Here is a 111,813-nt window from a genome sequence, read left to right as displayed (position 1 = left end):
AGCACCGATCACCACCACGGGAACGGCCCAATTCCACCCGGCGGCGCCCACTGCATCGGCCAGTGGCCGCGCCGAATTCGCCAGCCGATCAGGCCCCAACGTCACCAACAGCACCACCGCTACCAGAGCATAGAGGACAACCGCGGCGGTGAGCGCGATCAAAATCGCTCGCGGAATCGTGCGGCGCGGATCACGCACTTCCTCCCCCAGCGTCGCGATCCTGGCGTAACCGGCGAAGGCGAAGAAAAGCAGCCCCGCCGATTGCAGAATTCCGTACCACGACCCGAACACGAGGTCCGGGAGCTCACGCACTGCACCAGGTCCCACGACGGCAACCACCAGCGCTACACACAATGCCGTCGTCGACACGGCGACGATGGCCCTGGCCATCTGCGCCGTACGCGTCACTCCGCGGTAGTTGACCGCCACCAGAGCCACGACCACCAGGACGGCGGCGGGAACACGCCAGGCCGCAGGAGCAACGTACGTCGCGAAGGTCAGAGCCATTGCCGCGCAACTCGCGATCTTCCCGATCACGAACGACCAGCCGGCGGCAAACCCCCACCAGGGTCCGAGCTGCTCACGTCCGTAGACGTAGGTCCCACCTGAAGTGGGGTATCTGGCCGCAAGCTGCGCCGACGACGTCGCATTGCAGTAGGCGACGAACGCTGCGATCGCCAGGCCGAGCAGCAACCCGGTACCCGCTACGGCGGCAGCGGGCGCGAACACCACGAAGACTCCGGCGCCGATCATCGCGCCGAGGCCGATCACCACGGCGTCGGCCGTGCTCAGTCTTCGCTCCATCGGGACAGCTTCGTTCACAGGTAGTTTGAACCACACCGACATGAACGGAAGGTGCCATGTTCGATCTCGACACGATCCGCCGCGACACTCCCGGATGCCTCGACAAGGTGTTCCTCGACAGCGCGGGATCCTCGCTCCCGCCCGAGCCGGTGCTGACCACCATGATCGAGCACCTGCGACGTGAAGCCGACGTCGGCGGGTACGTCGCCGCTGCTCGCCAGAGCGGCGCACTGGCTGCTGTTCCGCATTCACTCGCCCGGGTCATCCGCGCCCAGGCAACCGATATCGCGTTGACGGACAGCGCAACCCGCGCATGGAACGACTTCTACGCTGCCGTTCCACTCGGACCTGGTGATCGAATCCTGATCAGCGGAGTCGAATACGCGAGCAACGCAATCGCCGCTCTGGGGCGGGCGCGTTCCACCGGCGCCGGCGTCGAGGTCATTCCGAGTGATCAGTACGGATGCATCGACCTCGAGGCACTCGAGAACATGCTCGACGATCGGGTTCGACTCGTCTCCGTCGTACACGTCCCCACCAACGGCGGCTTGATCAACCCGGTCCGTGAGGTAGTCGAATTGGCCAGAGCCCACGGCTCTCTCGTCCTGCTCGACGCGTGCCAGTCCGTCGGCCAGTTGCCCATCGACGTCACCGAACTCGGCGTCGACGCGCTCAGCGCCACCGGCCGCAAGTGGCTCCGCGGGCCACGCGGAACCGGATTCCTGTACGTCCGCCCCGGACTCGTCGACGCGCTCGAACCCGCTGCAATGGACCTGCACGGAGCGGAATGGACCAGCGAGAACAGCTTCGTCCCTGCGCCGGACGCAACACGATTCGAACTCTGGGAAACGAGTGTCGCTGCGCGCCTGGGTCTCGGCGTCGCCGCCGACTATCTGCTCTCGATCGGCACCGACACGGTGTGGGAGCAGATCGAATCCCGAGCCTGCGCATTGAGGGAAGGTCTGGCAGCGATTTCCGGGGTCGAAGTCCGCGATCGAGGAACCCAACTGAGCGGCATCGTTTCCTTCACCGTCGACGGTATCTCCGAGCACCTGGTTCGGGATCAGCTTGCAGCACAGAACATCACCGTCACCGTCAGCGGTCGCGGGTCCACACTCCTCGACATGGATGCCCGCGGACTCGACGCCGTGGTTCGCGCATCGCCGCACTACTTCGTCGACGAAGCCGACCTGGACACATTTCTGGGCGCGGTCAGGAGTTTGCAAACCTCCCGTTGACCGGGACCATGCCTGATCTGCGGAAGTCGAAACTGCAACTGTGTGGTGACCAGTAGTTTCGCCTTCCGAGAGGACGCTTCGCATGGCCGACCCCACCGTCAAACCGATCTCCGCTGCCGACATCACCACCTGGGACTACGAGGCCGACGTCGTCGTCGCGGGATACGGCATCGCCGGCGTCACCGCTGCGATCGAAGCGGCGCGGTCCGGCGCCGAGGTTCTCGTCCTGGAGCGAACGGGCGGCTGGGGTGGAGCAGCTTCGCTGGCGGGTGGATTCATCTATCTGGGCGGTGGAACGCCACTGCAGAAGGCGTGTGGGTTCGAGGATTCGGTCGAGAACATGAAGACGTTCATGAAGGCAGCGCTCGGCCCCGGAACCGACGACGCAAAGATCGACGCGTATTGCGAGGGCAGTGTCGATCACTACAACTGGCTCGTCGATGCCGGCGTTCCGTTCAAGGAGTCCTTCTGGGGCCAGCCCGGCTGGGAACCGCCGTACGACGACGGCCTGATGTACTCGGGAGGCGAGAACGCCGCGCCGTTCAACACCCTCGTCGATCCCGCGCCCCGCGGACACGTTCCGCAGATGTCCGAGAAGAACACCGGCGAGAAGGGCGGTGGCTACATGCTGATGAAGCCACTCGTCGAGACGGCCGAAAAGCTCGGTGTCCGAGCAGAATACGATCTGCGCGTCCAAACTCTGGTGGTAGACGGCGATCGGGTTGTCGGCGTCGTCGCCAAGCGTTACGGCAAAGACGTCGCGATTCGCGCACGCAAGGGCGTCGTGCTGGCGATGGGCAGCTTCGCGTACAACAACGAGATGGTGCGCTCGAATGCACCGCGTATCTTCGGCCACCCGGCGGCCTCCATCGAGGCGCACGACGGCCGCGCAATCCAGATCGGTCAGGCACTCGGCGCCGACACCGCGCACATGGACGCCACCGAGGTCGCGTTCTTCTGCGACCCGCAGTTGATGGTGCGCGGCATTCTTGTCAACGGCCGCGGTCAGCGATACATCCCCGAGGACACCTACCCCGGCCGCATCGGCCAGGCAACGCTGTTCCAGCAGGACAACCAGGCATTCCTCGTCATCGACGAAGCTGCATACGAGGAAGGCATGAATGCCGAGTCGTCCAGTGCGCAGTTGCGGGCGCAGCCGAGCTGGGTGGCGGAAACCGTCGAGGAACTCGAAGCCGAGATGGGGTTGCCCGCCGGATCGTTGCAATCGACCGTCGACCTCTACAACCGGCACGCGGCTGAAGGGTCGGACCCGGTGCTGGAGAAGAAGGGCGAGTGGGTGAAGCCGATTGTCGGCCCGTTCGCGGCAATCGATCTGCGCGGACGCACCGGCGGATTCACGCTCGGCGGGTTGAAGACCACCGTCGACTCCGAGGTCCTGCACGTCTCCGGTGTGCCGATTCCAGGATTGTTCGCGGCGGGCCGGTGCACTTCCGGTGTGTGCGCCGGCGGTTACGCCAGCGGAACCAGCCTCGGCGACGGCAGCTTCTTCGGACGGCGCGCCGGAATCACCGCGGCGCGCTAGATCACTACGACCCGCACGCCGTCGGCAAAGCGGTACGGCTGAGTCTGCAGGACCGCGCCGAGGTGTTTCCGCAGTCTGGACACCTCGGCGCGCACTGCCACCACATGCTCGCGATCACCGAAGAGCACTTCGCTCAGGCCTGCGGCATCCACGCCCGCTGAACCGACCGCTGCCAGGGCCCTCAAGATCTGGGCGTGCCGCGGGGAGAGCGCTCGCGTCCAGTTGGCGTCACCACGCACCGTCACCTGCGGCGATACGCCGAGGGACAGCTCCAGCTCGATCACCGGCCCGCCGACGCCGGTGCGCAACAGCCAGCCGTCCCCGAGGGGCTCGGGTAGACACATCCCCAGCCCTGGCACGATGACGGGCTTTCCCGCGCTCGGCGCCGCAACTCGGTCGGGCGCGGCTATCCCGCTGGCGCCGGCCACCCAACCGAACTCGTCGACCACCAATGCCGGACCGGTCCCGGCCGCGAACAACGGTGCTGCCCGCGAACGAAGGCGCTCGAGCTGAGCTGCGTGCTCGCGCCACAGCGTCGCCTCCGCGAGGCGAACCGCGGTGCGGACCAGCGCGACGGTCGTGGGATGCACCGAGGCTGCGGACCCACTGATATCCACCACTCCCAGGATCTCGCCCGTCCGCGGATCGTGCACGGGTGAACCGGTACACGACCAATTGTGGTGAGTCGGCGCATAGTGCTCGGCCGAGAAGAGTTGCACCGCAGAATCTTCGATCAGCGCGGTACCTATCGCATTGGTACCCACCGACTGCTCCGACCATCGCGCACCTTCGGCGAATCCGAGTGCGTCGGCCGCCCGCTTGACCGCCTTCGACCCCTCGCGCCAGAGCAGGACACCGTCGGCGTCGGCAACGACCACGATGAAGCCCGCGTCCTCGGCCACCTCGGTCAGAGTGGTTCGCAACTCGGGCAGAACCGAGCGCAGTGCGGTACGCGAACGCCTCGACTCCAACTCGGAGAAATCAGCGACAGCAGACGCGCCGCAGTGATCCGGCGTGAGCCCGCCCGCAGCCACTCTCGACCACGACCGTGCCACGACGGTCCGCGGCTGCGCCGGTGGTTCCTGCCCGGAGAGAACTGCGTCGTGCACCCGACTGAGTAGGCGAGCATGCTGCGACAGATCGGTACCCGGCACGACGGCACCGAGCCGACTGCCTTCGGGAGCGTTCCCCAGGGTGGTCACTCCGTCAGGCTACCGCTTCCGATGTGACGCGAACCACGCCCACACGGCCAGGTCGCCGCCACCTGCGATTAGCGGCGAGGAGCAAACTCCGGTAACGTATCCAAAGTTGTCTCGGCGAGGGTGAATCGCAGCAGTTCCACACGTTGCAGGTTTACCGTGATCGACGCGGCTACGGCTCAGCTCGAGCGTTTCGCTCCTGGCCGTGTGCGCGCCTGTCCCCCTTTTCGCAGGCAAAACCACACGTCAGTAAACCGAGCACGAACCCCGTGAGTTGTAGGAGCCGTTTCATCATGTCTGAAGAAAACAACCTCGTCGCCGTCGTCCGCACCGAATTCGGCAAGGGCGCAGCTCGCCGCGCGCGTCGCGACGGCCAGGTCCCCACGGTTCTGTACGGCCACGGCGAAGATCCCCGCCACCTCAACGTGCCGGCTCGCGACTTCGCTCGCATCCTCCGCGCGCAGGGCACCAACGCCATCCTCACCCTCGACATCGAGGGCACGGAGCAGGTTGCACTGACCAAGTCGGTCGTCGTGCACCCCATCCGCAGCTACATCGAGCACGCTGACCTCCTCGTCATCAAGAAGGGCGAGAAGGTCACCATCGACGTTCACGTCGTAGTCGTCGGTGACGCTGCTGCAGGCACCATGGTCGCGCAGGATGCATCCACCATCTCCATCGAGGCAGACGCCCTCCACATCCCCGAGCAGATCGAGGTTTCGGTCGAGGGCCTCGAAATCGGCACCCAGATCCTCGCAAGCCAGCTCGAACTGCCCACCGGCTCCGTCCTGCAGGCTGACGCTGACACCCTGATCGTCAACGTCGTTGCTGCACCGACCGAGGCTGACCTCGAAGAGGGCGCAGAAGCTCCCGCCGCCGACGAGGCTGCAGAAGAGGCCTGATCCTCTCGGTTCCTACAGAACTCACTGCGCGCGGCGCGTCATTCCGATTCGGAGTGACGCGCCGTTCGCGCGTAGCAGGAAAAAGAACAAGCCAGAAAGTAGCGTCCGTTGAGCACAGATACCGCCCTCGTCATCGGCCTGGGTAACCCCGGCCCGCAGTACGAGAAGACCCGGCACAACGTCGGTTTCATGGTCGCGGGCACCCTTGCCGGACGCATGGGCGGAAAGTTCAACGTACACAAGAAGAGTGGCGCCGAGATCGTCGAAGGTCGCCTCGCCGGCCGACGCGTGATCCTCGGAAAGCCGCGCTCGTACATGAATCTCTCGGGCGGCGCGGTCGCCGGTCTCGCACGATTCTTCTCGGTCGATGCCGCGAACATCATCGTCGTTCACGACGAACTGGATCTCGATTTCGGGACCGTCAGGCTCAAACTCGGTGGTGGCGAAGGCGGCCACAACGGGCTGCGGTCCATTTCGAGTTCGTTGACCACCAAGGACTACCTGCGCACGCGCGTCGGGATCGGTCGCCCGCCGGGCCGCATGGACCCGGCGGACTACGTTCTCAAGCCGTTCTCGTCCACGGAGCGAAAAGAACTCGATCTCGTGTGCGAAGAAGCTGCGGATGCAGTGGAGCTACTGCTCGAACTCGGGCTCGAGGCAGCCCAGAACCGTCTGCACTGACAATCAGTTACCCAGCAGGGCAGCTGAATTGGCGCGGCGAAGCTTTCCCGACGACGTCTTCGGGATACTGCCGGGACCAAGGACCGCAACGGCACGAGGGCGCACGCCGACGTCGGCGACCACGGCGTGGACCACTTCGCGCTCGATGCGCTTGACCTCTTCCGGATCCTCGAAAGCGTTGGTCTCGACCGCGACGGCAAAGCTCTCACGCTTCTGGCCGGCATCCAGGCGAATGGCGACTGCATTTCCCGGGCGCACACCCGCAACGCTTCCGGCCGCCCGCTCGATGTCGGTCGGATACACGTTCCGGCCGCCCATGATGATGACGTCCTTGACTCGCCCGCACACCACAACCAGGCCTTCTTCGGTGAAATAACCGACGTCACCGGTGTCGAGCCAACCGTCGGCGTCCTGGGCCGGCTTGTGTCCGTCGACTGTGACATATCCGGGGGTGACTGCCTTGCCGCGAACCTCGATGATTCCGACGCCTCGGGCCGGGAGCACCTGGCCGTCACGGTCGACGATGCGTCCCTCGAGGTCAGGCACCATCTTTCCGAGCGTCGCAAGGGCGCGCGCATTGGGACGATTAGACGGCACCGCGCGAGACATCGACTCGAGGAAATCGGGATCGACGTAGTCGAGAACCTGGCCCTGATCGGGATCCGGAATCGACACCGCCAGGGTGGTTTCCGCCATTCCGTACACGGGAGCCAGCGCAGTCGGGTTCAAACCGAATCGCGCGCCGGCCTCGGCGAGGGCATCCATCGTGTCGGGATCCACCGGCTCGGCACCGTTCCACATGTACCGGACGCTGGACAGGTCGACCGCCCCGTCCTCTGCCTGTGCGAGTCGACGCGCCAAGAGGGAGTATGCGAAGTTCGGTGCGGCCGTGACAGTTCCGCCGTATTTGCCCATCAGTTCCGCCCACAGCACCGGGGTGCGGAGGAAATCCATCGGCGTGATGCTGATGACCTCGGCGCCCACCTGCATCGGAACCGTCAAGAACCCGACCATGCCCATGTCGTGGAACAGCGGAAGCCAGCTCACCATCACGTCGTCTTCGATGGAGAACTTGATGCGGTTGATCATCGCGTAGGCATTTGTGTAGAAGTTCTCGTGCGTGATCTGCACGGCCTTGGGTGAACCGGTGGAACCGGACGTCAACTGCTGGAGTGCGATATCCGATTCGACCGTCTCCACGGGATCGATCGACGTTCCGCCACGAAGCTCGTCCACCGTCACGACGGTGATGCCGCGCTCTTCGAGGAGCGGCTTGGCCGCATCGAAGGGCGCGCCCAGAATCACGGCTTTTGCCGAGATCATGTCGATCACCGTCTCGGTGTCCTGAGCCCAGACACCCAGATCCGTTCGGGGGGTCGGCTGATGCAGCATCGTCACCGACGCACCGCGCATCCACGTCGCCTGGCAGGCAGGCGCGATGTCGACGGGCTGTCCAGCAAGAATGCCGATCGCAACACCACGGTCGATACCGACCTCGGCCAGGCCGCCGGCCATGCGCCGCGCCTCCTGGTGGATGTCGCCCCAGGTCTGACGGAAAGCGTTGTCCGGCTCTCCCGTCACCAGGCCGCGGTCGGTGACTGCGGCGGTCGCATACATCTCTTCGGTGAACTTGCTCAACGCAACTCCTCGGTCAGTGTCACTCTTCGATCAGTGCAACTCTTCGCAGGACACAAATGGCTGTGTGTTCGAACACACACATACTTGGATAATCAGCGATCGTTCGCCGAGTGTTACGCCGCAGTGGTTATTGCATCGTGGTCTGCGAGTATCCTTTCTCTGTTGTGCTGCCGCACTCTCCACCTGTCCGCGCACCGGCACGTCGCCGGCACTGACGCCCACTTCGAGAGGTTCTTCGTTGACTACCCCGTCCGACTCGACCGTCCCTTCCGACTCGACTGTCCAGTCCGACACCGAAGGCCCCGATTCCACCGAGAGCGGGTCGGTTGCGGTCACGACGACCACCAAGGGTTTGTCAGCCGAGGCGGAGCGTCGCCGCACCTTCGCCGTCATCTCGCATCCCGACGCCGGAAAGTCGACGCTCACCGAAGCGCTGGCACTGCACGCGAAGAAGATCTCCGAGGCAGGAGCCGTCCACGGCAAGGCAGGCCGCAAGTCGACAGTCTCGGACTGGATGGAGATGGAGAAGGCCCGCGGCATCTCCGTCAGTTCCACCGCACTGCAGTTCAACTACCACTCGTCCGAGACGCCCGACGATCAGATCAACGTCATCAATCTCGTCGACACCCCCGGCCACTCCGACTTCTCCGAGGACACGTACCGCGTCCTGACTGCCGTCGACGCGGCCGTCATGCTCATCGACGCCGCCAAGGGCCTCGAACCGCAGACACTCAAGCTCTTCCAGGTGTGTCGTCACCGCGGCATCCCGGTTATCACGGTCATCAACAAGTGGGACCGTCCCGGCCAGACCCCGCTCGAATTGTTGGACGAGATCAGTGAGCGCATCGGCCTCACACCTACTCCCCTGTACTGGCCCGTCGGCATCGCCGGCGACTTCCGCGGACTGCTGCGACGCGGCGAAGACGGCGCGGCTCGCGAGTACGTCCGCTTCACCCGTACCGCCGGCGGCGCGAAGATCGCCCCCGAAGAGGTCATGGACGCCGACGCCGCACTCGCCAAGGAAGGCTCCGAGTGGGAGACCGCGGCCGAGGAGAGTGAACTGCTCTCCGCTACCGGCCAGGACCACGATCAGGAGATGTTCCTCGCCGGTCAGACGTCCCCGGTGATCTTCGCGTCCGCGATGCTCAACTTCGGCGTCCGCCAGATCCTCGACACCCTCGTCGAATTGGCGCCGCCGCCGCGAGGCCGCGAAGACGTCAGCGGCAAGCCGCGCGAGGTCACCGATCCGTTCAGTGCGGTCGTCTTCAAGGTGCAGGCCGGTATGGACACCGCGCACCGTGACCGTCTGGCATTCATGCGCATCGTCTCCGGCGTGTTCGAGCGCGGCATGGTCGTCACGCACGCACAAACCGGCAAGCCCTTCACGACCAAGTACGCGCAAACGGTGTTCGGCCGCGAACGTTCCACTGTCGAGTCCGCGTTCCCCGGCGACGTCGTCGGCCTCGTCAACGCCACCGCCCTCGCGCCCGGCCACACGCTGTACACCGAGAAGAAGGTGGAGTTCCCGCCGATTCCGTCGTTCGCGCCGGAACACTTCTCGATCCTGCGCGCCGAAAGCGCAGGCAAGTACAAGCAGTTCCGCCGCGCCGTCGACCAACTCGACTCCGAGGGCGTCGTCCAGATTCTTCGCAACGACATCCGCGGCGACGCCTCCCCCGTCATGGCGGCCGTCGGCCCGATGCAGTTCGAAGTTGTCGCGGCACGCATGAAGGCCGAGTTCAACGTCGAGGCCAAGATGGAACCCCTCGGCTATGCATTGGCCCGTCGTACCGACGCCGCGTCCGAGGCCGAGCTGAACCGTCAGCGCGGTGTGGAGGTCTTCACCCGATCCGACGGTGTTCTGCTCGCTCTTGTCAGCGACAAGTGGCGCCTGCAGTACATCCAGAAGGAACTTCCGGATCTGACGCTCGAACCCCTCGTCGCTGCTGCGGACTGATGAGCCTGATCGAGGCGCTGTTCGACGCCGAACTGCACATCGGCAGCGCCACGATTCTCTGGCGAGAGATCATCGGAAACGCGTTCGGAATAGGCTCCGCGATCGCCGGCGCACGACGCTCGGTATGGGCGTGGCCTGTCGGTATAGCCGGAAATGCCTTGTTGTTCACGGTGTTCATGGGCGCGCTTTTCCACACGCCGCAAGAGCTCAATCTCTACGGCCAAGCCGGCCGTCAGTTGTTGTTCATCACTGTCAGCGTCTACGGATGGACTCAGTGGCGACGTGGGGCACGCGACTCCGGTCGCGCAGTCCTGCCGCACTGGGCGACAACTCGCGAGCGCTTCGCCATGATCGCCGTCATGGCAAGCGGCACAATCGCTTTCGCCTGGATCTTCGACCTTCTCGGCTCGTACGGGGCGTGGGCGGAGGCCTGGATTTTCACCGGCTCCATCCTCGCGACGTACGGCATGGCACGCGGCTGGACCGAGTTCTGGCTCATCTGGATCGGCGTCGACGCCGTCGGTGTTCCCCTTCTTTTCCGGGCCGGGTACTACCCGTCGGCAATCCTCTATCTGGTCTACGCATTCTTCGTACTGTGGGGTTTCGCGATGTGGCTGCGCATTCAACGTCGAACTCCACAAGGGGTGCGACCGTAAACGAACTCCTGGTATGTTTGCGTCGATTAAGCAAACCAGCGGTCTGTTTACGGGCATCAGGAGCGAAACAATGGAAGACAAGAATTCTCACGGAATAACGGGTCCCAACGGTTCCGGAAACGGATCGAGAGCCAGTAGTTCCGCGAGTAATGGTTCCGCGGGTAATGGTTCTGCGAGCAGCGTTTCCACTGGCAACGGTTCCGGCAGCGCCACCGCCACAGCTGATTTTCTGTCGACCGCACCCAAGCAGTCGGATGCATTCACGTTTCCGCTCCCCTCCCGGACCACGGCCGCACACAGCAGCGGAGAGGACCTTTCAGTGCCAGCTTCAACACGTGAATCATCGAGGACGCTCGAAACTCGGAGTCGTACCGTCGTACGGCGCGACGCGATGGGCGTAGCCGCAGTTCGAGTGGCCGGGCGTCTCACCCACACCGAACTGATCGCGAATCAGGCCTCACCCTCGAGCACGCATTCCTCCGATCCCACGATGGATCTGGACGAGTTGCTCACGATGCTCGGCAGCTACCTGTTGTCCTCGGGGTTCGAACATCCCGAAATCCACGCCAAGCTCGGTGGACAGTCGATCGTCGTCAACCTCGTGTCGCCGGAAATCAGCGCCAGCTGAGCTCGACCCAGCTGTTCAGGGCCCCGCTATTCAGGGCCACAGCACTGCGCGTGTCCATGCTCGGTTCGAGCCACGCCGGTACAACCACCGCTGATGCCGACGCCCGGAGTCTGCCTGCCAGAACTCGACAGACTCCGGCTCGAGGCACCACGCACGCCAGTCCTTCGACACGAACCCTGGGTCGTCGCCGATTCTTGCTTCCGCAGCGGCCACCGACATGTCGTACGCGTCGAAGTCTTCGAGCACTTCACTCTGCTTACTTGCCGTCGCCACCGCTCTCGCCGTGACGGAGCGTTCGACGAAGTCTCGGCGCCGAAGTGCGTCGTCACCCTCGCGTACCAATCCGCGAATCCGGACCTGCTGGCCCGTCTCACGCCAGTAGAACGCCAACGATGCCCGCGGATTTTCTTTCAGCTCAACACCTTTCGGCGATGCAGCCGAACTGGAGAACCAGAACCCACGCTCAGTCACGTCCTTGAGGATGAGGAAGCGGGAATCGGGCATGCCGTCGCCGTCCACGGTCGAGAGCGCACACACGTGCGGCTCGACGACACCGAAGGCCACGGCCGCACGGAGCCAGTCGAGGAACAACTCTCCTGGGTTCTCCGGAAAACGTTCAGGCGCGGGCGGCGGAGTTCCGGTCAGTGCGGGAATACCGCGAATCCATGCCCGGACGTCCGGCAGCGAGAAATCTGCGTCAACCATGAGCCGACTCTAATCGCGGGCGGCCTCAGGAGACGTTGCGAACGATCGAGTCACCGAACGAGGGTTGCTGCAGCAGTGCCCACTTGTTGGACGTCAATCGAAAACTCGGCATGTCGGCGAGCGCCACCACCGATTCCCAGGTGCGCTCGTAGCTCGTGTGGGAGATTCGCCATTCACCGTCGCTGCAGCGGGTGTATCTGTCGTGATAGAAAGCCGATCCACGAAGCAGCATGCCGTCCTCGGGGATGACCACCGTGTCCGCAAGGCACCAGATCCCGGTTGCGGTGTCTCCGTCGACGTCGATCTCGGGTTGCCCACATTGATGTTCGGTGATGATGTGCGAGCCGAGGGTGTTCTCGAGGAAGGAGACGAATGAATCTCGGGAATCGAAACTGAGTTGTTCTCCGTAGATCGCGGTGGCGTCGACGGTCAGAGTGTCGGCGAATTCGACCCACGATTTCGTGTCCAAGGCGCGTGCGTATCGGTACTTGAGTCTTTGGATGAGAACAATCGCTTCGAGATCCATGATCCCCGCCTCCCGGTGCAGCAACCACCCGTCCTATGTGTGCACATTAGCCTGTATCACGCATAAACGGGCATTACTCTCAAAGCTAGTAGAAATGTCAGCCGATAACACGCTTTTCCAGGCCGTCGAGCATGATCGTGATCTTCTCGTCCAACCAACCGCGTCCGTGCCACGTCGATTCGTCGCCGATCCCCTCGATCAACGACTCCGACGCATTCCAACTCTCCTGATACGCCTGGCGTGCAGAACGCGAATCCGCGGAACTGACGGTCTTGTCCAGTGCCGCCATCATCGCGAACTGAGTCATCGTCACCTCGGAGATGAAGTCCACCGCCAGTACCGCGTCGTGTGGTGTGAAGCCTTGCGCAGTCAACGAACCGACCAGTTTCTCCACGATCTCGATTATCGCCGGCGGCGTGCCCGGAACAGCGAGACCTACCTGGGCGAGACCGGGATAGCGTTCGAACGAGGACCACAGAACGTCGCAGAGGTCCTTCAGAAATTCACGCCACGGACGATCCGTGTCCGGCCACACAGTCTGACGCACAACGTGATCCGAGCAGGCCCGCAGCAGCGCTTCACGGTCGGCGAAGTATCGATAAAGCGCAGAATGACTGACGCCCAGACGCTTTGCCACACTCGGCATGGTCAATTCACTCAGATCACCAGCCAGGGCGGCCTCGACGATGTCCACTCTCGACAACGTCGGCGGCCGCCCTGTCTTCTTTCCGGTCTGCATTCTGCTCAGCCTGCCACCTGCTCAGCCTGCTACCAACCGCCATCCCGACGCACGGTGGCGCTGATTCCAGAACGCGGCGTAGTTCCCACCGGCGGCAAGCAGAACTTCGTGAGTTCCCACTTCGACGATTGATCCGTCGTCACCGAGCACGATGATCTGGTCTGCGGCCACGACGGTCGACAGTTTGTGAGCGATCACGAGCAGTGTGCTTTCGCTGGCGAGTTCCTGCATCGCACGCTGAACGTGTGCCTCGTTCTCGGGATCGAGCGCGGCCGTCGCCTCGTCGAGCAGCACGATGGGTGCACGTTTGAGGAGTGCACGCGCAATGGAGACTCGCTGCCGCTCTCCACCGGACAGCGCCGTCCCACCCTCACCGACGCGGGTGTCCCAACCCCGCGGAAGTCGCTCGACGATTTCCGCGACGCCGGCGATCCGAGCGACGTCGAAGACTTCCTCGTCCGTGGCTTCGGGGCGGCCGAGGCGGATGTTCGCGATCAACGTGTCGTCGAAGAGATACACGTCCTGGAAGACCAAGGACAACTGCGACATCAGATCGGCACTCGTGAGGTCACGCACGTCGACGCCGCCGACACGCACCACCCCGGAGTCGACGTCGTAGAAGCGCGAGATCAGCCGGGTGACGGTGGTTTTGCCCGACCCTGACGGACCGACCAACGCCGTCAGCGACTTCCGCGGCACGTCGAAGGAGATGTTCCGCAGAACCTGCCCGCCGTCGGTGTAACCGAAGTCGACGGCGTCGAACTGCACGGCCGTCTCCCCCGTCGCCGACCCGCTGGTTTCGGGTTCGACCAGTGGTTCAACTTCGAGGATCTCGGACATTCGGCGGATTTCGTTGCGTGCCATTCTGATTGCGCCGCCGAACTCGCCGATCTCACCCAGCGGTTGGATGAACCGTGCGGTGAGCCCCAGTAGCGCGATCAAGGTGACCGGATCGATGTCGCCGCCGAGCGCGAGGAACGCGCCCAGGATGATCACGGCCGAGAACACGAATTGCAGGGCGATCCCGTTGACCACGGAACCGATCACCACGAACCACAGTTGTGAACGACCTGCGGCGTGCTGAGCTTCGATCGCGTCGTCGAGCGGTTCGTACACCCCGTGGGTGCGTCCGAAAGCACGTAGGACCGGTTGGCAACGCGCGTATTCGAGCACTCGATTGTTCGATTCGACCGCCGCGGCATGGGCCTGATCGTCGGCTTTGGCGGTCATCGCCGAGGCAAAGCGTGCTGCTGCGAACAGAATCGGGACGCCGACCACCAGTGCGAGCCCGAGCCGCCAGTCGAAGAACAGCATGCACACGACAATGGTTGCCGGGCTGGCGATTCCGGAGATGATCGGTGTCATCAGATGCGCGGCCGCCCCCATCACCGAGATGGTGCCCTTGCTGGCGACCTGCGATACCTGGCCGAGTCGGCCGGCACCGAACCAACCGAGCGGGAGCGTGACGAGGTGATCACCGAGGCGCAGATGCATCGTCCGCAGCAGGGTGAGCGCCGACTCGAATCCCTTGATGGCCTGCAGGTAATGCGCAATCGAACTGATCACCGCGCACACAGCCATCGCGGCGAGCCACCGAACGAAGCTTCCCCAGTCCTGCTCGAACAGTGCCCGCACGGTCGGCACCAGCAATGCCACTGCCAAACCCTGCATCACGCCGTACAACACAGCCCACACCAGGAACTCTCGATAGCGACCCTGATTCTGCGGGCCGAGGATCCGGAAGAGGTCGCGAATCATGAGTTGGCCTTTCCTGCTGCGTCAGACGTACCTGCGATGCTGTCGGCCCGACTGTGTTCAATCGAGTCGGCCCGACTGTGTTCAATCGAGTCGGCCCGACTGTGACTCGCCCACATCCGGGCATACGTCGAACCATTCGCCACCAGCTGATCGTGCGTGCCCTTCTCCACGATCCGCCCGGCGTCGAGGACCACGATCTGATCGGCACTCACGATCGAAGCCAACCGGTGCGCGATCACCAGCACCGTGCGCCCCACCGTCAAACGCGACAATGCTTCCTGGATATCGGCTTCGGACTCCGGGTCCGCAAACGCGGTCGCCTCGTCGAGCACGAGAACGGGAGTGTCCGCGAGAATCGCCCGCGCGATCGAGACTCGTTGCGCCTCACCGCCCGAGAACCTGGCATCGACCCCGACCACAGAGTCGTACCCTCTCGGGAGGGCTTCGATTCGGGTGTCGATCTGCGCGGCTGCGGCAGCAGCCTTCACCTCGGCCTGCGACGCCTGAGGGCGGGCAAGCCGAATGTTGTCGAGAACAGTTGCTTCGACCAGCTGCACGTCCTGCAGAACGAATCCGACGTGGCGGTACAGCTCGTCGGTGGCGACGTCCCGGACGTCGACACCGCCGATGGCCACGGATCCGGTACGCACGTCATGGAATCGGGGAACGAGCGTCGCCAGTGTCGACTTACCCGAACCCGAAGGTCCGACCAACGCCGTCACCGTACCCTCCGGCAGCGTCAGATCGATGTCGGACAGAACGTCGGCCCCGTCGTCGTAGGCGAAAGAAACTCCGGAAAATCGAACTTCGTTCCCCGCGGGCTTTTTCGGATGATCGGTTTCCGGCAGTGCGTCGGTTGCGAACAGCGCGATCAGCCGCGCCGCAGCGGCGGCAGCCTCACGGCGGGCCTGCATGCCGAAACCGATGGTCGTCACCGATACCGGAATCACCATCGCGACAAGAGAACTGGTCAGGACGTCGATGGGTGACACCCACCCGGAGTGGACGAACCACGAACCAAGACCAAGGTTCACCACCAGCACTACCGGCGCGCTCAAGGCAATCGAGGCCAGCGCCTCGGTCCGAAGCATCGGGCGAACCCAACCCTCGTACGAAACGGCAAAAGCCTTGGCGGCATCACGGTATCGAGAATGTGACTGCTTGTCCTGACCGAAAGTCTTGACCACTGCGATGCCGGTGACGAACTCGACGATCGTATTGCTGATGGCCGCGATACCCTCATTCATCCGGCTCATCTTGACCGCCATGTCCTTGGTCATCGTCGCATAGGCGATCATGTAGATCGGGAGCGTGGCAATCGCGACCAATCCAAGACGCCAGTCGATCGAAATCACGTAGCCGAGTCCGACGAGCGGCACCGCGATGGCTCCGGTGGTCTCGACGGCGCTGTGCGCAACCAGGTAGTGGAGATCGGAGATGTCGTTCTGCGCAGCTTTGCGCACGGTTCCGGACGAGTGGGAGGTGAACCAGCCCAGAGGAAGCCGCCCGAGTGTCGCTGCGATTCGGCGTCGAAGCACAGCTTGGAGATTCACATCGGCGAAGTGCGTCACGATCAACGCACCGCCACCGAAGAACGCACGCACACCCAGGCCGAAGACGACCACCCACACGATCGTCCAGACGCGGGACGAGTCGATGTCGCCGCCCACGATCAGCGTCTTGCCCAGTTCGGCGATGGCCACGTACGGGACGATGGCAGCAACCGCGGCAATCACCTGCATCACCATCGCGATGGTGGTCCGTGTGCGAACTGGCGCAAGGAGTTCGCGTAGCGCGCTCTTGTGCGCCGCCGCTTCGGCCGTGGCCAGTGAGGCTTCGGCCGCAGATCCATGCGGTGCGTTTGCCTCCTCGGGTGGAACGTCTGCTGACTTTTCCTGTGTTGTCGTCATTTCGAGAACGCCTTCCATCGGGTGACTGCGTCGGCGTCGGATGCGATACGGCCCTGGAGTTCCGCGCCGGTGAGAGTGCGATCGGCAAGTGCCTCGAGATCTTCGAGGATCCAGTAGACCGCGAAGGGATAACTGCCGAACCAGAGTTCACCGCTCACGTCAGCGGTGCGTCCGGCCTGCACGGCGGCAACCTCGTTGAACAGCGGATTTGCGTGAACAAGGGCGCCGTCGTAGATGTTTCCCGACGTCACGATCATCGCGTCCGCTGCGTGTTGCCCGACCGCCTCGCCCGAAACGGAGGACGTGGCAACCCCCGTGTTGGGGCCGACCTTCGCTTCGAGTTCGGCTTGCGGGCGCCCGAACCCTGCTTCTCCGATGATCGAGGACATCGGCGACTGTGGGATGACGGTGTAGATGCCGCCCGAATATCCGACCAACACGGACAAGGTTTGTGGCTGCTCCTCGACCCTTCTGGACACCTCAGCGAATTTCTCCTCGAGCCTCGAGACGATCTGCCGAGCTTCGGACTCACGGCCCAGTGCAATGGCAGCAGTATCGAGAACCTCGCGCCACGGCGCCGCATAGGCGAGCACCGTCGTCGGCGCAATCTCATTGGCCTGCGCGGTGATCGAGGTCAACGAGCCGACGTCACTGAGAAGGATCCTGTCCGGATCGACGGCCGCAATCTGTTCCACGTCGGGTGACTGGAAGAACGTCGGTTTGTCGATCACCTCGATACCCTCGCTCTGCAAGATCTCCTTCGCCGCCTGTGATTGCAGGGTTGCGAAGACCGTATCGGGCTTGACCCCGAGCGTGAGCGCGTTGAGCGCTGCAAATTCGTCCAGTGCGAGCAATTTCTGTGGTGCAGGCACGGCCGACGACTCGCCTACTTCCGATGCATCCGCGTCATCACTGCCCGACGAGCAACCGACAAGGACCGTTGCCGTCGCTGCGAGTGCCGCTGCTTGTAGGCCCCACTGCCGCATCATCTCTCCCTGCCTTAGTTACATGCTGTCTCCATTAGGGGAGCCTACAATAACTCAAGCCGTTTGTGCAGCCCTCGTCACGGGAAGTGCAATCGCCGGCAGACATGCAACAACACTGATGACGGCGCCCATCATGAACGCCACCGCGAACGAGTCGCCGGAAACTCCGATCGCCAGGACCGCTGTGGTCACCGGAGCACCCACCGCCGAACCGACGGTTCTGATCACACTGTTGACACCGCTGGCCGCTGCCATTTCCGATGGCGGGACGATCGAAGCAACCAGCAGAGCACAGACCGCGAACCCCACGCCGTTCCCCAATCCGACGAGGGAGAAGAACAGCACGATCGCAACCACCGAGCTCGGCCAGATCGCGAGTCCGACCGCGCCCGTCGCCATGAGTGCCAGCGCTAGGACTGCCGGCACTCGCGGCCCGTATCGCCGCGCGAGAGCCGGCGTCAGACGGCCACCGAGGAAGACGAGGACAGCGGCGGGCAAGAGGGCCAACCCGGTCTGCACAACGGTGAATCCACTTCCATACGTAGAGGTTTCCGGCGCCTGGAGGATCCGCGGCAGGCAGAGGTAGAAGATGTAGGGCACGAACCCGAACACCAGGGTCAGTGCGCTGGTGATCATCATCGGCCTGTCCCGAAAAACTCGCATGTCGACGATCGGAGCGTCGTGGCGGGAATCGACGGCAATCAGAGTTGCGAACGAGACGAACGCGACAACCACCAGACCCCAGAATCCGAGCGACAGAACTCCCCACTCGGAGGCTTTGGTGATCGCCAGGAGCAGGCTCACCAACCCGAACGCCAGAGCGCCGGCACCGGCCCAGTCCGTCGGCATACCCGGCCGGCGATGCGAACCCGGAACCACAGCCACCACTGCGACCAATGCAAGCACGATCAGGATCCCGGTGATCACGAACAACCACTGCCAGCTGAGGTACTCGAGAATGACACCACCGATCACCAGTGCACTTCCGGCACCGATTCCCAAGGTCCCAGCGAGCCAACCTATCCCCGAAGACAACTCGGGACCGGCCACCGTTCTTCGCAGCACTGCCATTGCGAGCGGGAAGCTCGCCATACTCACTCCCTGGACAGCTCGAACGACAAGCAGCACCCCGATATTCGGGGCGGCCGCCGCGGCAAATGTCGCGAGAGCGAAGATGATCAGGACGATCACCAGGACTCGCTTGTCGCCGAATCGATCCCCCATCGCCCCGACGATCGGAGCCATCACCGCGGCCGCCAACAGGTACGCCGTCAGGATCCAGCCGGTCACCGCCACGGACGTATCAAAATGCTCACCCAACACCGGCAACGCCGGCACCAACATGGTCTGCATGAGCGAGTAGACGAGCACCGCCCCCGCAAGTGCGGCGATCACCCGACTCCCGGATCGCGTGGGCGCCTCCGCCAAGGTTGTCATCGACACCTTCCTCCAATCATGGTTTCAATCGGAACGGAGCACTCCGTTCCGATTGAGTAAACCACGCATTGCTAGCCTGTGGGAATGGCGAAAGAGAATGCGAGCCTCCCCGGACGCGCCCGAGAAGCCGCAGACAACGACGTCACCGTACTGCGAGCAGCGCGCGAGATCTTCGCCGAACAGGGTTGGAATGCACCGGTATCGGCGATTGCCACCCGGGCCGGGGTAGGCGTCGGCAGCATCTATCGCCGCTACCGCGGCAAAGAGGAACTGGCGCAATCCTTACGCGTCTGGGCGATCGACCACCTCGCCACCCTGGCACGAGAGTGCGTGAGCAACGCAGACACCGATGAAGCCGTACTGAAGACGTTCTTCTCGCGATACCTTGCCGAATCGGTGGGACCGCTCATTCCCGTCCTCGGCGGCAGGTTGCCCGAACACACCGAAGTCACCCGCGCCGCAGAAGAATTGGAGGCCGCGCTGCAATCGATGGTCGACATCTGCATCGATACTGGCGAAGTCCCGCCCGACTTCACTTCTGCAGACGTCATGCTCATGACGGTGCATCTACGACCGACCCTGCCGATCGAGGGGGTTCGCGCCACCGAAATACACACGCGCTATCTCGAGTTCATGCTCGACGGACTTCGTCACGGAAGACCTCAACCGTCGACCACTCCCCCGTCCTGGAGCGAATGGCTTCAGATGTGGCAGGGCAGCAACTGACCCTGAGGACACCCGAACAACATGTCAGGTTAGGCTTACCTAGCTTATTTCGCCATGTTCGGAAGGTTCTCATGAAAATCACTCGCAGGCTCGCAGGCTTCGCCGCACTACCCGTCGTTGCCGCACTCCTACTCACCGGCTGCGGCAGCAGCGACGCATCAACTTCTACCGAGGCCAGTTCGACGGACCAGTCCTGGAGCTACACAACGGGATACGGAAACACGATCACCCTCGATCACGCCCCGGAGCGGATCGTCGTCGACGCGTACTCCGCTGCTGCGCTGTGGGACTACGGCATTCGGCCGGTCGGCATCTTCGGTTACGGCGTCGGCAATCCCGACGTCACCGATCACGCTGACGAGTCGACGATGACCGTCGTCGGTCGTGAAGGTGAACTCAGCGCGGAAGCTCTTGCGGCGCTGGACCCAGACCTGGTCATCGGGTACGGAAACAGCGACGACCCGACCCGATGGACTTGGTGGGACGAGCCGATGGGCAAGACCGTCAACGATGTTGCACCGTTTGTCGGTGTGAAGTTCTCCGGCTCTTCGACGCCGGACGTGTTGAGCGAATACGCCTCACTCGCCGAAGCTCTCGGCGGAGACACCGACACAGCAACGGCGCGCGAAGGCAAGGAAGCATTCGAATCCGGGGCAGCGCGCATCCGAGCCGCCGCGGGCAAGGTTGACGACATCGAAGTACTCGCTCTGAACGGCGACGGCTCCGAGTTGTACGCGGGCACAACCGCACTCGCTCAGTTCGGCTACCTGAAGGAACTCGGCGTGAAGTTCACCGGCCCGGGAGGTGACAAAGGCTGGGCCGACCTCAGCTGGGAGCAGGTCCCAGATTATCCGGCGGACATCGTCTTCCAGTTCGCGAAGTCGGCGGAAGCGTTCGCAGCATCACCCGTTTTCGTCAAGCTGCCCGCGGTGACCGCGAACCAGGTGATCGACTTCGACGACAAGCGTCCCAACACCTACGCCAATTACGGTGCCTGGTTCGAGGGGGTTGCACAACTACTCGACCAGGCCCGCAACGTCGCCTGAATTACTGTCCAGCGGTGATTCGCCCGGCCGCTTCCTCGAGAACGTCGAGGAAGATGGCCGCGGTCAGCGCAAATCCTTGGTTATATCGCGCGTCGCTGGTCAACACGTTGCCCGCTTGGACTGCAGGCAACCGCTGCCACGTCGGCTGCGTCTTGATCGCGTCGAGTGCTTCCTGATCGCGTGCTTGCGCGATGATCACATCCGCCGGAGCCAAGGTGTCGAGTTGCTCGAAAGACAACTCGAACGAGTTCTCTGCATTGTCGTCGTCACGGAAAAGCACGTCGAGGCCGGCATCGATTGCGACGCTGATCCGCAGATTCCGCTGGTGCACCAGGAATCCGGTCGGCGTCTGAACGCCGAACACGATCTTCTTTCCGCCGAGCTTCTCCTGCAACATCGGACGCAGTCTCGCGAGCTTGTCGTCGTACTCCGCGATGGAAGCCTCGGCGATCGCAACCCGGTCGAGTTGGCTCGCCTGCGCCATCAGCGCACCTCGCCAGTCGACCGGGTGTCCGGCGATCGGTTCGACGTCGTCGCCGACGACCAACAGCGGCGCGATGGAGGACAAGCGCTCGGTGCCGTACCAGTCGCTGGTGTATCCGATCGCAGTGATGACGATCAGATCGGGCTCGAGAGCGAGCAACGCCTCGAAGTTGGTGGAGAAGTCGCCGGCGACGTTGACGAAGCTCGCGTCCTCGATGGTGCGGCCGGGAAACTGGAATCCCGCCTTGGCGTCGGGGAACCAGAAGTTGCCCGAACCGACGATCGGGTAGTCCATCATCATCGCGAATTCGAGGTCGACCCGGCCGTCGAGCACCACCACACGCTTGGGGTCGCGTGGAACGTCGCCACTGAACTCGGCCCACGTGTACGGGAGAGTGTCACTGGCCGAGTCGGATTCGCCATCGGAGCTTCCGCAGGCGCTCAGCGCCAGTGCTGCAGCCACACCGGCAGCGCCACCGAAGAATCGGCGTCGTGAAATGCGGTCGACGATCTGAGCCCACTCCGTGTCGGTAACCTGCGTATCCAGGACGAGTGTCATACGTTTGCTCCTTCGTTGTTTCGCTGACGCTCGCGTCCCAGCGGAATGACCAGCGGTGTGTGGGAAACCGGATCGTCGATGATGCGGCATGCCATGCCGAACACCTCCTGCACCAGTTCTTCGGTGATGATCTCCGCGGGCGGGCCTTCGGCGACCACCGCGCCGTCCTTCATCGCAATGATGTGAGTTCCGTAGCGGCACGCGTGGTTGAGATCGTGAAGCACGGCCACCAACGTGTGTCCGTCGTTCTCGTTCAGATCGCGGCACAGCTCCAACAGCTCGATCTGATGAGCGATGTCGAGGAAGGTCGTCGGTTCGTCCAGCAGCACCAACGGGGTCTGCTGCGCGAGAACCATAGCGACCCAGACGCGTTGGCGCTGACCGCCGGACAGTTCGTCGACCGGTCTGGCCGACAGATCCGTGACCTTGGTTGCCTCCATCGCATTGATGACGGCGGCCTCGTCCTCTCGGGACCACTGGCGGATCAGCTTCTGGTGCGGATAACGTCCGCGCGCAACCAGATCGGCGACTTTGATGCCGTCCGGAGCGATCGACGTCTGCGGCAGAAGCCCGAGTCGCCTCGCAACTTCCTTGGCCGGGTACGACGTTATCGCCTTGCCGTCGAGGAGGACCTTGCCGGTCGTCGGCTTGAGCAACCGCGACAATGCACGCAGAAGCGTCGACTTGCCGCAGGCGTTGGGACCGACGATGACGGTGAAGCCGCCGTCGGGGATCTCGACGTCGAGGTGCTCCGAGATGACGCGCTTGTCGTAACCGATCGTGACGTCCTCGGCGCGAAGCCGATTCGTCCTTTCAGGCACGACGGCGGCCGCACTTGTCTCGTTCACACTGTTCCTCGTTCCTTCACCGATCACTGCTTACGTGCCTCTCGCGCGAGAAGCCAAACGAAATAGATGCCACCGATGGAGACGGTGACGACGCCGACCGGCAACTGCGTCGGTGCAAAAGCTCGCTGCGCCACCCAGTCGCTGATCATCAGCAGTGCTCCACCCATCGCCGCCGACGGCAGCAGGGTCACTCCGGCACTACCGGTCAATCGTCTGACCAACTGCGGAGCCGCCAGCGAAACGAACCCGATGGGCCCGGCCGCAGCCGTCACCATGGCTGTCAATGCAACACCGAGAACAACCAGGGAAAGCCGGGTCGGTTCGGCCCGGACGCCGAGCGCCTTGGCGGCGTCGTCGCCCATCTCGAGCATCTGCATCCGCCTGCCCAACACCAGGATCAGCGGAATGAGGATGGCCAGCACGACAACCACCGGCCACACCTGAGTCCAGCCGAGACCGTTCAACGAACCGGCACCCCACACTGCGGCAGCCATGGCGTCGTCGAGCTTCGCCTTGAGGATCATCCAGGTATTGACCGAGCCCAACATCGCGCTGATGGCGATACCGACGATGATCAGCCGGAATCCCTGCACGCCACGTTTGTACGCAAGAAGGTAAACGACTGCTGCGGTGGCGATTCCGCCCACCAGAGCGCCGACTGCGATCTCGTAATAAGTGCCACCGATGAGGAGGATGACCACCAGAGCGCCCGTGTACGCACCGGAGTTGAAGCCGATGATGTCCGGGCTACCTAGCGGATTCCTGGTGAGCGACTGGAAGATCGCACCACTCATGCCCAGTGCCGCACCGAGCATCAGCGCCAACAGAACTCGGGGCAGACGCCATTCCACGACGACCATGTGGATACGCGCGGGAGCTTCGCCGAACAGGGCGCCGAGGACGTCCCCGATCGGCACCTGGTAATCACCACTGCCGAGGGCGATGACACCGATCGCCAGTGCAAGCGCAACGAGGATGAGGCAGACAGTGACCGTACGGACGTCGATCCGCGCGGACCAGCCTTCTTTGGGTGAGCGCACCACCGTGGTGGGGCGCCCGAAATCGATGCTCACAGACCGCTCACCTTGCTTCGACGCACCAGCATGATCAGCACCGGAGCACCGACGAAGGCCGTGACGATGCCGACCTGAAGTTCACCCGGGCGCAGCACGATTCGGCCGACGACGTCGGAGAAGAGAAGAAGAATCGGCGAGCACACCAACGTGTACGGGAGAATCCATCGCTGATCTGGCCCGACGAACCATCGCGCGACGTGGGGAACCATCAGACCGACAAATCCGATCGGGCCGGCCGCAGCGGTCGCCGCGCCGCACAGCAAGGTCACCGCAATGACACCGAGGATACGAGTGCGGGTGATGTTGGCACCGAGCGAACGTGCCAGATCGTCACCCAAGGCCACGGCGTTGAGTTGGCGCGCCAACGCGAGCGCCAGGAAGAGTCCGATGAGAATGAAGGGGGCAACGGCCAGAACGATTTCCAACGAACGTCCGCTGAGTGAGCCGGCATTCCACTGACGCATCTGGTCGAAGGCGGTCGGGTTGAGCAGGGTGATGCCGGACGAGATGCCGCCGAGCACCGAGCCGATGGCAACACCGGCCAGGGTCAGCCGAATGGGCGTCGCACCACCTCGGCCGATCGACCCCAACGTGTAGACGATCGCCGTGGCTATCACCGCGCCGAGGAAAGCGAACCAGATGTAAGACCAGATGCTGGTCAATCCGAAGACCGCGACGGCAACAACCATCGCGAACCCCGCGCCGGCATTGACACCGAGAATTCCGGGATCAGCCAAGGGATTTCGCGTCATCGCCTGGATGAGGCCGCCCGCCACACCGAGCGCCATACCGACTATCAGACCGAGCAGAGTTCGCGGTAGCCGCAGGTCGCGGATGATCACGTGATCATTGGAGTCGTCGTAGTTCACCAAAGCGTCGATCACGGTGCCGAACGGAATGGTCTTCGAACCCACCGCGATGCTCAGAAGGAGCACGGCGGCGAGCACTACCAGGCACACCAGAAGACCTGCCATACGACGAGAGTTGGTCGATACCAGCCCGTCGGGTTGCTTCTGCTTCTCTTGCAGCGACTCGTCGATCAGCTCTTCGGTGTGTTTGTCGACGGCGCTCTTGTCGACTGCACTTTTGTCTACAGCACTTTTGTCGCCAGCACTCTTGTCGACAGCGCTCTTGTCGAATCCAACGGTCACAAGCCGGCGCTCTCTAGAGTCTTCTCGACCTCGTCGCGGATCTCTTCCTCGTCGCGGTCCGATTCCCAGGCCGCATCGAGTGCCGCACGGACACTTTCGTCGAGGGCCTCGTACTTCGCGTTCCACACCTCGGCCTTGTAGGTCCAGTAACCGATGACCTTGTACTGCTCACCCGGCAACTTCAGTTCGTGGCGAAGGTACTTGCGGATGTCACGGAGCATCGTGCTTTCGCCGGCCACCCACACGTATCCGAGATCGGTGGGGAGGTTCATCGCACGGACCGCGTCCGGGAGTTTCGACGGTGCAATACCGTTGCCGCTGCCGACAAGCCAGATGAACTCGACGTCGGCCGCGGAGGTGATCTGCTGCTTGTGAGACTCGTCCACCACCTCGACGATTGCCTTTGCCGAGATGCCGGCGGGCAATTGTTCGATCAGGCGCCCGAGTGCGGGGAGTCCAGTCGCGTCGGCGACGAATACCTGCCAGCGTGCGTCGGCCGGCGGCTCGTAGAGCCCGCGAGATTCGCCGATCGCCAACTTGTCGCCGATCTCGGCCTTCTGTGCCCAGTCGCTGGCGATGCCGCCCTCGTGAACGACGAAGTCGATCGTCATGCGGCTGGCTTCGGTATCGAACCGTCGCACGGTGTACGGCTGGCACGGGGACGGTTCCTCGCCCTCCGGGTACCGCCAACCGCGCGGAGCGTCCGGATCTTCGGCCGGCAGAACGAACTTGCCCGTGGCCGGGACCGGGAAGTGCAGACGCAGGTATTCGTCGCCGGTGCCGGTGGTTTCGAACGCGGTCAGCTCCTCCCCACCGAACACGATACGAACCATTCCCGGGGTCACGTACTCCTTGTGAAGTACCTCGCCGAACACAAGACTCACAACAATCTCCAACATCGATGGAACATGAACCGGACCCGAACACGAGGATCAATCCGACTTCCGGACATAGTTAACCCGCGCTAAGTAAGGTAGACCTTAATTTATTGCAGTGTTGTCGATGAGTCGATGCCTTCCCCGCCGCAACGGGGCCAACTACTATCGCGATTCGGCCACCGCCAGACGTATGGCCTGTTCACGACAAGTATTGGCACCTGTGTGACTTCTGACTACCGCCCACGGTCCCTAGCGTGGACCCAGTGCCTTCGACACCACTTCTTTCGGCCGATACAAACGGTCCCCCAACCAGCCCGGCGATCACGCCGCGCCAGGTAATCACACGCGCGATCGCCTCCGACGGACGCGGAGCCAAGCTGGCGGCAGCGTCCATCGGCTTCACGGGCCACCAGGTCGCGGAAGCGTTGGTGCCGGTGGTGATCGGTGCGGTCATCGACCGAGCTGTGGCGACCAGCGATGCGGCAGCACTGGGAAAGTGGATCCTCGTTCTCGGAATTCTCTTCACCGGTTTGTTGCTCAGTTGGCGCTTTGCGGCGCGCATCTCCGATTCCGTCACCGAGCACGGAGCACACCGCTTGCGGATGGACATCGCGCGCCGAGGCCTCGATCCGCACGGCATGTCACCGCGGCGCATGCCCGGCGAGGTCTACTCGATCGCAACATCCGACGCGGGTTCGGTGGCCGGATTCACGCACACACTGAGCACAAAACTCGCCGCGGCCTGCGGAGTACTGACCGCAGCGATCTCGCTACTCGTGATCTCGGTACCGCTCGGCCTCCTCGTCATCCTCGGCACTCCCCCGGTGCTCGCCCTCATGCAGGTGGTCAGCCGACCGCTCGAACGCCGAGCCGAAACCGATCAATGGCAGGGAGCCAAAGCCGGTGCACTGGCCGCAGACCTCCTGTCGGGGCTCCGGATCCTGTCCGGAATCGGCGCCGGAGACGCTGCAGCGCAGCGTTATCGGGGAGCCAGCCGGACTTCGCTGGAAGCAACCCTTCGCGCACAGCGATACCAAGCGATGTACTCCGCCGCGAACGTGGCGATCGCCGGCGCTTTCCTGGCCGTCATCGCGTACGTCGGTGGACGGATGGCAGCATCCGGGAGCATCTCGGTCGGTGAATTCGTGGCCGTGGTGGGTCTGGCACAGTTCCTTCGAGGTCCGTTGATCGACATCATCTACTTCGGCGCCGGCCTGGCACGGGCCCGCGCTTCCGCCAACCGCGTCGCAGCGCTTCTCGGGACCGGCGAGGCTGTCACTCCCGCGAGTGATCCTGCACCTCTGAACCACTCGGAGTTCCTGACGCTGAGTGACGTCGTGTTGGCCGGAGCGTCACCAGTCGACCTGGATGTCAAACGCGGCGAGATCATCGGCATCGTCACCGAGAATGCGGCCTGGGCGGATGCGTTGGTCGACGCGTTGGCTCGTCGAATCGAGCCTTCGAGCGGAACGATTCATCTCGGCGACAACGCCATTCACGAACTGCACATCGACGAGCTCCGGACCCATGTTCTGGCTGCGCCGCACGACGCGGCACTGTTCATCGGCACAGTCGGTGACAACATCGAGGCACTCGCACCGATCGGCAGCCGCAGTGACGACGCAATCGCCGCCGCTGCCGCAGATCAGGTGATCTCGGTCCTTCCACTCGGCCTCGCCACCCGAGTCACCGAGCAGGGAAATTCGCTCTCCGGCGGTCAGCGTCAGCGCATCGCCCTGGCAAGGGCACTGGCGAGCGAAGCTCCAGTTCTAGTGCTGCACGATCCCACCACTGCCGTCGACTCCGTCACCGAAGCGCGAATTGCACGCGGGATCGCCGAGGTACGCGGTGCTCACGCGACTCTTCTTCTGACCAGCAGCCCCGTGCTGCTCGATATCTGCGATCGGGTGATCGAGCTGTGAACGAACTACTCCCCACCGCGACACCGAAACAGGCACGTCGCGCAGCACTTCGGTTGATGGGTCCGCACCGGATATCCGCCGTCGCCGCCGTCGTCACTCTGACTGCTGCGACCGCGATCGGCCTGCTCACGCCGCTGGTCCTCGGCGCGATGGTCGACGCTGTGACGGACGGAGACGGCGACGCTGTCTCGCGCATCGGCACGCTGACTCTCGCGTTGGTCGCCATCGCGGTTGCCTCCTCCCTTCTCGTCGGAGTCAGCAACTACCTGCTCGCCGGCGTCGGCGAAAGGGTTGTCGCCGACCTGCGCGAAGAAGTTGTCGTCCGGGTTCTCGATCTTCCGCAGAGCGACGTCGAACGAGCCGGGCGCGGAGATCTCGTCTCCCGCATCACCGGGGACGTCCGCTTGGTGACCCGCGCTGTATCCGAAGCACTTCCGGTTTTTGCCACCGCGGCACTGACCATCGTGTTGACCCTGATCGGATTGGGCAGCCTCGATTGGCGATTCGCCATTGCCGCGGTGATCGCGGCGCCCATCCAGATCCAGGCGCTGCGCTGGTATCTCTCGAAGTCGGCACCGGTCTACCGCGAGGAGCGGGAGGCAGAAGGTGCACGTGCGCAACAACTCCTGGACTCACTGAGCAACTCCGATACCGTCGGATCACTTCGTCTGGCTCAGCCCCACCTGGAACAGATCGAATCTCGATCGATGGCAGCGGTCCGGCTCAGCTTGTTGACCACGCGTCTACGCACCAGGTTCTTCGGCCGACTCAACATCGCCGAATTCATCGGCCTGTCCGCCGTGCTGATCACTGGCTTCTGGCTGGTAAGAGACGGCCAGATCAGCATCGGTGCCGCCACCGCCGCAGCACTGTTCTTCCACCGGCTCTTCGATCCGGTCGGCGCGGTTCTCAGCGTGTTCGACGAATTGCAGGAAGGCACAATCGCATTGGCTCGACTGGTCGGAGTCACCCTTGCACCCGTGCCACCCGCGCCGTCCGATCCACATGAACCTGTCGACAGTTCAGCGTCTTTGGAGGAGGTGACGTTCTCGTACCGCAGCGGCGACGCTCCTGTTCTGCGAGACATCGACATCACCATTCCGGCCGGGACCGTCACGGCACTCGTGGGCGCAACCGGAGCCGGAAAATCGACGGTCGCAAAACTGATCGCGGGTACCTACGAGCCGACCGAAGGCACCGTGAAGATCGGGACGGTGCCCCGGAACGAATTGCCACGGTCGACTTCTCGGAGCGCGGTGGCCCTCGTGACTCAGGAGGTCCACGTCTTTGCCGGCACGTTGGCCGAGGATCTACGGCTGGCTGACCCGTCGGCAACCGACGACGACATCACCGCGGCGCTCGATACCGTCGGTGCGTCGGATTGGCTGCGGGCCCTGCCGGACGGGCTCGAAACCGTAATCGGGGACGGTGGACACCGGCTGACCGCGACTCAGGCACAGCAACTCGCGTTGGCAAGAATCGAATTGCTGGATCCGCCGCTGCTGATTCTCGACGAGGCGACCGCCGAAGCGGGTAGCGCCGGAGCCAGGGTCCTCGACGATGCCGCGCTGGCCCTGACCCGGGGTCGCACTGCTGTAACAGTGGCACACCGACTCTCACAGGCCGTCGACGCCGACCAAATCCTGGTCATGAACGACGGCCGCGTCGTCGAGCAAGGCTCTCACGACGAGTTGGTCAACCTCGGGGGTCGGTACGCGGAACTGTGGGAAGCGTGGTCCGCGCCGCGACGTTGACCGCGACGGTTGCACCGGGCACTACCGCCCGGTGCGACCTACCTCAAGCGTGCAGAAGGTACGGCACCGATTCGGGCGCCACACTCCCCTTGTTCATCATGCTGCCGGGCGTACGACCGGTGACCCGACGGAACACTGCGACAAACGCACTCGGAGTTTCGTACCCGACTCGCCTACTGACAACCGAAACCGGCACTCCAGCAGCCAGATACGTCAGGGCTGCGCGGACTCGAACCTGAATTCGCCACTGTGCAAAGGTCATTCCCGTGCCCTGAGCGAACACTCGCGTCAACGTACGGACGCTGCCGCCAGCCGTCAGTGCCCATTCCGACAGCGACCGCTGGTCTGCCGGATTGGCGACCAATGCTTCGGCAACGAACAGCGCCCGCGGATCGGTCGGCATCGGAACCTCCACCGCAGCAACTTCGAGCGGCTGCAGCATGTCGAATGCCACCCGCTCGGCGCGACTACGCGCCTCGTCGGGCATGTTCCGCCGATGCATGTGCAGGAGTACCTCACGTAGGAGAGCACTGACACCGAACAAGCCCGGAACGCCCGAGGGGGCAGCATGAGCCTCAGGCCGGAAGTAGGTGCAGAAGAACTCGGTACCCGGACCTGCCTTCACGGCATGCAACGCGCCGGCGGGTAGCCACAGTCCGGCCGAAGGCGGAACCTCCCAAGTGATGCCGTCAGCGACAACCGTGAGCATTCCACCGGAGTTTCCCCAGATCAGCTCATGTTCAGGGTGACGGTGCGGTGCCCACTGCCGCTGGTGAGAGAGCTTCAGAGTAACCGTTGTCATCGAGTAGGGGTGATCGATGGAACGCGGCCCCACGGGCACCGAAATTCTCTCTGCCACAGCTGTCATGATGACGAGTATAGGACTTTCGTTAGGCATACCTAAATAGGAACCTGAAAAATGTTGACTGTGACCCGCGAGTTACACATACCGCGGGCCCCGATATCGTGACTGCAACTCCCGGCTACGGGTCGGCAACGAGAGGCACACGATGGTTGACGCATCACGAATCCCGGTCATCGTCGGCGTCGGCGATCTGCGCTGGAACCCAGCCGACGGGCACCGCGAACCTCTCGATCTGATTCACGATGCCACCGTCTCCGCATTGAACGACAGTGGACACGCTGAACTGGGAACACAGATCGATTCCGTGTTCGCGATCAAGACAGTCAGCTGGTCGTACGACGATCTCCCCGGGCTGCTTGCCTCACGATTAGGCGCGACCCCCAAGGTCACCTCTACCTCGCCGATCGGTGGCCACTGGCCCGCGGCGCTCCTCGATCGGATCGGCGCGGCCATCGCTCGCGGTGAATCCTCGGCTGCTCTGCTCGTGGGCGGCGAATCGCACGCCAGCAGCACCGCGCTGCGAAAGTCCGGAGTCGCTCCCGACTCGATCGGGTGGACGGCAGCGCCCGGAGGGCCTCCCGGATTCGATCCGACCGACCTGGGAAGCCCTGAAATGCAGCGCGCCGGTTTCATCGTGCCGACGCGCGTCTACCCGCTCTTCGAGAACTGCTTCAGTGCGGCCGAGGGCCACGGCGCCCGCGAATCGCTCGCCTGGTCCGCCAGGATGTACGCCGCGTTCTCGGAGCTGGCATCGAAGAATCCAGCCTCCTGGACGTCGGAGATCCGATCGGCAGACGAGATCGGCACCGTCGGACCTGGCAATCGGATGGTCTCCGAGCCGTACCCGCTGATGCTCAACGCCATGCCCTTCGTCAATCAGGCTGCGGCCGTTGTCGTCTGCTCGTTGTCGACGGCCCGCGAGTTCGGGATCGATGAAAGCAAACTGGTGTACCTCTGGGGCGGCGCTGGTGCGAATGATCCGTTGGACATCCTCAGCCGCAACAGCTTCGACAGCTCAGCCGCGATTCATGACGCCGTGCATCGCACACTCGATGGTGCCGGAGTCGGTGCCGACGCACTCGACATCGTCGATGCCTACAGCTGCTTCCCGATCGTACCCAAGCTGTTGATCCGCGAACTCGGACTCCCGGATACCGCGATCCCGAGTGTCACCGGAGGTCACTCGTTCTTCGGTGGGCCACTCAACAGCTACACCCTGCATTCCGTCGCCGAGGTCACCAGGCAAATTCGTGACGGCGCCAACCTTGCCCTCGTCCACGGCAACGGTGGATTCCTCACCTACCAGCACTGCGTACTGTTGTCCGCCGCTGCTCATGCTGACGGGTACGTCGGCGATCCCGACGCACGCGCGCTAACTGCGGAGGTTCCGGAACTGATCACTGGTTACACGGGCGCGGCGGAAATAGTCACGGCCTCTGTCGAATACGGCCGCACCGGCGAGCCTGAGATCGGGTTCGTGATCGCGACGACGCAGGACGGCCGCCGAGTCGCCGGTCACACTGGTCCCGAGAATGCCGCCGAACTGACGCAGCTTCGCGGTGACAACCCGCCGGCGATCGGGCGAACTGTTCACATCAGCGACGAGAACGGGCGACTCACGCTCACGTTCTGACAGTAGCGTTCTGACAGTAGACAGCGGTGAGCACCGGGGCATGGTGATGCCCCGGTGCTCGAGCCTTCAGTTGTGGAGGTTCACGCCGCTGTCGGTGGACTGTTCCCACCGATCGGATGCTGGAACGGATCGATCGACATCGGCGGATAGAACACAGTCTTCCGATCCGGGCCGATCTCCACTCTCCATTCGGTGTGGTGCAGTGTCCGATGATGATGGCCACACAACAGAATCAGGTTGTCGAGATCCGTTGGGCCACCATCGTTCCAGTGAACAATATGATGAGCATCGCACCACCCCGGCGGTGTCCCGCACCCCGGAAACGCGCAACCGCCATCACGCACCGCAAGAGCCCGCCTTTGCGGTACTGTCGCGGTCCTTGCTTCCTTGCCGCACGCGAGCGGAACACCATTCTCATCCAACAAAATCCGCGTTACGGTGCAGTCGCAGGCCAACATTCGGGCAGTGTCGATACTGATCGGGCCCACCCAATCCGTCCACGCGAACCCGAGTTCCTGAGTGGACGGCAGTAGATCCTTCAAGGCTTTGAGGTCGGTCATGTCTTTTGCGCTGGCCGTGACCGTGATGTGCGGTTTCACCCCGCCCTCGATCGGACCCAACCCCGCCCGCTCGTACCGCCGCAACAACTCGCAAAACCCATCCGCCCGCCGCAACGCCGGAGTGCGAGTGTCCTTCACGCCGTCCTTCTCCGGCGTCGGCGCCGACAGGCTCGACAACAACGTGATCAGACGGGCCCCGTTGACGGCATCCAGATCACCCTTCACCGACACACGCCCGTACAAACCTTTCGAGGCGTAGAACTCGTTACGCTCCGAATCCTCCCCGACCGGGACGCCGTCCTCACGTTTGCCGTACTGCTTCTCGATCCGCCGAATCGCCGCCCGCACCGCATCACAATCCGCAATGTTCTTCGACGCCAGGTCAAGCAGAATCCCGCGGGCCTTGTCCACATCCGCCGGGGTCATGTTCTTGGGTGGATGCTGACAAAACGACGCCACCTGACGCGCCTTCAACGCATCCACATCCCCGCGATGGAATGCATCCGCCACAACAGGTTCGAGCAACAGCAACCGCGCCAGACTGACCAGCAGACTGCACTCACCGATCTCCACATTCGTCGAACCATGCAACCACTGCGCGATCGCCCGAAAACCCTTCCCGACCACAGTCTCCCGGGAAAACATCTCCACGATCAGCAACACCATCCGCGACTGCAACTCGTGCCGGACACGCACCAGATCCAGAACCTCACTCTTGAGGCCCTCACCGTCCAGCTGCCACGCTTCCCGACTGTCCATGCTCAAAGTTTAATCGAACATACTTTCGATAACCAGGGACATAACGGACAACTTCAGAAAAGCGCACGACTCGAGACTTGTTGAAGTACATCAACATTCAGCTATCCGTCAAACACGACGCGATAGAGGACGTATCCCGCGAAACTCACAATCGCAACAACGCACAGCACAAGCAGGATGTCGAAAAAGATGACCACGCTTCACCCCAATCAGTTCGACCCACCGGCAACTTCTCCGTGCGGAGAAATTCTCCAAGTGGAGAAGAGGCTAGCACGGTATCTTCTCTGCGTGGAGAAATCGACGCGAGAAGCGCTTCTGGACGCTGGGCTCGAACTACTGGGCCGGGTTGGGTTTCGCGCTTGGTCGATGAGAGGCGTCGAGGACGAAGCCGGCGTGCCACACGGCAGCGCACGGCACTACTTCGCAAACCAACGTGGACTGATAGTCGAAGTGGTGCGACATCTTCTGAACGGTGATCTTCCTCGCCCGGGCGAGACACCGAAGCAACAGGTGGCCCGATGGCTGGGACCCGAGTCCGGTCGCACTCGTGCTCGCTACGAACTGATCATCGCGTCATTCCACGATCCCGACCTCGCAGTGGAACTGGTGCGTGGTCGGGATCGATTTGTTGCCATCTTGATCGAACGCGGCATGACCTCGTCCGATGCAGCGGAATTGGTCGCAGCACTGGACGGGCTCGTTCTGGACGCACTGCTGCGCAGGCAGGCGCCGGAAACCCTGGATCCAGAGCGAACCTTCAAGAAGTTCGGGGCGAAGTTCCCCTAGCCGTCCAGCTCCGCGAAGAGCTCCATCCACTGCTCTTCGGCGGCTTCCTTGTCGGCGATGACCTGCTTGAGTTCTGCGCCGAGCTTCTGCAGCTTGTCCGGGTCGGTGGCCGCGTCGGCGAGTGATGCGTGCAGCTTCTTCTCACGGTCGTCGAACTTCGCGATGGACCGCTCGAGCTTCGAAAGTTCCTTGCGTGCAGCGCGATCCGCGGCACCGTCGCGAACCTGCTTGCTCTTCGACGCACCACTCGCGGTCGAGGCAACTGACGGGTTGTCGCCATCCCCCATCGCGGCGCGTCGACGCAGGTAGTCCTCGATACCGCCGGGCAGGTTGGTGAGCTTGCGATCACCGAAGAGCGCCCAGGTGGTGTCACAGATTCGCTCGATCAGGTACCGGTCGTGCGAGATCACAACCATGGTGCCTGCCCAGCCGTCGAGCAGATCCTCGAGTTGCTGAAGCGTGTCGATGTCGAGATCGTTGGTGGGCTCGTCGAGAAGCAAGACGTTGGGCTCGGCCATGAGAACACGCGTCAACTGCAGACGTCGGCGCTCACCACCGGACAGGTCACCGACGGGGGTGCGTTGACGCGCCGGTGTGAAGCCCAGCCGCTCAGCGAGCTGACCAGCCGATACTTCCTTGTCACCCAGGGTGATTCGCTCGGCTACGTCCTTGACCGCGTCGAGTACGCGCATGTCGGTCGGAAGATCGTCTAGTTCCTGCTTGAGCCAACCGATGTGGACGGTTTGTCCCTGAATGCGCTTTCCGGCTGCAGGCTCGAGTTCGCCGGCCAGCGTCCGCAGCAGCGTCGTCTTGCCCGAGCCGTTGACGCCGACCAGGCCGACACGCTCGCCCGGCGCCAGACGCCAGGTCAGATCCTCGACGAGTACGCGGCCGTCCGGGGTTTCCAGACGCGCGTCTTCGAGTTCGATGACTACCTTGCCGAGCCGACGCTGCGCGAACGACGCGAGCGCCACCGCGTCACGAGGTGCCGGAACGTCGGCGATCAAGGCTTCTGCTGCTTCGATGCGGTACTTCGGCTTGGACGTACGGGCAGGAGCACCGCGGCGCAGCCACGCCAGTTCCTTGCGCGCAAGGTTGCGGCGACGCTCTTCGGAAGCGTCGGCCTGACGGGAACGCTCGGCACGGGCGAACACCCAGTCGTTGTAGCCACCCTCGTAGCTTTCGACGCCGCCCCCGACAACCTCCCAGGTGCGGGTGGCGACGGTGTCGAGGAACCAGCGATCGTGGGTCACGACAACAAGCGCACTGCGACGTGAGACGAGGTGCTCGGCCAACCACTGAACACCTTCGACGTCGAGGTGGTTGGTGGGCTCGTCGAGCACCAGCAGATCGAGGTCCTGAACAAGAGCTGCAGCCAGCGCGACGCGACGGCGCTCGCCGCCGGACAGGCCGTCGACCTTGGCGTCCAATGCAGACCGCTCGCCGCCGGCGCCCAGATTGTCGATGCCGATACCCGAGAGCACTGAACGGATGCGCGCATCGCCGGCCCACTCGTGCTGAGCTACTCCGAGCGGCCCCAGGACCACTTCACCGACCGTGGAGCCGGGAGGCAGTACACCGCGCTGCGTCACGACGGCCATCCGCAATCCGCCGACGCGGCTCACTCGTCCCGAATCCGGCTGCTCCACACCCGCGAGGACCTCGAGCATCGTTGTCTTGCCGCCACCGTTGAGACCGACGACGCCGATGCGCTCGCCTTCCTCGACGCCCAGGGAGACCCCGTCGAGCAACGGCTTGACGCCGAAAGACTTCGACACGTTTTCCAGATTGATCAGATTCGCCATCAGTGCTGTCCCTTTGCCGCATTGTCGAGTATTCGTGCTCCGGGAACAGGTCCGCTCGCCACGCGAACGGTGCGGCACACCCCCGCTCCCGCAAGTTCTGCGCTCACTTCCACCGCGGACTGTGCGTCGGCGCAGAGAAACGCGCATGTCGGTCCGGAGCCGGAGACGATGCCGGCCAAAGCTCCGGCTTCGACGCCCGCTCGCAGCGTCCGTCGTAGGTCCGGGTTGAGTGAGAGTGCTGCCGCCTGCAGATCGTTGCCGAGGAGCGGCGCAAGTAGATGAGCGTCACCGGTGGTGAGCGCCTGAATCAACGCATCGGCGCTGCCCAGCCGTTTCGGGGAACCTTCGGCCCGCAGCTTGTCCAGTTCGCGGAACACGACCGGTGTGCTCAAGCCACCCTTGGCCAGCGCCAGCACCCAGTGGAAGGTGTGGCGGGTCAAGACAGGCACAAGTTGTTCGCCGCGGCCGGTTCCGAGGGCAGTGCCACCGTGCAGCGAGAACGGAACGTCACTCCCGAGGCGTGCCGCAAAAGCGTCGAGATCAGGCCGCGAGAAGTCGAGCTTCCACAAAGCGTTGAGCGCAACCAAAGCGGCGGCTGCGTCGGCACTCCCGCCGGCCATTCCGCCTGCGACGGGGATGCCTTTCTCGATGACTATCTCGACGTTCGGGGCCACGCCACCCTCGACCGCCAGCATCTCGGCGGCACGCCACACGAGATTGGTGCGATCGGTAGGCACGGCCGCGGCGTCGTCGCCGATAACCCGCACGGTCAGGGTGTCCGCAGGCGCCACCGTGACGGCGTCTGCCAGGGACAATGCCTGAAACACCGTCGTCAGTTCGTGATAGCCGTCCTCGCGCAGGTCCCCGACGGCAAGGTGGAGATTCACCTTGGACGGGGCCCGGACGACTACGGGGCGAGGAACGACGGAGAGCACAAGGAACAACAATAGGCGCTGCGAACACCTGGGCGAAAACCTGCGACCGCCACACCCCGTCCGACAGCCAGTACACCCACGCTATTTCACCGCGCGCACACCCACGCCCAGACCGACAACCGCAACGCCCACAGCGGCCACGATTCCTGCCAGAACGCTGCCCGACGCGAAGTCACCGGCGAACAGTGCCCGTTCGGCATCGACGACATAGCCCAGCGGATTGACGTTCACGAGGACCTTCATCCAACCTGGCGCATCATCGAGTGGAAGCATGGTTCCGGACAGGATCAGGAGCGGGAACATCAGCGTCTGCTGAACGACCCAGAACATCCAATCCTGCTCCCGCACAGCCAGAGCGAGAGCGTACGAGAGCGCACCGAGTCCGACGCCGAACACTCCGAGCAGGACGATCCCGAGCGCGGCGCCCGCTGCGTTGACGTCCAACCCGAGCGGAAGCGCAACCAGAATGATCAAAATCGCCTGCGCGGCAAGCGGAACCATCTCCTTGCACGCTCGCCCGATCAACAAGGACGAGCGTCTGAGCGGAGTCACCAACATTCGCTCGTGCGATCCCTGCTGCATCTCCATCAGGAGGTTGGACCCAGTCATCGTCGTTCCGAAGATCGCGATCATCACCAACACACCGGGAATGAACCAATTCCATACGCCGTCACCGGTACCCGGGACCCCTTTGAGCAGGGGCCCGAACAACGCCAACAGGATCAGCGGCTGAATCAGGCTGAAGATAACGCTGACCGGGTCGCGCAACATCGGTCGCAGTTCACGACCCATCACGATTGCGCTGTCTCGAACGATGTTGCCGTGCACGGTACGTGGGGTATCGAGCGTGATTGTCATGGCAGATTCCTGTTCTTCGAAGTACAGTCGTGGTTTCAGGAAGCGACCGCGGCGGCGCTCTCGCGCAGGCTGCGACCGGTGAGGGTGAGGAAGACATCGTCAAGAGTCGGCCTGGTGATGTCGGCGGTGAGAGCGCGGGCACCTCGGGCATCCGCTTCACGCAGCAACACCGGTAGCGTCGAATCGCCCTCGCCGGCACGGATACTCACCGTGCTTGCGTCGACAGTGACTTCACGGACAGTGACTAGTTGCTCGGCCACCGACGCTGCGACGCCGGCCGCCTCGACGCTGTCGAAGGTGAGCAGAAGATGATCTCCCGCAAGGTCCGCCTTGAGCGCGGCAGCGGTGTTGTCCGCTATGACAGTGCCCTCGTCGATGACGATGACCCGCTCTGCCATCGAATCCGCTTCTTCGAGGTAATGCGTGGTCAGCACGATCGTCGTGCCCATCTCGCGCCGCAAGCGGAGGATGTGGTCCCAGAGGTTGGCCCGACTCTGCGGGTCCATTCCCGTGGTCGGCTCGTCGAGGAACAGGAGGGGTGGGCGGTGGACCAGGCCCAGAGCGATATCGAGCCGCCTACGCTGCCCGCCCGACAGAGTGCTGACCTTCCGAGTGCCCAGATCGGTGAGTTCGAGATCACCCAGCAACTCGTCGGCCCGGACCTGCGAATCGGCCTTGGACATTCCGTAGCACAACCCCTGCGTCACCAACTCGTCGCGAACCCGCTGGTTGTGGCCGGCGCCGTTCCCCTGTCCTACGTATCCAAGGCTCGAGCGCACCTCGTTTCGTGCCGCGGAGATGTCGAATCCTGCGATTCGCGCGCTGCCGGAGGTGGGCTCGAGCAAGGTGGTCAGCATTCGCAACGTCGTCGATTTTCCGGCACCGTTCGGCCCCAGCAAGGCGACCAATTCGCCCTCCGCTACGTCGAGCGTGACTCCCTTGACTGCTTCCACGAGTTTCTTGCCCTGAGCGAAGTGCTTGGTGAGCGCCTTCGTCTCGATCATCGGTCTGCCGTCATTGCTGCGACTCATGATGTGGCCCCAATTTCTTCTCGACTGGTCGGATATGGACCAACCTAAATTCAATTGAGGACTCATACGGTCCTAAATGTTTGGCAGACTTCTTGCCATGAAGGAGACATCGGCTCGCCTACTGCGGTTGCTGTCACTGCTCCAGACGCGTCGAGACTGGTCCGGTGCCGAACTCGCAGACAAACTCGCGATTACCCCGCGCACGGTTCGACGTGACGTGGACCGCCTCCGCGATCTCGGTTACCCCGTCGACGCAACGGTCGGCGTCGGCGGCGGATATCGCCTGGGTGCCGGCGCGGAGATGCCCCCGCTACAGCTCGATGACGAGGAAGTGCTCGCGGTTGCGCTCTCCTTGCAGTCCGGAGCGACCGGCTCCGTGGTCGGCATCGGCGAGGCCTCGATGCGCGCGCTGGCGAAACTGCGTCAGATCATGCCGTCGAGGCTGCGGCACCGTCTGGAGTCACTGTCGATCGACGTCGTGCCGCGCGAACCGGCAGCTAGCGCGGTCGATGCGTCGGTCCTGTCCGCCATCGCGTCCGTGTGCCACAACCACGAACGCTTGAGATTCGACTACAGCACACACGACGGCACGCAGAGCCGGCGCGAAGTGGAACCGTATCGGCTCGTGAGGTCGGGTGTTCGGTGGTATCTGGTGGCCTGGGATCTCGCTCGCGAAGACTGGCGGTCATTTCGCGTCGACAGGATGGAACCCAAGATCCCCACCGGTCCGCGGTTCACGCCTCGGGAACTACCTGCGGGCGGTGCAGCAGACTTCGTTTCCCGCGGTGTCGCTCGGGCCTATTCCTCCACGCGCGCAACAGTTCTACTGCACGCACCCATCGAGCAGGTAGCACCCATGGTCAGCGAACAGTGGGGGTCAGTGGAGTCCACCGACGAAGGGCGTTGCGTCATAGTGCTTTCGGGCACTTCCCTACGGTCGATCGCACAGTGGCTCAGGGCTTTCGACGTCGATTTCACCGTTGTGAATCCACCTGAACTCCGCGAAGAATGCCGGACCATCGCGGCGGAAACGACAGTCGCCGCTCAGCGGTATCTCGATGCGTGACAGCGTTTTTCACCCAGACGCAACAAGACCCCAACTCCGAAGAGTTGGGGTCTTGTCAGTACGTCATGCGTCGGTTGCCCGACTTACATGGACGTCTTAGACGATGGTAACGCCGGTGGCCTGCGGGCCCTTGTTGCCCTGACCGATCTCGAACGCCACGCGCTGGTTCTCCTCGAGAGTGCGGAAGCCGCCACTCTGGATCTCGGAGTAGTGAACGAAGACGTCAGCACTGCCGTCTTCGGGAGCGATGAAGCCGAACCCCTTCTCGGAGTTGAACCACTTCACGATGCCCTCTGCCATGTAAATCTCCTCTAACACAGTGTCAACAGGCAGTCGCTTCGACCGCCCGGGTCACTTACTACGACCGTTCTGAGACAAATCCGTGGAGGATGTCCAAACGCTCGCAACCTAACCATTTGCGAGCGTGGAAACACAAACACAAACACTTACGACCAACACAAGTAGACCACACATCCGCCGTGTTGTCTTCCCTGAGGTCTTCATCACTGACCAACCCGTTGACAGGCATACCCCCTGGGGGTACCTTCGATGGCAGAGCGATACCTACACCGGGTATCCGTAAAATGAGTTTTCCACAACCGAAGGGATCTGCGATGACCACCGCCGAATACACCGTTTCCGGAATGACCTGCGGACACTGCGTCGGATCCGTCAAGGAAGAGATCGGCAACATCGCGGGCGTAACCGCGGTGGATGTCGAATTGGCGAGCGGACGCGTCGTTGTCACCAGCGATGCTCCCGTCTCCGCAGCCGACGTCGTCGCAGCAGTCGACGAAGCCGGCTACGCAGTCGCACCAAGCTGAGTCAGCCGTGCGCACCTCGACAACACTTGCCGCCTACGCCGTAGGGTTGGTCGCCGTCTTCGGCGCCGCCCTCGGTGTGGGGGCCGCAATCGGAAGCCCGATAGACATGTCCACTACCCAGCACAGCACCCACGAATCAACCATCGAATCGATGCCAGGCATGGATTCGGCAACACCCTCAGGGCTCGAAGTCTCCTCCGGCGGATACACACTCACCGAAGTGACCGCACCCGATCGAGCTGGGGAGCCGGGAACCTTGACCTTCCGGATTCTCGACAGCAACAACGAGCCCGTCGTCGATTTCGACCTTCTGCACGAGAAGGAGCTCCACCTCATCGTCGTCAGAAACGACACCAGCGAGTTCCGCCACGTGCATCCTTCGCTCGCCGCAGACGGCACCTGGTCGATCGACTGGACCTGGCCTGTCGCCGGTACCTACCGAGTCTTCGCGGACTTCGACCCCACCGACGGCACCCAACTGACACTCGGCCGAAACTTCGACGTGGCAGGCGAATTCGCTCCTGCTCCGCTGCCTGCGAAGAGTGCGACCGCAACTGTCGACGGATACACCGTGACTCTCGACGGTGATCTGACCACTGCCGGCGGCCCGATCACGCTGAGCGTTGCTCGCGACGGAGCCCCGGTCACCGATCTCGATCCGTACCTCGGTGCCTTCGGTCACCTCGTTGCCCTGCGCACCGGCGACCTCGCCTACCTGCACGTGCACCCCGAAGGCGAGCCGGGCGACGGCGTCACAGCTCCTGGTCCGGACATTTCCTTCCACGCACAGGCACCGAGCGAAGGCACATACCGGCTGTTCCTCGACTTCCAGCACGAAGGCGTGGTTCGGACCGCCGAATTCACTGTTGATGCAGGCACTTCCACGGCTTCAGTTCCAGACAATCACGAGGGAGGGCACTGATGACGTCACCGACTGTGGTCGACAATGCTGCCAACTCGAGTAGCGTCGAACTCGCGATCACCGGAATGACCTGCGCTTCCTGCGCGTCACGAATCGAGAAGAAGCTCAACAAGATCGACGGCGTCACAGCCACCGTCAACTACGCGACGGAAAAGGCCAAGGTCACTTTCCCGGACGGGGTACCCGTCGAAGATTTGGTCACTGCCGTCGAGAATGCCGGCTACGCTGCCGCGCTCCCCAAGCCGCCGAGCGCGCCCGACACCGTCGACCCGGACGCGGAAACCCCGCAGGATCGCGATCTGCGCGAGCTTCGCACCCGCCTGATCATCTCGACTCTGCTCTCAGTACCGGTCATCGCGATGGCGATGGTTCCTGCGCTGCAGTTCGACAACTGGCAGTGGCTCTCCCTCACGCTGGCCGCACCGGTCATCGTGTGGGCGGCCCTTCCCTTCCACCGTGCCGCATGGGTGAACCTGCGTCACGGCGCCGCCACGATGGACACGCTCATCTCCCTGGGCACCATCTCGGCATTCGTCTGGTCGCTCTACGCACTGTTCTTCGGCACCGCGGGCGAAGCCGGTATGAAGCACGCCTTCCGGCTGACGGTCGACCGGATGGACGGCAGCGCCAACATCTACCTCGAAGTTGCCGCGGGCGTCATCACGTTCGTACTGGCCGGACGCTACTTCGAGCACAAGTCCAAGCGCACGTCCGGCGCCGCACTACGCGCACTCATGGAGCTCGGTGCGAAAGACGTCGCGGTATTGCGCAACGGCGTCGAAGTACGAATCCCCGCCGAAGAACTGGCAGCGGGCGACTCCTTCATCGTTCGGCCCGGCGAGAAGATCGCCACCGACGGCATCATCACCGAGGGCCGCTCAGCCGTCGACATGAGCATGTTGACGGGTGAATCCGTGCCGGAGGAAGTCGGTGTCGGGGACACCGTAGTCGGCGCCACCGTCAACGTCGGTGGAACCTTGACCGTCCAGGCCACCCGCGTCGGGAGCGACACCCAACTCGCCCAGATGGCGGCACTGGTCGAAGACGCCCAGAACGGCAAGGCCGAAGTTCAGCGCCTCGCCGATCGGATCGCCGGTATCTTCGTGCCGGTCGTCATCGCGATTGCCGTTGCGACACTGGGCTACTGGCTCGGTACCGGTAACCCTATCGAGATGGCCTTCACCGCTGCGGTCGCCGTGCTGATCATCGCGTGCCCCTGTGCCCTCGGATTGGCAACGCCCACAGCCCTGTTGGTGGGCACGGGTCGCGGAGCTCAGATGGGAATCCTCATCAAGGGACCCGAGGTGCTCGAATCGACGCGCGCAGTCGACACCGTCGTGCTCGACAAGACGGGAACCGTCACTACCGGTCAGATGACATTGCTGGACACCGTGGTGGGCGAAGGAACAACCGTCGACGAGGTCCTTCGGCTGGCGGGCGCACTCGAACATCGCTCCGAGCACCCCATCGCCGCAGCGATCGCGAAGGGTGCGACCGAAGCCGTGGGCGAATTGCCTACGGTCAAGGATTTCGTGAACGTCGCCGGGCGCGGCGTACAGGGAATGGTCGACGGTCACGCCGTCGTCGCCGGCCGAGACGCGCTGCTCGCCGACTGGTCGATGCCGTTGCCGGAAAATCTCCGCGAGGCGAAGGCTGCAGCAGAGAAGGCCGGGCGCACCGCAATCGCGGTGGGCTGGGACGGCAAGGCGCACGGCATCCTCGTGATCGCCGACGCGGTCAAGGACACGAGCGCCGAAGCAATCGCGCAGTTGAAAGCACTCGGCCTCGAACCGGTTCTGCTGACCGGTGACAACGCCACTGTCGCCCGCACTGTCGCGGATCAGGTCGGAATCAGCACCGTGTTCGCCGAGGTCATGCCGGCCGACAAGGTCGACGCCGTCAAGAAACTGCAGGCGGAAGGACGCGTCGTGGCCATGGTCGGCGACGGCGTGAACGACGCGGCAGCCCTGGCTCAGGCCGATCTCGGTCTGGCAATGGGCACGGGTACCGACGTTGCAATCGAGGCCAGCGACATCACCCTGGTGCGCGGTGACCTGCGGTCGGCAGCCGACGCAATTCGACTGTCCCGCAAGACGCTCAAGACCATCAAGGGCAACCTGTTCTGGGCATTCGCCTACAACACGGCAGCGATCCCGCTGGCTGCGGCCGGTCTGCTCAACCCGATGCTCGCCGGTGCCGCAATGGCATTCAGCAGTGTGTTCGTGGTGAGCAACAGCCTGAGGTTGCGGCGGTTCAAATAGCAGGGGGCAAGCCCCCTGTGCGCGGTTAGGGAGTCCCTGCACTGCTTAACCGCGCACGGGGCTATTCGCCTCCAGCCAGCCGAACGAACGCTGCTGCGTCGAGCATCTCGCCACGCGTCTGTGGCTCGATGCCCGCAGCGAGGAGCCGTCGTTCGGCCTCGGCAGGCGAACCTGCCCAACCACTGAGCGCGGCACGCAAAGTCTTGCGGCGCTGCGCGAATGCGGCGTCGATAGCCGCAAAGACCTGCTTGCGGTGCTTCTCGTCCATCGGCCACGGCGGCTCCGCATACCGGTCGATACGAACCAGACCTGATTCCACCTTGGGTACCGGCCAGAAGACGTTGCGTCCGACGGCACCGGCGCGGCGAACCTCGCCGAAAAAGTTGGCCTTGACGCTGGGAACGCCGTAGATCTTGCTTCCCGGATCAGCCGCCAGGCGGTCGGCAACCTCGGCTTGCACCATCACGAGTGCGGTCCGCAGACTCGGCAACGATGCAAAGAGGTGCAGCAGTACCGGCACCGCGACGTTGTACGGAAGGTTCGCGACCAGCGCGGTCGGCTCGCCGGGTATCTGCGAAGGCAACACACGCATTGCGTCGGCTTCGACGACGGTCAGGCGATCGGCCAGTTCCGGCGCTCGCTCGGCCACCGTCTTGGGGAGGCGGGCCGCGAGGTTGGGATCGATCTCGACCGCGATGACACGATCGACCACGTCCATCAGCGCCATCGTCAGCGAACCGAGACCGGGCCCTACTTCGAGGACGACGTCGTCACGCGTGACGCCTGCGGTGGTGACGATGCGTCGCACGGTATTGGCGTCGTGAACGAAGTTCTGCCCCAACTGTTTCGTGGGTCGGACACCGAATTCTTCGGCAAGAGCGCGCACCTCGACCGGACCGAGCAGGGCTGCCTGCCCGCGCGGAGTAGCGATGGGTTCGTTCGATTGTTCGGCGTCTGACACCAGTAGAACTTATCCCAGTCCGAGGCGACCCGAGCACGACGGCCATGCGCCCCAGCCCTGAGTGCGCTGCGTCTGGGTCGCAATCGCGATCTGCTCTTCACGGGTGGCGAGGTCGGCGCGGGGCGCATATTTCAACCCGCCCTGTCGTTCCCAGGTGTTCTGATCGAACTGCACGCCGCCGTAGAAACCGTTGCCGGTGTTGATAGCCCAGTTACCGGTGGCCTCGCACTGTGCGAGCGCATCCCACGTCGAACCGTTCTCCACGGGCGGCACCTCGGTGCCCGGCTTCGTTCCGACACGCACGACCTTCGGCTGAGCCGGTGTGGTGATCGTCTCCGCCACCTGTGTGCGTCCGGCCTCGACACCGTTGACGAGATTGACGGCGAACGTCACGTCGCGCACGCCGGGAACGCCCGGGTTCTCGACGGTCGTACGGCTCTGGTTCATCGTCGGATCCTCGATGCGCTGATCCGGCGGATCGAGCGGCAAGGTCTCGATCTTGTTCTCGGTGCGGTTACGCGTCACCGTGACCTCGAGGCCTTCGGTCAGCGGAGCATCTGCGGCGGGAACAACCGTGTCCGACTGCTCGAGCGGCGTTCCGTTTGCGGTGAGGAACTCCCCTACCGTCGGAGCCGCGATACGCACGTCTGCTGCCGCGTTCGCGCCGTCGACCAGTTTTGCGACAACCGGTGTCAGCACGTCCAGCGCGGCGCCGTCGAGCGGAAGACGCTGCGAGCGCGAAGCCGACACGTGCACATCCGCCGCGACGTCCAACTGCTTCAACGCGTCGTCGACGGTCAAAGCGGTGGTCCAGAGCTTCTGCGGCTGACCGTCGACCGTCAGCGTGATCTCTCGCGCGCGACGGAGCACCACGGTGTCGCCGTCGGACAGTGAAGCGTCGGCCGCGGGAGCAACTGCGTCCTTGTCACCGATCGGGTAACCCGCATCCTCGAGAGCTCCGTCGACGTTGGTCGACATGGTGCTCAGGCGAATCTGCTCACCGTCGACGTCGAGGGTGATGGTCTTGTGCCGGACTACAGCGAGAACACCACCCACGAGGACGGTAAGAAGGAGCGCGGCGATCGCCGAGTACAACAACGGCGACCTGGTCGAGTTGATCTTGGCGAACGGTGACATCGGTTCCTGTGTTCTGTGTGGAGTGAGGGCGGGTCAGCGCAGGCCCAATTTGCTGGTGCAGGACGGCCACGCACCCCAGCCCTGACCGGCGCGGACCTTCTCGCCGATCGCGATCTGCTGTTCACGTGATGCGAGGTCGGCGCGAGCCGCGTACTGACCGCCGCCGAATGCCTCCCAGGTGCTCTGGGTGAACTGAAGTCCGCCGTAGAAGCCGTTTCCGGTGTTGATGGCCCAGTTTCCGGTCGCTTCGCACTGAGCAATGGAGTCCCACGTCGACGCGTTGGACACGGCGGGTGCGGAAGTCTGCTTGGTGCCGACCTTCACTACTGCTGCGACCGGTTCCTTGATCACGGTCGCGGAAAGTTCGGTTCGTCCGGCCTCGACGCCGTTGACGGTCTTGACCTCGACTGTGGCCGTGCGCTCGCCCGCAACACCCGGGTTCTCGACAACGGTCTTGTCCTTCTCGAGTTCGGGATCTTCGACCTTGTTCTCGGGCGGCGCGATCGGCTGCGTCTCGACGCGAGTGTCCGTGCGGTCGCGGGTGACCTGGATGGTCAAGCCGTTGGTGACAGGTGTGTCAGCGGTGGGAACAACCGAGTCGGCCTGCTCGAGTGGCGCATTCTTCGCCGCGAGAAGATCACCGACGGTCACGGCGGCGAGCTTGATCTCCGACGCGGGAGCGCCGCCGTCGCTGACGCTGACGGTCTTCGGGCTGACGACGTCGAGTTCGGTCCGTTCGAGGGGCAGACGATGCGAGCGTGAAGCCGAGACTGCGAAGTCGTCGGAAACATCTACTTGCTTCAATGCCTCGTCGACCGTCAATGCGGTGGTCCAGATGGTGGTCGGCTGACCGTCGACGGTCAGAGCCAACTCACGGGCACGGCGCAGTACGACGGTATCGCCGTCGGACAGGGAGGAATCGGCGCTGGGTGCGAGCGCGTCCTTGGGATCGACCGGGTATCCGGCGTCCTCGAGAGCTGTACCGACGCTGCTCGACATCGTGGACAGCGAAATCATGTCGCCATCGACATCGAGGGTGATCGTCTTGTGCCGAACCACGGCGAGCGCACCCCCGACGATGAGCGTCAGAAGCAACGCACCCACCACTGAGTAGAGAAGTGGTGACTTCGTGGAGTTGATCTTGGCAAAAGGCGACACAGGAAATCCCAAGGCAGACGACGTTCGATCACAATACGGTAACGACCGAGCGTTGTATCGGCAACCAAATCACAACGAAATGCGACTTTTGTCACGGAACGGCAACGGCGTGTCGTGTGTTCTGCACTTTCCGGCTCCGATACCCGTGTATCGATTCAGCTCTGGGCGCAGTATGTTCTCGTCTGGTTCAAAGCAGTCCGGCGATCCCGGGCGCGACAGAAGAAAGCTGGGCGATAGTGCGAAGAAGATTCGACAGACCACGTAATGCCAGGTGGCCGATCCTGGCCATCCTGCTGGCGCTGATCGCAGCGCTGTTCGCCCCCGGAATCGCGAGCGCGCAGCCCGGTCGCACCTACACGATCGCCACCGATCTGACATTCGCCCCGTTCGAATTCGAGAACGAAGACGGCAAACTCGTCGGCATCGACATCGACCTGCTCAATGCGATCGCCGAGGACCAAGGTTTCAAGGTCGACATCAAGCAGCTCGGCTTCGACGCGGCCCTTCAGGCCGTGCAGGCGGGGCAGGCCGACGGCGTCATCGCCGGCATGTCCATCACCGACGCCCGCAAGCAGGTCTTCGACTTCTCCGACCCGTACTTCGAGTCGGGCGTGCAGATGGCCGTCCTCGAGACCGACAACGACGTGAAGTCGTACGAAGACCTGAAGGGCAAGCGCGTCGCCGTCAAGAACGGCACCGAGGGCGCCAGCTTCGCCGAGTCCATCAAGGACCAATACGGTTTCACCACCGTCTATTTCGCTGACTCCGCCAGCATGTACGACGAGGTCCGCACCGGGAACTCCGTCGCAGTCTTCGACGACTACCCCGTCCTCGCCTACGGCATCACACAGGGCAACGGCCTCAAGACGGTCACCGAAAAAGAGGTGGGCGCGAGCTACGGCTTCGCCGTCAACAAGGGCCAGAACGCCGAACTGCTGCAGATGTTCAATGCCGGACTGCAGAACCTGCGCGACGACGGCCAGTACGACGAAATCGTCTCGACCTACCTCGGTCAGGGAGCATCGACGTCGGACAACTCGATCATCGGCTTGATCAAGAGCACCTACCCCCAGCTCCTCAAGGGTCTCTGGCTGACCATCGTCCTCTCGGTCGTCTCGATCGCGATCGCTCTGGTACTCGGTGCGATCTTCGGTCTCTGCCGGGTGTCGACCAATATGTTCGTCCGAGGAATAGGCACGACCTACGTCGACATCTTCCGCGGCACACCACTGTTGGTGCAGGCATTCTTCATCTACTTCGGCATCCCGGCGGCTCTGCATTTCCAGATGTCCGCCTTCACGGCAGGCATCATCACGCTCTCGCTCAACGCCGGCGCGTACATGGCTGAAATCGTCCGCGGCGGCATCCTGTCCGTCGACAAGGGACAGATGGAAGCGTCACGAAGCCTGGGCATCAGCTACATGAAGTCGATGCGAAAAGTCATCATGCCGCAGGCAATTCGCACGATGATCCCGTCGTACATCAACCAGTTCGTCATCACCCTCAAGGACACGTCGATCCTGTCGGTCATCGGACTTGCCGAGCTCACTCAGACAGGGCGCATCATCATCGCGCGCAACTTCCAGTCGTTCAACATGTGGCTGATCATCGGCGTCATGTACTTCATCATCATCATGGCGCTCACCAAGCTGTCGAACCGCCTCGAGAAGAGGATCAACAAGTGACCGAAACAGCCGTCAACATGGGCAAGTCCGACACCGAGGTCAAGATTTCGGTCCAGGGACTGAAGAAGTCGTTCGGCGACAACGAGGTTCTCAAGGGCCTCGACGTCGACATCAAGAGCGGTGAAGTGGTCTGCGTCATCGGACCTTCAGGTTCGGGCAAGTCCACCTTCCTGCGCTGCCTCAACCGCCTCGAAGACATCACCGCAGGTTCCGTGCGCGTCGACCAGTTCGATCTCACGAACAAGGACGTCGACATCGACAAGGTGCGCCAGCACATCGGGATGGTGTTCCAGCACTTCAACCTGTTCCCACACATGAGCGTCGTCGAAAACGTGATGCTCGCCCCGGTGCAGACCGGGCGATCGACCAAGGAACAGGCTCGCGAGATCGCCGTCAAACTGCTCGGCCAGGTCGGCCTCGCAGAGAAGGCAGATGCCAAGCCCGCCAGCCTGTCCGGTGGGCAGAAGCAACGTGTCGCCATCGCCCGCGCGTTGGCGATGAGCCCCGACATCATGCTGTTCGACGAGGCCACCAGCGCCCTCGACCCCGAAATGGTGGGCGAGGTTCTGCAGGTTCTTCGCGACCTCGCCAAGCAGGGCATGACCATGGTCGTCGTAACCCACGAGATGGGCTTCGCCCGTGAGGTTTCCGACCGGGTCATCTTCATGGCCGACGGGTACATCGTCGAAGAAGGCAAGCCGGAGAACTTGTTCGGCAACCCCCAGCAGCAGCGGACCCAGGACTTCCTGGCGAAGGTTCTCTAGGGGGCAAGCCCCCTGTGCGCCTTTTTGGTAGTGGGGACTACCGGAAAGGCGCACAGGTGGTGGCCAATTCGACGACCAGCCCGGTCTCGATCCGATTCTGCGGCCCGAATTCGAAGTCACCGAACCTTCGGAACCACCGAGGACTGGCGTCGACCCGGCGATATGTCTCGCTGCCGTCGACGGGTAACCACATCTTCGGGTTTCCGACTTCGACGTAGCTGGTGGTCTCCACCAGAATCCCGAGGACTACGCCTGAGGTCTTGACTCCTCATGCCGGCATGCCGCCGTGAACCCAACCGTCGAACTCGCCGTACTGCGATCGCGGTGGCTCCTGCGATCGCGGTGTCAACGTCCACGAGCATGGTTCACCGACAACCGGAAACGGCCCACAGCACTCGACTTCGACCATGTCGAGATGAACGGTCACGATCTGGACCGAAGAGTCGACCGGGGTCGGCTCAGTGAAGCTGTGCGCCTTCATTCCCTCCCGGGATTCGAAAAATTCGCCGCGCTCGAGCCGGATCGAGCGGACTGTTCGGCTGTGCGATAGACGTCGTCGCGATCGACGTCGTCGCGATAGACGTCGGGGGGATAGATGCAGTCATTCATCTGAAATACCCCGCGCAGTAGACGGACCGGGACACGACGGTCCCGGGCGCGGAGTTACCTGTCAGACCACCATAGCGTCAGAGTTTGTAGACGCGCTCCGCTGTCGTCGTGGACGCTGCCGCGAGAGCTTGCGGATCCTCACCGCGGATGCTTGCGAGCGCACGCACTGTGTAGGGCAGGCAGTACGACTCGTTGGGCGCCCCGCGGAACGGGTGCGGCGTCAGGAATGGCGCATCCGTTTCGACGATCAGCTGATCCGACGGCACCAGCAGCGCGGCCTCACGCAGCGCTTTCGCGTTCTTGAAGCTGACGGTTCCCGAAAAACTCAGCACGTACCCGGCGTCGATGCACTCCCGCGCCATCTCCGAATCCGAGGAAAAACAGTGGAACACCACCGTCTCCGGTGCACCTTCCTCGTTCAGCACCCGCAGCAAGTCCTGGTCGGCTTCGCGGTTGTGGATCATCAACGTCTTGCCCAGACGCTTCGCCAAGTCGATATGCCAGCGAAAACCGTCGATCTGCTCCTCGATGGTGGCGCACCCCTCGAGTTTGCCGGGCCAGTAGAGATCGAGCCCGGTCTCCCCCACGGCAACGACTCGTGGATCGGACGCCAAACGCTCGATCTCGGCTCGGGTGCCGGCATCAAGAATGTTTGCCCTGGTCGGATGGATTGCGACGGCTGCGTAGACCCTCGAATCCCAATGAGCCGCGTCGACGGCAAATCGCGCGGCGTCGAGGTCGTCGGCCACCGTGACGACTCGCCCGACGCCGACGGCCTCGGCTCGATCGACTATCTCGGCCACGGTTGCAGCGTCATGCGCACCGCACGCGTCGAGGTGTGTATGGGCGTCGATCAGAGGCGACAAGGGCTCAGGGGCATCGGGGGCGGGACGGTCTTTGCTCACGCCCGATAGAGTAAGCGCACCATGACTGTGCCTGCCTCACCCTCCCAGACCCCGCGCCCGGACTCCGCCGCCTCGGAAGGCGCGGAACGACCGCCGTTCTACATCACGACAGCGATCGCGTATCCCAACGGCGCTCCGCACATCGGCCACGCGTACGAGTACATCTCCTCGGACGCGCTCGCCCGCTTCAAGCGGTTGGACGGACATGAAGTGTTCTTCATGACCGGCACCGACGAGCACGGTCTGAAGATGCAGCAGACAGCGATCAAAGAGGGCATCGACGTCCGCGAACTCGCGGCTCGGAACTCCGACGTGTTCCAGAACCTCGACAAGGTCCTGAACATCTCGTACGACCGGTTCATCCGCACCACCGACGCAGATCATCAGGTCGCCAGCAAGGCAATCTGGGAGAAGATGGCCGCATCGGGCGACATCTACCTCGACACGTACTCGGGGTGGTACTCGGTTCGTGACGAGGCCTTCTACACCGAAGCCGAGACCACGCTTCTGGACGACGGCACCCGTCAGTCGACGGAGACCGGCACTCCGGTGGAGTGGACCGAGGAGTCCAACTACACCTTCCGTCTCTCGGCCTACGAGGACCGTTTGCTTGCTCTGTACGAAGAGCATCCCGAGTTCATTGCCCCCGCGACTCGTCGCAACGAGATCGTCAGCTTCGTCAAGGGCGGCCTCAAGGACCTGTCGATCTCGCGCACCACGTTCGACTGGGGCGTCGAGGTTCCCGGCGACCCCGACCACGTCATGTACGTCTGGGTCGACGCCCTCACCAACTACCTGACCGGCGTGGGTTACCCGAACGTCGACTCGGCGGAGTTCGAGAAGTTCTGGCCCGCGAGCCTGCACATCATCGGCAAGGACATCACGCGTTTCCATACCGTGTACTGGCCGGCGTTCCTCATGTCGGCCGGCATCGAACTGCCGGAGCGAGTCTTCGTCCACGGGTTCTTGTACAACAAGGGCGAGAAGATGTCGAAGTCGGTCGGCAACGTCGTCGACCCCATCGCGATGGTCGATCAGTACGGCCTCGACGCGGTCCGCTTCTTCCTGCTCCGCGAGATCTCGTACGGCCAGGACGGCAGCTACAGCCACGAAGCAATCGTGACTCGCATGAACGCAGACCTGTCCAACGAACTGGGCAACCTCGCACAGCGTTCACTGACGATGGTCGCGAAAAACTGCGACGCCCAGGTCCCCACCCCCGGCGAGTTCACAGAAGACGACCTGGCGATGCTGGCGTCGGCGGATGCCTTGCTTGCCAAGTGCCGCAGCGAGTTCGACGTGCAAGCGCTGCATCTCGCGTTGGAAGCCATCTGGGGCGTCCTCGGAGAGACCAACCGGTACTTCTCCAAGCAGGAACCGTGGGTTCTGCGCAAGACCGACCCGGCACGGATGGCAACGGTCCTCTACGTGACGATCGAAGTTGTCCGTATCGTCGGCCTTCTCGTTCAGCCCGTCATGCCCGACGCGGCGTCACGCATCCTCGATCTGCTTGGTCAGAGCGAAGAGAACCGTCAGTTCACCGACATCGCGGTTCGCATCGACGCGAACCGGAAACTGCCTGCTCCGGCACCGGTCTTCCCCCGCTTCGTCGAGGAATGACCTAGGCACGAGTGCCGCACGTGGGGTCCGAAATATCCGTCTACCGGCGGATGTGTCGGACCCCACGTGCACACTCCAGCCATGACTACGAATAGAACATACATTCGAACCAGCGCTTCGGCGCAGACACTGCCTTGGAACGGAGCACGGGTGTCCACTCAGGAGGTCAGCCCTCAATCCGTCTCTGCGGCGCAGGGTCTCGTCAGCGAACTGACGGCCGCCTACGAACGCGGATGGCAACCGGCAGATCTGATCCATCTGGCGCGCCGAAGCAAAGACGCGTCCGACACCGATCTCGCTGCCACCACCATCCTGTTCGACGCGAACGCATCCCGCGCGTCGGATCGCGCACCACTCGAGTGGGTGGGGCAGTTGCAGACGATCGGCGAGCAGTACCCGAAGTCTCGGCGCGTCGCCTCTCGAATCACCGTGGACGACGACGCTTTCCGCTCCCTCGCGGCCGGCCTACTGTTCCAGGACCCCTACTTCCTTGTTTCGCAGATCGTCGATGTCACACGATCGTGGATGCGCCTACCTCAGTGGACGGTATTGCTCGCGCCACCATCCACCTGGCCGTCGCAACGCACCCACACCAGCTATGCCGGCGTCGGTGACACCGAGGTCGACGCCAAGGTACTCAAGCGAATTCGTGGGCTACTCGCCAAAGCGGAAGCCACCAACTTCGCGGAAGAAGCCGAGATTTTCACCGCGAAGGCCCAGGAGTTGATGACGCGATACGCGATCGATTCCGCACTGCTCCACAGTCGCGCCGGGGTCACCGACACGTCCGTGAATGCACGACGCATTCACATCGAGAACCCGTACGTGAAAGAAAAAGTTCACCTCTTGACCGAGATCGGCGAATCGAATCGTGTCAGGACGGTGTGGTTCAGCGATATCGCGCTCGCGACCGTCGTCGGCACTCCGGTCGACCTTCAGCAAGTCGACATGCTGTTCACCTCACTGCTTGTACAGGCAACCCGTGCAATGCAATTCGCCGATTCGAGCAATCGCGGCGGCTCACGCACCACCTCGTTCCGCAAGGGGTTCCTGGCCGGTTTCGCCAGCCGAATCGGACACCGCTTACGCGACGCAGGCACCAAGGCCACAGCCGAAGCGGCCGACGCAGCATCGATGGACGTCGCGGATCTTCTACCGATCCTCGCCACCACGTCCGAGGCTGTCGACGCCGAATTCGATCGACTGTTCCCGACAACCCGCAAGACTCGCGGACGATCCGTCGACGCCGAGGGCTGGCACGCCGGCCAGGCAGCAGCCGACGACGCCAACCTGCGTCCCGGTGCGCCAGCAGTGCACCGCTCCCGCTAGTCCTTGCGAGCGGCCAGAACCGTCTCGTACAACTCACGCTTGGATACTCCGGCCGTTGCGACCAGAGCGCATGCGTCCTTCAAGCGCGTTCCCCCCTCGACCAGCCTTTCCACCTCGTCGACAAGATCGGCGGGATCGGATGCCACCAGCACGGCGCCTTCGAGCACCACCGTGATCTCGCCGCGAACACCCTCGGCCGCCCAGGCAGCTAACTCCCCGAGAGTGCCGCGCTTGACCTCCTCGTAAGTCTTGGTCAATTCCCGGCACACGGCCGCGCGCCGATTCGGCCCGAGAACTTCCACCGCATCTGCGAGGCAGTCGGCAAGGCGATGGGGTGCTTCGAAGAACACACACGCTCGCTGCTCGGTTGCCAAGGCCGAGAGCCACGTCTTGCGCTGCCCCTGCTTACGCGGTGGGAATCCGTCGAAGCAGAACCGCTCCACGGGCAATCCGGAGAGTGCCAGCGCAGTTGTCACCGCCGACGGACCGGGGAGGCACGTGACGGCGAGGTTCTCGGCCACGCAGGCGGCAACGAGGCGGTATCCAGGATCGCTGACAGACGGCATGCCTGCGTCGGTGACCAGAAGGACGGTCTTGCCTTCGGCGACGTCGGCGACCAGTGCGGGTAGCCGGGAAATCTCGACTTGATCGTAGAAACTGACGATCTTTCCGGTGATGGTGACCTCGAGCGCGGACGCCAGAGACTTGGTGCGTCGTGTGTCCTCCGCAGCGACGACGTCGGCGGTTGCGAGAGCAGACCGAAGACGCGGAGACGCGTCACCGACATCTCCCATGGGTGTTGCGGCGAGTACCAAACGACCAGTCATACCTGACAGCCTACGATTGCCAGGTGACTGTGCAGACGGACGAGCGGCCAACGCCCGCCACGAGCGATCGGGTAGTGCGTAGTCCCGGGCCGCTGGTACCGGATCCTGATTTCGGCCCGACCGACAGATTGCGCGGCTGGATCGTCACCGCTTTCATCACCGCCATCGCGGCAATCACACGCTTCACGATGCTCGCCTATCCGACCGACGCCGGCACTCCGGTCTTCGACGAGAAGCACTACGTTCCGCAGGGTTGGCAGGTTCTCACCGGCGGCGGCATCGAAGACAACCCCGGCTACGGATTGGTGGTTCACCCGCCGATCGGCAAGCAGATGATCGCGATCGGAGAAGCACTCTTCGGTTACAACGGTTGGGGGTGGCGATTCTCGTCGGCCCTGGTCGGGACACTGATGGTCTTGCTCATCATCCGCATCGTGCGCCGCATGACGCGCTCCACGCTGATCGGCGCGATTGCCGGAATCCTGCTCATCGTGGACGGCGTCACCTTCGTCTCCTCACGCCTGGGGATGCTCGACATCTTCCTGGCTTTCTTCGTCCTCGCCGCTCTCGGATGCCTGGTGGTTGATCGCGACCAAGTCCGCGAACGGATGGCGAAGGTATACGACGAGGGCCGAATCGATGATTCGGCCTGGGGTCCGCGGCTGGGTTTCCGGTGGTGGAGGTTCGGCGCCGGCATCCTGCTCGGTCTGGCCTGCGGAACCAAGTGGTCCGGCATGTACTTCATTCTGTTCTTCGGATTGCTCAGTGTTGCCTTCGACCTGTCAGCACGCCGCGCATACCGCGTGCAGCGCCCCTGGGTCGGCACCGCCGTTCGCGACATCGGACCGGCTCTGTATGCGCTGGTGATCATTCCGCTCGGTGTGTACCTCGCGAGCTACTGGGCTTGGTTCACCAGCGAGACCGGCGTCGACCGTCACGCCGTCGGTAACGAGATCGGTGAGGGCGGCACGTGGAGCTTCATCCCCGCCGCGCTGCGCTCACTCTGGTATTACAGCGGAAACGTTCTCCAATTCCATGCCGGTCTGACGAACTCCGCCGGAAACCACCACCCGTGGGAGTCGAAACCCTGGACGTGGCCGATGGGGCTGCGACCAATGCTCTACTACTACGCCGACGGTGAGCAGGTCACCGGTTGCGGGGCCGCCAGCTGCGTCAAGGCCGTGATGCTGATCGGCACACCGGCGATGTGGTGGCTGGCCCTGCCGATGCTGGCGTGGGCGATCTGGCAGACGTTCGTGCGCAGGGATTGGCGATACGCAGTGGTCCTGACGGGTTACGGTGCCGCCTACCTTCCGTGGTTCGCGACGCTGGACCGCCAGATGTACTACTTCTACGCCGTTGCGCTCGCCCCGTTCATGGTCATGGGATTTGCGCTCGTCCTCGGCGACGTTCTGGGCAAGGCGAGCGCGTCCGTCGAGCGTCGTACCACCGGACTTCTTGCAGTCAGCCTGTACATCGGTCTGGTGGTGGCCAACTTCGTCTACCTCTGGCCGATACTTACTGCCATGCCGATCACGCCGGAATCGTGGCAGAACCACCTCTGGTTGCCGAGCTGGAAGTAACAGGACGAAGAAGGAGGCACCGAACCCAGTTCGGTGCCTCCTTCTTTTCACGCTTACTCCGCCGATTTACCGACGCGACGCCCCCGCCGCGGGCGCAGGAGTGCACGTTTCTGCTCCTTCGCCGCAACGATGATCGGGTCGTGCGAAAGATCCTTGTACAGCGAGAAGCACAGTCCGATCATGACAAGCACGAACGGCGCCGCAGCGATGATCGTCATCGTCTGCAAGCCGTCGAGCGCTTCGGAACCACCGGTCCACAGCAGAAGCGCCGCGACGCCACCGGTCAACATGCCCCAGAAGACCACGACCCAGCGACTCGGTTCGAGCGTTCCGCGCTGCGAGAGCGTGCCCATCACCATCGACGCGGCGTCCGCGCCGGAGACGAAGAACACTGCGACGAGCAGCATGACCAGGACAGTCGTCACTCCGGCCAACGGCAGATTGTCGAGCATGCCGAAGAGTTGAGCCTCTTCCGAGCCGCGGCTGGACAGGCCGATTCCATCGCGTTCCTCCCCGATGCCTGCGCCGCCGAAGATCGCGAACCAGAGCAAGCTGACAGTCGTGGGAACGGCGATGACGCCGACGATGAACTGACGAATCGTACGACCACGGCTGATGCGCGCCAGGAACATGCCGACAAACGGCGTCCAGGAAACCCACCATGCCCAGTAGAAGATCGTCCAGGACGAAAGCCATGCGCCCGTTTCAGGATTCGACGACGCACCCGTGCGGGCGGACATCTGGGCAAGGTCGGAAACGTATGCACCAATGGTCGTCGGGAGCAGATTGAGAATCAGTACGGTGGGCCCGAGAACGAACACGAACAGGGCCAAGACCAGCGCGAGCACCATGTTGATGTTGGAGAGCCACTGAATTCCCTTGGCCACACCGGAAACCGCGGAAGCGACGAACGCCAGGGTGAGCACCGCGACGATGGCAACGAGCAGGAACACGCCGGCTTCTTCCATCCAGCCGACTACCTCGAACCCGGAGCCGATCTGCAGTGCGCCGAGCCCCAAGGATGCTGCGGTTCCGAAAAGTGTCGCAAAGATTGCCAGGATGTCGATGACCTTGCCGATCGGCCCTTCGGCCTTGCGACCGAGCAACGGGATGAAGGCCGAACTGAACAGTTGCTTGCGTCCGCGCCGGTACGACCCGTACGCAATGGCAAGGCCCACAACGGCATACATCGCCCAAGGGTGAAGTCCCCAGTGAAACATGGTGGTAGCCATGGCAGTTCCGACGCCGCCGTCGGTGCCGGGAGGCGGAGTCACGTAGTGCGCAAGCGGTTCCGCGACACCGAAGAACATCAGGCCGATCCCCATACCGGCGCTGAACATCATGGCGATCCAGCTGACGGTGCGGAACTCGGGCTTCTCGCCGTCTTTACCCAGCGGAATGTCGCCGAATCGGCTCACTGCGAGGTAGATGGAAAACAGCACGAAAGCCGAAGCTGCGAGTACGAAGAGCCAGCCGATGTTGGTCACCAACCAGCCGAGAACACTTCCGGTTACCGAGTCGAGGTTGTCGGGAGCCACCAGGCCCCACACGACAATGGCCGACACCGCTGCGGCCGCCACGGAAAACACCACGTAGTCGGTCCGAACGCCTACCCGAGTAAAGCCCGTCTCCGGGCGCTCTTCGTTGGCCCCGGAATCTTGTTCGGATCGATCAGATTTCGTCACCATAGATGACTACGTTCGTCACTTTGTGGTCCAAAAGCAAGCCAGAAGGCGGGCTCAACGTCCGCTGAGCCCGCCTTCTCACCCCGATCAAGCTGGGGTTTTAACCCAACCGTTGCCCTTGCCGATCAATCCGTCGATGCTGATCCGTCCTGCGCCGATCACGGCGATCAAGAGCGATCCGACACCGAGAGCGACGACGAGCTCGTAGCCACCGTTGTCGATGAAGACACCCTTGTCCGCGTGCACGATGAAGAACGCGCCGACCATGTCGAGGAACAGCAGCGCTCCGACGAGCGGGGTCAGCAGACCCGCGATGAGCAGGATTCCGCCACCGAGTTCGATGGATGCGGCGAGAACTGCAGAAATCTTGGGGAGCGGGGCACCCATCCCTTCGAATGCGGCCTGCGTTCCGGCGATCTTGTAGGTGAAGAACTTCTGCCAACCGTGGGCGATGAAGATGATCCCGAGGCCGACACGGGCGATGAGGAGTCCGAGGTCACGAGCAATCGACGAATTCATGAGCCAAGACTGACAGCTTTAACTTGAAGCGTCAACTTAATCATTGTGTCACGCACCTCTCAATGCCGACTCCACCATGGCGACGATCTCACTGTCGGAGTACCCGAGCGAACGGACGCTATGCGCAAACGCAGTCGCCGCTTGTTCGGCCTGCGCCTGCACCGGATCGGTCCCGGAGGCGATGAAGGTCCCTTGCTTTCCCCGCGTCTCGATGACGCCCTGATCGCTGAGCGCGCGATAAGCCTTCGCAACGGTGTTGGCCGCCAAACCCAGCTCCGAGGCGAGCGCCCGCACCGTCGGGATCTTGGTTCCCGCGATCAATCCGCCGCCGTGAACCTGCTCGATAATCTGTTGCCGCAGTTGGTCGTACGGAGCCGTGGAGGAATCGTGTTCGATCGCGATCTTCATCGTCACCCTCGTCGTATCTTCTCGGTCACAGGCCACAGCATCTTCTCGATCACAGACCCTCGACAGCCTCGCGGATCGTATGGGGGCCGGAGGTCAGAACCAATATCTTGCCGACGCTGGAGGGCGCATCGATGAGCGCCTCCACTACGGCGGCAACGTCGGCACGCGGAACAGAGCCGCGATCGACGGGCGGCTGTGCAAGCAACACTTCACCGGTTGGGTCGTCGTCCGTCAGGAGGCCTGGCCGAAGAATCGTCCAGTCCAGCGAAGTCCTTGCCTGGAGGTCTTCCTCCGCCGCAGTCTTCGCCCGCAGATACGCGGCAAAAACCTCGTCGGTGCCCTCTGGCACGTCGTCACCAGCACCCATGGCGCTGATCTGGATGAACCGACGCACTCCAGCTTTCTCGGCGGCATCGGCCAACAGCACGGCCGCGGCTCGGTCGACGGAGTCCTTACGTTCGATCGAACTGCCCGGTCCGGCGCCCGCGGCGAAGACTGCCACATCGGCACCGTCCAGCACCTTCGCAACTTCCTCCACCGTCGACGTTTCCAGATCGATAACCACTGGGAACGCGCCAAGCGTGCGGACAGCACCCTCGTGCGCAGAATTGCGGATCAGCGCTACCGGCCGATCACCATGCCCGGCCAGCAGGTATGTCAGGTGCTGCGCAATCTTGCCGTGCCCACCGGCAATGACTACGCGTCGTTCGTCCACACTTCGATGTTCCGTCATCGTTTTCTCCTCACACGTCGGTACTTCAAGTGCAGCACGCCGGAGCGGCCCGTTGTTCCCCTGTTTGTCCCACGAGTTCGGACGCAGAGGCAGAATGACGAACATGGCATCTGCAACCATCTTCCACAATCAACGGTGCAACACCTCGCGGACTGTTCTCGGGCTCATCCGGGATGCCGGAATCGAACCCACCATCGTCAAGTACCTCGATACTCCGCCTACCCGATCCGAGCTGGAAAAACTCCTCGCCGACGCCGGCCTCGAGCCCAGTCAAGCGGTTCGCAAGCGCGAAGCGCAGTACAAGGAACTCGGACTCGCCGACGCTTCCGAATCCGAGATCCTCGACGCGATGATCGAGCACCCAATTCTGATCGAACGCCCATTCGTCGTCACTGACAAGGGCACCGTGCTCGCGCGTCCGGCAGCCAAGGTGGAAGAGATTCTCTGACAGCGTCTACCACTCACAGCGGATCGCGGGCGATCGGACAGGACATACACCGAGGCCCGCCACGACCGGAGCCCAGTTCGGAACCCGCGATTCTCAAGACCTCGATACCCGAGGCCTCGAGCCTGGCGTTCGTTTCGACGTTGCGCTCGTACGCGACGACGACGCCAGGTTCGACGGCCAACGTGTTGTTGCCGTCGTCCCACTGCTCGCGCTCGGCCGTCACCGTGTCGAGTCCGGTGTCGATCACACGAAGTTTTCCGATTCCCATGGCGTCCGCCGCTGCTTCGAGGAACGGCGTCGCACCGCGAATACTCACCCCGTCGTCTTCCTTGCGCAGGGTGAACGCCGACAAAGTGTCCTGGATGGCCGGGTACATGACGACCGCGTCGGCCTCGACCATGGTGCAGACCGTGTCGAGATGCATCGACGCTCGGCGCTGCTCGATCGGAACAACCAACACGGTGTGAGCGAGACCGTCGTCGAACACGCTGCGCGCCAATGCTTCTGCTCCCGCGGGTGACGTCCGCTCACCGACACCGATTGCGATCACCCCCGGAGCGAGAAGCAGCACGTCCCCTCCCTCGACAGGAGCGGTGTGGGACTCGTACGCGCGTCGCACGCCCTTGAATCGAGGGTGATGCGCGTACACGAGATCCGTGATCGAGGATTCGCGAGCTCGCGCCGACAACGCCAAGGACGTGATGATCACCCTCGGCCCGACCCAGAACGACGAATCACGGGTGAAGAGCAAATTGGGCAGAGGGTCGATCACGAAGTCACCGCCGTGATGCATCCTGCGCACCAACGAGGTCGAGTCTGCATCGATCGGCAGCTCGTCGAACGTCATTCCGGCAGTAAGGATCGACGACAGCTCCTTCGGCTCTACCTGTCGCAGGTACGCGGCCAGGTGTTGCCCGAGCGCGTGTCCGATCTTGCGTGCGTCGACGGCAGCCGCGATTCCCTGGATCCTGGCTGCGCCACTGACCTCGAGCGACTCGGTGAGGAGATCGGACAAAAGCAGTACCTCCACGCCGCGCTCACGAAGGACGGTCGCAAACTGGTCGTGCTCTTCCTGCGCACGGTCCACCCACGGCAACGCGTCGAACAGCAGCTCATCGTTGTTGCGCGGGGTCAACCGTTTCAACTCGTCGCCAGGCCGATGAAGAATGACCGATCGCAAGCGGCCCACCTCGGAATCGACACCGAGGGGGACGGAGCCAGAAGCGTTCATGAGTGAACACTAATCCCGTAGGCCCCACCCAGCAGGGAGAAGCAGCTGCCTTACCGGCCCGCGTAACGTCTGATCCGACGCAGGCGAGAGGACTACACAATGGACAGTACGGATCAGGTGGCGCTGAGCGGCGCCGGAATCGACAGGTTCACCGGACGCTGGGTCGGCGCTGGAGCCGGACATTTCCCGACCATCGACGACTTCGAGTACTCCGACGAGATCGAGTTCGCGGCCACTCCCAAACCATTTGTCACCTACTCGTCGCGCACTCGCGGGCTTCCCGACGGCCGACCGCTTCACATGGAATCGGGATACCTGCGTCCAACACCTGGTGGCGAACTCGAACTGCTCGTCAGTCAACCCACCGGATTTGTCGAGATCCACCGCGGCACCGTCGACTCCGAAGGCACTCTCGCCTTGACCCGTCTCACGCTCGCAGCATCGCCCGACGCAAAACCCGTTCACGACGTCCGACGCGTCTTGCGGGTCCAGGGCGACACGCTGACATACGACTTGTGGATGGCGCATGGAGACACCCCGCTGACGCATCACCTCCACGCCACTCTTCATCGGGCAACGGACCGGTAGTCGTCATGGAGATGCCGTCGTGGAAAGCCAAGGAACTGACGCCCGGCCAACTCTCCGAGCGCAGCGGTGTGGCCGTCTCAGCCCTGCATTTCTATGAACGGGAAGGCCTGATCGTCAGTCGCCGGACCAGCGGCAACCAGCGTCGATACCAACGAGACACGCTTCGACGCGTCGCCTTCATCAGAATCTCGCAACGCGTCGGAATTCCGCTGTCGGAAATCCGGGAGGCACTCGGCACACTGCCTGAAGGCCGGACCCCGAACCGCGCAGATTGGGAAAGGTTGTCGACCGGGTGGCGGCGCCACCTCGATCTACGCATCGAGCAGTTGGAACGCCTACGAGACAACCTCACCGGCTGTATCGGTTGTGGGTGTCTCTCGCTGGAGGGGTGTGCCCTCGCCAACCCTCACGATCAACTCGCGTCCGCCGGTCCGGGTGCGCGCGTTCTGGAGGTCGATTTCGGCGCCGATTCAGGCGAGAAATGACTCGACGGCGTCCCGATCGCGCCCCAGCAAGTCCTCGACGGTCTTCTTCAGCAACTTCTCGATCTGGCCGCCGATAATCGGCATCTTCACCTCAGCCGTTCCGTCGACGACCAACCGCGTGCAGGACTCGGCAGCGGTGAGATCGAGCGTCGTCTCGATTCGTATCGGCAGTCCCTGCGCAATTCCAGTCACCGAACCTGCCGCACGCCCGTCCGACAGAGGTCCCCACCGATCGATCCGCTGCAGACCGAGTCGACTCGGCGCAACCTTCGCAACCAAGCTCGGCAGGGAGGCGGAGTCGATTTCCTCGGACACCGATACTTCGATGGATCCGTCCAGTACCGCGATGTCCGAGGTGGCATACAGATCGCCCAGTCGAACTTCCCAATAACTCGGGTCTGTCAAAGTTCGATGAACGTCGTCGATCGGATATTTGAAATCGATATCGAAATGAAAACTCTTCGGCATGACCTTGGTCCCTATTCGACTAGATAAAAGTCCCGACTGAGTTATTGCTCATCGCTTGAGCAATTTACCGAACTGGTCGTTCGCTTTTTGCATGACGAACTCGTAAGGCGGGGCGAATTTGCGCGCCCACCAGTATCCGAAACGGATGTCATTGGACGTGTAAACGAGATACTTGTTCTTCTCGATCCCCCGAACAATGCACGACGCCACTTTTTCCGGCGAAACCGCACGCTTCTCGAACCGATGTGTGAGCTTTTTTACCCGCGGGTCATCCCTGTCGATACCCGCGATTTCCACGGTTCCCACCAAAGGCGTCTTCACCCCACCAGGCACAACCAGACTGACGCCGATCCCGTGCCGCTTCAGATCGAATCGCAGCACCTCGGAGACCCCGCGAAGGCCGAACTTGCTCGCACTGTAGGCAGCGTGCCACGGCAGGGCCAAGAGCCCGGCGGCCGAAGACACATTGACCAGATGTCCGCCCTTGCCTGCACGAATCATGGGCGGAACAAACGTCTCCATGACATGAATAGGCCCCATCAGGTTGACGTCCACCATCGACTTCCAATGCCGATGTTCGAGGTTCTCGATGGTTCCCCAAGCTGAAATGCCGGCGATATTCATGACGACATCCATCGAAGAGAATTGAGTGTGAATCTCGGTACCGAATTTCACGACCTCGTCGTAGTCCGAGATATCGAGTGCCTTCGCCATGCTGACCGTGCCGCCGCCGGCACCGACCAGTGCGACAGTCTCCTCTAATCCGACGACGTTGATATCGGTGAGAAACAATTCGGCACCAGCCTCGGATGCACGCAACGCGGTTGCGCGTCCAATTCCACTACCAGCGCCAGTGATCAGGCATTTCTTGCCGTCGAGCGACCTTACAGACATGGATGAACACTCCCCCGCACTCGTACTGTGGACATGCGGGAAAGTCTACGCACGCACGGTGTGGCCGCCCCGAAACACGCAAGGCGACCCGCGAGTGCGGCCGCACTCCACAAATGTTCGGCGGAGACGACCGCACGCAGTACTACAGACGCTGCATCATCTGCTCTTGATAGCCCCTGACCGTCCGGTCGAGTTCTTCCGCCGCTACATCGTCCCCACGCTTGCGCGCGTCGTGGGCTCGATCCTGAATTTCACGGATTGCGCGGCGCAGTTCGTCATCGCTCATCGTGTGTTTCATATCACAATTCTGCACCTGTCCAGCGGGTTTAGCTAGCACAGATCGCGTTCCGGCAAACCGTTCAAGGTTCAACCCAGAAGTGATCCCCACGACATCGCGAATAAGCAGTCAGATTGCGACCTCATTCATTCAAACCGTGCCTGAACTGCAGTTTTTCAACCGAAACACTCTCGAAAAACCAGGCTAACGCTTAGCTAATATCGCCAAAACAGGTAAATAGTTTGATAATGGGCATATTAGCCAAGTACTGGAAGGTTCGAATAGCGCAGCCGTAGCTGCGCATTTCCGTGCGGCGGATACTCAATGTGCGCTGGGACATAGCTGAGCACTCAACGACCCGATGAATCGAATCTCGGACACATTTGACAACTAGTCCACTAAACAGACTACGGTGAGCTACCGATCGGTTATCCGCGTGATACCGTAGGATTCACTGAACGGACAATTGCTAGCTAGAGAGGATTACGGGGCGGTTCACAATGGCTGACTTTGCAGAACGATTGAACAAACTGTTCGACAGTGTTCATCCTCCGGGGCGCAAACCCCACACCAATGCCGAGGTTGCGGCAGCGCTCATCGAAGACGGCCATCAGATCTCCAAGCCGTACATCTCGCAGCTCCGCTCGGGACAGCGCACCAATCCGTCCGACGAGACAGTCGCCGCATTCGCCAGGTTCTTCAAGGTGAAGCCCGACTACTTCTTCAACGACATCTACGCAGCCAAGATCGATCACGACCTCGAGTTGCTCTCGCAGCTCCAAGGCTACGGTCTTCGCCGCCTCTCGAGCCGTGCATTCGACCTCTCGGAAGAATCGCAGAACCTGCTCACCACGATGGCTGAAAAGCTCCGCGCGAGTGAAGGATTGCCAGAGGTTCCGCCTGACGCGTCACGCTGATGCGAAAGTGCTGAAGTGGCGAGAGCACTGAAATACTGAAATGACATGGAGTAGGTCGACTATGGACGTCGACCTACTTTTGTCGTTTCATCGAGTTCTTTCGCCAACAACAAGACCCAGCGGCGCGCAGACATCTTCTCCGGTGGTGCAATCCACCTGGTGTCCAACACATCCGAGGCCATCGGATCCGCGATCCACCCTGCCAGTATTCCCGCATGTGCAGTGACTGCCCGTGGCGGTTCCTGTCCGCCGACGTCGAACATCCCGGCGCCGGACTGGATGTACATTGCATCCATGATCTGGGCGATCATGTCCGATGCTCGCAGCACGGACGTACTTCCAGCACTGTCCGCGTCGACAACCTCGGGGAATCGTTTGACGAGAAGCGCATGCATTCGCCGCAGACGATACAAATCTCGTCGTGCGCGCAACCAGGTCTCGAGAAGCACCCATGTGATGCCCAGCGCTATGAGAACACTCGACGCAGCGATGAACCAAACCCCTGCGCCCGTCCAGACATCCGATTCGAGTGCTCCTGTGCCACCGATCGATTCGACCAGCATCACGACGACCACGACAAGCAGGATCGACGAACCCGTCACGATCAATGCGATACCGCGGCCCAACGGCGCCCACGCGACGTGTCGTAGACCCGTCGAAATGACAAGGGACAGAGCGACTATGACAAAGATCAGAGCCGGCGCCGGGTAACCGAAAAGAACCGCGATCGCCACCAGCAGCCCCACCGAGTACAGCACCGTGGCCAGACCGCGCATAGCCGGACGCGACATCACCGGCCAGGCAGACACGGCACCGACTGCGCTGGCCGCAGACAACGCTGTCCACAAGACGATGACGATCATCGCTGCGGCATGCTGCTCCGGTGCAATGCGATCGACGATGTCCCACACCGCCGGCACCATGACCGTCGAGGACAATGCGACCGAGAAGCCGGCAAAGACCATCGACATTCGCAAGGGCGTAGCGGTGCGCGCGACAACTCGACCCAGTCTCGCGCCGGCTGCAACCCAGACGAGAAGGGCGACAGCCCAAAAGATCATCCGATCGCCTCGTCGTACCGCAACACCGACAGCGGTGTCCCACGGCCACTCATCGTTCGCAGACGCATGATCAACATGGACGCAAACGTCTCGGCTTCCCACTCGGCGATGTCATCCATCGGCACAGGCTCGTTGCGCCGCAAAGAACGTTGACTCAGCATGTACGCGATCAAATCGTCACTGACTTCGAGCGTCGCTTCGGCGATCTCGGCACCCTCGTGACGAAACACTATGTGCCCCAACTCATGTGCCAGGGTTCGCTCGACATTGGGCAGTCCGGGAGCCAGCACGATGACATCGTGATCGTCGTAGGCTCGACGCTGACCGCACACTCCGGTGGCGAGCGGGGTTTCCAGATCGATCTCGATCGGTCGACCACGCTCGCGGGCGACTGTCTGCACCACCGTCAGCAGTGACACAGCCTCGGACGACGCTGCAGCGTCACATACGGCATCCACCGCAGCCAGAACGCGGCGATGTGAACGTCTGTCCGGCACGACTCACGCACCTCCCTGTGATCCGGGTGCCAGGAATTCGGCACGAGCGGCAGCCAATCGCGCCTTCTGCAGCGATGCTCCGCGGAAAGTCATTGCTCCCGCACCGGCCGCTACAACTGCCATTCCGCCCACACCGCCGGCGACGGCGGCAGCGTTGAGAATCGGCGGAAGCCCTTGAGTGAACGCCGTCGGAAATGCCTGCGGGTTGTCACTGGGAGCCGCGACGTTCGGAGTATTCGACGGCACCTGGGGAGCCACGGGTGCCGGAGCGGCCAGGACCTCGGGGACCGATGGTGCTGCGACTGCGCCCGGCGCAGCGTTCGCCGGTCCACCGGAAGAGGGTGCAGGCCCTCCGCCCGCTGACGGTCCCTGCGGATCAGACGGTCCCGCCGGCGGAGCCGCTACCGCCGACGACTGCTCGGAACTCGGCTGCGATTCGGAAGGGGACTGCGTCTCTGACGTCTGCAACTCGGAGGGTGCTTCGCTCGGAGAACTCTCGGTCTGCGAGCTTGCGCTGGTCACCGGTGACGCACTGCTGCTCGGACGTTGCGACGCCGAAGGGTTCGCTGAGGGCTCAGTCGTGGTCGTGGGCTCAGTCGTCGTGGTCGGCTCAGTCGTCGTCGGCTCAGTCGTCGTCGTGGGCTCAGTCGTCGTCGTCGGCTCAGTCGTCGTCGTGGGCCCAGTCGTCGTCGTCGGCTCAGTCGTCGTCGTCGGCTCAGTCGTCGTCGTGGGCTCAGTCGTCGTCGTCGGCTCAGTCGTCGTCGTCGGCTCAGTCGTCGTCGTCGGCTCAGTCGTGGTCGGCTCAGTCGTCGTCGTGGTCGTCGGCACAGTCGTCGTGGTCGTCGGCACAGTCGTCGTGGTCGTCGGCACAGTCGTCGTGGTCGTCGGCACAGTCGTCGTGGTCGTCGGCACTACCGTCGTTCCGCAGTTGTGGTGATGGCAATGCCAGCCGTAGTTGCCGTTGCCGCCACCGTTGTTGCCGTTGCCGTTGCCGCCACCGTTGTTGCCGTTGCCGTTGCCGCCACCGTTGTTGCCGTTGCCGTTGCCGCCACCGTTGTTGCCGTTGCCGTAATTGCCACCGTTGTTACCGTTGTTTCCATTGCCGTTATTGCCACCAGGCTGGGCGGCGACGATGGCGGGGAAGACCGATACGGCAAGGACGCCGATTCCCATCAGGCACATCACAGCAACAAGCATCATCGCTAGCCGTCGTGGCTGGCTCATCGACATTCCTCCCCGACATATACGTCCTACCTGCGAAAAACTGCAGCGGACTCATCGTGCCTATCGCAGCGGACAGACCCTCGTTACATTTCCGGCAAACATGTATCCGCCCAAGGATCATCCCTCACTTGGAAGCTCAACGGTCCGGATCGGCGGTCGCAATCGTATGAAACGGCGCACACTCAGACCGAATCTTCGCAATTCGGGCAGGCCCTGAAAATGCAGGAAAGGGTCGTTCAACTTTCGTTGAAAGACCCTTTTTGCTGGTACTTCTTGGTGGAGCTGAGGGGAATCGAACCCCTGACCTCTTCGATGCGAACGAAGCGCGCTACCAACTGCGCCACAGCCCCGTGCCACCGCCTCAGCGGTGCTCGGCAACTCTAACAGGAACGATTCCTCCCGTTGGAATCACCCGACACGAACTTTTGGCCCGACAGATCGGCCCAGAAGATCGGCTCGGAAGGTCACTGACCGGACGCGCGACGCATCTCGGTGTGCCTGACCTCTTCTTCATAGTGGTCCAAGTGATCGAACACCGGATCTTCGTCGTCGACCTCGAGGACAACCGCTCCGGGCCGACGCAGTCGCGCCGGAATCAGGCGCAGCTCTTCGTCGGTGTGCGACTCGACTCCGAGTCGCGATCGGTTGAGGCGTTCAGTGCGGCGGCGGCGAATCTCCTGCTCGATCCGAACCTGCCGACGCAAGTAAGCCATGTACCCGCCGAGGCCGCACACGGTGAGCGCGAACAACCACCACACCATCGGCGAGATGATCAATGCGAGAGCGCCCGAAAGAATTGCGACGAACGCAAGTCCCAGCAATGTCCGCTGACGGAAGGCATACCGCGCCTCCCGGGCGATGGCATCCGCTTCGGGGTCGAACCCCCCTCGGCCGCGCCTGACGGGAACAAATTCTCCGACCGGTGCACGACCGCCGGCGTAATCGTCTTCTGCGTGAGTGTCCATCTGGTCCTCCGCGTCGTAGCTGCTGCGCACTGGTTCTGGTTGCCAGTTCGGATCGCTTCGATGTCCTGCTGCCGGCCCGCGCTGAACAGGGTTGCTGTCGCCGCGGTGGAGTACTCGAGTCGCGAGCGCCGCGTCACTCGTCTGCCGGATCCTGGGGCGCTTGTTGACGAGCATCGGCACCAGGACGAACAGCCACACGGCCACCAGCCCGATCCACACGAATGAGCTAGGCATGCCGCGGCCTCCTCCCGATCACCTACCAGCACCTATGCCAGCCGTTGACGAGTCAAGGTTAACGGCCGACGCCCTCGCATCGTTGCCGACGCGCCGAACCCCACCATACTCATGTGTCACACGCGTACCGAACTGAACTTCCGGTTCAGTCCCAAAAGTCTCAAGTTCTAGTTGAATCAAAAATCACAAATTTCCGACCAAAAGTAGGACTACTCAGCGGTAACTGCTGTTTAGCTCGCGTTTCTCACGCTTCTGGCGCCGTCTTCGTCACACCCACGAAGCGCGCCCGGATCGCACCAATCTGTCGACGACGGTGGTGGGCACTTCCTCGATCGTCATTCCGACCAGAAGATGATCGCGCCATTGGCCGTCTACATCGAGATAGCGTTTGAGGAGACCTTCCTCCCGGAACCCCACATTTCGTAGGACTGCGCGACTCGACGCGTTCTCCGGCCGAACAGTGGCCTCCACTCGATGCAGACCGACCTTCGAGAATGCGTGATCGAGTGTGAGCGCAACGGCCGCTGTGGCAACGCCCCCACCGGTGACGTGCGAGGCGACCCAATAGCCCACCCAGGCGGACCTCAGGGCGCCGCGCACCACATTTCCGATGGTGACCTGCCCGCAGTACTTCCCGTCGAGTTCGATCACCAGCGGAAGGATCCTGCCCTTGCGCGCTTCGGAGCGAAGGTTCCCGCACAGGGAGGGCCAGACGGTGATGTGATGGCGAGCATCCCAGGGCGATTCTCCGGTGGGCTCCCACGGCTCGAGGTGCTCGCGATCGCGAATGCGGAGACGACTCCACACGGCAGCGTCACGAAGTTTGACGGGGCGGACGGTCACCACGCCCGCGGGCACTCGCAGCGGGCCGAGATCTTCCGGCCATCCTGGATGGACTGACATCACACCCCACTCGGGTCGGCGTTACCCACGTTGGGCGAGAAAAGCTACGTCGACTTCTTCACCGATGTGCACTTCGGTGACGTCTCGATCGACAAGAACCAGGCAATTGGCTTCCGCCAAAGTCGCGAGGAGGTGGGAGGACGCGCCGGGTGCACCGCCGAGAGCCTGCACCAGGTACTCCCCCGTCGCTTCGTCACGCATCAGCTGACCACGTAGGAAGCCCTTGCGGTCGGCGATCGACGTGATCGTTCCCACCGTGCGCGCCTTCACTACTCGTCGCATCGGTTGGCGTCGTCCCAGTGCGATTCTGATCAGCGGGCGAACCATGACTTCGAATACCACCAGTGCGCTGACCGGGTTGGACGGTAGGAGAAAGGTCGGAACCTCGTCTCGTCCCAGCTGACCGAAACCCTGGACTGATCCCGGATGCATGGCAACGCGCTCGACCTCGAGTGTCCCCAGATCGGCAAGCGCCTCACGAACTTCGTCGGACGCTCCGCCGCCCACTGCACCGGCGATGACAACGATTTCCGAGCGAATCAGCTGACCCTCGACTACTTCACGAAGACGACGCGAGTCGTTGCCTGCGATTCCCACGCGGTTGACGTCGGCACCGGCATCGCGCGCGGCGGCAGCGAGAGCATACGAATTGACGTCGTAGACCTGACCAGGCCCCGGCGTGCGATCCACGTCGACGAGTTCTCCACCGACGCTGATGACCGAGAGGCGCGGACGTGGATGGACGAGCACTTTGTCGCGGCCGACGGCGGCAAGCAACCCGACCTGTGCGGCTCCGATGATGGTGCCTGCCCGAACGGCGACGTCGCCCGGCTGGACGTCATCGCCTGCACGGCGAACGTAATCGCCCGAACGCACCGGCTCGAAGATCCGAACGCGAGCGCGACCACCGTCGGTGTTCTCGAGTGGAAGAACTGCGTCGGCCAGCGTGGGCAACGGCGCGCCGGTGTCGACTCGGACAGCCTGACGAGGTTGCAGCCGGATCGGTTGGCGTGAGCCCGCCGTCACCTCGCCGACCACCGGCAAGCTGAGGTCCGTGGGCTCGCCGTCCTCTCCTCGGAGATCGGCTCCCGCACCGGCGACATCGACGCTGCGAACCGCGTAACCGTCGATCGCAGCTTGATCGAATCCTGGCAATGGGCGTTCGGTCACCACTTCCTCGGCACACAGCAGTCCCTGCGCCTCCGAGATGGCGACCCGAACCGGACGGGGTGCCACTGCAGCAGCGGTAACCCTGGTCTGCTGCTCCTCAACCGACCGCATCTGGTCCGCGTCCTCCTGTGTCTGGAAATTCGGTGATATCCGTCAGCTCATGATGCCTTGCCTTCGAAAAGGGACAAGCACATTGATACTGCGTTATCGGGCGATCAACCACCGTGGCGACACGCTCAGCGGTCGAGTCGATCCGCGAGCCACTTACGCAAGGACGGGCCGTAGTCGTCACTGTCGAGAGCCAGGTCAACCGAAGCGCGGAGGTACCCGCCGGGGTTGCCCAGGTCATGACGTGTTCCGCGGTGCACAACCACGTGAACCGGATGGCCCTCGGAAATCAGGAGCGCGATGGCGTCGGTGAGTTGCAACTCACCGCCGGCTCCCGGCTTGATACGACGAAGTGCGTCGAAGATCGCACGGTCGAGCAGGTAGCGACCCGCCGCGGCAAAAGTCGACGGCGCATCTTCTACAGCGGGCTTCTCGACCATGCCGACGACCTTGAGTACGTCGGGATTGACCGCGTCGGGAACGATCTCGACGTCGAAGACGCCGTACGCACTGACCGCATCTTTGGGGACGTCGATTGCACAGAGAACGGAGCCGCCGCGCTTGGCCCGAACTCGCGCCATGATCTCCAGGACACCACGCGGCAGTACCAGATCGTCGGGCAGAAGGACCGCGATGGCATCCTCGTCGTCGTCGAGAACCGACTCGACACAACCGACGGCATGCCCGAGCCCGAGGGGCTGTTCCTGAATCACGGAATCGACTTCGAGCAAACCGGGCGCTTTGCGCACCTTTGCCAGGGCAGCAAGTTTTCCGCTTGCTTCCAGCTTGCTTTCGAGCACGAGATCCTCGACGAAGTGAGCAACCACTCCGTCTTTGCCCGGGGACGTCACGATGACGAGCCGCTCGGCTCCCGAGTCGGCGGCTTCACCTGCCACCAGTTCGATACCCGGTGTGTCCACGACCGGCAGCAATTCTTTCGGAACCGTCTTGGTGGCAGGCAGGAAGCGCGTACCAAGTCCGGCTGCGGGGACCACGGCCGTACGGAAGGCCCTCGTGCTGCTAGCGACAACGTCTGTCATGCCAACACCTTAGCCGCCGCTTGTTACCGCTCGGTCAGCAAGACGAATATCGTTGCGGGGTGACACCTCGGACAAAAGCGCAATGGCGACAAATCGCACTCGCAGCCCGTGAAGCAGTCTCGGAGCACACTCGAAACACGGAAACCGCGGCGTTGATCACGCACCTGCGGTCGGTGATCGTCGACGGGTCAACGGTGTGTGCGTATGTCCCCACTCGCACCGAACCCGGATCCACCGACTTGCTCGACGCCGTTGCCGCGATCGCCCAGCGAGTACTACTTCCGATCACCGGGGAGCCCGGACCCTTGTCTTGGGTCCAGTACAGCGGCGCCGACGGTTTGCGCCCGGCGAAGTACGGCATTCGGGAGCCCGTCGGACCCGTCCTACCACCGGAAACCCTGTCCGAGGTGGAATGCATGCTGATCCCTGCACTTGCGGTGGACTTTCGCGGAACACGCCTCGGCCGTGGCGCAGGCTTCTACGACCGCACTCTCGGGTCGGTCGGCTCGCAGACTCGATTGGTGGCCCTCGTCAGAGACTCCGAACTCGTCGAGAACTTGCCGGCAGACGACCACGACATTCCCATGGGCTGGGCATTGACGCCGGGTGGCGGCCTCACACGGCTCCAGCGCGAATGATCTGCGGGAATAGATCCCTGATTAGCGCTGTTGGCACTGTCACTTGTAGAGTGCTAAAGGCTGCGGTGTAAATACGCGGCTGCTCGAACATCACAGTGCGGAGGAAGCCCGGTGCCCACCTACTCATACGCATGTACGGAATGTGACAACCGTTTCGACATCGTCCAGTCCTTCAGCGAAGATTCGCTGACGGTCTGCCCAGCCTGCTCAGGCAAGCTCCGCAAGCTGTTCAACTCTGTTGGCATCGTGTTCAAGGGCAGCGGCTTCTACCGCACCGACAGCCGCGGCGGCTCCGGAACAGCGAGCGAGCCGGCCAAGAGCGATTCGGCACCCGCCGCGAAGTCCGAGTCCAAGTCGGACTCCTCTTCGACCTCGAGTTCGTCGACCAGCACGCCGGCGCCCGCGAAGGCTGCCGCGAGCTGATTTCCACAACCTCCGGGTTGTCCACAGGTTCACATCGTTAGGGCCGGAAGCACCGCTTCCGGCCCTAACGTGCATGAATGCCGTCAGTACGTTCTCGTTCGCCGAGGCGCTCCCATCCATTGCGCGCCCAACTCGATCTCACGCCGAACACCTTCGATCGCCTCGTCGAACTGTCACGCGGCACACGATTTCGCTCGGCGACCGTCCGCAAGATCGCAGCCGTTGCCCTGGCCACACTCGGCGTTGTTCTTTTCTTTCGAGGCGATCCCGCGACCGACACCGTCGCCGTAGTTGTCTCGAACCGCGATCTCACTCCGGGGCAGGTGATCGCGGATTCGGATGTCGAGGTCCGCGAGATCGACTCGAAACACCTTCCGGAAGGAGTTGTCTCCGATACCGACCTGGTAGTCGGCAGAACCGTTGCCGGCCCGATTCGCTCCGGAGAAACCGTCACCGACGTGCGTGTTCTCAGCCCCCGGTTGGCCGGGTTGTCGGTGGGCACCGACGACGCCCGCATCGTTCCCGTTCGACTCGCCGATGCGGCCGTTGCAGATATTTTGCGCAGCGGCGATGTCGTCGACGTCCTGACTGTCGGCCCAGACACACCCCGCTCCGACACACCCAACGAATCAATTGCCGACAAGGCCCCGCAGATTCTTGCCGCGGGGGCGGTCGTCGCGCTGGTCACCACCTCGGAAAGTACACGTAACCAGCAGGAACAGGTGATTCTGCTGGCCCTGCCGACACCGGCGGCCAACGTCGTAGCCGCCGCATCTCTGTCCAATGCGATCACCGTGACATTTCGCTGACCGCACAAAGCGGCCGAAGCTCCTCTAGGATTTTTCCAGTCGGTTCGGTATCAACGGACCATCTGGCACTTGCCATCGGAGACTCGAGGGGACACCGACATGCTCAAGGGATTCAAGGATTTCCTGCTTCGCGGAAACGTGCTCGACCTGGCCGTCGCAGTTGTCGTCGGCGCAGCCTTCACTGCCATCGTCACGGCATTTACTAGCAACATCATCAACCCGCTCATTGCCGCAATCGGCGGATCCAACGAGTTGGGCTGGGGCACTGAGATCATCTCAGGCAATCCGGAAACCTTCGTGAATATCGGCGCAGTGGTCACCGCGATCATCAACTTCGTCATCATCGCAGCGGTCGTTTACTTCGTCCTCATCGTTCCCGCGAATGCGGCGAAGAAGAAGTTCGTCTCCGAGCCCGAGGACAAGGAAGCCAGCGAAACCGATCTGCTCATCCAGATCCGCGACATCCTCTCCGCCAACAGTGGCGCCGACACGGGAGCGCACGCCAAGACGCTCGAATAGGCAGTGCCCACAGAACAAATCGGGCCCTCGGACATTGCGTCCGAGGGCCTGATTTTCTACTCAACCACCGTGGTGCGGGGGCCGCTGGCTGCGCAGCCATTCGTCGTCCGAGGATCGCGACGATCCTTCCGGACCCCGCTCGTCCGACGTCGTCTCGGGAAAGACGTCCCCGAAGATGCGCGCCAGGCGCTTCTTGTCGACTGGCGGCTTCTTCGGGATATCCGGCTGTTCGGGCAAACCGTCTCAGCCCTCGAGGCTGGACAGCTCGGCGATGACGTGGCTCGCCAGTGCCGTCAGGGTTGCCATGCCGTCGCGAATCGCCGGCCTGGTCGACGCCAGGTTGGCGACCAACGTGCTGCCCGAAACCCCGACGAGGCCGCGGGACAAGCCTGCGTCGAGTGATCCAGCCGAAAGACCGGAAGCGCGAAGTGCTTCGGCAATTCCCGGGATCTCGCGATCGAGAACCTCGGCGGTCACATCGGGAGTGACGTCACGCGGGGACACCCCGGTACCGCCGACCGAGATGACGAGGTCGACGCCACCGATGACTGCTGTGTTGAGAGCGTTGCGAATTTCCACTTCGTCGGCGGCGACGGCAACCGTCGCATCGACGAGAAAACCCGCTTCGTTCAGCAGTTCCGTGACCAGAGGACCGATGGAGTCGGTGTTGTCGCCGTGGGCTGTGCGATCGTCGACGATGACGACCAGAGCGCGGCCGGCCGATGTGGCTTCGAGTTCCATGACTCCTACCGTAGTGTCCGATCCCGACGCCGTTGCGATCTGGCCGAAGATCGGGTCGATCGTCTGCTGATCGCCGAACATCATCGGCCGCCCTGCGCCGCCGCGGTTCCCAACGTGACATCGACGGTCTTGGTCTGCCCACCGTCGCTGTACGTGATCGAGACCTTGTCTCCGGGAGCATGCGAACGCACTGCCGCGATCAGCGAATCACCATCTGCGACAACACGATCGTCGACTTTGGTGATGACTGCACCCTTCGGGATGCCGGCCTTCGCAGCTGGCCCGTCAGCGGTGACATCCATGACGGTTGCGCCGTCGGCGTTGTCCTGCGACGGCACGGTCACGCCGATCATGGCCTGGGTCGCCTTGCCGGTCTTGATCAGCTCGTCGGCGACACGGCGTGCCTGATCGATCGGGATGGCGAACCCGAGGCCGATGGAGCCGCCCTGGGTACCCGAGGACGCCCCGAGGGAGGCGATCGCCGTGTTGATGCCGATCAGCTGGCCGTCCATGTTCACGAGGGCGCCACCAGAGTTACCGGGGTTGATCGCTGCGTCGGTCTGCAGAGCGTCGATGACGGTGTTCTGGTTGCCGGACTCGCCGCTCGTGGACACCGGACGATCGAGGGCGGAGATGATGCCTTCGGTGACCGTGCCGGCCAGACCGAGCGGGGACCCGACGGCAACAACCTGCTGTCCGACCTGGACGTCGCCGGAGTTACCGAGATCGATGGGCGTGAGGTCGTTGCGACCGTCGACCTTGATGACGGCGATGTCGGAGACTGGATCGGCACCGACCAGGGTGGCCGAGGCCTTGGTTCCGTCGGAGAACGCGACGCGAAGTTGCGCTCCCTGAGCACCGGCAACGTGGTTGTTGGTCAGGATCAGGCCGTCGGAGGACAGGATGACACCGGAACCCTCACCGCCCTGTCCCTGAGCGGTGGCCACCTCGATCTGCACGACGCTGGGCACCACCTTCGAGGCAACGGCCTGAACCGAGCCGGCAGGAGCGTTGGACGTGTTGGTCGCAGTGGGCTTCGGTGCGTTCAACGAGTTGGTGACCGTCGCGGTTCCACCGTTGCGGTCCGCTACGACGGCACCGACCACGCCACCGACACCACCACTGACCAGGACCAGGGCGAGAGCGCCGGCAACCAGCGCCATGCGTCCTGACTTCGGCTTGGTGGTGGTCGAACCGGAGTTCGGCCCCTGCAGCGGCGCTGGGATCTGATTGTGGCCGCCCGGACCGTTCGGGCCGCCGGGGCCACCCGGGTTGGGTGCGCCGTACGGAGCGTTCTGCTGGTACGCCGCCTCATGAGCACCGTGCGGGTGTCCGAAAGCCTGCGTGGGCTGCTGCGGCGCCTGCCCGAAGCTTTCGGTGGGTCGGGCAAAGGATTCGGTCGGCTGGTACGGCTGCTGCGGCTGCACAGGAGGCTGCTGCGGCTGCACAGGAGGCTGCTGCGGCTGCGCCTGGGTGGTGGGCTCGCTGTTGGGCTGCTCGGGCCGGGTCGGCCCGACGTTACGGTCCTCGGTCATCGGCTCGCTTTCGTCTACGGTGACCACCGGACGGGCAGTCACAACTGTTCTGCCGACAATGCTGCCTTGCGCTGCTGAGAAGGCGCTGAGACGTGCCTGTCACTTTACCCAGAGTTCGACGTGAAAAACCGGTGTTGCCGGCTCGGCCCGAAATACTTTCGGCCCGAACGCATTACCCCGTGACCTCGGTCACCGATATGCGGGACCGACGGGCTTGGGCAGCCGCCTGAACACGCTACTCGGCGCTCGGACCCGGTTCGCCGGGAAGCACGATTCGAACCAGCGCTCCCCCACGATCGGATTCGTCGATCGCGATGGTGCCGCCGTGCTTGACGACGACCTGACGCACAATCGCAAGTCCCAGACCCGATCCCGGCATGGACCGAGCCGCGGTCGACCGGTAGAAACGATCGAATACCAACTCCCGATCCTCCTCCGGAATGCCAGGTCCCGCATCACTTACGGTCAATTCCAACAATCCTTGGCCGACCGGACGCATTTCGACGCGTACCTGTTCGCCCTTCGGGCTCCATTTCGCAGCGTTGTCGAGGACGTTGAGCACGGCACGCGAGAGGCCCGCCTGGTCTCCGTAGACGTACCACGGAGTGGTGACCGCCTCGAACTCGATTTCGTTGCGCCTGCGCCGTGCTCGCTCGAGCGCCCGCTCGACGACGTCGCTGACGTCGACGCGCTCGTACACGGTTTCGGGCGCGTCTTCGCGGGCCAGATCGACGAGGTCGCCGACAAGAGTCGACAGTTCCTCGATTTGCGCGACGACGTCGGCGCGCAGTTCGGCCATGTCCTCGTCGGGAATCTGCGGCGCACCTGGTCGACTGGACGCGATGAGCAATTCCATGTTGGTACGCAACGAAGTCAGCGGTGTGCGCAACTCGTGTCCGGCGTCCGCAACGAGACGCGACTGACGCTCGCGGGACTCGGCGAGCGCCCGCAGCATCGTGTTGAAACTCTCTGTCAGGCGCGCCAATTCGTCGCTGCCGGTCACGGGGATCTGCGTCAGATCGTCGGTCCGGGCGACGCGTTCGGTGGCTGCAGTCAGCCTGGCGATGGGCCGTAAACCGGTGCGGCCCACGGTAGTACCCGCCACCGCCGCGAGAATGACGCCACACCCGCCGACCACGAAGAGCACCCAGGCCAGACGGTCCAGTACCGCCACGGTCGGCGCGAGCCGCTGCCCGATCACCAAAGTGCTTCCGTCATGGGTTCGTTGGGCCAGCACGCGCTGGCCGTCGACGGTTCGCAGCGAGGAATCCGATTCGCCCCGCGCAACGGCGTCTTCGGCTTCACCGATCGGCACGTCGGAACCGGGCGGCTGGTACGTGCTCAGATCCGAGAAGATCAGGGCAACACTGATGTCGGTGGTGTAGAGCGTCGCGCCGGAGATGTAGCGAGGATCGAAGCGCACGACATTACTGTCGATGAGCACCGCTGCTCTGGTCCGCAACTGGTGATCGACGTCCGCGTAGAGCGCACGCGAAACCACCGCGTACGCCGCGATCGCCATGACTGCGACGGCAATGGCCACCACCGACGCAGCGAGCAGTGTCACGCGCCAACGCAGCGACACCGAACGGGTCAGTGGCATCGGCGGGCGCATTTCGACGGACGCTTGGGTGGTGGAGGATTTCTTCGGTTCGGCGTTCTTGCCGAACGGAGCGGTGATCACGGAGGCGTCTCCCGCAGGACGTAGCCGACTCCGCGGACGGTGTGAATCAACCTCGGTTCGCCGTCCGCCTCCGTCTTACGACGCAGGTAACCGACGTACACCTCGAGCGCATTGCCGGACGTCGGGAAGTCGTATCCCCACACCTCTTCGAGAATGCGTCCACGAGTCAGCACGCGGCGCGGGTTGGCCATGAGCATTTCGAGGAGGGAGAACTCGGTTCGGGTGAGGCTGATCGATCGTTCGCCGCGCTTGACCTCGCGGGTGACCGGGTCGAGGGTGAGGTCCTCGAACGCCATCATCTCGGAATCGGCGTCGAGATCGGGTGCGGTGCGACGCAGCAGAGCGCGCAGTCGCGCGAGCAGTTCTTCCAAGGCAAACGGCTTGGGCAGGTAGTCGTCGGCTCCGGCGTCGAGGCCGGCGACTCGCTCGCTGACCGAATCGCGAGCGGTGAGTACCAGGATGGGTAGGTCGTCGCCGGCGCTACGCAATCGGCGGCACACTTCGAGTCCGTCGAGTCGCGGCATCATGACGTCGAGAACGACGGCGTCGGGCCGGTTTGCGAGGATCTTCTCGAGAGCGTCGAGCCCGTCGACCGCGAGTTCGACCGTGTAGCCGTTGAAGCTGAGCGACCGCCGAAGCGACTCGCGAACCGCCCGGTCGTCGTCGACCACCAAAATACGCATACCGACAGTTTGGACTGAAGTGCTGAGATGCGGCTGAGAGGGTCCGATTCCGGGCTCCGGCGTGTCGCGATCAGTCCCGGGTTCGCCGGGGTCCCGGCAGGCTCCAATGACGCCACAACGCAAGCAGTCTGAACACTGCGGCGAATGCGGTGCCGCATACCAGCGCGGCGTTGGTGGACAGTCCGGCTTGCGAGACTGTGACCACCAACGCAGCGCCGAGCAGTGCGGGAACCGCGTACAGGTCCTTGTGCAGGAGCAGCGGCACCTCGTTGACGAGGACGTCGCGGATCACTCCGCCGCCGATCGCAGCGGTCGCACCGATCAACGTCGCCGCCAGCGAACTGGCGTTGTTGTCCAGCGCGATGACGGCGCCGGTGCTCGCGAACAGGCCCATTCCCAGTGCGTCGAGCGCCAGGATTTCACGACGCAGTCGATTCAGCGGCTCGTGGAGGTAGAACACGGCGAGTGAGGTGGCGGCGGCCGTTCCGAAGTACGGCCAACTGCTCAGCGAGCTGGGCGGATGGACGCCGAGGAGAACGTCGCGGACGATACCGCCGCCGATACCGGTGAACACACCCACCGAGCACACCCCGAAGATGTCGAGTCGCTTGGTGACGCCCACCAGGGCACCCGAGGCTGCGAACGCCACGATGCCCACCAGTTCGAGGATCCTCAGCAGCACCGGCCAAGGATCGCACGGTCAGATGCGGCTCGGGTCGATCACCCCGAGTCGAACTGCTTTGACCAGTCGCCGGGGAACCCGGTGGGTCTGGCCGAAGGCCGTGACCTCGACCAGATCGGGCGCCGTCGCCTTCCACTGGGCACGGCGACTGCGCGTGTTGGAGCGCGACATCTTCCGCTTGGGAACGGCCATCAGAGTGCCTTGCGCTTTCCGTAGCGACGCTCGAACTTCTCGACGCGTCCGGCGGTGTCCATCACGCGTTGCGCTCCGGTCCAGAACGGGTGCGAGTCGCTCGTGACATCGACGACCAGCAGCGGGTACGTGCCGCCGTCTTCCCATTCGACGGTGCGGTCACTCGTCACGGTCGATCGGGTCAGGAAGCTCTTGCCGGTGCTGGCGTCCTGGAACACCACCGGGTGGTAGTCGGGGTGCATCTGCTTCTTCATTCGTTTCCCTCTCGCGTTGATTCGGTTTCGGCATAAGGTGATTCGGATTCGTCACACGGGTCTTCGTGGAACTCACCGAACGGGTCTTCCCAGGTGGCCCACGACGTTTCGTCTGCCAATTCGTCGTCGGTGACCAAGGCATGCTGCAGTGTTCGGTCGATCTCGAGCGGGTTGGCACCGCAGGTCAGAACGACCATCGAGGTGTCGCGATCACCGAAACGCTCGTCCCATTTCAGGGCCGCGAGGGCACGGCGCTCGGCCGGAACGCGCTCTCGTTGCTCCGGCGTCATCGCGGCCAGCCAGGTGTCTGCGCTGGCAACCCGCAAGCCACCGCCGGCCGATTCGAGCCAGAGCGCTTCACCCGGTTGCGTCGCCACCCAGACGCGCCCCCGGGAGTACACGACGCCTTCGAGCAGGACGTCGATCGCCTCGTGCAGACGCCCGGGGTGGAACGGCCGGTTCGCGGTGAACTCGACCAGCATCACTCCGCCGTCGTCGTCGAGCGGCGGCTGGCGACGCAGCAACGGTGAATGTGCGTCGGCCAGTTCACCGCGTCGTGCATCCGCAGGCACCTCGAGGAGCAGTGCCTCGATGTCGTCTCCCTCATCGAAGACGGGTACCCGCGGAGCGATGCGCGCGAGAACCGCGTTCAGGCGGGACCGCTGCCAGCCGTCGAGTCCGTCGGACCCGCGCAGGACGAGCGCGTCGGCGAAGTCGACCTGCCCGACGACGACCTGAGCCAGGGTGCGGTCGTCGTCGAGAGCTTCGTCGCCGGTCGCGTCGGCGAGCCAGGTCTGCGCGTCGATGCACGTCACGACAGCGTCGACGCGGACATCGCGCTGTGCCGGTCCGTCCAGTTGGCCGACGACGCCGGTCACGACGACGTGCTCGATCGCCCAGCACAGCGCCTCGGGCTCGAGTTGGCGGTCCAGCAGCAAGACGATCCGCTGGACCGAACTGTGCGAGTGAAGCCGGCGCAGGAGCGGCAGCAAGTCTTCGCGCAGGGTGCAGGAGACGCAGCCGTGCGCGAGCTCGAGGATCGTCTCGCGCTCGGACACAGTGCTGGCAGACCCGGCACTCCCGGTCATCGAGGTGACCGTCCGCCGGACCACCCCTTCACGGACGTGACTCAGGTCGTGATGGACCAGAACAGTTCCGGTTCGCAGCAACGCTCGTGCGGTGTGTGGGGTGGATTCGCTCATGCCGGCGACCAGGACCAGCGGAGTCCTGCCGTCCAAGATCGTGTTCACAGCGGGCCTTTCTGGGAATGATTGTCATTACCGAGGTTGAACGGTACATTGATCTCACCGCATTGTCGAAAATGATTGTCATCTGCAAGTTGAAAGGAACACCCATGTCGGCTCACTGCCAAGTGACCGGACGTGTGCCGGGGTTCGGAAAATCCGTCTCGCACTCCCACAAGCGTTCGAACCGTCGCTGGAACCCGAACATCCAGCGCAAGACCTACGTGCTGCCCAGCGAGGGTCGCCGCATCACGCTCACTCTCTCGACCAAGGGGATCAAGACGATCGACCGCGACGGCATCGAATCCGTCGTCGCCCGGATTCGCGCCCGCGGCGAGAAGGTCTGAGCAGATGGCGCGCAACGAGATCCGTCCGATCGTGAAACTCAAGTCCACCGCGGGCACCGGATACACGTACGTGACCCGCAAGAACCGTCGCAACGACCCCGATCGACTCGTGCTGAAGAAGTACGACCCGGTGCTGCGAAAGCACGTCGATTTCCGAGAAGAGAAGTAGGCATGGCCAAGAAGTCGAAGATCGCCAAGAACAACCAGCGACGGGTCATCGTCGAGCGGTACGCGGAGCAGCGATCCGCTCTCAAGGAGGCGATCCGCTCGCCGAAAAGCTCGCCCGAGGAGCGCGCGAAGGCCCAAGCGACCCTGCAACGTCTACCACGCGACGCCAGTCCGGTACGATTGCGCAATCGAGACGCTGCGGATGGACGTCCGCGCGGCCACCTGCGGAAGTTCGGGCTCTCCCGGATTCGCGTGCGAGAAATGGCGCACCGTGGGGAACTGCCTGGCGTACACAAGTCGAGCTGGTAAGGAAGTCGGATGGCAGTCAAGCGTTCACCGTCGAAGAAGCCACGCCCCGTAGAGGGTCGTAAGCCCAAGAAGAACCCGTTGTTCGCAGCGAAGATCACGCATGTCGATTACAAGGACATCAACTTGCTTCGCACGTTCATCTCGGACCGCGGCAAGATCCGCAGCCGTCGCGTCACGGGCCTGACCCCGCAGCAGCAGCGTCAGGTCGCCGTTGCCGTGAAGAACGCACGCGAAATGGCGTTGCTCCCCTTCACCGCCGCACGGTAGTCACACGTAGAAGTACCGAAGAGGCCGCGCAGTCACTCGACTGCGCGGCCTTTTTGTTGCCCGGACTAAGATTTCTCGAAGTCCTTCATTCCAGTCGAGAGGTGCCCGCAGCGTGTCGGGAGTTGTTGCGGGTTTCACCGTAATTTTTGTTGTCATCGCGGTCGGGTATCTCCTCGGCCGTCTCGGCACCCTCGGTAGCCAAGGACAGTTCGTTCTCGGTCGACTCGTCTTCTTCGTCGCGACGCCTGCCCTGCTGTTCACGACCCTCGCGTCGTCCGATTTGTCGGTGATCTTCTCGCCGACGCTCGCGGTTGCGTCGGCCACGGCCTTTGCCGTCGGCGCTCTGTACGTTCTCGTCGCGAAGATCTGGCTCAATCGGCCGCTACCCGAACTGACTATCGGCGCACTGTCTGCGTCGTACGTGAATTCGGCGAACCTCGGAATCCCGATCGCGGTATTCGTGCTCGGCGATGCCACGTTCGTTGCCCCGCTCCTGCTGTTTCAGATCGTCGTCTACTCCCCGATCGCTTTGACGATCCTCGATCTGACGGCGCTTCGCGGCGAGAATGCCGAGAAGCTCTCGTTGATCGACACCGTCACCGCCCCGTTCAAGAACCCGATCGTGCTCGCGGGCGCAGCGGGATTGATCGTCGCGTTGGTCGGTTGGTCACCGCCCCGGCCGCTGATGCAGCCTTTCGAATTGATCGGCGCCACGTCGGTACCCGGAGCGCTTTTGGCATTCGGGCTCTCGCTGTACGGCGTGCGGGTCTTGGAGAAGGGCTCGAGTCCGCGCCGCGACGTCGCGCTGGCGTCGACGCTCAAAATCGTCGTCCAACCTGTGTTGGCCTTCCTGATGGCGCATTTCCTCCTCGGCATCGACGGCCATCAGTTGTTCGCGATCGTGGTCGTCTCGACCTTGCCGACTGCGCAGAACGTCTTCATCTACGCAAGCCGCTACCGGCGCGGAATGGTCCTCGCCCGAGACAGCGCCTTTGTCACCACTTTGGCGTCGATTCCGGCAATTGCGCTGGTCACGGCACTACTCGCTTGAGCAGGGTTACGGTGGATCCATGCGTGTACTAACCCTCGCCGTTCTGGCCTGCCTTGCTTTGGCCGGATGCTCCGTCGGGGCCCAGACAACCGGGCCGGTTGCCGCACCGAATCCGATGGCGGCCAACGAAGCGAGTCCCGCCGACTGGTCGCTCGGAACGCCCGTTCCCGACGAGGTCGACGACAGCGAGATGGGCACGGAGTTCGACAGTCGCACCGACATCGTGGGAGCAACGGCCACGATGTTCGAATCGTGGTCCGAGGTCGACGATCACACGGTGGCCGTCCACTTCGTGACCGGCACTCCGGAGTGCTACGGCGCGTACGCAACCGTCGAAGAGACCGATACGACGGTGATCGTCACTCTACGAACCGGGGCACTGCCCGAGGCCGCGGACAAGATGTGCATTCTGGTTGCCGTGTTCGGCAGCTTGGATGTCCCGCTGAACCGACCGCTCGGCGATCGTCACGTCATCAACGGCTAGCCGCGCCTAAACGGCACAAGATCAACGATCGAACACTCCGTTTCGTCAGGTGTGGCGTGCGTCTCCTCAGGACAGACTGAAAACCGACACCCGTTCACTCGCTCGTCGGCAGCTTTTCGACTCGAGCGGTGCTCAACATGAAGGAGCTCGCAAGTGCCTACTCTCCAGAGAGACGTTGCAATCGTCGGCGCCGGCCCCTCTGGCCTGGCAGCTGCAACCGCGCTGCGCAAGGCCGGCTTGTCCGTCGCCGTGATCGAAGCACGTGACCGTGTCGGCGGCCGCACGTGGACCGACACCATCGACGGCGCAGTCCTGGAAATCGGCGGCCAGTGGGTCTCCCCGGACCAGACCGCGCTGATCTCCTTGCTCGACGAGCTCGGCCTCACGACGTTCGAGCGCTACCGAGAGGGCGAATCCGTCTACATCTCGTCAGCGGGTGAGCGGACGCAGTACACGGGTGATTCCTTCCCCACGAACGAGACCACGAAGAAGGAGATGGACCGTCTCATCGACGAGATGGACGATCTCGCAGCGCAGATCGGCGCGGAGGAGCCGTGGGCACACCCCCTCGCCCGCGATCTCGATACCGTCTCGTTCAAGCAGTGGCTGATCAACCAGTCCGACGACGCCGAGGCCCGCGACAACATCGGCCTTTTCATCGCCGGCGGCATGCTCACCAAGCCCGCCCACTCGTTCTCCGCTCTGCAGGCAGTCCTGATGGCCGCCTCCGCAGGTTCGTTCTCCCACCTCGTCGACGAGGACTTCATCCTCGACAAGCGAGTTGTCGGCGGAATGCAGCAGGTATCCATCCGCATGGCCGAGGCGCTCGGTGACGACGTCTTCCTCAACGCGCCCGTCCGTACGGTGCAGTGGAACGAATCCGGCGCAACGGTGTTGGCGGACGGCGACGTTCGCGTCGAGGCAAGCCGGGTCATCCTGGCTGTACCGCCCAACCTCTACTCCCGGATCTCCTACGATCCCCCGCTGCCGCGCCGTCAGCACCAGATGCACCAACACCAGTCCCTCGGCCTCGTCATCAAGGTGCACGCCGTGTACGGGACGCCTTTCTGGCGTGAAGACGGCCTGTCCGGCACCGGCTTCGGCGCGTCCGAGGTAGTGCAGGAGGTGTACGACAACACCAACCACGAGGACGATCGGGGCACCCTGGTCGCTTTCGTCTCCGACGAGAAGGCCGACGCGATGTTCGAGCTTTCCGTCGAGGAGCGTAAGGCCACGATTCTGGCCTCACTCGCCCGCTACCTGGGCCCGAAAGCCGAAGAGCCGGTTGTGTACTACGAATCCGACTGGGGCTCGGAGGAATGGACCCGCGGTGCGTACGCGGCGAGCTTCGACCTCGGTGGCCTGCACCGATATGGCGCGGATTCCCGCACGCCCGTCGGCCCGATCCACTTCTCGTGCTCCGACATCGCGGCAGAGGGGTACCAGCACGTCGACGGTGCCGTCCGGATGGGGCAGCGAACCGCCGCCGACATCATCGCCCGCAACAAGGCCTGACGGCCGCTTTGCCAAGTCTCGATCATTGCCCGGCAGTCACGACTGCCGGGCAATGATCGAGAGCAGCAGCTCCGCACGAACTCTCGCTACCTCGAGTCGACAGTCGATCAGGCTCTCCACCTTCGCCATTCGGCTTCGCAGCGTGTGCCGGTGGACGCCCATCGTGATGGCTGCCGCTTCCCAGTGCCCGTTGGCCTCGAGAAATGCCCGCAACGACGCCAGCAGTTCGGTGCCGTTGTCACGGTCGTAATCCTCGATCGGAGTGATCATCGTTTCCGCCAGTGTGTTGAGCACTTCACGGGTGGAATCGAAAGACAGCAGCACACTTCCGGTCAGCGCCGCGAATTCCAAAGGCTCACCGCCGATTTCCGCCGCAGACGCACACAGCTGGGACTGTTCGACGGCGACCGCAAGGGCCGCGACCACGCGTCTCGCGCTCAGGCCGACGCGAAGTGAGCGTAGATCCGACCTCGATACCCCGCTCAGTAGCTCTCGGGCGAACGCGACGTCGTCGGTTCCTCGCAGCAGCATCGTGACGCGAGTGTCGTTGATCCGCGAGAACAACTGCCGCCCTGCCTTGTTCATGAATTCGGCAATCTCGACTGCGACGCGTCCCGCGACATCGGACGTGTCGGCAAGAACTGTCAGGCCACGGATCATTCCCTCGCCGTCGGCGGCCTGACGGATCTGTTGCCACGCCGGCGCCGGGTCGCGGTCTTCGGTGAGCAGCAGTCCGAGGGCATGCGAATTCAACTGATCCTGAGTGGCACGCAGGCGCGCAGGTTTCTCGAAGTCCAACGCCAACAACGAGTTCGCGTGACCGAGAAGTATCTGATCGACGTAACTGAGCGCAGACGAACTGATGACCGCCAGGTATCCGTACGGCGTTCGCCCGACGCTGATCTGCTGCACGGCGATGGACGCGCCGGAACGTGCAAGCGTCACGCTGCTGGACGCGCCGCCCCCGAGAGTTGCTCGCAATTCCTCGATCACGTCGTCCGTCGGCAGTTGAGGTGAGCTCTCGAGAACCCGTCCGGCGACGTCGAGCAGGAGTACCGTCGCCGAAGTCGCGATCGCCAGTTCACGCACGGTTGCGGCAGTTCCACCGGAAATGACTGCGCGTGTCATCCGCGGTTGCGCTCGTGACGCCCGAAGGACAGCTTCGTACTCCTGCTCTGCCAACCGGCTCATCACGCGCTTGACGACGGCTGCGAAAGGCGTCGGCAGCGGCACCTCGATCAGCGGCAGTCCGATCTCGTCGGCAACCGCCACCAGATCGGCCGGAACCTCGGGGTACGAGAGTCCGGTCCCGAACCCCACCGCCGCCACACCCGCTGCGTCGAGCATCCGGAGATAACGGCCGCGCTTTTGCTGAGTGGACGGCAATCGAATGCCGGTGGTGAGGATGAATTCGCCGCCGGTCAACCATCGGAACGGGTCGAGCAACTCCGTGGCGTGCGCAAATGTGATTTCGCGACCGACACCCTGCGCCCCACCTTTGAGTTCCAGCGCGAGGTCCGGCTGCGCCAACATCCACCGCACAGCGATCGTCATGCGCTGGACTGTACAACTCGGCGCGTTGGTGATCAAAGATTTCACCTTTTTGGCAGCTGTCTTTACCTGTGAGTCAGCGCACACTTGCTCACACACGCCCCACAAAGTGCGAGTTCCGCGCTGATCACCTCAGCCGGAACTCGTTCGACCTCGAGAGGAACCGGTACCGATGTCGATCGTCGTACTCGAGAACTACATCAACGGTGAATTCGTCGCCTCAGCCGCGACGGAAACGCTCGACCTGATCAACCCCGTGGACGAGAGTGTGGTCGGGCGTACGCCGGTCTCCACCAAGGAAGACGTCGACGCCGCCGTCGAAGCCGCGCAGCGTGCCTTCGAGACCTGGGGCAAGACGACTCCGAGCGTGCGCCAGGCCGCACTCCTCAAACTCGCCGACGCCATCGAAGCGCACAGCGACGAAATCGTCGCGGCCGAAAGCGCCAACACCGGCCAGGCCCACCAGATGATCGCCGACGAAGAGGTCAAGGTCGGAGCCGATCAGATGCGGTTCTTCGCCGGCGCCGCACGCCTTCTCGAGGGCAAGGCTGCCGGAGAGTACATGGAAGGTTTCACCTCGTACGTCCGCCGTGAGCCGATCGGCGTCGTCGGTCAGGTCACTCCCTGGAACTACCCGTTCATGATGGCGCTGTGGAAGATCGGTCCCGCGCTCGCAGCCGGCAACACGATCGTCCTCAAACCCAGCGACACCACACCCGGCAGCACGTTGGTCCTGGCGAAGCTCTCGAAGGGCATCCTGCCGGACGGTGTGTTCAACGTAGTGCTCGGCAACGGCGGAACCGGCGCGACGTTGGTGGAGAACCCGGCCCTCGGTCTCGTCTCCATCACGGGGTCGGTACGGGCAGGCATCGCAGTCGCGGTGTCCGCGGCGCAGCAACTCAAGCGCGCACACCTCGAACTGGGCGGCAAAGCCCCGGCCATCGTCTTCGGCGACGTCGACATCGAGAAGACCGCCACCGGTATCGCCGAGGCAGCGTTCTTCAACGGCGGTCAGGACTGCACCGCGGCCACTCGCGTGATCGTTCACGAATCCATCCACGATCAGCTCGTCGAAGCCCTCGTGCGTAACGCCGAAAAGCTGCGACCCGGAGCGCCTTCCGATCCTGACGCCTTCTACGGTCCGCTCAACAACATCAACCACTTCAACGCCGTGAGCGACAAGATCGCGAACCTGCCGGCGTCGGCCAAGATCGTTACCGGCGGAAAGCGTTCGGGCGAGACCGGATTCTTCTTCGAGCCGACCGTCATCACTGGCGTCGCACAATCGGACGACATCGTGCAGGAAGAGACTTTCGGTCCTATCCTCACAGTCCAGAGCTTCTCCGACGAGAAGGAGGCGATCACGCTTGCCAACGACGTTCGGTTCGGCCTGGCCTCGAGCATCTGGACCAAGGATCACGGTGTCACGCAACGCGTCTCCGCTGCTCTCGACTTCGGTGCGGTGTGGATCAACTGCCACATCCCGCTCGTCGCCGAGATGCCGCACGGCGGCTTCAAGTACTCCGGTTACGGCAAGGATCTCTCGGCCTACGGAGTCGAGGACTACACCCGCCTCAAGCACGTCATGAGTTCACACGACTGAGTCGCCGCCCCTCCTGCTGTGCGCCTTTATTGACCCCCCGCGGTTAATAAAGGCGCACAGCAGATTCCTCCAATCCGGAAAAGAGCCACCATGCGCCTTATCGTCGGATACCTCGCCACACCCAGCGGTAAAGACGGGCTGGTCCTCGGGGCCCAGCTCGCGCGCAGTCTCGGCGCGCAACTCGACATCTGCATGGTCCTCCCACCGGATCGGACACTGCCGGCCAAGGTTCCCTCGGAAGCCGGCTACGACGACATCCTCGCCGCACGTGCACACGACTGGCTCGCCGAAGCGAAAGCCTCGGTGCCCGAGGACATCCAGGTGGAAGTACACCTGAGCTTCCACGAGTCGTTCGCTCAGGGCCTGCTCGACGAGGTGGACCGACTGAACGCGCTGGCGATCGTGGTGGGCGCTTCCGGCGACGGTCTGCTCGGCCGTCACGCGATAGGTTCGGTCTCGACCGAACTGCTGCACTCCGCCCACGTCCCAGTAGCACTGGCGCCTCGCGGAACGCGGCACTCGGCGGCCACTGCAATACGAGAAGTCACCTGCGCACTCGGCACCCGCGTCGGCGCCGACATCGTCTTGAACACCGCCGTACGCGCCAGCGAACTGATGCAGGTTCCGCTGCGACTGGTCTCTCTCGTGGCGCTCGACCCCCAGAACGATCTGCGCGATCATCGCGACACCGCCGAGTCGGCCAGGGAGCGTGCACGAAATCACGCTCAGGACACACTCGACGTCGCAAGAGCCGCGCTCCCCGCGGAGTTCCCCATCGAGGTCATCATCGCCGACGGGTCCACCGTGGAATCGGCAGTGCGTCAACTGGACTGGCAGGACGGCGATCTCGTGATGGTCGGTTCAAGTCGCCTCGCCCAGCCCCGCAAACTTTTCCTGGGTTCCACCGCCGCCAAGATGCTGCGCGTGTTGCCCGTTCCCATGGTCGTAGTGCCCAAGCACGAATTCACCCAGCCGGAGGCACTGTCATGACCAGCACCGAACTGAGTTCCAAAGGCCTCGCTACCGGCAAGATCGGCATGATCTCCGGCGCAGTCCTCGGAATCTCCTCCGTGGCACCGGGTTACACCCTGACGGCCAGCATCGGATTGATCGTCGCTGCGGTCGGTCTCAAGATGCCCGCCATCTTCATCGCCGGCTTCATCCCGATGTTCCTCACCGCGTACGCGTACCGCGAACTGAACTCCGACACTCCTGACTGCGGAGCGTCATTCACGTGGTCCACCAAGGCATTCGGACCATACGTCGGCTGGATGTGCGGCTGGGGCATGGTGATCGCCACCATCATCGTGCTCTCGAACCTCGCGGCCATTGCCGTCGACTTCTTCTATCTGTTCATAGCGCGGGTGGTCGACAATCCCTCGATCGCCGATCTACCGGGCAACAAATTCGTCAACGTCGGCACCACCCTGGTGTTCATCGCCTTGGCCACCTGGATTGCCAGTCGAGGAATCACCACCAGCGAGCGCGTGCAGTTCGCGCTCGTCGGTTTCCAGATGGTGCTGCTCGTCGTCTTCGCCGTCGTTGCACTGGTTCACGTCGGCGCCGGCGATGCCCCGGCCGGATTGTCCTTCGATCTGAGTTGGTTCAACCCGTTCAGCGGACTCGCCATCGGTGCATTCGTCATCGGACTCACCGGATCGATCTTCGCGTTCTGGGGCTGGGATACCTGTCTCACGCTGGGCGAGGAGTCGAAGAACCCCAAGAAAACTCCGGGCCGCGCCGGTTTGCTCTGTGTCGCAACCATTCTCCTGACCTACCTGCTGGTCGCCGTCGCCGCAATGATGTACGCCGGCGTCGGCGAGGAAGGCCTCGGCCTCGGCAATCCCGACAACTCCGAGAACGTCTTCGGCGCCCTCGCCGACCCGGTCTTGGGTAACTGGGGCGGAATGCTCCTGTTCCTCGCCGTCTTCGTCTCCTCCGTCGCCAGCCTGCAGACCACGTTCCTGCCCGCTGCACGAACCATGCTCGCCATGGGCGCGTACGGAGCCTTCCCCAAGAAACTCGCCGAGGTCTCCCCTCGCTTCCTGGTGCCGTCGTACGCCACAGTCGTGGCCGGCGCGGTGACCGCAGTGTTCTACAGCGTTGTCACGTTCCTGTCCGAAAGTGCACTGCTCGACACGATCGCCGCACTCGGCATCATGATCTGCTGGTACTACGGCATCACGGCATTCGCGTGCGTGTGGTACTTCCGCAAGACAGTGTTCGACAGCGTGCGAAACTTCGTCTTCCGGCTCGCGTTCCCGCTCATCGGTGGTCTCATGCTGTTTGCGGTGTTCGTCATTTCGGTCCAGGAGAGTATGAATCCGGACAACGCCAGTGGAGCATCCATCGGCGGTATCGGCCTGGTCTTCTTCCTCGGCTTCGGAATCCTCATCCTCGGCGCGGTCCTGATGATGGTCATGCGAGTGCGCAATCCCGAGTTCTTCGAGGGCAAGACCCTCAACCGCGACACGGAGGCTTTGCGCGACGAGAACGACCTCAGCGTGTCCTAGGAGACAGCGGTTTCGGGAGCCTGCGCGATCAGGCCCGCCATCAACACCCGCAAGCCGAATTCGAAGGCGGCGTCGGCACGTTCGGGATTCTTCCCGGACGTTGCCAACGCCGCCTTCATCGCGTCGTTGGCTTCGGGCCCCGACGCCCACTGAACGTCCGGCGCCGCCAGGTCCAAGGCCGAACCGAGAACAAAACTGTCGACGGTCGTGATCGCGTGCAGTGTTTCAGCCGGGTCGAAGCCACCATCGGCAAATGCCTGCGCCAATGCGTTGTACAGGGTGAAAGCCACTCCGGCCTGCACGGTCTGCGCAGTGAAGAGCGGAATCAGACGAGGATGCGCGGCGTAGCTTCGCCGGTACTCGGCTGCCAGCGCCGCGACGGTCTCACTCCAGGTCCCCGAGGCCGACTTCACGTCGATTCCTGCCATCAGTTGAGCCCTCATCAGTTCGACGATCTCGGCTCGTCCGGAAACGTGGTTGTAGAGCGACGACGGTCGAACCTTCAGCCTTGCGGCGAGTCCAGGCATCGTGAAGTCGCCGGACTCGTCCACCGACTCGATCGCTGCCTCGGTGATGATCGCCGGTGAGAGCAGTCGTTGCGGTGGCCGCGGCATATGTCCTCCTGTAGTGATCCACACCGTTCGGGGCGCCGCAAAAAACAATTCCCCGAAAGGCCTTGATCAATCAGCGCTCACCTACCATACTTAACGAATCATATTCGTTTTACGTTGAACGTCGAATACCCGAGCACCGAGGAAACCCCATGCTGACGATCACCGCCCTCACGCCGCCTGAGTCTCTCGCCGCGACTTCGCCGTCCACGTCTGCCCCACTGCGAGTAGGTCTCGTCCAACATCGCTGGCACGAGGATCAGAACGACCTCCGCGCCGAACTCAGTGGGGGCATCGCAGCCACAGCGAAGCTGGGAGCGGCGGTGGTGTTCCTTCCGGAGTTGACGCTCAGCCGCTACCCCGCCTCCACCCCGGCCGGCGACAATCCCGGACGCGAAGCCGAAGACCTGCTCACCGGACCCACCCTCACCTTCGCTGCCAAGGCCGCCGCCGAGAACCAGGTCCTCGTTCATGCATCGCTGTACGAGCGCAGCGAAGCCGAGGACGGCCTGGGGTTCAACACCGCGATCCTCGTCTCCCCCGGCGGGGAGCTTCTCGCTCGTACCCGCAAGCTCCACATTCCGGTGACGGCCGGGTACTACGAGGACACCTACTTCCGAGGCGGTCCGGCCGAGGACCCATACCCCGTTCACGAGGCGCTCGGCGCCAAGTTCGGACTCCCGACGTGCTGGGACGAGTGGTTTCCCGAGGTCGCTCGTGCGTACTCCCTCGCCGGTGCACAGGTTCTGGTGTACCCGACGGCGATCGGTTCGGAGCCTGATCACCCGAACTTCGACACCCAGCCACTGTGGCAGCAGGTGATCGTCGGAAACGGGATCGCGAACGGCACGTTCATGGTTGTCCCCAATCGCCACGGCAGTGAAGGCCTCATCACCTTCTACGGTTCCTCCTTCATCTCGGACCCGTACGGACGCATCCTCGTTCAGGCTCCCCGCGACGAATCAGCCGTGCTGGTCGCCGATCTCGACCTGCAGCACCGTGAAGACTGGCTGGCACTGTTCCCATTCCTGGCAACGCGTCGTCCGGACACCTACTCGACTCTGACCGCACCGGTGAACACTGCGGGAGCCAAGCGATGACCTGGCGCATGCCCGCGGAGAGCGAACCGCACGAACGTACCTGGATGGCCTACCCCAGCGCCGGATACTCCCTCGGGGACACCGCGGAAGAACAACACGAAGCTCGCTCGACGTGGGCTGCAGTTGCACACGCCGTCGCCGAATTCGAGCCGGTCACCGTCGTCGTCGATCCCGCCGAGGTCGAAGAAGCGCGAAAGTACCTGTCCGAGAAGGTAGACATCGTCGAGGCGCCTCTCGACGACGCATGGATGCGCGACATCGGGCCGACGTTCGTTCTATCCGACGAGGGCCGCCTCGGCGGAGTCGACTGGGTGTTCAACGGGTGGGGCGCACAGGATTGGGCGCAGTGGGACAAAGACTCGAAGATCGGCAGATTTGTCGTCGAGCAGTCCGGGGCCCAATTGATCGACTCACCAATCGTCAACGAGGGCGGCGGCATTCAGGTCGACGGCCTCGGCACTGTGCTGGTCACCGAAACCGTGCAACTCGATCCGGGACGAAACCCCGAACTGACGAAGGCGGACATCGAGGCCGAACTCGCCCGCACCATCGGAGCCAAGCATGTTATCTGGCTTCCCCGCGGATTGACCCGCGATCAGGAGACCTACGGAACGCGCGGACACGTCGACATCGTCGCGGCAATCTCTTCCCCCGGAGTGGTACTCGTCCATGACCAACGCAATCCGGTGCACCCCGACTACGCCGTCAGCAAGACGATCATCGAGTTGTTCGAACGCTCGACCGACGTCGGCGGACGGCCGTGGAAGGTCATCCGGGTACCTGCGCCCGAGATCCTGCGCGACGACGAGGGATTCGTCGACTACAGCTACATCAACCATCTCGTGGTGAATCGCGGAGTGATCGCCTGCAGCTTCGACGATCCTGCCGATGCCGAAGCGGCCCGGATCCTGTCAGCCGCTTACCCCGGGCGCACCGTCGTCACTGTCGACGCGAGGCCGCTGTTCGAACGTGGCGGCGGCATCCACTGCATCACCCAGCACCAGCCCGCTGAACAGAACTAACGTCGACCTCGCATGTAGTCACTCACCACGGCGGCGCCGAGGCCGTCCAGGTCCGGCGCGATGACGCGTCCACCCACACGGTGCGCCATCCGGTCGACCACCCTGGCCAGGCCTGGATCGTCACCGAGCCGGAAGAACGTGACCTTGGCGCCCAGCCTGGCCACCGCGTCGAGTGCGCGAACCGTCAAACCGAGGGTTCGTGCACTCGGCGGGTAGTCGAACCTGGCTTCTCCGTCCGCTTCGAGATGAGCCGTCGGTTCACCGTCGGTGACGATCAGTACCACCGGCTGCGCATTGGAATGGCGTCGAAGGTGTCTGGCCGCCAACAAAAGTGCATGATGCAGGTTGGTTCCCTGGTCCCACGCGCCGTCCAAACCGGCGAGCTCAGACGGAGTCAGTACGTGCGCGTGGCGTCCGAAGGCGATCAACTGCAGCTCGTCGCTACGAAATCGCGTACTCACCAGGTGATTGAGCGCCAGAGCGGTGCGCTTCATCGGAACCCAGCGATCCTCCATGACCATCGAGAACGACGTGTCCACCAGCAGAGCCACGGCAGCCTGACTGCGCTGTTCGGTTTCGGCCACTTCGACATCGACGACGCTCAGCCGCACCGGCATTCGGCCCGGGTCACGCAGGACGGCGTTGGTGATCGTTCTCGTGACGTCCCACGGTTCCGTGTCCCCGAATTCCCATTCGCGGGAAGCTCCGGTCGGTTCACCCATCGCACCGGCCCGACGCGTGTCGCGTTGACCGGTTCGTGACGACAGTTGCCCGGCGACATCGCGTAGAGCAGTCTGTCCGAGCTGCCGCATGGCTTTGGGCGACAGGCGCCATTGACCGTCCGGTGCACGATCGAAGAAACCCTGTTCCTGCAAAGCCTTTTCGAGGTCGGCGAGGGTGCGGGCGTCAGCGGCGGCTTCGTCGCCGAGTTGCCGCGCGAGCAGTTCGGGGTCGATGTCGTCGAGCGCTGCGCCTGCGTACTGCTGCGACAGTTGGTCCGCCAACGATTCCAGCTCGGCAATGTCCTGCAGTGCACCGGTCCCCTCACCCAAACCCATTCCGTTGTCGCCGCGGAACTGTTGTGAACCTTCCCAGTCCTCACCCGGCCGAGCCGCCTGAAGGAACTGGTCGAGTTGCCCCAGTTCACTCATCAGGCTCGGATCACCAAACGCCTGCTGCGCCAACGCATCCAACTCGTCACGCTGCTCCTGCGAGAGCGAGTTCCGCAGTCGTTGTGCAGCCGCCGCGCGCTGCGCCAACGAATCCAGAAGTTCCTCGACGTTGCGCGGGTTGTCCGGGAAATACTGCCCGTGCTTGTCCATGAACTCCGCGAACTGCTCCGGAGTGTCGACGCCGCGAGAGTGCGCGTCGAGCAGTTGATTCAGATCAGCCAGCATCTGGCGTATCTGCTCACGATCCTCGTCGGTGGCGCCCTCGAGTGCCTGCTTCATTCCCGAGAAGCGTTGATCGAGGACCTCCCTCCCGAGCAGATCACGAATCTTCTCGTAATCCGCGCGAGCCTGTTCGCTGCGCCAGTTGTAGTCGGCCAGATCTTGCACGGCCTGAGCTGTCGACGGCGGTAACTCCTCGATCCGCATTTCGTTGAACCGTGCGTCGTCGTCGAGAGCACGTGCCAGTTCCTTGCGCTCTTCGAGCACCGCCTTGTCGAGAAGCTTACGCACCTCGTCGAGAGTTCCGTCGAGGTTGTTGCGGCGCAGCAACTCACGTCGACGCCGGTTCGCCTGGGCGGCAAGGTCGTCGAGCCCGCGCATGTCACGATTACCTCGCCGCAGCAGCTCCCGCAGGGCATGGCGCGGCGACGTGCCTGACAACACGTCGTCGCCGATTGCTGCCAAGGCATCGCGCAGATCTACCGGAGGCGCCAGCGGATCGGGACCGCCATCATACGGCCCGTACCGCGGATTGTGAATCATCACTGCCCCTTACGAATACACCGAGCGGCCGCCCGGGCCTTGATCTTTGGAGATCCGGCGCGCGAGGTAAAGCCCCTCGAGGGCAAGTTCGGCACCGGCGGCACGCTCACCGTCGGATTGCGCGCCGAGACGCTCGGCTACTTCGTCCAGTACTTCGAGGTCCGGAAGTTCGTCGAGAAACGCCTTGGCCGTGACAGATTCACCGGTGACGATCGTGTTGCCCATCTCCACCGCAGCAACCAGCATCCCCAGGTCGATCCCGCCGAGACGTACCCGAACCGTATCGGCCGTCGCGCGACGCAGCAGGTGCTCGAGCACCTCCAGTTCCCGTCCCTCTTCACCGGATTCGAACTCGACCTTGCCGCGAAGAACCTCGACCACGGACTCGAGATCGACGGGCCGTGCAACAGGATCAGCTTCACCTAGCACCGCCGCGCGTCGTACCGCGGCTGCACTGACGGTTTCTGCGCCGGCGACGGCAAATCGTGCCGACACACCCGATCGCTGGTCCACCGAGGTGGATTCACGAAGCAGGCGTGTGAATCTGGCAAGAATTTCGAGGAGGTAGTCGGGCACCTCGGCAGCCAGATGCGCTTCCTGCTCGATCACCGCGATCTCGCCCTCCAGTTCGACCGGATAGTGAGTGCGGATCTCGGCGCCGAAGCGGTCCTTGAGCGGTGTGATGATGCGTCCACGGTTGGTGTAGTCCTCGGGGTTCGCGCTCGCGACCAGCAGGACGTCCAACGGAAGCCGAAGCGTGTATCCGCGGACCTGGATGTCCCGCTCCTCCATCACGTTGAGCAGCGAGACCTGGATGCGCTCAGCCAGGTCGGGAAGCTCGTTGATGGCCACGATTCCGCGATGCGCGCGGGGCACCAAACCGAAGTGAATGGTCTCCGGATCGCCGAGGCTCCGACCCTCGGCAACCTTGACCGGATCGACGTCGCCGATCAGGTCGGCGACCGAGGTATCCGGCGTCGCCAACTTCTCGGAGTACCGCTCGCTGCGGTGGCGCCAGGCGATCGGGAGGTCGTCGCCCAGTTCCTTGGCTCGACGTATCGAAGCCGGGGTGATCGGCTCGTACGGGTGCTCCCCCAGTTCCGAGCCTTCGATGACGGGCGTCCACTCGTCGAGCAGGAGCCCGAGAGTGCGAAGCAACCTCGTCTTTCCCTGACCTCTTTCGCCGAGCAGAACCACGTCGTGGCCGGCGATCAGTGCCCGCTCGAGTTGTGGAGCGACCGTGTCCTCGAACCCGACTATCCCGGGCCAGGGGTCACGGCCGTCCCGCAACGCGGCGAGAAGATTCTCTCGTAGTTCTTCCTTGACACTTCGCTGTACGTGTCCGGAGGCGCGTAGCTCTCCGAGGGTTTTTGCGACAGTCACCACTCCACGCTACGAGTGTTTGCGGGGTTTCGCCTCTCGCCGAGGAAGTTCGGTCGCTCAGCCCTCGATGTTCTCGGGATTCATCCAGATGATTTCCCAGATGTGGCCGTCGGGATCCTGGAAGCTGCGGCTGTACATGAAGCCGTGATCCTGCGTCGCGTTTCCTTCGGAACCGCCGCTCGCGAGTGCCTTGTCGACGATGGTGTCGACGGCCTCACGGGTCTCGGCCGAGAGTCCGAGCAGCGCTTCCGTCGACGTCGAGGTGTCGGCGATGCCCTTGGTGGTGAAGGTCTTGAAGAAGGGCTCGGCCAACAGCATCACGACGATGGTGTCACTGATGACCATCGACGACGCGTTCTCGTCGGAGAACTGCGTGTTCTTGGAGTATCCGAGGGCCTCGTAGAAGGTGGTGGCCTTGCCCAGGTCCCTGACGGGCAGGTTGAGGAAGAACATCGGCTGCGGGTTTGTCGCCATGGAAGGTCCTTTCCGAGACTTTGCTGTGCGCCTTTATTAACCGCCGGCGGTTAATAAAGGCGCACAGTAGACCTAAACTCCACCCATGGATACCTGGGTGTTGCCCGCCATGCTCGGCCTCGGACTCGCCGCAGCGTCCGGAATGCGAACCTTCCTACCGCTGTTGATGCTGAGCGCTGCGGTGCATTTCGAACTGTTCGGGGTCACCGTCGGTGAGTCGATGCGGTGGATCGGATCCACCGGCGCACTGGTGGCATTGGCGATCGCCGCAGTGGTCGAACTGGGTGCCGACCTCATTCCCTTCGTGGACAACGCGTTGTCGGTGATCGGGAACGTCACCGGACCCATCGCCGGAGTGATCGCTGCCTGGGCGGCTTTCAGCCATCTCGATCCTGCGATAGCCGCGCTCGCGGGCATCATCGTCGGCGCACCGACGGCTTTGACGTTCAGCGCCGCCCAGACCGGAACTCGCGCGGTCAGTACGGCCACTACCGGTGGGCTGGCAAATCCTGTCGTTTCCGTCATCGAGGACGTACTGACTTTCTTCACCTCGTTGATCGCGATGATCTTGCCGTTCCTGATCATTCCGCTGCTCGCCGCACTCTTGTGGTTCAGTTGGCGCGGCTGGCGCCGTGTACGGAGTCTGCGCACCGCCTGAACGTGCGGACCTGGTAGACAAGTCGTCATGTCCGACACCGAGATCTCGTTCCAATCCGGCGACGTCACCCTGTACGGGAGTCTTCGCCTGGCCGCCTCACCCGACGCCCCTGCCCCGGCCGCGCTGATTCTGGCCGGCAGCGGCCCCACCGATCGCAACGGCGACAGCGCGCTCCTCGAAGGTGACATCGGGACCCTCCGCTTCATCGCGGATCTCCTTGAGAATCAGGGCATTTCAAGTCTGCGCTACGACAAGCTCGGCAGCGGCGAAACCGCACTCGGCGACTACGAGATCGAAGACATCGCCGATCTCGGCTTCAACACTTTTGTCGACGCCGCCTCCGACGGACTGGACTACCTCGCCGGGCAACCCGGTGTCGATCCCGAGCGGTTGTTCGTGGTCGGACACAGCGACGGTGCCGTCGTCGCACTGGCTCTCGCCACTGCGAAGGAGGGCACCAGAGTCAGCGCCCTCGCACTCCTCGAGCCACTGAGCGTCAGGCTTCTCGATCTACTCACGACGCAGATTCACCGCCAGCTCGACGCCGTCGTCGGCGCCGGTCAGTTGCCGGTCGAACTGGCTGACGAACTGCGCGTCGCGCTCGCCGACGCCGTCGAGTCGCTGCGATCCGAGGGCACTGTTCCGGATGACCTGCCCGAGCCGCTGCAGAATGCGGGACTCGTACACGCCAACGCCAAGGCACTCGCCGAGGAAGACGCATTAGACCCGGTTGCGCTCGTGGCGGCTCTACCGGCGGGCATGCCGGTTCTCACGAGCTGCTCGGACAAGGACATCCAAGTCATTCCCGCCGATGTCGCAGCACTGGATGCCGCGCTCTCACATACAGCGCTGACTTCCGTGCGGATGCGCAACGCCAACTTCGTACTCAAGGACATCGGCGACGAACAGTCCACCGGTGCCGACTACGTCGCGCCGCTTCCGTACTCGGCAGAGTTCTCGGAGCCCTTCACAGCGTGGGTCCGTTCGTTCTCCTGATCACGTACAGACCGAACGTCCTTTTTTTCAGGTAGAAAGTTCCCTCCGCGAAGCATCGCGGAGGGACTTTCGCTTTCTACGCCTGACCTGCACCAGAGGCTCTTTCAATCCTGCAAATCCGGGGACAGAAGTCACCCGGTGTTTACGTTCGCGGCGCTTTTTATTGGTGCGAACCCTCGATCCGTGCTGTACGGTCATCCATTAACCAGCAACGCCACACGGAAAGGAACGGACATCATGTCGCTACACCCGAACGTCGTATCCGTACTTTCGTGGCGCAGCTGCACCGCAGACAAGCACATTTTTTCGGCCGCAATGTCGGCCGAGCACATGGGCAACAAGCGCGGTGTACCCCGAGAATGATCCCCAGTTTCACCGGATTCGTTCTCGGGCACCCAGGGCAAACGCCTCGGGTGCCTTTTCTTTTACCTTTCACACGCAGGAGCACCACATGAAACTTCGAGTCAACCAACTGTCCATCGCGCCGCCGTATGTCGATCTGCCCGGTGACCTCACCGGATACGCCGTCACCCTGGATCTTTCGCACTCCGACGCTGCCCACGAAGCCACCCTCGGCGCACTGATCAGCGAGATCCGCAGTCGCGGAGCCTCACGCGTCGTCATCACCGGCTCACCCCGCGAACTCCAGGGCACCCACAGCAGCGCTGCCTGAAAGAACCGGGCCGCCTGAAAGCAGAACGGGCCCCGACAACCTACGAAGAGGAAGTCGAGGCCCGCCAGCGAAGCAGAAATCAGTGCGCGAAGTGGCGCGCGCCGGTCAGATAGAGAGTGACGCCGGCTTCCTTGGCCGCAGCAATCACTTCGTTGTCGCGAACCGATCCACCCGGCTGCACAACAGCCTTGACGCCGGCGTTGAGCAGTACCTGCAGACCGTCCGGGAACGGGAAGAACGCGTCCGAGGCCGCAACCGAACCTACGACGCGGTCACCGGCGCGCTGAACAGCAAGATGCGCTGCATCGACGCGGTTGACCTGGCCCATGCCGACGCCGACGGACGCGCCGCCGGAGGCCAGCAGGATCGCATTGGACTTCACCGAACGGCTGGCGCGCCAAGCAAATTCGAGGTCTGCGAGGGTCTCGGCATCGGCAGCCTCACCGTTGGCGAGAGTCCAGTTGGCCGGGTTGTCCCCGTCAGCGTCGAGGACGTCGCGCTGCTGGAGCAGAGTACCGCCCGAGATCGGACGCAGTTCGATGCCGGTAGCGGTCGGAGCGGCAGCTTTCAGAACGCGAATGTTCTTCTTACGCTGCAGAACCTCGACAGCTCCGTCTTCGTACGAGGGCGCGATGACGACCTCGGTGAAGATATCGGCGATCTGCTCGGCCAGTTCGACGGTGACCTCACGGTTGGCTGCGATCACGCCACCGAAAGCACTGACCGGATCGCACGCATGCGCCTTGCGGTGAGCGTCGGCGATGTCGGTGCCGATGGCGATGCCACACGGGTTGGCGTGCTTGATGATTGCCACTGCCGGATCCGTGAAGTCGTACGCTGCGCGCCACGCGGCGTCGGAGTCCGTGTAGTTGTTGTACGACATCTCCTTGCCGTGCAACTGCTCTGCCTGAGCCAAACCTGCAGGCGCTGCGGGGTTTTCGTACAGCGCGGCGTCCTGGTGCGGGTTCTCGCCGTAGCGCAGGACAGCGCTGCGGTTCCACGTGGCACCGACCCAGGCCGGGAACAGCGAACCGTCTTCGTCGGCGGCAATCGTGCTCGTCATCCAGCTCGCAACAGCGACGTCGTACGACGCCGTGTGCTGGAACGCCTGCGCCGCAAGCACAGTGCGCTCACGCAGAGTGAATCCGCCACCGGCAACGGCAGTCAGAACATCGGCGTAGCGAGCCGGATCGACCACGACGGCAACCGACGGATGGTTCTTGGCTGCAGCGCGCACCATCGACGGTCCGCCGATGTCGATCTGCTCGACGCACTCGTCCGGGCTAGCGCCCGAGGCAACCGTCTCAGTGAAGGGGTACAGATTCACGACGACCAATTCGAAAGTCGCGATGCCGAGTTCCTCGAGCTGAGCGAGGTGATCCGGCTTGCGGGTATCGGCGAGAACGCCGGCGTGGACGCGCGGATGCAGCGTCTTCACACGGCCTTCCAGGCATTCCGGGAATCCGGTCAGAGCCTCGACCGGGGTCACGGGGATTCCGGCGTCGGCGATCTTCGACGCGGTCGAACCGGTCGAGACCAACTCGACACCGGCCTCGTGCAGGCCCGTGGCCAGCTCGATCAGACCACTCTTGTCGTAGACGCTGACAAGTGCACGGCGCACAGCCTTGCGTTCACTCACTGGGGATCACGGCCTTTCGTCCATCGGAAACCACTCCGCGCGTAGCAACAGCGGCGATGACGTCCGCCAACAACCGTCGCTCCACAATTTTGATGCGTTCATGCAACGACGACTCGGTGTCGTCGTCATGCACCGGCACAGCTTCCTGCGCCAAGATCGGCCCGGTATCAACTCCGCCGTCGACGAGATGCACCGTGGAACCGGTGACCTTCACGCCGTACGCCAGAGCGTCGGGAACCGCGTGCGCGCCGGGGAAGGCAGGCAGCAACGCGGGATGAGTGTTGATGATTCGGCCGCCGAAACGCGCGAGAAAGGTGGGGCCGAGGATCTTCATGAAACCAGCACTGACCACCAGGTCGGGGTCGTGCTCGGCCACCGCTGCCGTCAGCGCGTCGTCCCAGGTGGCGCGATCTTCGTAGGCCTTGATCGACACTTTGAAGGACGGAATCTTCGAATCCGCGGCGTGCTCGGCGGCGAGGCAGTCACGATCTACACCGACGGCAACGATCTCGGCCGGGTATCCGTCGGCATGCGAAGCGTCGATCAGCGAGGTCAACAGGGTTCCCGCGCCGGAAGCGAGTACGACTACCCGCGCGATCGAGTCGCGAAATTGGACCCTGTCGGGCATTGTCGGCTGCGGATTGTCGGCCGAGGCAGTCAGCGCACTACTCCTGAGAACTGGAAGATGATGCGGCCGGAGTATCGGCCGCATGACAGCCTAGTCGCTGGACTCCTGCGGCTTCGAGGGCAGGTCGGTCTCCGGCCCGGACTCTGTCTCGGGTCCGGCAGCGGGGTCGGTCTCGGGTGCCGCGACAACTTCGGCGTCGACTACTTCGATCTCGACGGTTTCCTCTGTCACGACCTGCACAGGTTCGCCTGGTTCCTCGACGATTTCAGCTTCGACGACCTTGGTGACAACTACCGCAGATTCCTGGGCGAGCACTTCGTCGGTGTTCTCGTCTGCCTCTTCCGGGGTGGCCGCGGCCGTGATCGCGAGTTCTGGCTCGGATGTTCGAGCCGGTTCAGCCTCCGGCGGCGCAACCTCGTCCTTCATGTGTCCGCGATGCGAGAACCACATCGAGAACAGCGCCGAGACGGTTCCGAACAATCCCAGCCACGCAAAAGTCAGAAGACCGAAGCCCCACCACAGGACCTCGACGGTGCCGAACTGCCCGAGGTCTCCCCCGGCAGCAAGCGCAAGCAGAGCCATGACGACGCCGGCACCGGCAGCTGCCGTCAGCACCGCGAGCACACTGTCCTGCCCGGCGATGCGTCGAGCGCAATCGCGGCCGAGCATCACCCCCACCGCCGCCGGAACGATCAACAAGATCGGCCAGATTCCGCCGGCGACGCCTTCCGGAATGGCTCCGAGAAGGGGCAGCGGTGGCAGATCTCCGCCGATGTTGCCGAACACACTGATGGAGACGTTGCCGAAATCGGCCGTCGATCCCGTCATCACCGCGGCAGCGCCGACGACGAGGTTCGGAAGATAGAGGAGCGACAACACCGTCAATCCCAGAACGCCGACAAACCCGTTGCCGCGCGCGAGCAGGTCACCGACCGTCGACCACGACACGAGCAGTGACACCACGACGGCCACGGCGCCTGCGGCCAACAGCGCTGCCGACGCGGCCGTTGCCGGGCGGACAGCGGCGGACGCCCACGGCGGAATCTCGGCGACGACGCGATCCCAGTGCGCTGCAGCAACACCGACGGATGCGGCGACCAGGTGAATCCCGGCGACCCAGCCGAAAGCAGCCAACGTGTTGGGGCTCGACAGCGGAATCGCCGCGGAAGCGTCGGCGACCACTGCGAGCGCGATCGCCGTGATCGTCAACGGTCCGGCTACCGCGGCCCCCACCAAGCGGAGGGTGTCGTCACGGGAGTCGGTGTGCACCGCAGTCGACGCGCATCGGCGTGCGACCACCCACATCATGACCGCCGTCGGAAGCAGTGGCAGTACACCGAGTTGGACGCCGCTGATAGTCGCCGGCACTTGGTGGATGACCAACCATGTAGTGGCAATGGCGCCGAAGGTTCCGGTCAGATCGCTGCTCGCCGATACCAAGGTGACCACAACGACGGCCGCGATCAGCAGCATCGTCAGGCCCGACGGCCGGAACGCGACAGTCAGCAACTTGCGTGCCAGGTCCGGGTTGGGTGCCGGGCGACCGCCGCCGACGCGGCCGCCGCCAGTACGACCACGTCCGGGTCGTGCGGACGCGGGACGGGACCGGGTGCCATCAATCAAAGAACTCATCCCCTCGAGGGTTTCACTCGATAGTGCGCCGCGCACTCAGGCGCGCCGTCGGGCTCACGGAATGTGGCCTCCACCCGCAGCGGGTCGGAGGCCACATTCATGCTCGTGAAACGAAGAAGTACTACTGCTGACGCTCGTCAGGGTTCTGGGAACCGAAGACCTTGGTCTCGGCCGCAGAATCGCTGCTGCCCTGCTCAGGTTCCGCGGGCGGCGTCGGTGCTTCGAAAGTGGGCGGCTCGAAGCCCGTCGGCTGCTCGGTCGAGCCAGTCTGCTGCTGGTTGTACGGCTGGCCGTAACCACGCGGAGCGGTGAACTGGTCCGACGAGTAACTCGGGTTCGGCTGGCCACCGGGCTGCGAGGTCAGCGGATAGTAAGACGACGTCGTTGCGGACGACGACGAGTCGGCCTGGGTCTGCGTCGGATTCTGCACCGGGTTCTGACCGTAGGGAGATGCGCTCTGTCCATAAGGCTGCTGCGAAGCAGTCGGGTCGGCGGGGGCGGCGTGCGCTCCCCCGTATCCCTGCTGCTGCGCCTGCCCGTACTGCGGATTCTGCTGGTACTGAGGCTGCTGCTGAGCCTGCTGGGGCTGACCGTACTGCCCTTGTCCGTAGCCCTGGGGCTGACCCGGCTGTTGCCCCTGGGGCTGACCCTGCTGCTGACCGTAGCCCTGCGGCTGACCGTACTGCTGGGCTACCGGACGCGGCGCGGGAGCCTTCAGGATTCCGATCTCGAACAGCAACGCCGCAACTGCGACGACGGTCTGCACGAACGAGAGAATCAGCACGATGATCAGGCCCCAACCGAGCCCGATATCTACGTAGTCGCTGGTACCGACCGAGAACGCTGCGAACACCAAAGAGAAGAAACCCGCGAGTGAGAGCGCTGCGGCAATGCCTGCATACGACTGCTTCGGGAGCAGCGAGATTCCGGCGACAACACCGCCGGCGAAGATGAACCCGAGGCCGTAGATGCTCGACTCGAAGAAGCTCGAACTGGTGTCCAGATCGCTGCCGATTCCACTGCTGCTTCCACTGATCGTGGTGAAGGGCGCAAAACCGAGTAGGAAGTTGATCAGGCCGAGCGCCGCGACGGCGATGAGCAGGATGAATCCGAGATTCTTGGTTCCACCGCCCGCTGCCGGCTGATTCGGTGGCCCGAAGTTGGGCCCTTGCGGCGTGAACGTCATGACTTCTCCTCGTAGACGGTCTTCGATGGTTACCAGCGTATGTGTCTCGACTTCGCACGCTAACACCGACGGGAGACAATGGGCAGATGCCCTTCACCCTCGCGCCCGGCGCCGACCATGTCGTCGAAACCGAGGTAAAGCATTCACGATTCATCGCCGCGCTTCGCCGGATCGACGACCCCGAAGCCTCCATGGAGTTCGTCGCGGAGCAGAGGTCGCTGTATCCCGATGCGCGCCACCATTGTTCGGCTTTCGTGATCGGATACGACGCGAACTCGCGCGTCGAGCGTGCACACGACGACGGCGAACCGGGTGGCACTGCGGGGGTGCCGATGCTTCAGGTTCTCAAGTCTCGAGATCTGGTCGATGTGATTGTGGTCGTCACGCGCTATTTCGGCGGAATCAAGCTCGGCGCCGGCGGATTGGTTCGCGCGTATTCGGGAGCGGTCTCGGTGGCTCTCGATTCGGCCGAGCTTGTGGCCAGGGAGCGGAAAATCCTGCGCACTTTGGCGATCCGGCACTCAGAGGCCGGTCGAGTGGAAGCAGAACTGAGAGCGCGGGGCGTCTCGGTGCTCGGAACTACGTACGGATCGAAGGCGGTCATGACACTCGCCGCCCGTGATGCCGACGATCTCGAATCGGTCGTCGCATCCATCACATCCGGTGCCGGGCAGTTGGAACCAGCCGGGTCGATGTGGGTCGATACCACTGTGCGTGGTTAAGGAGTCCGGAGACTCCCTAACCACGCACGGGGGCGAAGCCCCTTACAGGGACTGAAGGATCTCGCGAGCGAGAGCAGCAGTGGCGGACGGCGTCTTGCCGACCTTCACGCCTGCAGCTTCGAGAGCTTCCTGCTTGGCCTGAGCCGTTCCCGAGGAACCGGAGACGATGGCGCCGGCGTGGCCCATGGTCTTGCCTTCGGGAGCGGTGAAGCCTGCCACGTAGCCGACGACCGGCTTGGTGACGTTGGCCTTGATGTAATCGGCTGCACGCTCTTCCGCGTCGCCACCGATTTCACCGATCATCACGATGACCTTGGTCTCGGGATCCTTCTCGAACGCCTCGATGGCGTCGATGTGGGTGGTGCCGATGACCGGGTCGCCGCCGATGCCGATGGCAGTGGAGAAGCCGAAGTCACGGAGTTCGTACATCATCTGGTAGGTCAGGGTGCCCGACTTAGAGACCAGGCCGATGGGGCCGGTACCTGCAATGTTGGCGGGCGTGATGCCGACGAGGGCCTCACCCGGGGTGATGATGCCGGGGCAGTTCGGTCCGATGATGCGGGTCTTCTTGCCCTTGGACTCGTTGTACGCCCAAGCGTAAGCGGAGTCCTGCACCGGGATGCCCTCGGTGATGACCACGAGCAGCGGGATCTCGGCGTCGATAGCCTCGACGATGGCGTCCTTCGAGAAGGCCGGGGGAACGAACGCGATGGAGACGTCTGCGCCGGTCTCCTTGATTGCCTCTTCGACCGTCGCGAAGACGGGGAGTTCGACAGGGGAACCGTCAGCAGCAACGTGCGAGACCGTGGTGCCAGCCTTGCGTGCGTTGACGCCGCCGACGACCTGGGTGCCGGCCTTGAGCATCAGAGCGGTGTGCTTGGTGCCCTCGCCGCCGGTGATGCCCTGGACGATGACCTTTGAATCCTTGGTGAGGAAGATTGCCATTGTTCTGTGAGTCCCTTACTTCGCTGCGTGAGCGAGTTCGGCGGCCTTGTCGGCGGCCTCGTCCATGGTTGCGACGACCGTGACCAGCGGGTGGTTGGCCTCGGCGAGGATGCGGCGACCCTCTTCGACGTTGTTTCCGTCCAGGCGAACGACGAGCGGCTTGTTGGCCTCGTCACCCAGGGTCTTCAGTGCGCCGACGATGCCGTTGGCAACTGCGTCACACGCGGTGATGCCGCCGAAGACGTTGACGAACACGCTCTTGACCTGTGCGTCGTTGAGGATGACGTCGAGGCCGGCAGCCATGACTGCAGCGGAAGCTCCGCCGCCGATGTCGAGGAAGTTGGCGGGCTTGACGCCACCGTGGTTCTCGCCGGCGTATGCGACGACGTCCAGGGTGGACATGACCAGGCCTGCGCCGTTGCCGATGATTCCGACCTCACCGTCGAGCTTGACGTAGTTGAGGTCGTTCTCCTTGGCCTTGAGCTCGAGGGGATCGGTAGCGTCGCGATCCTCGAATGCCTCGTGGCCGGGCTGACGGAACGCTGCGTTCTCGTCCAGGGTGACCTTGCCGTCGAGGGCGAGGATCTGATCGTCAGGCGTGCGAACGAGGGGGTTGACCTCGACGAGGAGCGCGTCTTCGCCGATGAAGACCTCCCACAGCTTCTGGATCGTCACGGCCGCTGCGTCGAGCACCTCTGCGGGCAGCTTTCCTGCCTCGGCGATGCTGCGCGCGAACGCGAGGTCGACGCCCTTGACTGCGTCGACGGGGATCTTGGCGAGAGCGTCGGGGTTCTCCTCGGCGGTGACCTCGATCTCGACGCCACCCTCTACCGAGCACATGGCCAGGTAGGTGCGGTTGGTGCGGTCGAGCAGGAAGGAGATGTAGTACTCCTCGGCAATGTCACTTGCCTCTGCGACCAGCAGCTTCTTGACGACATGGCCCTTGATGTCCAGGCCCAGGATTGCCTCGGCGTTTGCCACTGCGGCATCCACGTCGGGCGAGTACTTGACGCCACCGGCCTTGCCGCGGCCGCCTACCTTGACCTGTGCCTTCACCATCACGGGCTTACCGATTTCTTCGGCAATCTCGCGTGCGCCGGCGACTGTGTCTGTAACACGTCCAGCCGAAGTCGGCACTCCGTGCTTGGCGAAGAGTTCCTTCGCCTGGTATTCGAAGAGATCCATCTGCTCACCGTCTCGTCTGCGTTGTCACCCGCTCGAGGGGTAGGAGCGGGTCTGTTCTGGACTTTAACCAGTTGCCGCGTTCGGTTTGCGCCCGCATTGATGCTATGTGGCCCAAGTCACGCGCAATTGCCCAATGAGGCACGCCTCACCGATTCGGCAAGGTGGCCACACCGAATTTGTCAAGCATCAGTCTCACTGATTCTTGCGCTCGAGAACGCTGCAACGAGAAGCAACACTATGCCCGTGGCTGCTGTGATCGCACCCACCCCCACCGTTGCGTCCGATATGCGCGATGACGTGAGCGGCCACTCACTGACGTACACCAGAGCTGCCACGGCAGATCCGATCAGCAGTACTGCGCCCTGTGTCGGCCGCGCAGACGCAGCGATCACCGCGGCGATCACGACGGCGACGCCGACGAGCAGTTGTCCCCAGACGTCAATTCCCCACGGCCACTCCAGAACTGACGCCGCCCTGTACGCGTCGCCTTGATAGAGCGGAAGCGCCGTTCCGATCAGGACCGCGACGCCGCCGATCCCACCGACCAGAAGTACCAGCCCTCTCGAACCGCCGCCTACCGACGTGTCGACGTCCTCACGTTCGGCGCTTCCTGCCAACCAGACGAGCAGTCCCGTCGCCGCAGCGAGGAGTGCTGCCCCGCAGAGGACGAAGGCTCCGGCTCCCAACCCGACGCCCGGTACGTCCGTCGCGATGACTGCCGACTGCATGACCGCGGCGACTCCCATCACGACCGTTGTCCACAACACTCCGACGGCCGGACGCACTACGGCGGCGCGGCCCGGAACGAAGAGACCCAGTGCGGCGAGCAGCAGTACGGCAGCGGCGAGCAGGACAACTCGAGACGAAAGAATCGACGGTTCCGGGATGCCCGCCGGCAACGACAGGACCGGAAGGGCCGCGCCCAGGGTCGCCAGTACTGCCGTGACAACCGCGCCGGTTCCGGCAACGCGGTGAAGTCTGTTCACCCGCGCTTGCGCTGCCCGGGACTGAGCCACCATGGCTGCTTTGAGTGCCCCCTTCGTCGTCTTCGCAGGAGCGCGGACCTCACTGGCGGCGGGAATCGCGTCAGCTTCGCGGCTGGACGCCAGATAGTGCGCTGAAACTCCGATGACGACGATGACCACCGCTGCCAGCGCCCCGACGACGGAACCCGATCCGACCCCGATCCGATCACCGGCTGCGAACCCGGCCACCACCCTGGTGCCGCTGACTGCCAGCGCGCCGAGACCGACACCGATCAGCGCGCCGCAGCCAACCGGCAGCGAGATGGACGTCAATGCCGCCGCGACCGCCACGAGTACCGCGACGCCGACCAATCCCGTACCGACAGCGGTGGCCGCCGCCGAGTCGACGAGTGGTTTCACCAGGAAGATCGGATCCTGCGAACTGAAGGAAGGACCGAACAGGGAGAGCACGAACACCACCGCGGCCAGAATCAGCAGCGCTGTCGGCCACCCACCGATCCGCCCGCCAACCGATCGCCCGTCGAATTCTGCGGCGCGTGCACTGCCGTATCCGTCTCGTTCAGATTCACGATGGACGACCATGAGCCCGAGGACGCCGGACACGACAAGGAGGCCGTGGCCGACGAGTGCGAGGTAGGCACCCGGACCTGCATCGATCGAACCCGCAGATATCGGACGGAAAAGGTCCAAGCGGTTTGCATCGATTGCGTCGACGAACAACTGGACGTCCAGAATTGCGGCCCCGAGCGACACCGCGCCGATACCTGCCAGGAGTCCACCGGCAAAAGCGGGTCTGCGACTCGAAGCAAGCACTGCAACCAGCGGCACGATGATCACGCAGACAGCGGCGAAGAGAGCTGCAGAAGCAAGAGCCCCCGTCGTATCGATCCCGCGGCCACTCCCGACTCCGACGACGGGACCGGCCGCCACTGCGAGGGCTCCGAGCAATCCGGTTGCCGCCGCGAGGGGCGCCCCCGACTTCACTCGGGGATCGTCGAAACGCGCCTGCGACGTAGTTCCAGGTGTTGTGGACACTCGATCGACGGTAGTGCCTGTGGGGACCGGTGATCCCGTTGTGACACGCTTGATCACGAAACGAGATGATTCGTCCGTTTTGCCCGAATCGACATATTCCCAGGTCAACCTGTGAGGCACGTCACATAATCGGACAGGTTTCCGCTACGGCTTGCGCCCATCGCAATCATTTCGTTACCGTCAGTCGGTCTAAGTCACGGGCTGATCACGAACTCGAGGAGAGAACCGGCATATGCATCACCGCAGCCAGTTCACCGCTAGTAGGTTCTCGAACCCAGCACATGACGAGGTCACGACCACTTATCCAACGCACTCGGCCAGGCGTTACACCGAGACTAAAAGTTCTGAGATCTCTACCGATATGTTCATTCGAAATTCATCCTCCACGTCGTCAGAATCCGACTCTCACGAGTTCGTCGAGTCCGACGTGATCAGCGCTCCCACTTACTCCTCCTCCGCACCGACAGTCGATGTCGAATCTCCGGTTCGCCGCAGCGGTGCCCACCGACTCCCCACCCCTCCTTCCGCCCTCAAGGGCCGCGCCGCCGTTCTGGCCGTTGCAGCCGGCGCAGTGGTCGCTGCGGGCCAGGCAGTCATCAACGACGGTTCCTCTTCCTCCGCCGACCACTCGGAAGTTGCACTCGCCAACGAGTCCTCCGCGATCGGCACCACCGCAGAACCGCAGGCCGCTCAGTTCGCGCCGGCCACCTCCACGGCAGCCACCACCGAGGCCGACGCTCCCCAGGTCCTCAACGTTGCAGCGCCGACCGATCTCTCCCAGTTCAGCAATCTGCTTGCCAAGGGCCAGCGTTTCAGTGACGAGCGCGCCGCACGCGAAGCCGCTGCCCGTCGCCCGCTGTTCGTTCTGCCCGCAGTCGGAACCTTCACGTCCAACTTCGGCACCCGCTGGGGCACCCTGCACGCGGGCGTCGACATCGCTGCCCCGATCGGGACTCCCATCGTCGCCGTCGCCGACGGCAAGGTCATCGATTCGGGCCCGGCTTCCGGATTCGGCATGTGGGTCCGCCTGCAGCATGCGGACGGAACGATCACCGTCTACGGCCACATCGACACCTCGACCGTCACCGTCGGTCAGCAGGTCATGGCCGGCGACCAGATCGCCACCGTCGGCAACCGCGGCTTCTCCACCGGCCCGCACCTTCACTTCGAGGTTCACCTTGCCGGCGAGAACAAGATCGACCCCCTCCCCTGGCTCGCCTCGCGCGGCATCAGCCTCGGTATCGAGCAGGACTGATCGCAAGCCCGACACTTCTGAAAAAACTTCCGGCCCGCACCTGAAAAGG

115 protein-coding genes and 1 tRNA gene (1 of these 116 only partly in view) are annotated in these 111,813 nt (G+C 63.3%); 49 read left to right on the top strand and 67 right to left on the bottom strand.

Annotated elements, in window-relative coordinates; translation table 11 throughout:
- Positions 1-846, bottom strand: partial view of an APC family permease gene (locus ACFQ6H_RS10380; protein WP_378645929.1) — the 5' portion only. 429 nt of this gene lie to the left of the window's left edge; 846 of the gene's 1,275 nt are visible here — the first part of the coding sequence; the start codon lies at positions 844-846; the stop codon falls past the left edge of the window.
- Positions 847-860: 14 nt separating this feature from the next.
- On the opposite strand from ACFQ6H_RS10380, the gene ACFQ6H_RS10375 reads away from it, so the two are divergent.
- Both ACFQ6H_RS10375 and ACFQ6H_RS10370 read left to right on the top strand, forming a co-directional pair.
- On the top strand, positions 861-2,042 hold the full coding sequence (locus tag ACFQ6H_RS10375) for an aminotransferase class V-fold PLP-dependent enzyme (protein ID WP_378645927.1): 1,182 nt from the start codon (positions 861-863) through the stop codon (positions 2,040-2,042).
- An 82-nt stretch (positions 2,043-2,124) separates the two neighbouring features.
- The gene (locus ACFQ6H_RS10370) at positions 2,125-3,585 is read left to right on the top strand and encodes an FAD-dependent oxidoreductase (RefSeq protein WP_378632267.1); all 1,461 of its coding nucleotides are present in this window, start codon (positions 2,125-2,127) and stop codon (positions 3,583-3,585) included.
- Here the strand turns inward: ACFQ6H_RS10370 and ACFQ6H_RS10365 are convergent.
- A complete protein-coding gene (locus ACFQ6H_RS10365; protein ID WP_378645925.1) occupies positions 3,582-4,787 on the bottom strand; it encodes a GAF domain-containing protein in 1,206 nt (401 codons plus the stop codon). The two genes, ACFQ6H_RS10370 and ACFQ6H_RS10365, sit on opposite strands and share 4 nt — an antisense overlap.
- A 290-nt stretch (positions 4,788-5,077) precedes the next feature.
- Between ACFQ6H_RS10365 and ACFQ6H_RS10360 the strand changes: the two genes are divergently transcribed.
- Positions 5,078-5,686: a 50S ribosomal protein L25/general stress protein Ctc gene (locus tag ACFQ6H_RS10360; protein WP_230814263.1), complete on the top strand. Its 609-nt coding sequence runs from the start codon at positions 5,078-5,080 to the stop codon at positions 5,684-5,686.
- A gap of 108 nt (positions 5,687-5,794) precedes the next feature.
- Positions 5,795-6,367 carry an aminoacyl-tRNA hydrolase gene (gene pth / locus ACFQ6H_RS10355; RefSeq protein WP_317554351.1) on the top strand — a complete coding sequence of 191 codons (573 nt, stop codon included), beginning with the start codon at positions 5,795-5,797 and terminating at the stop codon, positions 6,365-6,367.
- A 3-nt stretch (positions 6,368-6,370) separates the two neighbouring features.
- Here pth and ACFQ6H_RS10350 read toward each other — a convergent pair whose 3' ends face one another.
- Entirely contained in the window at positions 6,371-8,005 is a 1,635-nt protein-coding gene (locus ACFQ6H_RS10350) for a fatty acyl-AMP ligase (RefSeq protein WP_378543676.1), read from the bottom strand.
- A 352-nt stretch (positions 8,006-8,357) separates the two neighbouring features.
- Here ACFQ6H_RS10350 and ACFQ6H_RS10345 point away from each other — a divergent pair, with 352 nt between their 5' ends.
- A complete protein-coding gene (locus tag ACFQ6H_RS10345) occupies positions 8,358-9,962 on the top strand; it encodes a peptide chain release factor 3 (RefSeq protein WP_378632864.1) in 1,605 nt (534 codons plus the stop codon).
- Positions 9,962-10,618, top strand: a complete 657-nt coding sequence (gene pnuC, locus ACFQ6H_RS10340; RefSeq protein ID WP_378446474.1) for a nicotinamide riboside transporter PnuC — start codon at positions 9,962-9,964, stop codon at positions 10,616-10,618. Before ACFQ6H_RS10345 ends, pnuC begins: the two co-directional genes overlap by 1 nt.
- A gap of 87 nt (positions 10,619-10,705) precedes the next feature.
- Here the strand turns inward: pnuC and ACFQ6H_RS10335 are convergent, their stop codons facing one another.
- Positions 10,706-10,882, bottom strand: coding sequence for a hypothetical protein (locus ACFQ6H_RS10335; protein ID WP_378543673.1), 177 nt, complete (start codon positions 10,880-10,882; stop codon positions 10,706-10,708).
- 55 nt (positions 10,883-10,937) lie between these two features.
- Between ACFQ6H_RS10335 and ACFQ6H_RS10330 the strand changes: the two genes are divergently transcribed.
- A complete protein-coding gene (locus tag ACFQ6H_RS10330; RefSeq protein ID WP_283301934.1) occupies positions 10,938-11,246 on the top strand; it encodes a hypothetical protein in 309 nt (102 codons plus the stop codon).
- A gap of 30 nt (positions 11,247-11,276) precedes the next feature.
- Here ACFQ6H_RS10330 and ACFQ6H_RS10325 read toward each other — a convergent pair whose 3' ends face one another.
- From ACFQ6H_RS10325 to ACFQ6H_RS10295, 7 genes are all read right to left on the bottom strand, one after another.
- Positions 11,277-11,951: a pyridoxal 5'-phosphate synthase gene (locus tag ACFQ6H_RS10325; protein WP_378543670.1), complete on the bottom strand. Its 675-nt coding sequence runs from the start codon at positions 11,949-11,951 to the stop codon at positions 11,277-11,279.
- A 25-nt stretch (positions 11,952-11,976) separates the two neighbouring features.
- The gene (locus tag ACFQ6H_RS10320) at positions 11,977-12,477 is read right to left on the bottom strand and encodes a nuclear transport factor 2 family protein (protein WP_283301938.1); all 501 of its coding nucleotides are present in this window, start codon (positions 12,475-12,477) and stop codon (positions 11,977-11,979) included.
- 97 nt (positions 12,478-12,574) lie between these two features.
- The gene (locus tag ACFQ6H_RS10315; RefSeq protein WP_378446472.1) at positions 12,575-13,216 is read right to left on the bottom strand and encodes a TetR/AcrR family transcriptional regulator; all 642 of its coding nucleotides are present in this window, start codon (positions 13,214-13,216) and stop codon (positions 12,575-12,577) included.
- 21 nt (positions 13,217-13,237) lie between these two features.
- A complete protein-coding gene (locus ACFQ6H_RS10310) occupies positions 13,238-14,974 on the bottom strand; it encodes an ABC transporter ATP-binding protein (protein WP_378645922.1) in 1,737 nt (578 codons plus the stop codon).
- The gene (locus ACFQ6H_RS10305; protein ID WP_378645920.1) at positions 14,971-16,884 is read right to left on the bottom strand and encodes an ABC transporter ATP-binding protein; all 1,914 of its coding nucleotides are present in this window, start codon (positions 16,882-16,884) and stop codon (positions 14,971-14,973) included. Before ACFQ6H_RS10305 ends, ACFQ6H_RS10310 begins: the two co-directional genes overlap by 4 nt.
- Entirely contained in the window at positions 16,881-17,873 is a 993-nt protein-coding gene (locus ACFQ6H_RS10300) for an ABC transporter substrate-binding protein (protein WP_378645918.1), read from the bottom strand. Before ACFQ6H_RS10300 ends, ACFQ6H_RS10305 begins: the two co-directional genes overlap by 4 nt.
- A 51-nt stretch (positions 17,874-17,924) precedes the next feature.
- A complete protein-coding gene (locus ACFQ6H_RS10295) occupies positions 17,925-19,307 on the bottom strand; it encodes an MFS transporter (protein WP_378645916.1) in 1,383 nt (460 codons plus the stop codon).
- 84 nt (positions 19,308-19,391) lie between these two features.
- Between ACFQ6H_RS10295 and ACFQ6H_RS10290 the strand changes: the two genes are divergently transcribed.
- Positions 19,392-20,033, top strand: a complete 642-nt coding sequence (locus tag ACFQ6H_RS10290; protein ID WP_378539468.1) for a TetR/AcrR family transcriptional regulator — start codon at positions 19,392-19,394, stop codon at positions 20,031-20,033.
- A 71-nt stretch (positions 20,034-20,104) separates the two neighbouring features.
- Positions 20,105-21,079 (top strand): ABC transporter substrate-binding protein, encoded by a 975-nt coding sequence (locus ACFQ6H_RS10285; RefSeq protein WP_378539467.1) that lies wholly within the window; start codon positions 20,105-20,107, stop codon positions 21,077-21,079.
- A 1-nt stretch (position 21,080) separates the two neighbouring features.
- On the opposite strand, the gene ACFQ6H_RS10280 is transcribed toward ACFQ6H_RS10285, so the two are convergent.
- The 5 genes from ACFQ6H_RS10280 to ACFQ6H_RS10260 all read right to left on the bottom strand — a co-directional run bounded on the left by ACFQ6H_RS10280 (position 21,081) and on the right by ACFQ6H_RS10260 (position 26,080).
- Positions 21,081-22,121 carry an ABC transporter substrate-binding protein gene (locus ACFQ6H_RS10280; RefSeq protein ID WP_378539466.1) on the bottom strand — a complete coding sequence of 347 codons (1,041 nt, stop codon included), beginning with the start codon at positions 22,119-22,121 and terminating at the stop codon, positions 21,081-21,083.
- Positions 22,118-22,969, bottom strand: coding sequence for an ABC transporter ATP-binding protein (locus ACFQ6H_RS10275; RefSeq protein WP_378539465.1), 852 nt, complete (start codon positions 22,967-22,969; stop codon positions 22,118-22,120). The genes ACFQ6H_RS10280 and ACFQ6H_RS10275 overlap by 4 nt, the downstream gene beginning before the upstream one ends.
- Positions 22,970-22,992: 23 nt before the next feature.
- Positions 22,993-24,042, bottom strand: coding sequence for an iron-enterobactin ABC transporter permease (gene fepG, locus ACFQ6H_RS10270; RefSeq protein ID WP_378539464.1), 1,050 nt, complete (start codon positions 24,040-24,042; stop codon positions 22,993-22,995).
- Entirely contained in the window at positions 24,039-25,019 is a 981-nt protein-coding gene (locus ACFQ6H_RS10265) for a Fe(3+)-siderophore ABC transporter permease (RefSeq protein WP_378539564.1), read from the bottom strand. The genes fepG and ACFQ6H_RS10265 overlap by 4 nt, the downstream gene beginning before the upstream one ends.
- Before the next feature lie 173 nt (positions 25,020-25,192).
- On the bottom strand, positions 25,193-26,080 hold the full coding sequence (locus ACFQ6H_RS10260) for a siderophore-interacting protein (protein ID WP_378645914.1): 888 nt from the start codon (positions 26,078-26,080) through the stop codon (positions 25,193-25,195).
- Positions 26,081-26,337: 257 nt separating this feature from the next.
- Here ACFQ6H_RS10260 and ACFQ6H_RS10255 point away from each other — a divergent pair, with 257 nt between their 5' ends.
- Both ACFQ6H_RS10255 and ACFQ6H_RS10250 read left to right on the top strand, forming a co-directional pair.
- A complete protein-coding gene (locus tag ACFQ6H_RS10255) occupies positions 26,338-27,996 on the top strand; it encodes an ABC transporter ATP-binding protein (protein WP_378645912.1) in 1,659 nt (552 codons plus the stop codon).
- Positions 27,993-29,750: an ABC transporter ATP-binding protein gene (locus tag ACFQ6H_RS10250; protein ID WP_378539461.1), complete on the top strand. Its 1,758-nt coding sequence runs from the start codon at positions 27,993-27,995 to the stop codon at positions 29,748-29,750. The genes ACFQ6H_RS10255 and ACFQ6H_RS10250 overlap by 4 nt, the downstream gene beginning before the upstream one ends.
- 43 nt (positions 29,751-29,793) lie before the next feature.
- Here ACFQ6H_RS10250 and ACFQ6H_RS10245 read toward each other — a convergent pair whose 3' ends face one another.
- Entirely contained in the window at positions 29,794-30,618 is an 825-nt protein-coding gene (locus tag ACFQ6H_RS10245) for an AraC family transcriptional regulator (RefSeq protein ID WP_003946247.1), read from the bottom strand.
- Positions 30,619-30,760: 142 nt separating this feature from the next.
- Here ACFQ6H_RS10245 and ACFQ6H_RS10240 point away from each other — a divergent pair, with 142 nt between their 5' ends.
- On the top strand, positions 30,761-32,248 hold the full coding sequence (locus ACFQ6H_RS10240; protein WP_378539460.1) for an acetyl-CoA acetyltransferase: 1,488 nt from the start codon (positions 30,761-30,763) through the stop codon (positions 32,246-32,248).
- Positions 32,249-32,328: 80 nt separating this feature from the next.
- On the opposite strand, the gene ACFQ6H_RS10235 is transcribed toward ACFQ6H_RS10240, so the two are convergent.
- Entirely contained in the window at positions 32,329-33,567 is a 1,239-nt protein-coding gene (locus ACFQ6H_RS10235; protein WP_378645910.1) for a DUF222 domain-containing protein, read from the bottom strand.
- Between the two features lie 288 nt (positions 33,568-33,855).
- Here ACFQ6H_RS10235 and ACFQ6H_RS10230 point away from each other — a divergent pair, with 288 nt between their 5' ends.
- Positions 33,856-34,353 carry a TetR/AcrR family transcriptional regulator gene (locus tag ACFQ6H_RS10230; protein WP_378532685.1) on the top strand — a complete coding sequence of 166 codons (498 nt, stop codon included), beginning with the start codon at positions 33,856-33,858 and terminating at the stop codon, positions 34,351-34,353.
- On the opposite strand, the gene ACFQ6H_RS10225 is transcribed toward ACFQ6H_RS10230, so the two are convergent.
- The 4 genes from ACFQ6H_RS10225 to ACFQ6H_RS10210 form a co-directional block, all read right to left on the bottom strand.
- Positions 34,350-36,158, bottom strand: a complete 1,809-nt coding sequence (locus tag ACFQ6H_RS10225; protein WP_003946255.1) for an ABC-F family ATP-binding cassette domain-containing protein — start codon at positions 36,156-36,158, stop codon at positions 34,350-34,352. The genes ACFQ6H_RS10230 and ACFQ6H_RS10225 overlap by 4 nt on opposite strands.
- Positions 36,158-37,093 (bottom strand): 4-(cytidine 5'-diphospho)-2-C-methyl-D-erythritol kinase, encoded by a 936-nt coding sequence (locus ACFQ6H_RS10220; RefSeq protein WP_378543631.1) that lies wholly within the window; start codon positions 37,091-37,093, stop codon positions 36,158-36,160. Before ACFQ6H_RS10220 ends, ACFQ6H_RS10225 begins: the two co-directional genes overlap by 1 nt.
- Before the next feature lie 81 nt (positions 37,094-37,174).
- Positions 37,175-37,951, bottom strand: coding sequence for an ABC transporter permease (locus ACFQ6H_RS10215; protein ID WP_378446454.1), 777 nt, complete (start codon positions 37,949-37,951; stop codon positions 37,175-37,177).
- Between the two features lie 35 nt (positions 37,952-37,986).
- Complete coding sequence (locus ACFQ6H_RS10210; protein WP_378645908.1) at positions 37,987-38,982, bottom strand: ATP-binding cassette domain-containing protein; 996 nt, start codon at positions 38,980-38,982, stop codon at positions 37,987-37,989.
- 97 nt (positions 38,983-39,079) lie between these two features.
- Here ACFQ6H_RS10210 and ACFQ6H_RS10205 point away from each other — a divergent pair, with 97 nt between their 5' ends.
- Positions 39,080-40,048: a helix-turn-helix transcriptional regulator gene (locus tag ACFQ6H_RS10205; protein WP_378543628.1), complete on the top strand. Its 969-nt coding sequence runs from the start codon at positions 39,080-39,082 to the stop codon at positions 40,046-40,048.
- A gap of 96 nt (positions 40,049-40,144) precedes the next feature.
- On the opposite strand, the gene ACFQ6H_RS10200 is transcribed toward ACFQ6H_RS10205, so the two are convergent.
- Complete coding sequence (locus tag ACFQ6H_RS10200) at positions 40,145-40,348, bottom strand: cold-shock protein (RefSeq protein WP_003946232.1); 204 nt, start codon at positions 40,346-40,348, stop codon at positions 40,145-40,147.
- Positions 40,349-40,662: 314 nt separating this feature from the next.
- Between ACFQ6H_RS10200 and ACFQ6H_RS10195 the strand changes: the two genes are divergently transcribed.
- Genes ACFQ6H_RS10195 through ACFQ6H_RS10185 form a run of 3 tightly spaced genes read left to right on the top strand, consistent with a single transcriptional unit; the run spans position 40,663 to position 44,055 of the window.
- Positions 40,663-40,872, top strand: a complete 210-nt coding sequence (locus ACFQ6H_RS10195; protein WP_378543625.1) for a heavy-metal-associated domain-containing protein — start codon at positions 40,663-40,665, stop codon at positions 40,870-40,872.
- A 7-nt stretch (positions 40,873-40,879) separates the two neighbouring features.
- Positions 40,880-41,794 carry a hypothetical protein gene (locus ACFQ6H_RS10190; protein ID WP_378543622.1) on the top strand — a complete coding sequence of 305 codons (915 nt, stop codon included), beginning with the start codon at positions 40,880-40,882 and terminating at the stop codon, positions 41,792-41,794.
- On the top strand, positions 41,794-44,055 hold the full coding sequence (locus ACFQ6H_RS10185; protein WP_378645905.1) for a heavy metal translocating P-type ATPase: 2,262 nt from the start codon (positions 41,794-41,796) through the stop codon (positions 44,053-44,055). The genes ACFQ6H_RS10190 and ACFQ6H_RS10185 overlap by 1 nt, the downstream gene beginning before the upstream one ends.
- Positions 44,056-44,116: 61 nt before the next feature.
- On the opposite strand, the gene rsmA is transcribed toward ACFQ6H_RS10185, so the two are convergent.
- The 3 genes from rsmA to ACFQ6H_RS10170 are packed head-to-tail and all read right to left on the bottom strand — an operon-like array spanning position 44,117 to position 47,311.
- Positions 44,117-45,016, bottom strand: a complete 900-nt coding sequence (rsmA, locus tag ACFQ6H_RS10180; protein WP_003946263.1) for a 16S rRNA (adenine(1518)-N(6)/adenine(1519)-N(6))-dimethyltransferase RsmA — start codon at positions 45,014-45,016, stop codon at positions 44,117-44,119.
- Positions 45,017-45,025: 9 nt separating this feature from the next.
- A complete protein-coding gene (locus ACFQ6H_RS10175; protein ID WP_378446449.1) occupies positions 45,026-46,153 on the bottom strand; it encodes a transglycosylase family protein in 1,128 nt (375 codons plus the stop codon).
- 33 nt (positions 46,154-46,186) lie between these two features.
- Positions 46,187-47,311 carry a transglycosylase family protein gene (locus ACFQ6H_RS10170; protein ID WP_378446448.1) on the bottom strand — a complete coding sequence of 375 codons (1,125 nt, stop codon included), beginning with the start codon at positions 47,309-47,311 and terminating at the stop codon, positions 46,187-46,189.
- Between the two features lie 236 nt (positions 47,312-47,547).
- Between ACFQ6H_RS10170 and ACFQ6H_RS10165 the strand changes: the two genes are divergently transcribed.
- Together ACFQ6H_RS10165 and ACFQ6H_RS10160 are read left to right on the top strand one after the other, a co-directional pair.
- Complete coding sequence (locus tag ACFQ6H_RS10165) at positions 47,548-48,996, top strand: amino acid ABC transporter substrate-binding protein/permease (RefSeq protein WP_020908609.1); 1,449 nt, start codon at positions 47,548-47,550, stop codon at positions 48,994-48,996.
- A complete protein-coding gene (locus ACFQ6H_RS10160; protein WP_269590708.1) occupies positions 48,993-49,760 on the top strand; it encodes an amino acid ABC transporter ATP-binding protein in 768 nt (255 codons plus the stop codon). The genes ACFQ6H_RS10165 and ACFQ6H_RS10160 overlap by 4 nt, the downstream gene beginning before the upstream one ends.
- Before the next feature lie 37 nt (positions 49,761-49,797).
- On the opposite strand, the gene ACFQ6H_RS10155 is transcribed toward ACFQ6H_RS10160, so the two are convergent.
- The 3 genes from ACFQ6H_RS10155 to ACFQ6H_RS10145 all read right to left on the bottom strand — a co-directional run bounded on the left by ACFQ6H_RS10155 (position 49,798) and on the right by ACFQ6H_RS10145 (position 51,274).
- Positions 49,798-49,992, bottom strand: coding sequence for a hypothetical protein (locus tag ACFQ6H_RS10155; RefSeq protein ID WP_378645899.1), 195 nt, complete (start codon positions 49,990-49,992; stop codon positions 49,798-49,800).
- Positions 49,993-50,028: 36 nt separating this feature from the next.
- The gene (locus ACFQ6H_RS10150) at positions 50,029-50,241 is read right to left on the bottom strand and encodes a hypothetical protein (RefSeq protein WP_378645897.1); all 213 of its coding nucleotides are present in this window, start codon (positions 50,239-50,241) and stop codon (positions 50,029-50,031) included.
- A 205-nt stretch (positions 50,242-50,446) separates the two neighbouring features.
- Positions 50,447-51,274, bottom strand: coding sequence for a TatD family hydrolase (locus ACFQ6H_RS10145; protein WP_378645894.1), 828 nt, complete (start codon positions 51,272-51,274; stop codon positions 50,447-50,449).
- Between the two features lie 21 nt (positions 51,275-51,295).
- Between ACFQ6H_RS10145 and metG the strand changes: the two genes are divergently transcribed.
- Together metG and ACFQ6H_RS10135 are read left to right on the top strand one after the other, a co-directional pair.
- Positions 51,296-52,894: a methionine--tRNA ligase gene (gene metG / locus ACFQ6H_RS10140; protein ID WP_378645891.1), complete on the top strand. Its 1,599-nt coding sequence runs from the start codon at positions 51,296-51,298 to the stop codon at positions 52,892-52,894.
- A 150-nt stretch (positions 52,895-53,044) separates the two neighbouring features.
- Positions 53,045-54,223: a DUF2786 domain-containing protein gene (locus ACFQ6H_RS10135; RefSeq protein ID WP_378645888.1), complete on the top strand. Its 1,179-nt coding sequence runs from the start codon at positions 53,045-53,047 to the stop codon at positions 54,221-54,223.
- Here the strand turns inward: ACFQ6H_RS10135 and rsmI are convergent.
- Positions 54,220-55,050 carry a 16S rRNA (cytidine(1402)-2'-O)-methyltransferase gene (gene rsmI, locus ACFQ6H_RS10130; protein ID WP_378632150.1) on the bottom strand — a complete coding sequence of 277 codons (831 nt, stop codon included), beginning with the start codon at positions 55,048-55,050 and terminating at the stop codon, positions 54,220-54,222. The genes ACFQ6H_RS10135 and rsmI overlap by 4 nt on opposite strands.
- A 23-nt stretch (positions 55,051-55,073) precedes the next feature.
- On the opposite strand from rsmI, the gene ACFQ6H_RS10125 reads away from it, so the two are divergent.
- Complete coding sequence (locus ACFQ6H_RS10125; RefSeq protein WP_378645885.1) at positions 55,074-56,633, top strand: dolichyl-phosphate-mannose--protein mannosyltransferase; 1,560 nt, start codon at positions 55,074-55,076, stop codon at positions 56,631-56,633.
- Between the two features lie 53 nt (positions 56,634-56,686).
- On the opposite strand, the gene ACFQ6H_RS10120 is transcribed toward ACFQ6H_RS10125, so the two are convergent.
- The 4 genes from ACFQ6H_RS10120 to ACFQ6H_RS10105 form a co-directional block, all read right to left on the bottom strand.
- Complete coding sequence (locus ACFQ6H_RS10120; protein ID WP_276117248.1) at positions 56,687-58,321, bottom strand: BCCT family transporter; 1,635 nt, start codon at positions 58,319-58,321, stop codon at positions 56,687-56,689.
- A gap of 84 nt (positions 58,322-58,405) precedes the next feature.
- Positions 58,406-58,837, bottom strand: a complete 432-nt coding sequence (locus ACFQ6H_RS10115; protein WP_003946228.1) for a DoxX family protein — start codon at positions 58,835-58,837, stop codon at positions 58,406-58,408.
- A 48-nt stretch (positions 58,838-58,885) separates the two neighbouring features.
- Positions 58,886-59,245, bottom strand: coding sequence for a GntR family transcriptional regulator (locus ACFQ6H_RS10110; RefSeq protein WP_378446440.1), 360 nt, complete (start codon positions 59,243-59,245; stop codon positions 58,886-58,888).
- A gap of 49 nt (positions 59,246-59,294) precedes the next feature.
- Positions 59,295-59,978 (bottom strand): SDR family oxidoreductase, encoded by a 684-nt coding sequence (locus tag ACFQ6H_RS10105; protein ID WP_378632136.1) that lies wholly within the window; start codon positions 59,976-59,978, stop codon positions 59,295-59,297.
- 94 nt (positions 59,979-60,072) lie between these two features.
- On the opposite strand from ACFQ6H_RS10105, the gene arsC reads away from it, so the two are divergent.
- Positions 60,073-60,426 (top strand): arsenate reductase (glutaredoxin), encoded by a 354-nt coding sequence (gene arsC / locus ACFQ6H_RS10100; RefSeq protein ID WP_378532659.1) that lies wholly within the window; start codon positions 60,073-60,075, stop codon positions 60,424-60,426.
- A 13-nt stretch (positions 60,427-60,439) separates the two neighbouring features.
- Here arsC and arcA read toward each other — a convergent pair whose 3' ends face one another.
- Positions 60,440-61,657 (bottom strand): arginine deiminase, encoded by a 1,218-nt coding sequence (arcA, locus tag ACFQ6H_RS10095; RefSeq protein ID WP_378532657.1) that lies wholly within the window; start codon positions 61,655-61,657, stop codon positions 60,440-60,442.
- 99 nt (positions 61,658-61,756) lie between these two features.
- Here arcA and ACFQ6H_RS10090 point away from each other — a divergent pair, with 99 nt between their 5' ends.
- Together ACFQ6H_RS10090 and soxR are read left to right on the top strand one after the other, a co-directional pair.
- Positions 61,757-62,245, top strand: a complete 489-nt coding sequence (locus ACFQ6H_RS10090; protein WP_378645876.1) for an FABP family protein — start codon at positions 61,757-61,759, stop codon at positions 62,243-62,245.
- A gap of 5 nt (positions 62,246-62,250) precedes the next feature.
- Positions 62,251-62,730 carry a redox-sensitive transcriptional activator SoxR gene (gene soxR, locus ACFQ6H_RS10085; protein ID WP_050654499.1) on the top strand — a complete coding sequence of 160 codons (480 nt, stop codon included), beginning with the start codon at positions 62,251-62,253 and terminating at the stop codon, positions 62,728-62,730.
- On the opposite strand, the gene ACFQ6H_RS10080 is transcribed toward soxR, so the two are convergent.
- The 3 genes from ACFQ6H_RS10080 to ACFQ6H_RS10070 form a co-directional block, all read right to left on the bottom strand.
- Positions 62,716-63,198 (bottom strand): DUF2505 domain-containing protein, encoded by a 483-nt coding sequence (locus tag ACFQ6H_RS10080; protein ID WP_378532652.1) that lies wholly within the window; start codon positions 63,196-63,198, stop codon positions 62,716-62,718. The genes soxR and ACFQ6H_RS10080 overlap by 15 nt on opposite strands.
- A 48-nt stretch (positions 63,199-63,246) precedes the next feature.
- The gene (locus ACFQ6H_RS10075) at positions 63,247-64,092 is read right to left on the bottom strand and encodes an SDR family oxidoreductase (protein ID WP_378645873.1); all 846 of its coding nucleotides are present in this window, start codon (positions 64,090-64,092) and stop codon (positions 63,247-63,249) included.
- 142 nt (positions 64,093-64,234) lie between these two features.
- On the bottom strand, positions 64,235-64,378 hold the full coding sequence (locus tag ACFQ6H_RS10070) for a hypothetical protein (protein WP_378446434.1): 144 nt from the start codon (positions 64,376-64,378) through the stop codon (positions 64,235-64,237).
- A gap of 491 nt (positions 64,379-64,869) precedes the next feature.
- Between ACFQ6H_RS10070 and ACFQ6H_RS10065 the strand changes: the two genes are divergently transcribed.
- Entirely contained in the window at positions 64,870-65,286 is a 417-nt protein-coding gene (locus tag ACFQ6H_RS10065; protein WP_003946231.1) for a helix-turn-helix domain-containing protein, read from the top strand.
- Positions 65,287-65,345: 59 nt separating this feature from the next.
- Here the strand turns inward: ACFQ6H_RS10065 and ACFQ6H_RS10060 are convergent, their stop codons facing one another.
- Genes ACFQ6H_RS10060 through ACFQ6H_RS10050 form a run of 3 tightly spaced genes read right to left on the bottom strand, consistent with a single transcriptional unit; the run spans position 65,346 to position 67,366 of the window.
- Positions 65,346-66,347 carry a hypothetical protein gene (locus ACFQ6H_RS10060; protein WP_378645871.1) on the bottom strand — a complete coding sequence of 334 codons (1,002 nt, stop codon included), beginning with the start codon at positions 66,345-66,347 and terminating at the stop codon, positions 65,346-65,348.
- Positions 66,344-66,844 (bottom strand): ImmA/IrrE family metallo-endopeptidase, encoded by a 501-nt coding sequence (locus tag ACFQ6H_RS10055; RefSeq protein ID WP_003946241.1) that lies wholly within the window; start codon positions 66,842-66,844, stop codon positions 66,344-66,346. Before ACFQ6H_RS10055 ends, ACFQ6H_RS10060 begins: the two co-directional genes overlap by 4 nt.
- Before the next feature lie 3 nt (positions 66,845-66,847).
- The gene (locus tag ACFQ6H_RS10050; protein ID WP_378532647.1) at positions 66,848-67,366 is read right to left on the bottom strand and encodes a hypothetical protein; all 519 of its coding nucleotides are present in this window, start codon (positions 67,364-67,366) and stop codon (positions 66,848-66,850) included.
- 64 nt (positions 67,367-67,430) lie between these two features.
- Here ACFQ6H_RS10050 and ACFQ6H_RS10045 point away from each other — a divergent pair, with 64 nt between their 5' ends.
- Positions 67,431-67,781, top strand: a complete 351-nt coding sequence (locus tag ACFQ6H_RS10045; RefSeq protein ID WP_378645869.1) for a hypothetical protein — start codon at positions 67,431-67,433, stop codon at positions 67,779-67,781.
- 5 nt (positions 67,782-67,786) lie between these two features.
- Positions 67,787-68,050, top strand: coding sequence for a hypothetical protein (locus ACFQ6H_RS10040; protein WP_378645867.1), 264 nt, complete (start codon positions 67,787-67,789; stop codon positions 68,048-68,050).
- Between the two features lie 292 nt (positions 68,051-68,342).
- On the opposite strand, the gene ACFQ6H_RS10035 is transcribed toward ACFQ6H_RS10040, so the two are convergent.
- From ACFQ6H_RS10035 to ACFQ6H_RS10015, 5 genes are all read right to left on the bottom strand, one after another.
- Positions 68,343-68,418: transfer RNA gene (locus ACFQ6H_RS10035), tRNA-Ala, on the bottom strand.
- 114 nt (positions 68,419-68,532) lie between these two features.
- Positions 68,533-69,267: a gephyrin-like molybdotransferase receptor GlpR gene (gene glpR, locus ACFQ6H_RS10030; RefSeq protein ID WP_095971057.1), complete on the bottom strand. Its 735-nt coding sequence runs from the start codon at positions 69,265-69,267 to the stop codon at positions 68,533-68,535.
- A gap of 267 nt (positions 69,268-69,534) precedes the next feature.
- The gene (locus tag ACFQ6H_RS10025; RefSeq protein ID WP_007727523.1) at positions 69,535-70,170 is read right to left on the bottom strand and encodes a GNAT family N-acetyltransferase; all 636 of its coding nucleotides are present in this window, start codon (positions 70,168-70,170) and stop codon (positions 69,535-69,537) included.
- A gap of 21 nt (positions 70,171-70,191) precedes the next feature.
- Entirely contained in the window at positions 70,192-71,451 is a 1,260-nt protein-coding gene (glp, locus tag ACFQ6H_RS10020) for a gephyrin-like molybdotransferase Glp (protein ID WP_317554289.1), read from the bottom strand.
- Between the two features lie 125 nt (positions 71,452-71,576).
- Positions 71,577-72,488 (bottom strand): UTP--glucose-1-phosphate uridylyltransferase, encoded by a 912-nt coding sequence (locus ACFQ6H_RS10015; protein WP_019744725.1) that lies wholly within the window; start codon positions 72,486-72,488, stop codon positions 71,577-71,579.
- A gap of 59 nt (positions 72,489-72,547) precedes the next feature.
- On the opposite strand from ACFQ6H_RS10015, the gene ACFQ6H_RS10010 reads away from it, so the two are divergent.
- The 4 genes from ACFQ6H_RS10010 to mscL all read left to right on the top strand — a co-directional run bounded on the left by ACFQ6H_RS10010 (position 72,548) and on the right by mscL (position 74,877).
- Entirely contained in the window at positions 72,548-73,126 is a 579-nt protein-coding gene (locus ACFQ6H_RS10010; protein WP_378645864.1) for a 5-formyltetrahydrofolate cyclo-ligase, read from the top strand.
- A gap of 111 nt (positions 73,127-73,237) precedes the next feature.
- A complete protein-coding gene (locus tag ACFQ6H_RS10005) occupies positions 73,238-73,549 on the top strand; it encodes an FmdB family zinc ribbon protein (RefSeq protein WP_003946378.1) in 312 nt (103 codons plus the stop codon).
- A gap of 77 nt (positions 73,550-73,626) precedes the next feature.
- Positions 73,627-74,358: an SAF domain-containing protein gene (locus tag ACFQ6H_RS10000; protein ID WP_378645861.1), complete on the top strand. Its 732-nt coding sequence runs from the start codon at positions 73,627-73,629 to the stop codon at positions 74,356-74,358.
- A gap of 99 nt (positions 74,359-74,457) precedes the next feature.
- Positions 74,458-74,877 carry a large conductance mechanosensitive channel protein MscL gene (gene mscL, locus ACFQ6H_RS09995; RefSeq protein WP_378645858.1) on the top strand — a complete coding sequence of 140 codons (420 nt, stop codon included), beginning with the start codon at positions 74,458-74,460 and terminating at the stop codon, positions 74,875-74,877.
- 60 nt (positions 74,878-74,937) lie between these two features.
- Here mscL and ACFQ6H_RS09990 read toward each other — a convergent pair whose 3' ends face one another.
- The 9 genes from ACFQ6H_RS09990 to mrf form a co-directional block, all read right to left on the bottom strand.
- Positions 74,938-75,114 carry a hypothetical protein gene (locus ACFQ6H_RS09990; RefSeq protein WP_378645855.1) on the bottom strand — a complete coding sequence of 59 codons (177 nt, stop codon included), beginning with the start codon at positions 75,112-75,114 and terminating at the stop codon, positions 74,938-74,940.
- Positions 75,115-75,120: 6 nt separating this feature from the next.
- Entirely contained in the window at positions 75,121-75,618 is a 498-nt protein-coding gene (locus ACFQ6H_RS09985) for a molybdenum cofactor biosynthesis protein B (protein WP_283303020.1), read from the bottom strand.
- An 80-nt stretch (positions 75,619-75,698) separates the two neighbouring features.
- Positions 75,699-77,153, bottom strand: coding sequence for a S1C family serine protease (locus tag ACFQ6H_RS09980; RefSeq protein WP_378645852.1), 1,455 nt, complete (start codon positions 77,151-77,153; stop codon positions 75,699-75,701).
- Between the two features lie 235 nt (positions 77,154-77,388).
- On the bottom strand, positions 77,389-78,768 hold the full coding sequence (locus tag ACFQ6H_RS09975) for a HAMP domain-containing sensor histidine kinase (RefSeq protein ID WP_020908630.1): 1,380 nt from the start codon (positions 78,766-78,768) through the stop codon (positions 77,389-77,391).
- Between the two features lie 65 nt (positions 78,769-78,833).
- On the bottom strand, positions 78,834-79,520 hold the full coding sequence (locus tag ACFQ6H_RS09970; protein ID WP_003946387.1) for a response regulator transcription factor: 687 nt from the start codon (positions 79,518-79,520) through the stop codon (positions 78,834-78,836).
- Between the two features lie 70 nt (positions 79,521-79,590).
- On the bottom strand, positions 79,591-80,202 hold the full coding sequence (locus ACFQ6H_RS09965; protein ID WP_003946409.1) for a trimeric intracellular cation channel family protein: 612 nt from the start codon (positions 80,200-80,202) through the stop codon (positions 79,591-79,593).
- 18 nt (positions 80,203-80,220) lie between these two features.
- Entirely contained in the window at positions 80,221-80,394 is a 174-nt protein-coding gene (gene rpmF, locus ACFQ6H_RS09960; protein ID WP_007727540.1) for a 50S ribosomal protein L32, read from the bottom strand.
- Positions 80,394-80,648 carry a type B 50S ribosomal protein L31 gene (locus ACFQ6H_RS09955; protein ID WP_019744731.1) on the bottom strand — a complete coding sequence of 85 codons (255 nt, stop codon included), beginning with the start codon at positions 80,646-80,648 and terminating at the stop codon, positions 80,394-80,396. Before ACFQ6H_RS09955 ends, rpmF begins: the two co-directional genes overlap by 1 nt.
- Entirely contained in the window at positions 80,645-81,898 is a 1,254-nt protein-coding gene (mrf, locus tag ACFQ6H_RS09950) for a ribosome hibernation factor-recruiting GTPase MRF (RefSeq protein ID WP_378543565.1), read from the bottom strand. The genes ACFQ6H_RS09955 and mrf overlap by 4 nt, the downstream gene beginning before the upstream one ends.
- Positions 81,899-82,002: 104 nt before the next feature.
- On the opposite strand from mrf, the gene rpmB reads away from it, so the two are divergent.
- From rpmB to ACFQ6H_RS09915, 7 genes are all read left to right on the top strand, one after another.
- Positions 82,003-82,239, top strand: coding sequence for a 50S ribosomal protein L28 (gene rpmB, locus ACFQ6H_RS09945; RefSeq protein ID WP_020908631.1), 237 nt, complete (start codon positions 82,003-82,005; stop codon positions 82,237-82,239).
- 4 nt (positions 82,240-82,243) lie between these two features.
- A complete protein-coding gene (gene rpmG / locus ACFQ6H_RS09940) occupies positions 82,244-82,408 on the top strand; it encodes a 50S ribosomal protein L33 (RefSeq protein ID WP_003946358.1) in 165 nt (54 codons plus the stop codon).
- A gap of 2 nt (positions 82,409-82,410) precedes the next feature.
- Positions 82,411-82,716: a 30S ribosomal protein S14 gene (rpsN, locus tag ACFQ6H_RS09935; protein ID WP_019744735.1), complete on the top strand. Its 306-nt coding sequence runs from the start codon at positions 82,411-82,413 to the stop codon at positions 82,714-82,716.
- 9 nt (positions 82,717-82,725) lie between these two features.
- Entirely contained in the window at positions 82,726-82,983 is a 258-nt protein-coding gene (gene rpsR / locus ACFQ6H_RS09930) for a 30S ribosomal protein S18 (RefSeq protein ID WP_003946414.1), read from the top strand.
- Between the two features lie 112 nt (positions 82,984-83,095).
- Positions 83,096-84,034, top strand: coding sequence for an AEC family transporter (locus ACFQ6H_RS09925; RefSeq protein WP_378645849.1), 939 nt, complete (start codon positions 83,096-83,098; stop codon positions 84,032-84,034).
- A gap of 19 nt (positions 84,035-84,053) precedes the next feature.
- On the top strand, positions 84,054-84,518 hold the full coding sequence (locus tag ACFQ6H_RS09920) for a hypothetical protein (protein WP_378645846.1): 465 nt from the start codon (positions 84,054-84,056) through the stop codon (positions 84,516-84,518).
- A 153-nt stretch (positions 84,519-84,671) separates the two neighbouring features.
- On the top strand, positions 84,672-86,033 hold the full coding sequence (locus ACFQ6H_RS09915; protein WP_378645843.1) for a flavin monoamine oxidase family protein: 1,362 nt from the start codon (positions 84,672-84,674) through the stop codon (positions 86,031-86,033).
- 36 nt (positions 86,034-86,069) lie between these two features.
- Here ACFQ6H_RS09915 and ACFQ6H_RS09910 read toward each other — a convergent pair whose 3' ends face one another.
- On the bottom strand, positions 86,070-87,587 hold the full coding sequence (locus ACFQ6H_RS09910) for a PucR family transcriptional regulator (protein WP_378645840.1): 1,518 nt from the start codon (positions 87,585-87,587) through the stop codon (positions 86,070-86,072).
- Between the two features lie 169 nt (positions 87,588-87,756).
- On the opposite strand from ACFQ6H_RS09910, the gene ACFQ6H_RS09905 reads away from it, so the two are divergent.
- The 3 genes from ACFQ6H_RS09905 (at position 87,757) to ACFQ6H_RS09895 (ending at position 91,700) form a co-directional block, all read left to right on the top strand.
- Positions 87,757-89,187: a gamma-aminobutyraldehyde dehydrogenase gene (locus ACFQ6H_RS09905; protein WP_003946421.1), complete on the top strand. Its 1,431-nt coding sequence runs from the start codon at positions 87,757-87,759 to the stop codon at positions 89,185-89,187.
- Between the two features lie 90 nt (positions 89,188-89,277).
- Entirely contained in the window at positions 89,278-90,177 is a 900-nt protein-coding gene (locus ACFQ6H_RS09900) for a universal stress protein (RefSeq protein ID WP_007727555.1), read from the top strand.
- A complete protein-coding gene (locus ACFQ6H_RS09895; RefSeq protein WP_283302079.1) occupies positions 90,174-91,700 on the top strand; it encodes an APC family permease in 1,527 nt (508 codons plus the stop codon). The genes ACFQ6H_RS09900 and ACFQ6H_RS09895 overlap by 4 nt, the downstream gene beginning before the upstream one ends.
- Here the strand turns inward: ACFQ6H_RS09895 and ACFQ6H_RS09890 are convergent.
- The gene (locus tag ACFQ6H_RS09890; protein WP_378645837.1) at positions 91,697-92,314 is read right to left on the bottom strand and encodes a TetR/AcrR family transcriptional regulator C-terminal domain-containing protein; all 618 of its coding nucleotides are present in this window, start codon (positions 92,312-92,314) and stop codon (positions 91,697-91,699) included. The genes ACFQ6H_RS09895 and ACFQ6H_RS09890 overlap by 4 nt on opposite strands.
- 149 nt (positions 92,315-92,463) lie before the next feature.
- Between ACFQ6H_RS09890 and ACFQ6H_RS09885 the strand changes: the two genes are divergently transcribed.
- Positions 92,464-93,411, top strand: a complete 948-nt coding sequence (locus tag ACFQ6H_RS09885) for a nitrilase-related carbon-nitrogen hydrolase (protein WP_378645835.1) — start codon at positions 92,464-92,466, stop codon at positions 93,409-93,411.
- Complete coding sequence (locus ACFQ6H_RS09880; protein ID WP_378543544.1) at positions 93,408-94,433, top strand: agmatine/peptidylarginine deiminase; 1,026 nt, start codon at positions 93,408-93,410, stop codon at positions 94,431-94,433. Before ACFQ6H_RS09885 ends, ACFQ6H_RS09880 begins: the two co-directional genes overlap by 4 nt.
- On the opposite strand, the gene ACFQ6H_RS09875 is transcribed toward ACFQ6H_RS09880, so the two are convergent.
- From ACFQ6H_RS09875 to ACFQ6H_RS09865, 3 genes are read right to left on the bottom strand one after another with little or no spacing between them, the layout of a single operon-like run.
- Positions 94,430-96,367 carry a VWA domain-containing protein gene (locus tag ACFQ6H_RS09875; protein WP_378645832.1) on the bottom strand — a complete coding sequence of 646 codons (1,938 nt, stop codon included), beginning with the start codon at positions 96,365-96,367 and terminating at the stop codon, positions 94,430-94,432. The two genes, ACFQ6H_RS09880 and ACFQ6H_RS09875, sit on opposite strands and share 4 nt — an antisense overlap.
- 9 nt (positions 96,368-96,376) lie before the next feature.
- The gene (locus ACFQ6H_RS09870) at positions 96,377-97,753 is read right to left on the bottom strand and encodes an ATP-binding protein (RefSeq protein ID WP_378446415.1); all 1,377 of its coding nucleotides are present in this window, start codon (positions 97,751-97,753) and stop codon (positions 96,377-96,379) included.
- Between the two features lie 54 nt (positions 97,754-97,807).
- A complete protein-coding gene (locus ACFQ6H_RS09865) occupies positions 97,808-98,224 on the bottom strand; it encodes a VOC family protein (protein WP_378645829.1) in 417 nt (138 codons plus the stop codon).
- A gap of 85 nt (positions 98,225-98,309) precedes the next feature.
- On the opposite strand from ACFQ6H_RS09865, the gene ACFQ6H_RS09860 reads away from it, so the two are divergent.
- The 3 genes from ACFQ6H_RS09860 (at position 98,310) to ACFQ6H_RS09850 (ending at position 100,551) form a co-directional block, all read left to right on the top strand.
- Positions 98,310-98,882 (top strand): DUF4126 domain-containing protein, encoded by a 573-nt coding sequence (locus tag ACFQ6H_RS09860; protein ID WP_378645826.1) that lies wholly within the window; start codon positions 98,310-98,312, stop codon positions 98,880-98,882.
- A gap of 27 nt (positions 98,883-98,909) precedes the next feature.
- The gene (locus ACFQ6H_RS09855) at positions 98,910-99,878 is read left to right on the top strand and encodes an alpha/beta fold hydrolase (RefSeq protein WP_317827313.1); all 969 of its coding nucleotides are present in this window, start codon (positions 98,910-98,912) and stop codon (positions 99,876-99,878) included.
- Between the two features lie 451 nt (positions 99,879-100,329).
- Positions 100,330-100,551, top strand: a complete 222-nt coding sequence (locus tag ACFQ6H_RS09850) for a hypothetical protein (RefSeq protein ID WP_003946391.1) — start codon at positions 100,330-100,332, stop codon at positions 100,549-100,551.
- A gap of 79 nt (positions 100,552-100,630) precedes the next feature.
- On the opposite strand, the gene purH is transcribed toward ACFQ6H_RS09850, so the two are convergent.
- From purH to ACFQ6H_RS09830, 4 genes are all read right to left on the bottom strand, one after another.
- Positions 100,631-102,190: a bifunctional phosphoribosylaminoimidazolecarboxamide formyltransferase/IMP cyclohydrolase gene (gene purH / locus ACFQ6H_RS09845; RefSeq protein ID WP_003946407.1), complete on the bottom strand. Its 1,560-nt coding sequence runs from the start codon at positions 102,188-102,190 to the stop codon at positions 100,631-100,633.
- Positions 102,183-102,902: a phosphoribosylglycinamide formyltransferase gene (gene purN, locus ACFQ6H_RS09840; protein WP_378532610.1), complete on the bottom strand. Its 720-nt coding sequence runs from the start codon at positions 102,900-102,902 to the stop codon at positions 102,183-102,185. The genes purH and purN overlap by 8 nt, the downstream gene beginning before the upstream one ends.
- A 6-nt stretch (positions 102,903-102,908) precedes the next feature.
- The gene (locus tag ACFQ6H_RS09835) at positions 102,909-104,450 is read right to left on the bottom strand and encodes a DUF6350 family protein (RefSeq protein WP_378645823.1); all 1,542 of its coding nucleotides are present in this window, start codon (positions 104,448-104,450) and stop codon (positions 102,909-102,911) included.
- Positions 104,451-104,571: 121 nt separating this feature from the next.
- Positions 104,572-105,636, bottom strand: a complete 1,065-nt coding sequence (locus tag ACFQ6H_RS09830) for a DUF5336 domain-containing protein (protein WP_378645820.1) — start codon at positions 105,634-105,636, stop codon at positions 104,572-104,574.
- 86 nt (positions 105,637-105,722) lie between these two features.
- On the opposite strand from ACFQ6H_RS09830, the gene ACFQ6H_RS09825 reads away from it, so the two are divergent.
- Positions 105,723-106,358, top strand: a complete 636-nt coding sequence (locus tag ACFQ6H_RS09825; RefSeq protein WP_378645817.1) for an IMPACT family protein — start codon at positions 105,723-105,725, stop codon at positions 106,356-106,358.
- A gap of 42 nt (positions 106,359-106,400) precedes the next feature.
- Here ACFQ6H_RS09825 and sucD read toward each other — a convergent pair whose 3' ends face one another.
- The 3 genes from sucD to ACFQ6H_RS09810 all read right to left on the bottom strand — a co-directional run bounded on the left by sucD (position 106,401) and on the right by ACFQ6H_RS09810 (position 110,509).
- Positions 106,401-107,303 carry a succinate--CoA ligase subunit alpha gene (gene sucD, locus ACFQ6H_RS09820; RefSeq protein WP_003946432.1) on the bottom strand — a complete coding sequence of 301 codons (903 nt, stop codon included), beginning with the start codon at positions 107,301-107,303 and terminating at the stop codon, positions 106,401-106,403.
- 15 nt (positions 107,304-107,318) lie between these two features.
- Positions 107,319-108,488 (bottom strand): ADP-forming succinate--CoA ligase subunit beta, encoded by a 1,170-nt coding sequence (gene sucC / locus ACFQ6H_RS09815; RefSeq protein ID WP_003946426.1) that lies wholly within the window; start codon positions 108,486-108,488, stop codon positions 107,319-107,321.
- 179 nt (positions 108,489-108,667) lie between these two features.
- Positions 108,668-110,509 carry a hypothetical protein gene (locus ACFQ6H_RS09810; RefSeq protein ID WP_378645814.1) on the bottom strand — a complete coding sequence of 614 codons (1,842 nt, stop codon included), beginning with the start codon at positions 110,507-110,509 and terminating at the stop codon, positions 108,668-108,670.
- 232 nt (positions 110,510-110,741) lie between these two features.
- On the opposite strand from ACFQ6H_RS09810, the gene ACFQ6H_RS09805 reads away from it, so the two are divergent.
- Positions 110,742-111,764, top strand: a complete 1,023-nt coding sequence (locus ACFQ6H_RS09805; RefSeq protein WP_378632056.1) for a M23 family metallopeptidase — start codon at positions 110,742-110,744, stop codon at positions 111,762-111,764.
- Positions 111,765-111,813 lie beyond the last annotated feature (49 nt).

The organism is Rhodococcus sp. NPDC056506 (genome assembly GCF_042794945.1).
GTDB lineage: Bacteria > Actinomycetota > Actinomycetes > Mycobacteriales > Mycobacteriaceae > Rhodococcus_F.
The sequence above is the reverse complement of the archived record's forward strand: the minus strand, read 5'-3'. Positions and strand labels throughout refer to the sequence as shown.

Bases quoted from the DNA above. Each gene is read 5' to 3' on its own strand.
- ACFQ6H_RS10210 (WP_378645908.1), bottom strand. From the start codon at position 38,982: ATGAGTCGCAGCAATGACGGCAGACCGATGATCGAGACGAAGGCGCTC.
- ACFQ6H_RS09875 (WP_378645832.1), bottom strand. From the start codon at position 96,367: ATGATTCACAATCCGCGGTACGGGCCGTATGATGGCGGTCCCGATCCG.
- ACFQ6H_RS10305 (WP_378645920.1), bottom strand. From the start codon at position 16,884: ATGACGACAACACAGGAAAAGTCAGCAGACGTTCCACCCGAGGAGGCA.
- rpsN (WP_019744735.1), top strand. From the start codon at position 82,411: ATGGCCAAGAAGTCGAAGATCGCCAAGAACAACCAGCGACGGGTCATC.
- ACFQ6H_RS10310 (WP_378645922.1), bottom strand. From the start codon at position 14,974: ATGATTCGCGACCTCTTCCGGATCCTCGGCCCGCAGAATCAGGGTCGC.
- ACFQ6H_RS10280 (WP_378539466.1), bottom strand. From the start codon at position 22,121: ATGACACTCGTCCTGGATACGCAGGTTACCGACACGGAGTGGGCTCAG.
- ACFQ6H_RS09835 (WP_378645823.1), bottom strand. From the start codon at position 104,450: ATGAGTTCTTTGATTGATGGCACCCGGTCCCGTCCCGCGTCCGCACGA.
- ACFQ6H_RS10060 (WP_378645871.1), bottom strand. From the start codon at position 66,347: ATGATCTTTTGGGCTGTCGCCCTTCTCGTCTGGGTTGCAGCCGGCGCG.
- ACFQ6H_RS10075 (WP_378645873.1), bottom strand. From the start codon at position 64,092: ATGTCTGTAAGGTCGCTCGACGGCAAGAAATGCCTGATCACTGGCGCT.
- ACFQ6H_RS10080 (WP_378532652.1), bottom strand. From the start codon at position 63,198: ATGCCGAAGAGTTTTCATTTCGATATCGATTTCAAATATCCGATCGAC.
- ACFQ6H_RS09970 (WP_003946387.1), bottom strand. From the start codon at position 79,520: ATGCGTATTTTGGTGGTCGACGACGACCGGGCGGTTCGCGAGTCGCTT.
- sucC (WP_003946426.1), bottom strand. From the start codon at position 108,488: ATGGATCTCTTCGAATACCAGGCGAAGGAACTCTTCGCCAAGCACGGA.
- ACFQ6H_RS10370 (WP_378632267.1), top strand. From the start codon at position 2,125: ATGGCCGACCCCACCGTCAAACCGATCTCCGCTGCCGACATCACCACC.
- rpmB (WP_020908631.1), top strand. From the start codon at position 82,003: ATGTCGGCTCACTGCCAAGTGACCGGACGTGTGCCGGGGTTCGGAAAA.
- ACFQ6H_RS10235 (WP_378645910.1), bottom strand. From the start codon at position 33,567: ATGGACAGTCGGGAAGCGTGGCAGCTGGACGGTGAGGGCCTCAAGAGT.
- ACFQ6H_RS09830 (WP_378645820.1), bottom strand. From the start codon at position 105,636: ATGACGTTCACGCCGCAAGGGCCCAACTTCGGGCCACCGAATCAGCCG.
- ACFQ6H_RS09895 (WP_283302079.1), top strand. From the start codon at position 90,174: ATGACCAGCACCGAACTGAGTTCCAAAGGCCTCGCTACCGGCAAGATC.
- ACFQ6H_RS10300 (WP_378645918.1), bottom strand. From the start codon at position 17,873: ATGATGCGGCAGTGGGGCCTACAAGCAGCGGCACTCGCAGCGACGGCA.
- rpsR (WP_003946414.1), top strand. From the start codon at position 82,726: ATGGCAGTCAAGCGTTCACCGTCGAAGAAGCCACGCCCCGTAGAGGGT.
- metG (WP_378645891.1), top strand. From the start codon at position 51,296: ATGACTGTGCCTGCCTCACCCTCCCAGACCCCGCGCCCGGACTCCGCC.
- mscL (WP_378645858.1), top strand. From the start codon at position 74,458: ATGCTCAAGGGATTCAAGGATTTCCTGCTTCGCGGAAACGTGCTCGAC.
- ACFQ6H_RS10320 (WP_283301938.1), bottom strand. From the start codon at position 12,477: ATGGATCTCGAAGCGATTGTTCTCATCCAAAGACTCAAGTACCGATAC.
- ACFQ6H_RS09920 (WP_378645846.1), top strand. From the start codon at position 84,054: ATGCGTGTACTAACCCTCGCCGTTCTGGCCTGCCTTGCTTTGGCCGGA.
- ACFQ6H_RS09980 (WP_378645852.1), bottom strand. From the start codon at position 77,153: ATGACCGAGGACCGTAACGTCGGGCCGACCCGGCCCGAGCAGCCCAAC.
- ACFQ6H_RS10040 (WP_378645867.1), top strand. From the start codon at position 67,787: ATGCCAGCCGTAGTTGCCGTTGCCGCCACCGTTGTTGCCGTTGCCGTT.
- ACFQ6H_RS09885 (WP_378645835.1), top strand. From the start codon at position 92,464: ATGCTGACGATCACCGCCCTCACGCCGCCTGAGTCTCTCGCCGCGACT.
- arcA (WP_378532657.1), bottom strand. From the start codon at position 61,657: ATGAACGCTTCTGGCTCCGTCCCCCTCGGTGTCGATTCCGAGGTGGGC.
- ACFQ6H_RS10295 (WP_378645916.1), bottom strand. From the start codon at position 19,307: ATGACAACCTTGGCGGAGGCGCCCACGCGATCCGGGAGTCGGGTGATC.
- ACFQ6H_RS10265 (WP_378539564.1), bottom strand. From the start codon at position 25,019: ATGGCAGGTCTTCTGGTGTGCCTGGTAGTGCTCGCCGCCGTGCTCCTT.
- ACFQ6H_RS09985 (WP_283303020.1), bottom strand. From the start codon at position 75,618: ATGGAACTCGAAGCCACATCGGCCGGCCGCGCTCTGGTCGTCATCGTC.
- ACFQ6H_RS09805 (WP_378632056.1), top strand. From the start codon at position 110,742: ATGCATCACCGCAGCCAGTTCACCGCTAGTAGGTTCTCGAACCCAGCA.
- ACFQ6H_RS10375 (WP_378645927.1), top strand. From the start codon at position 861: ATGTTCGATCTCGACACGATCCGCCGCGACACTCCCGGATGCCTCGAC.
- ACFQ6H_RS10110 (WP_378446440.1), bottom strand. From the start codon at position 59,245: ATGAAGATCGCGATCGAACACGATTCCTCCACGGCTCCGTACGACCAA.
- ACFQ6H_RS09905 (WP_003946421.1), top strand. From the start codon at position 87,757: ATGTCGATCGTCGTACTCGAGAACTACATCAACGGTGAATTCGTCGCC.
- ACFQ6H_RS09890 (WP_378645837.1), bottom strand. From the start codon at position 92,314: ATGCCGCGGCCACCGCAACGACTGCTCTCACCGGCGATCATCACCGAG.
- ACFQ6H_RS10215 (WP_378446454.1), bottom strand. From the start codon at position 37,951: ATGACAATCACGCTCGATACCCCACGTACCGTGCACGGCAACATCGTT.
- arsC (WP_378532659.1), top strand. From the start codon at position 60,073: ATGACGAACATGGCATCTGCAACCATCTTCCACAATCAACGGTGCAAC.
- ACFQ6H_RS10325 (WP_378543670.1), bottom strand. From the start codon at position 11,951: ATGGTTGACGCAGATTTCTCGCTGCCGGACGTCCGGGCATGGATTCGC.
- ACFQ6H_RS09860 (WP_378645826.1), top strand. From the start codon at position 98,310: ATGGATACCTGGGTGTTGCCCGCCATGCTCGGCCTCGGACTCGCCGCA.
- ACFQ6H_RS10195 (WP_378543625.1), top strand. From the start codon at position 40,663: ATGACCACCGCCGAATACACCGTTTCCGGAATGACCTGCGGACACTGC.
- sucD (WP_003946432.1), bottom strand. From the start codon at position 107,303: ATGGCAATCTTCCTCACCAAGGATTCAAAGGTCATCGTCCAGGGCATC.
- ACFQ6H_RS10245 (WP_003946247.1), bottom strand. From the start codon at position 30,618: ATGACAGCTGTGGCAGAGAGAATTTCGGTGCCCGTGGGGCCGCGTTCC.
- ACFQ6H_RS10105 (WP_378632136.1), bottom strand. From the start codon at position 59,978: ATGACGGAACATCGAAGTGTGGACGAACGACGCGTAGTCATTGCCGGT.
- rpmF (WP_007727540.1), bottom strand. From the start codon at position 80,394: ATGGCCGTTCCCAAGCGGAAGATGTCGCGCTCCAACACGCGCAGTCGC.
- ACFQ6H_RS10015 (WP_019744725.1), bottom strand. From the start codon at position 72,488: ATGACAGACGTTGTCGCTAGCAGCACGAGGGCCTTCCGTACGGCCGTG.
- ACFQ6H_RS10285 (WP_378539467.1), top strand. From the start codon at position 20,105: ATGAAAATCACTCGCAGGCTCGCAGGCTTCGCCGCACTACCCGTCGTT.
- ACFQ6H_RS10150 (WP_378645897.1), bottom strand. From the start codon at position 50,241: ATGAAGGCGCACAGCTTCACTGAGCCGACCCCGGTCGACTCTTCGGTC.
- ACFQ6H_RS10070 (WP_378446434.1), bottom strand. From the start codon at position 64,378: ATGAGCGATGACGAACTGCGCCGCGCAATCCGTGAAATTCAGGATCGA.
- ACFQ6H_RS10360 (WP_230814263.1), top strand. From the start codon at position 5,078: ATGTCTGAAGAAAACAACCTCGTCGCCGTCGTCCGCACCGAATTCGGC.
- ACFQ6H_RS09880 (WP_378543544.1), top strand. From the start codon at position 93,408: ATGACCTGGCGCATGCCCGCGGAGAGCGAACCGCACGAACGTACCTGG.
- ACFQ6H_RS10025 (WP_007727523.1), bottom strand. From the start codon at position 70,170: ATGTCAGTCCATCCAGGATGGCCGGAAGATCTCGGCCCGCTGCGAGTG.
- glpR (WP_095971057.1), bottom strand. From the start codon at position 69,267: ATGCCTAGCTCATTCGTGTGGATCGGGCTGGTGGCCGTGTGGCTGTTC.
- ACFQ6H_RS10120 (WP_276117248.1), bottom strand. From the start codon at position 58,321: ATGGTGACGAAATCTGATCGATCCGAACAAGATTCCGGGGCCAACGAA.
- ACFQ6H_RS09955 (WP_019744731.1), bottom strand. From the start codon at position 80,648: ATGAAGAAGCAGATGCACCCCGACTACCACCCGGTGGTGTTCCAGGAC.
- ACFQ6H_RS10200 (WP_003946232.1), bottom strand. From the start codon at position 40,348: ATGGCAGAGGGCATCGTGAAGTGGTTCAACTCCGAGAAGGGGTTCGGC.
- ACFQ6H_RS10115 (WP_003946228.1), bottom strand. From the start codon at position 58,837: ATGAATTCGTCGATTGCTCGTGACCTCGGACTCCTCATCGCCCGTGTC.
- ACFQ6H_RS09900 (WP_007727555.1), top strand. From the start codon at position 89,278: ATGCGCCTTATCGTCGGATACCTCGCCACACCCAGCGGTAAAGACGGG.
- ACFQ6H_RS09850 (WP_003946391.1), top strand. From the start codon at position 100,330: ATGAAACTTCGAGTCAACCAACTGTCCATCGCGCCGCCGTATGTCGAT.
- ACFQ6H_RS10090 (WP_378645876.1), top strand. From the start codon at position 61,757: ATGGACAGTACGGATCAGGTGGCGCTGAGCGGCGCCGGAATCGACAGG.
- ACFQ6H_RS09975 (WP_020908630.1), bottom strand. From the start codon at position 78,768: ATGCGCCCGCCGATGCCACTGACCCGTTCGGTGTCGCTGCGTTGGCGC.
- purN (WP_378532610.1), bottom strand. From the start codon at position 102,902: ATGCGGCCGATACTCCGGCCGCATCATCTTCCAGTTCTCAGGAGTAGT.
- ACFQ6H_RS09825 (WP_378645817.1), top strand. From the start codon at position 105,723: ATGCCCTTCACCCTCGCGCCCGGCGCCGACCATGTCGTCGAAACCGAG.
- ACFQ6H_RS10175 (WP_378446449.1), bottom strand. From the start codon at position 46,153: ATGTCACCGTTCGCCAAGATCAACTCGACCAGGTCGCCGTTGTTGTAC.
- glp (WP_317554289.1), bottom strand. From the start codon at position 71,451: ATGCGGTCGGTTGAGGAGCAGCAGACCAGGGTTACCGCTGCTGCAGTG.
- rsmI (WP_378632150.1), bottom strand. From the start codon at position 55,050: ATGACTGGTCGTTTGGTACTCGCCGCAACACCCATGGGAGATGTCGGT.
- ACFQ6H_RS10205 (WP_378543628.1), top strand. From the start codon at position 39,080: ATGAAGGAGACATCGGCTCGCCTACTGCGGTTGCTGTCACTGCTCCAG.
- ACFQ6H_RS10185 (WP_378645905.1), top strand. From the start codon at position 41,794: ATGACGTCACCGACTGTGGTCGACAATGCTGCCAACTCGAGTAGCGTC.
- ACFQ6H_RS10240 (WP_378539460.1), top strand. From the start codon at position 30,761: ATGGTTGACGCATCACGAATCCCGGTCATCGTCGGCGTCGGCGATCTG.
- ACFQ6H_RS10000 (WP_378645861.1), top strand. From the start codon at position 73,627: ATGCCGTCAGTACGTTCTCGTTCGCCGAGGCGCTCCCATCCATTGCGC.
- ACFQ6H_RS10225 (WP_003946255.1), bottom strand. From the start codon at position 36,158: ATGGCGAATCTGATCAATCTGGAAAACGTGTCGAAGTCTTTCGGCGTC.
- soxR (WP_050654499.1), top strand. From the start codon at position 62,251: ATGGAGATGCCGTCGTGGAAAGCCAAGGAACTGACGCCCGGCCAACTC.
- ACFQ6H_RS09910 (WP_378645840.1), bottom strand. From the start codon at position 87,587: ATGACGATCGCTGTGCGGTGGATGTTGGCGCAGCCGGACCTCGCGCTG.
- ACFQ6H_RS10290 (WP_378539468.1), top strand. From the start codon at position 19,392: ATGGCGAAAGAGAATGCGAGCCTCCCCGGACGCGCCCGAGAAGCCGCA.
- rpmG (WP_003946358.1), top strand. From the start codon at position 82,244: ATGGCGCGCAACGAGATCCGTCCGATCGTGAAACTCAAGTCCACCGCG.
- pnuC (WP_378446474.1), top strand. From the start codon at position 9,962: ATGAGCCTGATCGAGGCGCTGTTCGACGCCGAACTGCACATCGGCAGC.
- ACFQ6H_RS10065 (WP_003946231.1), top strand. From the start codon at position 64,870: ATGGCTGACTTTGCAGAACGATTGAACAAACTGTTCGACAGTGTTCAT.
- ACFQ6H_RS10315 (WP_378446472.1), bottom strand. From the start codon at position 13,216: ATGCAGACCGGAAAGAAGACAGGGCGGCCGCCGACGTTGTCGAGAGTG.
- ACFQ6H_RS09865 (WP_378645829.1), bottom strand. From the start codon at position 98,224: ATGGCGACAAACCCGCAGCCGATGTTCTTCCTCAACCTGCCCGTCAGG.
- ACFQ6H_RS09855 (WP_317827313.1), top strand. From the start codon at position 98,910: ATGTCCGACACCGAGATCTCGTTCCAATCCGGCGACGTCACCCTGTAC.